The organism is Micromonospora endolithica, from assembly GCF_003626595.1.
GTDB classification, from domain to species: domain Bacteria; phylum Actinomycetota; class Actinomycetes; order Mycobacteriales; family Micromonosporaceae; genus Micromonospora; species Micromonospora endolithica.
The window spans coordinates 1-115,343 of sequence record NZ_RBAK01000003.1 but is presented as its reverse complement, the minus strand read 5'-3'; the positions used below and the strand labels follow the sequence as shown (position 1 = coordinate 115,343).

Below are 115,343 nucleotides of genomic sequence, written 5' to 3'. Positions count from 1 at the left end.
CGCCGGCCACGGCCGGTCCAGGCCGATCGGCGCGCCGCAGGCATCGCACCCTCTCCGGCCCGGGGACCCCGACGGTACGGCGTGCCGCAGCGCCGCGAGCCGCAGCGCCGGCGTGCCGGCGAGCAACCCCCAGCGGTACGACCACCGCGTCCTCCCGGTTCCCGAAGTGCCCCCGGACCGGGGCCCGGGGACGGCCCGGGTGGTTGCCGGATCGCTCATCGTTCCGCCGCCTCGCCGTCGGGTGCCGCCGGGGCGGACACGGAGGGTAGTTCGACTGGCGAAGATCTGTAACGGGCCGGGGCGTCGTCGCCCCGGACTCCGGCGCGACCGGACGCCGGCCCGGACGGATGCGGTCGGACGGTCGCGTCGCCACCCGGCCCCGCCGGGACAGCCGGACGGCCGAGGGACAAACGGGACATCGACCGACGTTCGGGGTGGAGCCGACCCCTCGGCGGGCGACCGCGGGGGATGCCCCGGAAGGGGGCGCGTCGACCCGGCCCGACACCCGCGCACATCGGCCGGACGGCTCGTCGCAACCTGCCCGCAACCATGCCCCACCACCACCCGTCATCACGGAGAGTATCCGGTTGAATTGCCTCTGTTGCATCGGCGGGCGTCAGCCTATGCTCGCCCCTTGGGTGTGATGCAACCCATGACGAGACAACCGGACGAAAAAAGGATCTGGCTCACCAGAAGATCTGTATCGGTAAATGCGGCAGCGCACGGGGCGGGTTCGGATGTGTTCATTCGGCCGCACTTCCGCATGCCCGCCGGCCGCCGCCACGCGGCCCCGGGTTGCCACTGAGGAGGCACGACAGTGCGAGGACGGCAGCTTCGCCGTTGGTCAACCTGCCTGGTCGTGGCCGCTACGGTCGTTTCCAGCACGGCCTGCGGCGGCGGCGACGACACGTCCGCCGGCACCGCGGCGGCCGACGCCGCACCGGCCCGAACCGACCGGAAAACAGCGGAACTCGCGGCGGGAAAGGCGGCACTGGCCGCTTATTCCGGATATCTCACCGCGTCCCGTGAGGCGAGCGGCCGCAGCGATCCCCATCTTCCCGAACTGTCCACCTTCGTGGGTGATCCACTGCTGACCCGACTCCGGTTGAGCATTCGGCAGGCGAAACGGAACGGCGCGGTACGCACCGGCAAGCTGGTCTCCGACCCGGCCGTGGTCTCGGTCAGCCTGGACACCGTCCCGCCGACCGTGGAGATCCAGGACTGCCTGGACGCGACCGGCTACCAGCTCGTCTACGCGCGTGACCAGAAGGTCGTTCCCGGCACCCGCGGCACCCGGCACCTGGTCACCGCCACCGCCACCCGCTATCCCGACGGCCGGTGGCTGATCAGCGCCGGCGCCGCTCACCAGGACCAGCCGTGCTGAGCCGGCGGGCCGGGCGACGGGGGATCGCGCCGCTCGCCCTGGCCGCGCTGCTCGCCGCGACGGTCGGGGTGCCCGCGCACGCCGGTCCGCCCGGAGCGGAGTGCCCGCCCGGTCAGCTCGACTGCAACGTCTGGGACGACGACCCGGGTGACCCCGGCGATCCCGGCGACGGCGGGGACGACGGGGGCGGGGACGGCGGCGGTGGCGGCGGCGGCGGGAAGTGCATGTGGAACGGCCGCGTCATCGCCTGCTACGACGACGTGCTCGGCTGGTTCAACAACAGCGACGGCTGCTACTACAAGGTCGCCGAGCCGCAGCCGAGCGTGCCGCCCGAGGGGCAGCGGTGGTATGTGCAGAGCTGCAACGGCGGCGCCGTGGGCGAGCAGAACGAGGTCCTGCTCGCCAGCCCACCGCCCGGCTTCGGCGCGCCACCGGACCCGGAGGAGTTGGCCCGCCGGGCGCTGGCGTCGATCAGACTGGAGCGCCCGAGGATCGCCATCGCGCCGGACAAGGACAAGGGTCCCGGCCTGGTCGGCCTGCCGGTCTGGATGTGGGCCAGCGGCGGCCGGGAGTACTTCGGTCCGATCCGCAAGCGGGTGACCGACCGCGGCCTGACCGTCCGTATCGAGGCGAAGGTCGACCGGGTCGTCTGGTACATGGGCAACGGCGACAAGCAGGATTGCAAGGGCGCCGGCACGCCCTACGAGGCCGACGGCCCGCACGCCGGCAAGAAGTCCCCGGACTGCGGCTACCACAAGGGCTACGCGAAGGCCGATCGGTACCGGGTCTTCGCGGTGACCCACTGGACGGTGCGCTGGTGGGCCCGCGGCGTGGAGCAGAGTCCCCCCTTCCGGCAGACCAGGACCAGCGACGCGGCGACGATCCGGATCAACGAACTACAGGTGGTGGCAGAGTGAGCCTGGCGACGCGCAACGGGACCGGACCGGTGGACGCCCCGGTCAGCCCACCGAAGGTGGTGCGGCAACGCAGGATGCGGCCCGGGCTGCTCGGGCTGGCGGTGCTGCTGATCGCCCTCGGCGGGCTGGGGGCGGCGTTCGCGGTCACCTCGGTGCGGGCCACCGGCAGCTACCTCGCGGTCGCCCGGCCGGTCGAGGTCGGTCGCACGGTCGCCGCCGACGACCTGATCACCGTCCAGGTGGCCGGCGGCCGGGGACTGGCCCCGGTGTCCGCCGGCCGGCTCGACGAGATCGTCGGCAAGCGGGCCGCCGTGTCGCTGGTACCGGGCACCCTGCTCACCGACGACCAGCTCACCGACGACCCGCTGCTCGGCCCCGGGCAGCAGCAGCTCGCCCTCGGGCTCGACCCGGCCGAGGTCCCCGCCCGCACACTGCACCCCGGCGACAAGGTGCTGCTGGTCAGCACCCCGGACTCCGACGACGACACTCCGGCCGGGGTCGCCACCCGCTTCACCGCCACCGTCATCGACACCGCCCCCACCGGCAACGGCGACAAGTCGGTGGTCTACCTGGCGCTCGCCGTCCGGGACGTACCGGCCGTCGTGGCGCTCTCCGCGCAGGACCGGATCGCGGTCGTCCTCACCGAGGCGGCCTGAGCATGGCGGTCATCGCGCTGGTCGCGGCCAAGGGCTCGCCCGGTGTCACCACGTCCGCGCTGGCCTGCGCGCTGACCTGGCACCGCCGGCTGGTGCTGGTCGAGGCCGACCCGGCCGGCGGCTCGATCCTCGCCGGCTACCTGGGCGGGGCGCTCGACGGACCACGGGGCATCGGCGAACTGGCCGTCGGTGAGCTGCGCGACGGCAACCTGGAGACCGCCTTCTGGTCCCAGCTGGTCGACCTGGACGCCCCGAAACGGGAACGGCTGCTGCTGCCCGGAGTCGTCGACCCCGCCCAGGCCGGCAGCGTCATCCCGCTGTGGCAACGCTTCGCCGACTTCTTCACCGCCCTCGACCGGGGCGACCCCGGGTACGACGTGCTCGTCGACTGCGGGCGGTTGCACGTGCCCGGCACACCGTGGCCGATCCTGCGTGCCGCCTCGGTGGTGCTGCTGGTCAGCGGCGCGCGACTGCCCGACCTCTCCGGCACCAAGGCGATGGCCCGGGCGATCGGCAGCGACTTCGCCGAGCACCGGGTGCCGCCGGGCACGCTGCGGCTGCTGGTGGTCGGCGACGGGCACTCCGACGGCGAGATCAGCCGCGCCCTCGGGCTGGCGGTGATCGGCCGGATGCCGCGTGACCCGCGTACCGCCGAGGTGTTGAGCCTGGGTGGCACGGTGCGGGCCGGACGGCCGCTGATGCGCGCGGCCGGGGCCCTGGAGGTGCCGGTCGGGTCGCTGCTGGACCGGCGGCGGGCCCGGCTCGCGTGGCCGGTGGCGCAGGGGGTGCCGGATGCGGTTTGAGCCGGTCTCCACCGACCCCCGCCGGCAGGCGCCGGCCGTGACCTCGATCGCGCCGCCGCTGACCCCGACCAACGGCCGGCACCAGGCCGCCGTCGCCACCGCCCCGGTGGTCGCGCCCGCACCGGAACCACCGAGCCGCCGGGTCGACTTCCAGGTGGTCCGCGAGCTGCGCCGGGAGCTGAGCGAACGGCTCACCCTGTGGCAGCGCGGCCGGGAGTTCGACGCCGACGCCGAGGACGTCGAGCGGGCCCGGCTGGCGGTGGCGGTGGTGTCCGAGTACGCCGACGCGATCCGCCGGTCCGGCACCCCGATGGCGGCCGGCGAGGAACGGCTCCTGCTCGACCAGGTCACCGCCGAACTGGCCGGCCTCGGCCGGCTACAGACGCTGTTGGTCGACGGGACCATCGAGGAGGTCCACATCCTCGGCTGCGACCAGGTGCGGATCACCCGGCACGGCGGCGGCGTGGACTGGGTGGACCCGATCGCCGACAGCGACGACGAGCTGGTGGAGATCCTCCAGGCGGCGGCCCGCCGCGCCGGGGCCACCGAACGGTCGCTGTCCACCTCGAAGCCCACCCTGGACCTGCAACTGCCCGACGGCAGCCGGCTCGCGGCCGTGTTCCTGGTCAGCCACCGCCCGTACGCGGTGATCCGCAAGCACAACACCCTGGACGTGACCCTGGACGAGATCGCCGGGGCCCGGGGCGACCTGGACGAGATGATCGACCCGCTGCTGCGCGACTTCCTGCGCGCCGCCATGCGGGCCGGCCTGAACATCATGGTCGCCGGTCTCGCCGGGGCCGGGAAGACCACCGTCATCCGGGCCCTGATGAGCGAGATCCCGCCCGACGAGCCGTACGTGCTGCTGGAGGAGAGCCGGGAACTGCTCCCCGCCCGCCGGGGACACCGGCACCGGGCGGTGATGAGCTTCGAGGCCCGGGAGGGGCACGGCGAGCGCGGCCTGGACGGGCGCCCGGCCGGCGAGGTGAGCATCGCCGACCTGATCCCCGTCTCGCTGCGGATGGGCGTCCTGCGGATCATCGTCGGCGAGGTCCGCTCGCGGGAGATCGTCCCGATGCTCCAGGCCATGACCACCAGCCGCGGTTCGATGTGCACGATCCACGCCCGTACGCCGGGCGGGGTCGGCGAACGCATCATCGAGCTGGCGCTGGCGCACGGCCGCGAGATGACGGTGGACCAGGCCCGCCGGATGGCCGGCAACGCCCTCGACCTGATCGTCTACGTCACCGTCGAGGACGAGACCGCGATCGGCGGCCGCAAGCACCGTTTCGTCTCGCACGTCGAGGAGGTCATCGGCGTCGGCGACAGCAACCGGATCACCACCACCACCGTCTTCGGCCCCGGGCCGGACGGTCGGGCGGTGCCCCGGCACCTGCCGGAACGGATCCGCGCCCAACTGCTGCGGGTCGGCTACGACGCCCGGCTGCTGGGCCGGTGGATCGAGGCGGGCACCGGCGCCTGGCGGCGGCCCCGGCACACCCGACTGGGACAGCGGTGACCGCCGTGCCGGACAACGTGGAGCTGATCGCCGTACTGGCCGGTGCCGCCTGCGTCGCCGGGCTGATCCTGGCCGTGGTCGCGATCGTCGGCACCAGCCGCCCACCGGGCGCCGCACCGGGTGTCGGCAAGGGCGTCGACCGGCTGTGGAAGGGCTCCGGCGCGACACCCCGCGAACAGCGGACCCACCAGGCGCTGCTGATCGGCGCGCTGGTCGCCGGGGCGCTGGCGTTCCTGGTCACCGGCCTGCCGGTGGTCGGCCTGCTGGTCGCCGTCGCGGTGCCGGGCACGCCGTGGCTCTTCTCCGTCGGTAAGGAGGAGCAGCGGGCCATCGCCCGGATCGAGGCGGTCGGCGAGTGGACCCGCCGCCTCAAGGACGTCTCCACCACCGGCCAGGGCCTCCAGGCGGCGATCACCGGCACGGTGGCCACCGCGCCGGAGGAGATCCAGGAGGAGGTACGGCTGCTCGCCGCCCGCCTCCAGGCCGGCTGGCTGACCCGGCCCGCCCTGCTCGCCTTCGCCGACGAGATCGGCGACCCGGTCTGCGACCAGGTGGTCGCCGCGCTGATCCTGCACCTCACCGACCGGGGGGAACGCCTGGGCGACGTGCTCGGCTCGATCGCCGGCGCCGCCGCGAGCGAGGTGGCCACCCGACGTGAGGTCGAGGCGAAGCGCACCCAACCCCGGTTCGCGGTCCGCTTCCTCACCGGCATGACCCTGGCCACCATCGCGTACGGCCTGGTCAACGTCGAGTACGTCCAGCCGTACGGCACGCCCTTCGGGCAGCTGGTGATGGCGGTGCTCGGCGCGGCCTTCATCGGCCTGCTCGCCTGGGTGCGGTCGATGAGCCAGCCGCAGCGACCGGCCCGCTTCCTGCCGGCGCCCGACCGCGAGGAGGTGCTCGCGTGATCCTCAACTGGCAGCTCGCCATCGCGGTCAGCGGTGGGGCGGCCGTCGGGTTCGGCGTCTTCCTGGTGGTCCGGGAACTGGTACCGGCGACCCCGGCGCTCGGCCCGGCGCTGCGCCGGCTGCACCAGCCGCCCGGCACCGCCAGCGCCGGCCCGGCCGACCGGCAACTGGACTGGCTGACCGGGCTGTCCCGATGGTTGCGGCCACCGCACCGCCAGCTCGCGCTGATCGACCAGACCCCCGAGCGGTACGCCCTGTCGCTGCTGCTCTCCGCCCTGATCGGGCTGGCCACGCCGACCCTGCTCGGGGTGATGCTGCTGGCCGTCGGCGTACGGCTGCCGGTGGTGGTGCCGGTGCTCGGCAGCATCGGGTTGGCGCTGGTCTGCGCACTGACCGCCCACCGGTCGGTGCTGGTCAAGGCCGACCGGGCCCGGGACGAGTTCCGCGCCGCCGTCTGCACCTACCTGGACCTGGTGGCGTTGCAGCTCTCCGCCGCGCACGGGCCGGTGCAGTCGCTGGAGCGGGCGGCGGCGGTCTGCGACGGCTGGGTCTTCGATCGGATCCGGGAGTCGCTGCGGCTGGCCCAGATGCAGATGCACTCGCCCTGGGACGAGCTGCGCGACCTCGCGGACAAGATCGGCATCCCCGAGCTGGGCGACGTGGGCGCGATCATGCGCTCGGCCGGCAGCGAGGGCGCCCAGGTGCACGAGACGCTGCGCAGCCGCGCCGACTCGCTGCGGGACCAGATCCGTACCGACAACCTGACCCGCGCCGAGCGGGTGACGAGCAAGCTCGACATCCCCGGAAGCCTGCTCGTCTTCGTCCTGCTCGGCTTCGTCATCTACCCGTTCATCGCCCGCCTGTGAACCACCCCCGAGAGAAGGAGCACGCCATGTCCGTCATCCACTACGTGCACGCCGCGCTGGCGGCCCGCCTGGCCGAGCTGCGCCGTGACGGTGAGCGGGGCGACAGCCCGGTACCCACCGCGGTGATCATCTTCGGTCTGGTCGCCGTCGCCATGGCGGTCACCGCCGCCGCCTGGACGTCCGCCAGTGACTGGATGAGCGGCATTCCGAAGCACACCTCCCCGAAGCCCTGACCGGTGCGTCGAGCAGCCCCTCCCCTGGGGCGCCGGACGGTCACCGCCGCCCGGCGCCCCGTCCGGGCGCGTCACCAGGTGTGCCGGAGCACCCGGCGCCCCTTCCGGGTGCTCCGGCACACCTGGTGGCCACGCCTGATCCCGGCCGCCGGCCGACCCGCGCGCCCGGACCGCCCTCTCCCGGACGCCCTGCGGCGGCTGGCCGGAGGGCGGCTGCTTCCCGCCGCCGGGCGGCGGCTGCGCGTCGGCGCGGACCGGGGCGCCAACCCGGTCGAACTGGCGGTGACGATGCCGGCGATCCTGCTGCTGCTCTTCGCCTCGATCCAGGTCGCCGCCGTGTTCGTGGCCCGGTCCACCGCGCTGAACGCGGCGCAGAGCGCGGTCAACGCGCAACGCGTGTACGACGCGCCGGCCGGCGCGGGAACGGCCCGGGCGTCCGAGTTCCTCACCGCGGCCGGTGGCTGGCTGGTCGGCTGGAAGAACGCCGGACCGACCTGCGCGGTCACCGATGAGGACGTGACCTGCACGGTCACCGGCCGCTCCCTGTCGGTCGTCCCGGGCGTCGACTTCGCGGTGCGGCAGACCGCGCACGGGCCGAGGGAACGGTGGACCACGCCATGAGAACCACCGGCGACCGGGGCGCGGTCTCCATCGAGGTGGCGATCCTCGCGCCGGCCTTCATCGCGCTGATCGTGCTGGCCGGTGTCGCCGGTCGCTCGGCCGTCGCCGCCGAGGCACTCGACACCGCCGCGCACGACGCGGCCCGCGCCGCGTCGATCTCCCGCGACGCGGCCACCGCACGGAAAGAGGCCCGCGCCGCGGCCGACAAGCAACTCGACTGGCAGGGCCTCAACTGCGTCGGTACGCCCCGGCTCAGCTACGGCGGTACGGTCGCCGGAAGGCCGACCAGCTTCGACGCCGCGTTCCGCAGCCCGGTCGGTCAGGACGCCTCGGTCACCGTCCGGATCGCCTGCACCGTCTCCTTCCAGGACATGAAGCTCACCGCGCTGCCCGGGATGACGCTGACGAACGAGGTGTCGGCGAGCTTCACGTCGCCGCTGGACCGCTACCGGAGCCGGGGATGACCGGCCGCCGGCGGGCCGGAGCCCGCGACGACGGCCGGGTCAGCGCATTCCTCGCGGTGGCCATGGTCGGTGTCCTGACCATCATCGCGCTCGCCTTCGACGGGGCCGGGCAGTTGCGGACGCTGCAACGCGCCGAGAACCTCGCCGCCGAGGCGGCCCGGGCCGGTGGCCAGTCGATCGACCTGGCCAGCGCGATCGGGGGTGGACCGAAACGGATCCACCAGCCCCGGGCCCGGCAGGCCGTCGCCGCGTACCTGCGCGCCGCCGGCGTCGCCGGGCACACGGTCACCTTCCCGGTGGTCGACGGCGAGACCCTGGTCCAGGTCGACGTCACCGTGACCTATCAGCGATCGATGCTCGGCCTGGTCGGCTTCGACAAGACGGTCACCGTCTCCGGCCGGGCCACCGCGCGCGCCCTCACCCCGGCAACGTAGGAAGGAAGGCAGCCATGACCGCATCGGGTGGTTCCGTCGTACGGCGGGCCGGTCGGGTCCTCACCGGACTTGGCGCCCTCGTCGTGCTGTGTGTGGTGCTGGTCGGCGCGCCGGTGGCTTTGCTCACCCTCGCCGGCAACCCGCTGCCCGACCACCTGCCGACGCTCGCCGAGGTGGGCGAGACGCTGACCAGCCGGGACGACGGCCGGCTGTTCCTGCGGGCACTGGCCGTGGCCGGCTGGTTCGGCTGGGCCACGTTCAGCCTGTCCGTGCTGGTCGAGTTGGTCGCCCAGGCGCTGCGCCGGCCGGCGCCCCGGCTGCCCGGGATGAGCCGCCAGCAGCGGGCCGCCGCAGCCCTGGTCGGTTCGGTCGCGTTGATCGTGGTGGCCAGCCCGGCGGCGGCGAGCGCCACGACCCTCGCCGCCGGACCGTACGCCCTGCCCGCTCCGGTCACGGTCACCCACGCGACCACCGTCGGGCCGCACACCGCGTACGCCGCTCCGCTCGCTCAGGCCGGGCAGAGCGCGCAGGCCGCCCAGGCCGGCGCACCCGGTGCCGCCGCACCCGTCTACCGGGTGGCGAAGGGCGACCACCTGGGCGCGGTCGCCGAGCGTTACCTGGACCGGTTCGGTGACTACCGGGAGCTGGCCGACCTGAACCGGATCGCCGACCCGGACCGGATCCACCCGGGACAGCTGCTCCGGTTGCCCGCCGACGCGGACGACCACGGGGTCCGGCCGCACGCCACCGGCCGGGTGGTGGCCCGCCCCGGGGGACCCGCCGCCGAACGCCCGGCGAAGCCCGCCCCGGCCCGGCCCGCACCCGCCCCGGAGGTGGGCACCCCGCAGCCGGCGACCCCCGCGCCGCCGGCCGCCGAGACGCCGGACAAGGACTCGGGCACGTCCACCGGCCGGTCGTCCGAGGACGGCGGTCCGGTGATGACGGTGGGCGCGGCCCACCCGGGCGATCCCGACCGGGTGAACCGTCCGCTCGCCATCTCGGCGGTCCTCGCCGTGTCGAGCATCGTCGGTGCGCAGATCGGCGCGGTGCTGGGTCTGCGCCGCCGCCCCGGCACGGCACGAGTTGGCTCCGGCGACGGCGGCCACGACGTGTCAGGGGGTCGGCACCGGCGCGGCTGATCACCGTGACGGATGCCCGCGCGGGACGAGGGCCGGCCGGGACCGGACGAGCCGGTCAGGGGAGGCGGGCCTCCAGCACGCCGTCCACGACCCGGGTGGGCAGGATCTGCTGGTCGTTCGCCGCGGGCCCGTGCACCACCTCGCCGCCGTTCAGGCGGAACGCGCTGCCGTGCCACGGACAGACCACGCAGTCGTGACCGTCGATCCGCTGGACCTCGCCCTCGCCGAGCGGGCCGCTCTGGTGCGGGCAGCGTTCGAGCATGACGGTGACGTCGTCGCCGTGCCGGTAGAGGATCACCGACACCTCGTCGATCTCCCGGGTGATCAGTTTGCGTTCCGGCAGCGCGGCCAGGTCCGCCACCGAGTGCCAGCCGTCGCTGATCAGGTGCAGGTCGGAGGTGCTCTGGCTGACCTGCGCGCCCTGCTTGTACGCCAGGTGCCCGCCGAGGTACGCACCGGCGCCGGCCGCGGTCAGCCCGAGCCAGCCGAGCGTGCGGCCGAGGTTGTGCCGTCCGTTCAGGCGTGCCGCCACCGACCCGGCGTAGAACGCCAGACCGACGGAGTTGGAGGCGGCGTGCACCAGGCCGACCCGGCGCTGGTCGCGGGAGAGCGCGGCCCAGTCGTTGAGGCCGGCGACCGCCGCCGGAACGGCGCTGACCGTGCCCAGGGCGCAGAGCGTGGTGGCCGCCCGACGCTGGCCCGGCATCAGGTCCAGCACGGCGGTGCTGACCCACGCGCCCACCGGCACCTGCACCATCGCCGGGTGCAGCGGATGCCCCAGCCAGACACCGTGCAGCAGGTCGCGGACCCGCTGCGGGCGGAGGGTCGCCTGGACGGCCTTCTGCAACCGGTCGCCGAAACGGTCCAGCCCGGAGGCCTGCTCGATCTTCGTCAGGAGTGCTCGCACGGGTACCGACTTCCCGGTATGAGCGGGACCAAACCGACCTCGGGGGACGGACACCACCATCGGGTGATCGTCGTGACCTACCGCCGGCCGCCGGGGACCCGGCGCCGGACCTGGCGTGCCGGCACCGTCGCGGGCATGCTGTCCCGATGGGCGTACGCGTCGAACGCGCTTCGGGCGTGACCACGGTGATCCTGGACCGGCCGGCGGCGCGCAACGCCGTGGACGGTCCGACGGCCCGCGCGCTCGCCGACGCGTTCCGGGCCTTCGAGTCGGATCCGGACGCGGCGGTCGCGGTCCTCTGGGGTGCCGGGGGGACGTTCTGCGCCGGTGCCGACCTGAAGGCGATCGGCACCCCGAGCGGAAACCGCGTCGAGCCGGACGGGGACGGTCCGATGGGTCCGACCCGGATGGTGCTGGCCAAGCCGGTGATCGCGGCGATCTCCGGGTACGCGGTGGCCGGCGGGCTGGAACTGGCCCTCTGGTGCGACCTGCGGGTGGCCGAGTCCGACGCGGTGCTCGGGGTGTTCTGCCGGCGCTGGGGGGTGCCGCTGATCGACGGGGGCACCGTCCGGCTGCCCCGGCTGATCGGCGAGAGCCGGGCCATGGACCTGATCCTCACCGGGCGCGCGGTGCCGGCCGTCGAGGCGTACGACATGGGGTTGGTGAACCGGCTGGTCGCGCCGGGTGAGGCGCGGGCGGCGGCCGAGCGGCTCGCGGCGGAGATCGCCCGGCATCCGCAGACCTGCCTGCGCAACGACCGGGCGGCGGTGCTCGCCGGAGCGGGGTTGCCCGAGGCGGAGGCGCTGGCGACGGAGCTGGCGTACGGGATGGGTTCGCTGGCCGCCGACGCGGCCGGCGGCGCGGCGCGGTTCGCCGCCGGGGCCGGCCGGCACGGCGCCGGGACGGGCTGAGCGCGGGACCGGTGCCGCGCCGGCGGTCAGCTCAGGTCGCGCAGGGCGTCGCCGATGGCCCGGTGGAAGGTCGGGTAGGCGTAGATCATGTGCCGCAGCTGCGCCAGCGGCACCGCCGCGTGCACGGCCACCACCAGGGCGGAGAGCACCTCACCGCCGGCCGGGCCGACCGAGGTGGCACCGATCAGGACGCCCTGGTCGGCGTCCGCGACCACCTTGATGAACCCCTCGGAGCGGTGGATCCAGCCGCGCGTCGACGAGGACAGCTCGGTGAAGCCGACCTGCACGTTGATGCCCCGCTCCCGGGCCTGGCGCTCGGTGAGCCCGACCGCGCCGACCTCCGGGTCGGTGAAGGTGACCCGGGGCAGCGCCCGGTAGTCGGCGCGCGGAACGGTGCCGGCCGAGCCGCTGGAGCCGCTCGTGCCAAGTGCGCTGGCCGCGCCCATCGCCCCGCCCACCACGCTGGCGGTGCCGCTGGCGTCCGGGCTCGCGAAGGCGTGCCGGGCGCGGTCGAGGATGTCGGCGATGACGATCGCCGCCTGGTACATGGCGATGTGGGTGAAGGCACCCTCGCCGGTGACGTCGCCGACCGCCCAGAGCCCGTCGGCCACGTGCAGCCGGTCGTCCACCGGCAGGAACCGCTGTTTCGCGTCGATGCCCACCGTGTCCAGTCCCAGCTCGTCCAGGTGGGCGCGGCGACCGGTCACCACCAGCAGCCGCTCGGCGGTGAACTCCTCGCCACCGGCACCGCGTACGGTGAAGTCCCGCCCGTCGTGGTCGACCCGGGCCGCCTTGACCCCGGTGTGGATCTCCACCCCGTCGGCGCGCAGCGCGGCGGCGGCCACCTCGGACGCCTCCGGCTCCTCGACCGCGAGGACCCGGTCCAGGGCCTCGACCACGGTGACCCGGACCCCGAACCGGGCGAACACCTGGGCCAGCTCCAGGCCGATCGCCCCACCACCGAGCACCAGCAGCGACGCGGGCAGCTCCTCGACCTCGATCGCCTGGTGGTTCGTCCAGTACGGGGTGTCGGCGAGCCCGTCGATCGGCGGCACCGACGGTCGGGTGCCGGTGCCCAGGACGATCCCGTACCGGGCCCGGAAGACCCGCTCGCCGACCCGGACCCGGCCGGGGCCGTCGAGGCGACCGCTGCCCCGGACGAACCGTCCACCCCGTCCGGTGAAGCGGTCCACCGCCGCCCGGTCGTCCCAGGTGTCGGTCGCCTCCTCGCGGATGCGCCTGGCCACCGGCGCCCAGTCCGACCGGACCTGCGCCGACCCGGCCAGGCCGTCGACGCGGCGGGCCTCGGCGAGCGCGTTCGCCGCCCGGATCATCATCTTGCTCGGGATGCAGCCCCAGTACGGGCACTCGCCACCGACCAGGTCCCGCTCGATGCCGACGACGGTGAGCCCGGCCTCGGCGAGCCGCCCGGCCACCTCCTCGCCCCCGACGCCGAGCCCGACCACGATCACGTCCACGATCTCCGGCTCCGCCATGCGGCCCAGTGTAAGGAAGGGCCCCCGCTTAACGCCTCAGGTAGAGCAGGGGCCCCTTCTTAACAAGAACCACCGCCAAGCGCGAGAGTCAGCGCAGCCAGACGGGTTCGGCGCCGGGCGCGGTCAGCGGGGGCGGGTAGTCGAGGGTGCGGCGCAGCTCGTCGGGGAGCCGCCACGGCTGGTGGACCGCCTTGCCGTCGACACCGGCGAGTTCGGGGACCCAGCGCCGGACGTACCCGCCGTGCGGGTCGTACCGCTCGGCCTGCCGGATCGGGTTGAAGCCCCGGTAGGGGCGGCTGTCGTTGCCGGTGCCGGCCACCCACTGCCAGTTGCCGGAATTGTTGGCCACGTCCCCGTCGAGCAGCCAGCGGAAGAAGACCGCCACGCCGGGCCGCCAGTCCAACCCGAGGCTCTTGGTGAGGAACCCGGCGGTGATCAGCCGCGCCCGGTTGTGCATCCAGCCCTCGGCCCGCATCTGCCGCATGCCGGCGTCCACGATCGGCACCCCGGTACGCCCCCGCGTCCAGGCGTCGAGCGCGTCGTCGTCGTACCGCCAGTCCTCGGTGGCCCCACGCCGGTACGCCTTCGTGGAGATCTCCGGGAAGCCGGCGGTGACCTGGTAGTAGAAGTCCCGCCAGCAGACCTGCCGGACGAACGGTGAACCCCGGTCCCCGGCGGCGTTGGCCACCGTGAGTGGTGACAGGCAGCCCCAGCGCAGGTACGGGCTGAGCCGGGAGGTGCCGTCGCCGACCATGTCGTCGTGCAGATCGTCGTAGTCGGGCAGGGTGGGTAGCCACTGCTTCAACCGACGCCGGGCCACGTCCTCCCCACCCACGGCGGCGTCCGGTGACTCCCCGGGTGGCGGATCGGGCAACGGTCCGGCGGTCACGCCGTCGGGCAGCGTGACCCGGCGCGGCGGGGCCAGTTCCTCCCGCCAGGCCCGCCCGGACCACGCCCGGTGGTACGGGCTGAACACCCGGTAGTGGTCGCCGCCGCCGGGCCGCAGGTCACCCGGGTCCACCACGGTCAGGCCGGGGAAGGTCTTCACCGCGAGCCGCTGCCGCTCGCACTCGGCGCGCAGCCGCCGCTCCCGGCGGCTGGCGTACCGGCTGACGTCGGCGGAGAGCGCCACACCCTCGGCACCCACCTCACGGGCCACCCGGAGGGTCTCGGCGACCGGGTCGCCGTGCCGGACGACGAGATCGCCGCCGAGACCGCGCAGTGCCTCCCGCAACGCCGCGAGGCTCTGGTGCAGGAACCGGGTGCGGTTCGGCGAGCGGTCCGCCAGCGTCGGGTCGAGCACGTAGAGCGGGACCACCCGGTCGAAGGCGGCGCAGGTCGTCGCCAGCGCCGGGTGGTCGTGCACCCGCAGGTCGCGGGTGAGCAGCACGATCGCGGTACGGGTACTCACGGCATCGGGGGACCGGGCACCACGACCGGGGTTCCGGTGGGGGTGAGCAGGGCGCGGGCGGCCACCGACAGCCGTCTCCGCTGCGGCACGAGGGCCCGCCTGGTGAACACGTCGAAGTCCTGGGCGGCCACCTCGTCGAGGATCCCGCCGTAGAGGGCGTACGCGGTGCGCATGCAGGCCTGCGAGGCGGGGGCGAGCAGGGTGATGCCGGGAGCGGCGGCCAGGTAGTGGGCCTGGGCACGGGTCACCTCGTACCGGATCAGTTCGCGGATTCCCTCGGTGGTGCGGCCCGCGGCGCGGGCCCCCTCCAGTTCCTCGCGGGTGACGCCGAACCGCTCCATGTCCTCGTCCGGCAGGTACGTCCGGCCGCGGTCGAGGTCCTCGGCGACGTCCCGGATGAAGTTGGTGAGCTGGAAGGCGAACCCGAGCTGGCGGGCCGGTTCCCGGGCGGCGGCCGGCGCGGAGCTGCCCAGGATGGGCAGCATCATGGTGCCGATGACCGCGGCCGAGCCCTCCATGTAGTCGAGCAGGTGGTCGTAGCTGCGGTACGAGGTGACGGTCAGGTCCATCGCCATGCTCTTGAGAAACGACGCAAAGTCGTCCCGGTCGAGATCGAAGATGGCGATCGTGTGCAGGACGGCCGGCAGCAGCGGGTCGTCCACCGGCTCCCCGTGCAGGCCGGCGATGAACCGGCCGCCCCAGTCGTCGAGCCGGGCTGCCCGTTCGGCGGGCGGCAGCTCCTCGGTCCGGTCCACGATCTCGTCGGCGTAGCGGGTGAAGCCGTACAACGCGTGAACATGCCGCCGTTTCCATGCGGGCAGCAGCCGGGTGGCGAGATAGTAGGTGCGGCCATGACGTCTGTGCAGCTCGCGGCAGCGGTCATAGGCAGCGGTGAGATCGGTGTCCACCGGCCCTCCTCAGTTATCGACGCACCAATCGACGCAACTCGTAACCCTAGGGTACGCTCGCCCACATGGCCAACGACGCAGTTGCGGCTAATGCGTTCCGCGTGGCGCCGGCGGAGCCGGCCGACCGGGACGATCCGATCCGCGCGGTCCTGGCCGCGTACACGAGGGACCTGATCGCGGCGGTCGACGACACGCTCGCCGACTTCCTGGCCACCGAGGTCGCCGCCCTCACCCGGATCGACGCGGCGATGGGCGGATTCGCCGCAACGGCCGGCGAGTGCGTGCTGGCCGGCGGCAAGCGGGTCCGCCCGACGTTCGCCTACTGGGGCTGGCGGGGGGTCATCGGCAACGAGGAACCGCTGCCACCGGTGCTGCCCGCCCTCTCCGCGCTGGAACTTCTGCACACCTTCGCGCTGGTGCACGACGACGTGATGGACGCGTCCGCCACCCGCCGCGGCCGGCCGACCGCCCACGTCGCGGTGGCCGCCCAGCACGCCGCCGCCGGCCACCGGGGTGACCCGGAGCGGTTCGGCGAGGCCGTCGCGGTGCTGATCGGCGACCTCTGCATGGTCTGGGCCGACCGGCTGCTCGCCCAGGCCACCGTCGCGCCGGCCCGTCTGCTCGACGTCCGCCGCTGCTACGACCAGATGCGGGTGGAGACGGTGGCCGGGCAGTACCTCGACGTGCTCGGGGAGAGCGACTCGGTCAACTGGTCGGTGGACCGTGCGCTGCGGGTGGCCCGCTACAAGACGGCGAGCTACACCGTGCAACGTCCGCTGCTCTTCGGCGCCTGCCTGGCCGGCGCCGAGCCGGAGGCGCCCCTGAGCACCGCCTACAGCCGCTACGGGCTGGCCGTCGGGGAGGCGTTCCAGCTCCGCGACGACCTGCTCGGCGTCTACGGCGACCCGGAGACCACCGGCAAGCCGGCCGGCGACGACCTGCGCATCGGTAAGCCCACCACGCTGCTCATGCTGGCCCGGCAACTCGCCACGCCGGCGCAGCGAGGGGCCCTGGAGGGCGCCGGCGACGGGACGGACGAGCGGGAGACCGCCCGGCTCGCCGAACTGGTCGCCGACACCGGGGCGGTCGCCCGGGTGGAACGGATGATCGACGACCGGGTCGCCGAGGCGCTGGCCGCCCTGGACAGCGCACCGATCGAGGAGACGGCGCGGACCGCGCTGACCGGCCTCGCCACCGCCGCCACCCACCGGCGTTCATGATGGGCAGTTTCAAGAAGGAGGTGGTCGGTGTGCGTACCGTCAAGGGACGTACCGACCGGGTGGTGGTCGTCGGCGCCGGGCTCGGCGGGCTGGCCTGCGCGTTGCACCTGGCCGGCAGCGGCCGGCAGGTGACCGTGCTGGAGCGCGAGTCGGTACCCGGCGGGCGCGCCGGGCGGCTCAGCGTCGACGGGTACGAGTTCGACACCGGCCCGGTCGTGCTGACCGTGCCGGAGCTGATCGCCGAGGCCCTCGGCGCGGTCGGCGAGGAGTTGGACGACTGGCTCGACCTGACCCCGCTCGACCCGGCCTACCGGGCCTACTACCCGGACGGCTCCACCCTCGACGTCATCACCGACACCACCCGGATGGCCGCCGAGATCTCCCGGGTGTGCGGCCCCCGGGAGGCCGACGGCTACCTGCGCTTCGTCGACTACGCGCGCAGGCTGTGGCAGTTGGAGCGGGCCGACTTCATCGAGCGCAATCTGGACGCGCCGACCGACCTGATCACCGGCAACCTGCTCAAGCTGGTGGCCAGTGGCGCCTTCCGGCGCATGCAGACGAAGATCAACCAGTTCTTCCGGGACCCGCGTACCCAACGGATCTTCTCCTTCCAGGCCATGTACGCCGGCCTCGCACCGCAGGACGCCCTGGCCATCTACACGGTCATCGCGTACCTCGACTCGGTCGCCGGGGTGTCCTTCCCGCGCGGCGGCATCCACGCCCTGTCCCGGGGCCTGGCCGGGGCGGCGGAGAAGCACGGCGTGCAGATCCGTTACGACACGACGGTGACCCGGGTGGAGACCTCGGGCGGCCGGGCCACCGGCGTGGTGACCGCCGACGGTGAGCTGATCCCGGCCGACGTGGTGGTGCTCAACCCGGACCTGCCGGTCGCCTACCGTGACCTGCTGCCGGAGGGCCGCGCACGCAAGCTCACGTACTCACCTTCCTGCGTGGTCCTGCACGTCGGATCGACGCAGGGATATGAGAAGATCGCCCACCACAACATCCACTTCGGACGGCTGTGGAAGGGCACCTTCGATGAGATCATCCGGCGGGGAGAGCTGATGAGCGACCCGTCGCTGATGGTGACGAATCCGAGCCGGACCGACCCGTCGGTCGCGCCCGCCGGACGCCACACCTACTACGTGCTGGCACCGGTGCCCAACCTCGACCGGGCGCCGTTCGACTGGCGGGGCGACCTCACCGCCCGCTACACCGACCAGCTCATCGGCACCCTGGAGGAACGCGGATACGTCGGCTTCGGCGCGGGCGTCGAGGTGCTGCGCGCGGTCACCCCGGCCGAGTGGGAGGAGCAGGGCATGGCCGCCGGCACCCCCTTCGCCTCCGCGCACAGCCTCTTCCAGACCGGCCCGTTCCGCCCCTCCAACCTGCACCGCGCCCTGGACAACGTGGTCTTCGTCGGTTCGGGCACCCAGCCCGGCGTGGGCGTGCCGATGGTGCTCATCTCGGGCAAGCTCGCCGCCGGCCGGATCACCGGAGCGACCCGGTGACCCACCGGGAGACGCACCTCGTCGAACTCGTCGACGACGCCGGCCAGCCGGTCGGGGAGACCACCGTCTCGGCCGCGCACCAACCGCCGGGCCAACTGCACCGGGCCTTCTCGGTGCTGCTGGTCGACCCGGCCGGCCGGGTGCTGCTCCAGCGCCGCGCCGCCGGCAAGACCCGCTTCCCGCTGCGCTGGGGGAACTCCTGCTGCGGGCACCCCGGGCCGGGCGAGTCACTGGTCGAGGCGGCCAACCGGCGGCTGCACGAGGAACTCGGCGCCGGGCCGGTCCCGCTGACCGAGGTCGGGGTCTACCTCTACTACGCCGAGGACCCCACCACCGGACGGGTCGAGTTCGAGTACGACCATGTCCTGCGCGGTGAGGTGCCGGCGGAGCTGCCGGTGCGCCCCGACCCGGACGAGGTGGCCGAGGTGCGGTGGGTCGACCCGGTCGCCCTGGAGGCCGACCTCGACACCGACCCCTGCTCGTACGCGCCGTGGCTGGGTGGGGTCGTGCACCGTCTGCTGCGCCCCACCGCGCCGACCGCCGGGACGTCCGACCCGGCCGAGATCCCGTCCGGGCTCCCGGCCGACGAGGCGGCGGAGCGGTCGGGTGGCCGATGAGGCGCTGAGCGCCGGAGCCGTCGCCCGGCGGCTCGGAGTTGCCGTCACCACGCTGCGCACCTGGCACCAACGCTACGGTCTGGGGCCCAGCGAGCACGTCCCCGGGCACCACCGGCGTTACACGCCGGCCGATCTGGCCCGCCTGGAGATCATGCGCCGGCTCACCGCCGAGGGGGTCACCCCGGCCGAGGCCGCCCGCTGGGCGCGGCAGGCACCGGACGCCGTACCGCTGCACACCGGGCGGGAGCGGGCACGGATCACCGGTAGGCGGGACGGCGGCGGATCGACGATCCCGGTGGGCCGGGCCGGGCCGGCGGCCCGGGGGCTGGCCCGCGCCGCGATGCGCCTGGACTCCGTCGCGATCAGCGCGGCGATCACCCGCGCCCTTGACGCGGACGGCGTCGTCGCCACCTGGGACGGGCTGCTCCGGCCGGTGCTGACCGGCATCGGTGAACGGCACGCCGCCACGGCCGGCCTGATCGAGGTCGAGCACCTGGTGTCCCGGTGCGTGTCCGAGGCGCTCGCGGTGGTGGCCCGGAACGCGGCCGTCAGCGGCCCGGCCCGGATCCTGCTCTCCTGCGCCGACGAGGAGCAGCACAGCCTGCCGCTGGAGGCACTCGGCGCCGCGCTCGCCGAGGCCGGCGTCGCGTACCGGATGCTCGGCGCCCGGGTTCCGGCCGCCGCGCTGGTCGAGGCGGTCAACCGGGTCGGGCCGGCGGCCGTGGTGGTCTGGTCGCACACCCGGGCCACCGCCGACCCCGCCCAGCTCACCGCCCTGCTCGCCGCGCCCCGCCGGCCGCTGCTGGTGCTCGCGGCCGGGCCGGGCTGGCGGGCCGACACGCTTCCCGCCGGGGTGGTGCGCCCCGTCGGTCTCGGCGAGGCGGTCTCGCTGGCCGTCGCCGTACGCGACTCGCTGGACCAGTCGACCACCGCCCTGGGCGGGGGGCGAGGGATGCCGGGACGGGACCCGGTCGGCTAGCGTTCCCGGGGTCCGCCGACCCCGACCCCTCGGGAGCGACATGCGTCTCCGCGCCCGCCTCGCGTACGGCCTGCTCCTGGTCCTGCTCGTCGCCGCCTGCGGCGACGAGCCGAGTCCCGGCAGGGCGGGCGGCGGTCCGGCGCCGGCGGCCTCGGGCACCCTGCCGGCCGAATCGCCCACCGCCGTGACCCCCCGGCCGCCCCGGGCCGTCCCGACGCGACGCCCGCTCCGGCCGCTACCCGCCGCGCTCCCCGCCGGCCTGCACCGCACCTCCGGGGTACGCGCGGTGGCGCTGACGTTCGACGACGGCCCCGACCCGGTCTGGACGCCGAAGATCCTCGACCGGCTGCGGGCCGAACGGGTCACCGCGACGTTCTGCGTGGTGGGTGTCCAGGTACGGCGGCACCCGGAACTGGTCCGCCGGATCGTCCGCGAGGGTCACCAGCTGTGCAATCACAGTTGGCACCACGACACCGATCTCGGCCGCCGGCCGGTGGCCGAGATCCGGGCCGACCTGGTGCGCACCGACCGGGCCATCCGCGCCGCGGTTCCCCGGGCGAAGGTGCCGTTCTACCGGCAGCCGGGCGGCCGGTGGACACCGGAGTTGGTGGCGGTCGCCAAGCAGCTCGGCATGCGGTCGCTGCACTGGAACGTCGACCCGCGGGACTGGGGGAAGCCACCGGCCGCCACGATCGCCGCCCGGGTACGCGGGGCGGTCCGTCCCGGTTCGGTCGTCCTGCTGCACGACGGAGGCGGCGACCGGGCGGCCACCCTGGCCGCCTGCCCGGCCCTGATCACCGACCTGAAGCGCCGGTACGGCGTCACCCGACTCCGGTGAAACCGTTCTGACCTGGTCTTTTGTAGATCATTACGGCTCCAGCCATACCGGTTTGGCCGCGCGGCGGGGCATCACGTATGCTTTCGAAGCCTCCGGCGGGGCCGGATGGGAGCAAGTCCGCTTGAAGTTGCGAGTGTGCAATGATGGCGGGGCCGCCCTCATCGTCTAGCGGCCCAGGACGCCGCCCTTTCAAGGCGGTAGCACGGGTTCGAATCCCGTTGGGGGCACGATCCGGCTTCGGCCGGAGGCAACACCAGCTAGGTCCTGTGGAGCAGTTGGAGTGCTCGCCGCCCTGTCAAGGCGGAGGTCGCGGGTTCAAGTCCCGTCAGGACCGCAGCGCCGACGCCGCGCAACACGCGCGGCGTTCTGCGTATCGGAGCGTACGACCCTCCGGGCGGATGACCCGTCCTGCGGGTAGCATGAGCCGAGCAGCACGGCCAGGTAGCTCAGTTGGTACGAGCGTCCGACTGAAAATCGGAAGGTCGGCGGTTCGACCCCGCCCCTGGCCACATAGCCTTTCGCCGGGCTACAGCAGCGCCGACCAGCGGAAACGCCGGTCGGCGCTTTGCTTGGTACCTCGGCACCCCGGTTCGTCGGCGTTCGACGCACGCTTGACGGCGTCGGAAGACTCGAGGCATGGAGTCCTACGAGTTTCCCGTGATGCTGCGCGGATATGACCGGCGAGAGGTGGATTCGATCTTCACGCCGGCCATCGCCGCGCTCGCCGCCACGGACCCGCGGGTGCGTGCCGAGGCGGCAGCCGCACTGCGTCGCGCCAACCCGACCGTCGCGCTGCGTGGTTACGGCCGTGCCCAGGTCGACAGCGCGATCACGCGCATCGTCGGTCAGCTGGAGGGTCCCCCCGGACCGGTGGCGGATTCCCGCCCGCCGGGTGAGCCGGACCCGGTAGCCGAGTTCGCGGTGGCCCTGCGCGGCTACGACACGGCAGCGGTCGACCGGCTGGTCGACCAGGTCTGCCGGGCGCTGGCTTCCGAGAGTGCCATCGCCCGCGCCGAGGCCGCGACGGCCATCCGGGCGGCGACCTTCACCACCGGCTTGCGCGGATACGACAAACGCCAGGTCGATCGGTTCCTCGATCAGGCCGCGCGCGCCCTCGGGTAGCCGACGCCCGCGACCCTTGCCGAAGGGTCGGACGACCCGCCGGTCAGGGCGGACACCATCATCCGTCGCGTTTGGCCATGCCGCCCTGGATCGCCTCCCAGACGCTGCGTCCGGCCTGCCGCAGCGTCTGGCCGGCCTGCTCGGCGAGGTGGGCGGCACTCGACGCCGCGCCACCGATCGAGAACTCCTCCGCCTCAGGCTCCTGGCTCGGCCGGGGCTCCTGCTGCCGTTGCCTGCTGTCGGTCGTCGCCGGCTCCGCCCTCGCCGTCCCCGATGGACGTTCCCGGTCCTGGCCGGCCGCCGCCCGGCGCTCCGCGTCCTGGCCGGCCGCCGCCCGGCGCTCCGCGTCCCGGAAGGCCTCGCCCCGTTCACCGCCCCCGCCCGAGCCGCTGGCCAGCCCCGTCGCCTCCATCGGCTCGCCGCCCGGCACTCCGGTCCGACCGCCCGCCGGGGCGTCGCCCCGATCTCCCGCCGCCTCGTCGCCGCCCACCGTCGCCCCGGGCGCCGCCCCCGGACGGCGGCCTTCGCCGGCGTCCACGCCGATGGCGCCGACCTGTTGGCCGAGATCGTCGGTCGCGCCACCCACCTCCGGCTCGCTCCGCGCCCGGAATTCTCTGGCGGGGCGACCCCGCCGGCTGGCGGAGGCCGCGATCTCCGCCCCCTGAGTGGCCGCCCGCTGCGCCACCTCGCCGACCGGGGCGGTGCGGGTGGGCGACAGATCAGCGAGGATCTCCGGATTCCGGTCGATGGAGGTCAGGGCGCGTTCCAGGATCGCGACGACCTTCTCCAGCCGTACCTTGAGCAGCGCCTCCGCGTGTACCCCGCTGACGTCCAGCTCGACGCCCTCCAGGTGTACCCGCACGCCGGCGTCGAGCTGGAGCAGATCGGCCAGGCGGGCCCGCAGGGACAGTTCGGCGTCCAGGCCGTCGACCGCCAGCCGGATCGAGTCGACCGACACCTCTGATATGTCGAGCAGGACGTCCGGCTCCGCTCCCGCCTCACCCGACGTGGGCCGCCCACCGGCGCGATCCGGGTCCCGCTGCTGCGCGTTCTCGCCCATGCTCACCGCTCCGCCTCCACCGCCCGCCCGGACCCCACCCGCCGTGCGGGCAGCACCCGTCCGACGGGCTCGTCGCACGCCAGGTACCGTCCGGCGCGCATACCCGCTTTACGCCCGACCATCCCGCGCCCCCGATTGCTCAGCGTGACGCCAGCCGGACGGAACGTCGGCGACAACCGATGCGCGAAGTCGCACAGCCGGGCATCAGCCGGTATGGTCCGGGCCTATGGGACAGGAGACGACCGGGCCGACCGACATCCGGCAGGACTCCGAGCGGTTCTCGCTCCGCAGTTCCCTTCTGGTTCCGGCGACGCCCGAGGACGCGTTCGCGGTCTTCACTCAGGCGATGACCGACTGGTGGGTCACCGAGTACACCTGGTCCGGCCCGGGTGTCCTGGCCGAACTGGGAATGGAGCCCCGCGCCGGCGGCATGCTCTACGAGATCGGCCCGTACGGGTTCCGATCCGACTGGGGCCGGGTGCTGACCTGGGACCCGCACCGGCGGTTGGTGTTCACCTGGCAGATCGGCGCGGATCGGGTGCCGGTCCCGGACCCGTCCCGGGCGAGCGAGGTCGAGGTGCTCTTCCACCCGGACGGGCCGGGGCGGACCCGGGTGGAGGTGGAGCACCGGCACTTCGACCGGCACGGCGACGCGGCGGAGGGCTACCGTGAGGCCCTCACCGCGGGCTGGCACGAACTTCTCTCCCGGTACGCCGCGACCGTCGTGGGCGGCGCGGGCTGAGGTCGGACGGAGTGCCTCGGTAGCCGTTCAGCCACCGAGGCCGGGGCGTGGCTCGCTGCCGACCCGGAAGCCGCCCAGATCGGCGCGCCGGCCCGCTGCCGCCCCGGAGCCGAAGCCGGAACCCGCCAGCCGGCGGGGTCCCGCGGTCCGCAGCCGCGGATACGCCTCGGTGAGGCGGCGCTGCACCCGGTCCGAGCGGTCGGCCAGCACCAGCGCCACCGAGGGCGTGCCCGCGCTGTCCGCCGCGTCCTCCTCGGCCGTCCGTAGCCGGACGCCGACCACCTGCGCGAACCCGGCCAGCCAGGACCGTCGGTAGGCGGCGGGATGCTCGCCGGCCGGCACCGGCGTCCCCGCCATCCCGTGCGCGGCCTGCACCAGCAGGGAGGTGAAGAGCAGGTCGACGCGTTCCAGGTCGCTGGCGAAACCGAAGAGGTGCATCGCGAAGCCGTCGCCGCTGCGCCGGCGCACGCACCGGCAGCGCAGCGGGTCGGCGACGGCCGCGAGCAGGCCGGCCTTGTCCCTGGCGTACGGGGCGACGACCTCGACCACCCGGTCACCGACCGGGTCGGTGGCGGGGTCACGGGCGGCCAGCAGGGCGCGATCCACCCCGTAGCGGGCGATCAGTTCGGTCGCCTTGGCGGTGAAGGCGGCGGCCTCGGCCGGCGTGCAGGCCGGATCCTCGGCCTGGGCGAGCAGCTTGCGGACCTTGCTGAGCATCGCCTCGGACATGCGTCCAGGACTACCACGCACGGCGGGCGGCGCCCGGGGCGGGGCGTCGATCAGGTGGTGCGGCTGCGCAGGGTGGCGATCGTCGAGCCGGCGAGGGTGAGCAGGCAGTCCGGCAGCAACCCGTCGGCCGCCGCCGCACCGAACAGCGCCGCGCCGGTGTCGGCGTCGGCATTCGCGTACGCGCTGACGAAGCGGGCCACCCAGCGGGCGTCGTAGCCGGCCTCGTCGATCCCGGGGAAGTCCAACGCGCAGTGGCCCGGTGGGGCGGCATCCCCCACCATCGTCGCGGCGAGGCACCACGCCACCCCGTACGCCCCGGCCAGGCCGGACCGGTCGACCACCTTGTCGAACGTGCCGGTGACGCCGGGGCCGTCCCCGGCCAGCGCGGAGCGGAGCACGGCGGCCGCGTCGTCGAGCGTCTGCTGTGGCGATTCAGTCACCCACCGCACGGTAGGGCCGCCGGTCAACCCCCCGGAATATCGTCACTCCCCGTGTTTGCGGGGGTGGACCTGCGGATTGACGGACCTCCGTGGCCCCGCCGTCGGTACGGGCACGCTAATCTGCGCAGCGGACCTTCGCCGGAGGAAGGACGACCATGTTCATGACACGCGCCTCGCGGGCAGCCACCCTGGCCGCCTGCGCGACGTTCCTGCTCGCCACCAGCGCATGCGGGACCGAAGAGCCTGAAGAGGCCACCACCACCCAGGTGCGCCTGTACGGCACCGACGGCAACATGCTCAACTCGTACGCCGCGGAACTGAAGGAGCGCGCGAACCTGGTCGACGGCATGAAGGGCACCACCCCGCTCACGCCGCTGCCGGACACCTTCAAGGATCGGCTGCGGGCCGTCGACCCGACGCTCACCGACTACCTCTACTCGGCCGAGGCGTACGACGCGGTGGCGATCAGCGCGATCGCCGCCCAGCTCGCCGGTACCACCGACCCGGCCGCCATCGCGAAGCAGATCGTCGGCGTGACCAACGGCGGTGAGCGCTGCGAGACCGCGGCCGCCTGTCTCGCGCTGGCCCGCGCCGGGCGTGACGTGGAGTACCGCAGTGTCTCGCTGACCCGGGCGGGTTTCACCGACGCGGGCGAACCGTCGACGGCCAGCTACGCCACCCTGCACTTCGACGGCCAGCAGCTCAACGACGGCAAGACCGAGTTCGTCGGCGCCGGCAGCGAGTCGGCCGCGAGCACGAAGAAGCCGCCCAGGGCGAAGAAGCAGGGCAACAAGGCGGACCCCCGCAGCGGCGCGCCGCTGGTCCTGGGCGGGCTGCTGCCGAAGACCGGTGACCTGGCCATCGCCAACCCGCCCCTGGCGGCCGGTACCGCGCTGGCGATCAGGGAGGTCAACGCCGCCGGCGGTGTGCTCGGCGAGCCCGTGGTCTGGATCGACGGTGACGACGGCACCAGCCCGGCGGTCGCGAAGGCCACCGTCGCCAGCCACGTCGAGGCGGGCGTGCACGTGATCATCGGTGCCGGTGGTTCCGGGATCTCCCGGCAGGTGCTGCCCGACGTGGTGGAGGCCGGCCTTGTCCTCTTCTCCCCGTCGAACACCGACGCCAGCCTGACCGAGCTGAAGGACAACGGGCTCTACTTCCGCACGTCACCGCCGGACAGCCTGCAGGGCCGGGCGCTGGCCGACGTGATCCTGCGGGACGGCCCGCAGAAGGTCGCCATCGTGGCCCGTGACGACTCGTACGGCAAGGGTCTCCAGGAGACGGTCCGGGTCGAGTTGGAGCGCGCCGGCCTGGGCGACGACCGGGTGAAGCTGCTGGGCTACGCCCCGCCGGAGGACAGCAAGGCCACGCCGGTCGACTTCCGCAAGGGCGCCGAGGAGATCAAGGCGTTCGGCGCGGACGCGGTTCTGATCATCGGGTTCGGTGAGTCGGCCGCGGTGATCCGGGGTCTGGCGGACGTGGGCGTACAGCTGCGGCAGTGACCGCTGGCAAGCCAGACGGCGACGGCCGCACCGGGATGACCGGCGCGGCCGTCGCCGTCTGCGGGCTCAGCGGGAGCGTCGCCGTTCGAGGAACTCGGTCATCCGGCGGTGCTTCTCCGCGTCCTCGAAGAGCACCGCCTGGCTGACCAGGTCCAGGTGCGGGTGGGCGGCGGCGGGGGCGTCGACCGCCAGCTTGGTCAGCCGCAGCGCCAGCGCGGACGCCTTCGCCATCTCGTCGAGCAACTCGTGTGCCGTCGGCAGCAGCTCCGCCGGCTCGGTCACCACCCGGTTGACCAGGCCGATCCGCAGCGCCTCCGCCGCGTCCACCCGCCGCCCGGTGAACAGCAGTTCCTTGGCCCGCGCCTCGCCGACCAGCGCCGGCAACCGGTGGGTCGCCCCGGCGCCGGCCAGGATGCCCAGCCGCACCTCCGGCTGACCGAACACGGCCCGCTCCGTGCAGACCCGCAGATCGCAGGCGTACGCCAGCTCGGCGCCGCCGCCCAGCGCCGGTCCGTCGACGGCGGCGACGGTCGGCATCGGCAGCGCCCGGATCCGGGCGAAGGCGGCCGAGTTGATCGCGGCGAGGGCGTCCAGCCGGCCTCGTTCGCGCAGCTGCCCGATGTCCGCGCCACCGGCGAAGATGCCGTCGGCGCCACCGGTGAGCAGCAGCAGCCGGGGCCGGGCCTCCAGTTCGGCGCAGACCTCGTGCAGCGCGCCGATCAGGTCCGCGTCGATCGCGTTGCGCTTCTCCGGCCGGTCCAGCGTGACCACCAGCCGGTCCGGGCCCTCCTCGATCCGCAGCCCGCTCACGACGCGAGCCCGGTCAGGTCCGCCGCACCGGCCCGCTTGCCGTCGACCCAGTGATAGAAGCCCTGCCCGGACTTACGGCCCAGCCGCCCGGCGGCGACCATCGCCTCCAGCAGCGGCGGTGGCGCGAACCGGTCGCCGTACGCGGCCCGCAGGGTGCGCGCGATGTCCAGCCGCACGTCCAGCCCGACGAGGTCGGTCAGTTCCAGCGGCCCGACCGGATGCCGGTAGCCGAGCACCATCGCCTTGTCGATGTCGGCCGGATCGGCCACCCCGTCGGCGACCATCCGGATCGCCTCCAGACCCAGGGCCACGCCGAGCCGCGAGGTGGCGAAGCCGGGCAGGTCGCGTACGACGACGGGGTCCTTGCCCAGCCGGCCGGCGAGCGTGACCGCCGCGGCGGTGGTCTCCGGCGCGGTGGCCGGGCCGACCACGATCTCCAGCAGGGGCATCGCCCACACCGGGTTGAAGAAGTGCAGCCCGAGGAAGCGCTCCGGCCGGGCCAGTCCCTCGGCCAGTTCGCCGATCGAGATGCTGGAGGTGTTGCTGCCGAGCAGGGCCGGGCGCAGCGCCTCGGCGTCGCGGAGCACCGCCCGCTTGAGTTCCGGCCGCTCCGGTACGGCCTCCACGACGACGGCGGGTTCCGGGGCGAGGGCGGCGAGGCCGGCGTGCACGGTCAGCCGGGCCCGGGTGGCGGCGGCCTCGTCGGCGGTCAGCCTCCCCCGCCCGACCGCGCGGTCCCACAGCTCACCGAGGCGCGCCACGGCGGCGGCCCCCCGGTCCCGGTCCACCTCGACCAGCTCCACGGTGTGCCCGGCGCCTGCCGCGACGTACGCGATGCCCAGCCCCATCGTGCCGGCACCGACCACGACACAGCGGTCGCTGGTGCCGGCTCCTCGCTCGCTCCACTCGGTCATGGTGGGACCCTATGCAGCGGCGCCCGGGACGGGATGCGTGGGGGCGGGCCGGATCGGGTACAGACGCCGGGCAACCGAGGGAAGGAAACGAGCCGACATGAGCCAGGCACCGGAGACTGCGGAAGGCACGGCCGCGGCGGAGACCGTGGAGACCCGTGGGGACGAGCGCGTGGAGCTGCTGCGCGCCGACACCAACAACGACGGTCGGACCGACGTCTGGGTGGTCGACACGGACGGCGACGGTAAGGCCGACCTCTTCCAGTTCGACACCGACGGTGACGGCAAGGTGGACATCACCATGGTCGACATCGACGAGGACGGCACCCCCGACGAGGTGGTCGACGGCGACGGCGGTCTCCCCCCGCAGCAACTCCCCCCCACCGTCCAGGTCTGAGATGTAAGGAAGGGCCCCTTCTTAACGCCTCGTGCATAGGAAGGGGCCCTTCTTAACGCGCGCGCAGGCGCAGCGTGGCGAGGTAGTAGGGGGCGTCCCGGTCGTCGACGTCGGCCAGCCACCACGGGCTGCCGTGCACCAGATCGCCCAGTTCCTCCGGCGAGCAGACCAGGTAGTCGAACCACTCGGTGCCCAGTTCCCGGTAGCGCAGCCGGAGGCGGAGCTGCCCGCCCAGCCGGCCCCGACGGCGGTTCAGCTCGTGGTACCCGGTGTGCACCGGGTCGCGGGTGCCGTAAGGGTTGCTGCCGTGCGCGATGACCTGCGCACCCGGCCGGGCCAACGCGGCGAGCGCGGCCAGGAACCCGGGCGCCCGCTCCCGCCCCTCGATCAGCCCGAGATTGTTGCCCAGCAGCAGGAACGTGTCGTACCGGCGGCCGTCGGCGACATGCTCGTCGACGGTGCCGGAGACCAGGTCGCGTACGCCTCGACGCCGGCAGACCGCCAGCGCGCCGGGCGAGGTGTCCAGCCCGGTCACCGGAACCCCCCATTCCTGGAGCAGCAGCGCGATCCGCCCCGCGCCGACGCCCACGTCCAGCGTGGCCCCCCGTACGCGGTCCACGGCGCGGTGGTCGTGCGGTTGCCATTCGGCCGGCCCGTCCAGGTAGTGCGCGGCCGGCGCCCCGTTGATCAAACCGTCGTCCCGCTCGATGATCTCGATGACGGGACGGGCAAGCCGCCCGCCGGCCAGCGGCCGGGGGCCGATCCCGGTGGACACGGCGAGCGCGTCCCGCAGCAGTTCACCGAAGACGTCACCGATGCGGGGCTCCCCTGTCACGGCGTTCACGCTATCGCCACGCCGATCTGCCCCGGGCGGCCGTATCCTTGGCCGTGTGACCATGCTGGACCGCCTGTCGGCGGAGAAGTACATCCTGCTGACGACCTTCCGCAAGGACGGTCGCGCGGTGCCGACCCCGGTGTGGGCGGTCCGCGACGGCGAGGCGTTGGCGGTCTGGACGGTGTCCGACTCCGGCAAGGTGAAGCGCATCCGGCGCAGCGGGGATGTCACCGTCGCGCCGTGCGACGTCCGGGGCCGCACGCACGGTCCGGCCGTACCGGCCCACGCCACCCTGTTGGACGTCGAGGGCACCCGGCGGGTCCGGGACCTGCTCAAGCGGAAATACCGCCTGCTGGGGCGGCTCAGTCTGCTCGGCAGCCGGCTGCGCCGGGGGGAGAGCGGCACGGTGGGCATCCGGATCACGGTGCCGGAGTAGCCGTTCGGAGCCTCGGCACGCGACGAAGGACGGCAGCCTCGGCACGACGAAGGACGGCAGCCTCGGCACGACGAAGGACGGCAGCCTCGGCACGACGAAGGACGGCAGCCTCGGCACGACGAAGGACGGCAGCCTCGGCACGACGAAGGACGGCAGCCTCGGCACGACGAAGGGCGGCGGACCATTCGGTCCACCGCCCTTCGTACGACTCGTCTGTTGGCTCCCGGCCTGGTCAGTCCCCCTGGCGCTGCTGCGGGATCTGCCCCTGCAGCAGCGCCCTGACCTCCGACTCCCGGTACCGACGGTGCCCGCCCAGGGTCCGGATGGCGCTGAGTTTGCCAGCCTTCGCCCACCGGGTCACCGTCTTCGGGTCGACACGGAACATCGACGCCACCTCGGCCGGCGTGAGTAGCGGCTCTGGTTCGTGCGTTCGCGATGCCATCGGTCACTCCTCCACATGTATAGACATCGGCCGGGGTCCCGCCGGCCGACGCGTCTCCCATGGTCCGGCTAGTCCCCGATGTCCGACATGGGCCGAACGGCCGAACGTCCCTAGACGGACGGATGAACCATGCCCGAATTATGCGACTTTTACACGGCAGAAACTACCTTATTCGGACTCATGATCACGGTTCGTGATGCGTCAACTACGAGACAGCCTCGCCTTGGGAGCGCTCCACCGGGCGATTTGCGCTAGTTGCACCGCTCTAGGAGCTGCACGGCCCGCCACCGGGCCACCAGCTTGTCGTACGCCGCCGAGGCCTCCTCGGCCTCGCCCCGGGACAGGCTGGCGAGGCCCGTCGCGACCAGCTCGGGCGAGTCGTCCGCGGCCAGCGTCTCGTCCGAGAGCAGGTCCACCAGACCGCCGTAGTCCAGCTCCACCACCGAGCGCGGGTGGAACTCCTCCAGCCACCGCGCGGCCTCCTCGACGGCCTCGGTGATCGGCGCCTCGCCCACCGACTTGCGCAGCACCGACAGCGCCCGGGACGACCGGCGGCGGGCCTTGGAGATCTCTGTGCGGTAGCGCAGCGCCCGCCGGTCGGGAAGGGTGACGTGGTGCCGTTCCTCGGCGTCGAAGAGCACGAACCACCGCAGCGGTACGCCCCACGTGGCGACCTGCTCGTGCACCCGGGGCACCCCGTGCTCCAGCACCCGCGCGCCGCTGCGCCAGTCCTCCACCACGGCCCTGGCCTGGCCGGCGAGCACCGGCGGCACGAAGGCGTCGGCCAGCACCGGTGGGACGCCGTCCCGGGCGTTCAGCGCCGCCTCGGCCACCCGGATGCGCAGGTTCCACGGGCAGACCAGCAGGGAGTCGTCGGTCTCCAGCACGTACGCCTCGTCCGGCAGGTCGGGCAGCCGGGTCCAGCCGGCGCCGAGCGCGGCGATCACCGAGGTCCGCTGCCGACCGGGCCCCTCACCCGGGGCCACCGCCCGCCCCTGTTCCACGTAGCGCCGCCAGTACGACTGGCGGTCCCGGTCGAAGGCGGTCAGCGGCTCGTACACCCGCAGGTACGAAGCGAAGAGCGACGGCACGGCGCGATCCTCCCACGAATCTCCGGCGGCGCGCCCTCGGCGCCGCACACGGGCGTGCCACGACGCCGACGTGAGCGGTCGGCGCTCCCGCCCCCCGGTACGGTCGTGCCCGGCGCGGGACGGCCGGACGACATCGGCCGATACTAGGCTCAGCGGCACCGGCAGCATCCCGCCGGCGTCCACCGGTCCACGTCCCACAAGGACGCACACCAGCAGGAGCGAATCATGGGCGTATTCGCCACCACCGACGACCAGGGGTCGAGCGGTCACGAGCAGGTCGTGTTCTGCCAGGACAAGCAGAGCGGCCTGAAGGCGATCATCGGCATCTACTCCACCGCGCTCGGTCCCGCGCTCGGCGGCACCCGGTTCTACCCGTACCCGAGCGAGGAGGCCGCCCTCGCCGACGTGCTCGACCTGTCCCGCGGCATGGCCTACAAGAACGCCCTCGCCGGCCTGGACCTGGGCGGCGGCAAGGCGGTCATCTGGGGTGACCCCGAGCAGGTCAAGGGTGAGGCGCTGCTGCGCGCGTACGGTCGCTTCGTGGAGTCGCTCGGCGGGCGCTACTACACGGCGTGCGACGTCGGCACCTATGTCGCGGACATGGACGTGGTGGCCCGGGAGACGCGGTACGTCACCGGACGCAGCGTGGAGCACGGCGGCGCCGGCGACTCCTCGATCCTCACCGCGTGGGGCGTCTACCAGGGCATGCGCGCCGCTGCCGAGCACGTCTGGGGTGCGCCGACGCTGGCCGGGAAGCGGGTCGGCGTGGCCGGACTGGGCAAGGTCGGCAAGTACCTGGTCGGGCACCTGATCTCCGACGGCGCCGAGGTCGTCGCCACCGACGTGAACCCGAAGGCCCTTCAGTGGGCCCGCGCGACCCACCCGCAGGTCGAGCTGGTCGACGACGCCGCCGCGCTGGTCGCCGCCGACATCGACGTGTACGCCCCCTGCGCGCTGGGCGGGGCGCTGAACGACGACACGGTGCCGGCGCTGCTCGCGAAGGTGGTCGCCGGTGCGGCGAACAACCAGCTCGCCCACCCGGGCATCGAGAAGCTCCTCGCCGACCGGGGCATCCTGTACGCGCCGGACTACGTCGTCAACGCCGGTGGCGTGATCCAGGTCGCCGACGAGATCGAGGGCTTCAACTTCGAGCGGGCGAAGCTGCGGGCGACCCGCATCTTCGACACCACCCGGGAGATCCTTCGGCTGGCCGACGCCGACGGCGTCCCGCCGGCGGTGGCCGCGGACCGGCTGGCGGAGCGCCGGATGGCCGAGGTCGGCCGGCTCCGCACGATCCACCTGCGGTGAACCGGCCGGGGGCGGCGCCACCGGTTCCGTCCCCCGCCGTACCGCACCGGCGTGCGCCGTTAAGCTGGACTTGGCGGCGTTTTGTCCGGTGTCACGGGCGCTCACGCCGTCGCTCCTTACCGGGTACACTGTGTGACGGCTGGCTCACCACGACGCGCGGAGCCGGCCGACGGTAACCCGAGGTGCCGAACCGTGGCATCCCCATGTACCGTAAGAGCCACGAGAGATGCCTGACGTCATCGGGGCCCGCCTTCGGGCTGCCCCGCATTCTGTGCGAGGGGGTCGAGCCATGGGGCGCGGCCGTGCTAAGGCCAAGCAGACGAAGGTGGCCCGGGAGTTGAAGTACCACTCCCCGAACACCGACCTCACCGCCTTGCAGCGCGAACTGGCGGGTGCTGGTAAGTCTGAGCACAACTTCGACGACGACTACAAAGAGTATGTCGACGACGATGATGAGGATCACGCGGACGACGACCCGGATCCCTGGGTAAGTCCCACCCGCTGACCATCCCGTCGCAGCTGAGCACGCGGTAGCACCCGCGTGCTCACGCATGTGCCCACCGGAAGCGGCGTAACACCCGACGGTCGAGGACCTGCCACCGGCGACGACGTCGCCGACGGCAGGTCCTGACCCGGCTCGCGTGACTCAGCGCGGCCGGTTGTTCCAGTTGTAGAACGTCGGGATGTTCTCGAAGTGGTTCCACGCGCACACCGCGCTCGCGCCGTCGCCGCCCGCCACCTCCGCCCGTAGTCTTCGTGCGGCCTCGGCCTCGTGGAGCAGCGCGGTCAGGCCCGGTGCGGCGTTCCGCACCCGCTCGGCCACCTCGGCGGTCCCGTCCGGTGCGGCACCCGCCCCGCGCTCAGGCTGCCGGTGACTCGTGGTCTCGGGCATGCTCCAACACTCCCTCCAGTAGGCGGATCTTGCTGTTGCGGCAGTGCTCGGTCTCCGTACCGTCGAAACGCCCCAGCTCGAAGTAACGGTTGGCGGCGTGACCGCCACCGCAGAAACCGAAGTAGGGGCACGTCGACCGGCACGCCTCCACACCGGCGAGGAACTCGCCGACCCACGGCGTCCCCGCCGCCCCCCGGAGGATCTCCGCGAGCGGGGCGGCCAGCACGTTGCCGCTGCTGAAGTCGCCGTACCGGGCGTCGGTGAAACCGGCCAGCTCGGGCGAGAGCACGGTCACCGAGCCGTCGTACCCGACCGTCGGGATCGGGTCCAACCGGCGGGGCAGCAGGCCGTCGGCGGTGCCGTCGAGCACCGCCGCGGCGTACCGCAGGGACCACTCGACCTCCCGCAGGTGGATCGAGGGCGCCCGGCGCCACGCCGCCACCAGCTCCGCCCAGAAGGCCGTCACCTCGGCGGCGTCCCACACGTTGTCCCGGGTGTTGACGCCCTCGGTCTCCTCGATGTTGATGCCCAGCACGTCGCAGCCGAGGTCGAGGAAGTACTCGTACAGCTCGGTGGCCAGGCCCGGCTCCGGCCGGGAGACCACCGCGAGCGCCGAGAAGGGCAGCCCGTGCCGGCGCAGCGTGGCCACCCCGCGCACGATCCGGTCGTACGCCGGCCGGCCGGCCCGGCTCACCCGGTCGCCGTTGCGCTCCCGGGGCCCGTCCACGCTGACGCTGACCCGCATCCCGTGCTCGACGAAGAACGCGCACCACGCGTCGTCGATCAACGTGGCGTTGGTCTGCACGTGGTGCTCCACGTCGGGCGCGAAGGGCGCGAGCAGCGCGCCGAGGTGCTCCCGGCCGGCCGCGAGCGGCTCCCCACCGTGCCAGACCACCGAGAAACGGTCCGCCGCCGCCCACGGGTTGACCGACGCCGCCACCGCCTCGGCCACCGCCACCGGCATCCGCCGGTCCGCCGAACGGAACGGCAGATAGCAGTACGCGCAGTCCAGGTTGCAGAGGGTGGTGGGCTGCATCACGACGTACGACGGAACGGCGGCCAGGCCGCGCATCCCGCTGGTCGAGCGTCCCCGGGCAGCCATCGCCCTCCTACCGTGCCTGAAGGTCCACCGGCACGCGGAGGCGGACGGTGGTGTTGAGGGTGCCCTTCAGGCTAGGCGGCGATGGCCACTCGGGTGAACCCCTGATCAGGTGGCCGGACGATCACCGGAGTGTGATCATCCGAGGGTGTGCTGGCCGATCATCTGCACGTTGCCGGTGCCCTCGATGATCTCGCCGGCCTGCCAGGCGTCGACGCCCCGGCCGGTCAACGTGGCCAGCGCGCGGTCGGCGTCCTCCGCCGAGACGATGGCGAACATGCCGACGCCCATGTTGAAGGTCGACTCCATCTCCGGGTCCTCGATCCGCCCCTTGGACTGGATCAGGTCGAAGATCGGCTGCGGCTTCCAGGTGGAGCGGTTGACCACCGCGTCGACGTGCTCCGGCAGCACCCGGACCAGGTTGCCCGGGATCCCGCCGCCGGTCACGTGGGCCAGTGCCCGCACCTCGGCCTCGGCGATCAGCTTCAGGCAGTCCTGCGCGTAGATCTTCGTCGGGGTGAGCAGTTCCTCGCCGAGGGTCCGCTGCCGGCCGAAGTCGTCGATCACCACGTCCAACCGCATCCGACCGGCGCCGAGCAGCACGTGCCGGACCAGCGAGTAGCCGTTGGAGTGCAGGCCGGAGGAACGCATCGCGATGACCACGTCGCCCACCTCGACCCGCTCCGGGCTGAGGATGTCGCTCTCCTCCACCACGCCGACGCCGGTCGCGGAGATGTCGTACTCGTCCGGGCGCAGCACACCGGGGTGCTCGGCGGTCTCGCCGCCCAGCAGCGCGCAGCCCGCGTAGCGGCAGCCGTCGGCGATGCCCGCGCCGATCTCGGCGACCTTGTCCGGCACGACCTCGCCGGTGGCGATGTAGTCCAGCAGGAACAGCGGTTCCGCGCCGCAGGCGACCAGGTCGTCGACGACCATCGCGACCAGGTCGATGCCGACCGTGTCGTGGATGTCCATCTGCTGCGCGATCACCAGCTTGGTGCCCACACCGTCGGTGGAGGAGGCCAGGATCGGGTTCTTGTACTTCTTCGTGTCCAGCCGGAAAAGGCCGGCGAAGCCGCCCAGGTCGCCCATCACCTCGGGCCGCCGGGTCTGCTTCACCTTCGACTTGAGCAGCTCGACCGCGCGGTCCCCCGCCTCGATGGACACGCCGGCATCCGCGTACGAGACCGCGCGTTTGCGGGCCGGACGGCCGGAACCGGCCGTCCAGGGACGGTCGCCGCCGGCGCCGGTCGGGCTGCTTCCTGCGCCGCTGCGCTCGGACACGTGCGTCACGGTTCTCCCCTTTGTGGTTCTGGCGCCGGACGGCGGTGGCCGACGGCGCCCGCGGTGCTACGGGCGGTGGGTGGTGGCCGACGTGGTCAGGTCGGAGCGCGGCGTCAGGCGCGCCGAGCCGAAGCTGTCGTCGCCGCCCGGAGTGGCGACGAGCGGAGGGGCGTGCTGCTCGGCGGGCTCCGACGGAGCGCCGGTGACCCGCCGCCCCACGCCCTCGAGCACGTGCTTGCCGATCAGGTTCCCCGACGGCAGCTCGATCGGGTAGTCGCCGTCGAAGCAGGCCCGGCACAGCCGTGTCTTCGGCTGCTCGGTGGCGGCGATCAGACCGGGCAACGAGACGTAGCCGAGGGTGTCGGCACCGATCGAACGCCGGATGCCCTCGTTGTCCAACCCGTTGGCCAGCAGCTCCGCCCGGGTGGCGAAGTCGATGCCGTAGAAGCACGGCCAGCTCACCGGCGGTGAGGAGATGCGGACGTGCACCTCCAGCGCCCCCGCCTCCCGCAGCAGCCGCACGATCGCCCGCTGCGTGGTGCCGCGCACGATCGAGTCGTCGACGACGACCAGCCGCTTGCCCCGGACGTTCTGCCGCAGCGGGTTGAGCTTGAGCCGGACGCCGAGCTGACGCAGGGTCTGCGACGGCTGGATGAAGGTGCGACCCACGTACGGGTTCTTCATCAGGCCCTGGCCGTAGGTGATGCCGGACTCCTCGGCGTATCCGATCGCCGCCGGGGTGCCGGACTCCGGCACCGGGATCACCAGGTCCGCCTCGACCGGGTGTTCCTTGGCCAGCTGCCGGCCGATCTGCACCCGCGCGGCGTGCACGTTACGGCCGGCGATGGTGGCGTCCGGGCGGGCGATGTAGACGTACTCGAAGAGGCAGCCCTTCGGCTCCGGCGCGGCGAACCGGGAGGAGCGCAGGCCCTCCTCGTCGATCGCGATCAGCTCTCCGGGCTCGACCTCACGGACCACGCTCGCGCCGACGATGTCCAGTGCGGCGGTCTCGCTGGCGACCACCCAGCCGCGCTCCAGCCGACCCAGCACCAGCGGGCGTACGCCGTGCGGGTCGCGGGCCGCGTAGAGCGTCGACTCGTCCATGAAGACGAAACTGAACGCACCGCGCAGCCGCGGCAGCACCTCCAGTGCCGCCGCCTCGACCGACAGGTCCGGCCGGCTCGCCAGCAGCATCGTGACCAGCGACGTGTCGTTGGTGGAGCCGTCGGCCACCAGGCCTCGCTCGGCGACCTCCTTCTGCAGGTCGGCCGTGTTGACCAGGTTGCCGTTGTGGGCCAGCGCGATCGTCGTGCCGGAGGTCGTGGAGCGGATCGTCGGCTGCGCGTTCTCCCAGGTGGAGCCGCCGGTGGTGGAGTAGCGCGCGTGCCCGATCGCGAGGTGGCCACGCAGGCTGGCCAGGGTGGGCTCGTCGAACACCTGGGCGACCAGGCCGAGATCCTTGTAGACCACCACGCCGGAGCCGTCGCTGACCGCGATGCCGGCCGCCTCCTGACCCCGGTGCTGCAACGCGTACAGCCCGAAATAGGTCAGATTGGCGACCTCTTCGCCCGGCGCCCAGACGCCGAAGACGCCACAGGCGTCCTGGGGTCCGGGTCGTTGGGGATCAAGGTCGTGGCTCAGCCGGCCATCGCCTCGGGGCACGTGCCGCTCCCTCATTCGGGTCTGGACCGGCCAGGCGGAGTCACGGGGGCGGATCCGCACGGCAGCCGGGACCACTGTCGTCGCCTGACAGTGTACGCGAACCGCCGTCAACACAGATAGTCACGTACCGGCTGCTATCCGTCGCTGATCGATGGACGTCCACCCAGCTCCAGGGGCAGGAACGGCGAGAGATCCGCCCGATTTCCACTCACCCGTACGCGACCGTCCGTGACCGTCTCCACCCAGTCGAGCCGCCCGGTGGCCAGCCTCAGCCACGTTGCCGGATCCGTCTCGACCACGTTCGGCGGGGTGCCACGGGTGTGTCGGGGACCCGGAACGCACTGAACTGCACCGTAAGGTGGGACACGCACCTCCACCGATCGGCCGGGGGCGCGCTCCGCGAGGGCGGTCAACAAGGCACGGACCGCATCACGGAAGACCGGCCGTTCGGGCGTACGCCCCTCGTCGAGCGCCGACAACGCCGCCGCGACCGCGGCGGACTTAACGTGCGGAGAGGACACGACGGGACGATACGGCCTTCACGCAACGCCTCGCACGCTGGCCCTGGGTCGCGCCGATCCGGTCAGACAAGGCATAGTTGCCGACGGCGTATTCGTACCGTGATGATCCCCGGCCCGGCGCCGCCGGCCGCCAGGGGGACCCAGTCCGGAAGGCGGTGGACGTGTCAACACACCGACGTGCCTGGAAGCAGCGGGCGGGTGTGGTCGTGGCGCTGGTCGTCGGCACCCTGCTCACCGTTCCCGCCACCGCGGCGATGGCCGCGGACGTCTCGGTCAGCCCCGGCTCGGTCACCGTCAACGCCGGCAGCGACGCCGCGGTAACCGTACAGGTCACCCCCGGTGACGGCGACGAGAAGGCCCAGGTCAGCCTCGCCGGCCTGCCCGGTGGCGTGAGTTGCGCGGGCGGCTGCGGGGAGATCACCTTCAACGGGCAGTCCCCGAAGTCCGTCCTGCTCCGGATCCGGGCGAACGACAACGCCGGTGACGCCAACACGACGGTCACGGTCGCGGTCGAGGCCGCCGAACCGGGCACCGCCACCTTCCAGCTGACGGTCAAGGCCAAGGCCGCCGCGCCGCCGCCGCCTCCGCCGGAGCAGAAGCCGACCGTCCGCTCGGTCTCCGGAAAGGTCGTCAACAAGTCCGGCGAGGCGGTTTCCAACGCCTACGTCGCGCTGCAGGACTCCACCGGCAAGAAGTACGACACGATCAGCGACGACAGCGGAAACTTCCGCTTCACCGGCACCAGTTCCGCCCCGATCGCACCGGGCCGGCTGGACCTCGGCGCGAGCGTCGACGGCACCACGGCGGCCACCAGCTTCACCGCCTCCGCCGGCCAGTCCATCAGCGGACGCCGCATCTCGCTGGACCTCAAGACCGAGGCCACCCCGAGCGCCACGCCATCGCCGAGCGCGGAGGTCCTCCCCACCGACGAGGCGACCGACGAGGCGACCGAGGAGGAGACCGAGGCCGCCCCGGCCGCTCCGGCCGCCACCAGCAACGAGGATTCCGGCGGCATGGGATCGCTGCTGATCATCCTGCTCGGTGGCCTGCTCGTGGCGGCCGGCGTGGGCACCATCGTGCTGCTCTGGATGCGCCGCCGGGAGACCGGCGACGACGACGCCCCAGCGGGGACGACCGGCGCGGCAGCGGCCGGCGCGATCCCGGCCGCCCGGGGCGCCTACCGGGGCGCGGACGACCACACCCGGGTGGTCAGTGGCGGCGCGGCCGACCCGACGATGCTGGGTGGCGCCGCGATCAGCGACGCGCCGACCATGATGCACCGACCCGTGGTCGACGACGTGCCACCGGACCCGTACGCCGCGCCTCCCCAGCCGTACGGCGCGGCCGGTAACTGGTCCGGCGGCGGCTACGACGACGAGCCCGCCGGCTACGGCACGCCCGGTGGGTACGGCAACGCTCCCTCCTCGGGTGGCGGATACGGCGCACCTGCCCCGGCCGGTGGCTACGGCGCCGCTCCCGCCTCCGGCGGCGGCTACGGGAACGCGCCCTCCTCCGGCAGCGGCTACGGCGCGGCCCCGGCCTCCGGTGGCGGTTACGGCAGCAACGACTACGGCGCGTCGGCCGGCACCGCGGCCTACCCGCCGGCCCCCGGCGGCGGCGCGGGCTACGGCGAGCGGTACGACGAGCCGACCGGCCGCTACACCGGCGACGCCACGCACTACCCGGCGCCGGCCGACCCGTACGCCACCGGCGTCTACCAGCCCGACCAGGGCTACGGCGATCCCGACCCGGCACCGTACGGTCGAGGCACCGGCGAGGCCACCGGCGGCTACGACGATCAGCGTGGCTACGACGACCGGGGCGGCTACGGCACCACCGGCGGGTACGGCGGCGGCTACGGCCAGGAACCCCCTGCCCCGACCGGCGGCTACGGCCAGGAGCCCTCGGCCCCGACCGGCGGCTACGGTCAGGAACCACCCGCCCAGCGCGGCGGCTACGACGACCGGACCAGCTACGACCAGGGCGGTTACGGCACCACCGGCGGGTACGGCGGCGGCTACGGCCAGGAACCCCCGGCCCCGACCGGCGGCTACGGTCAGGAACCACCCGCCCAGCGCGGCGGCTACGACGACCGGACCAGCTACGACCAGGGCGGCTACGGCACCACCGGCGGGTACGGCGACCCGACGCAGGCCGGCCGGGGTCGGCCGGACGCTCCCCCGCCCGCGGACCGGAGCGGTCGCCGGTTGGACTGGCTCGACGACTGACCCGACCCGGGTGACGAAGTCCGGGGCCGTCCGATTTCGGGCGGCCCCGGACCCTTTTCCGAATCCGCCGCCCGAACGCCGGACCGACCGGTCCAGCCGCTGGGCGCGCCGACCCCGCACGATCCACTTGATATCCCTGGCATCGGGGTGACCTCGGTCGCCGGACACCCCGATGTCGCTGCCATCGTGGTGGATCAACGCGGGCCGGCGGACCGGTCAGGCGGCAGCGAAGACACCGTTGCGCAGGAGCGGCACCACGTTCGACACGCCGGCCCGGACGGCGACCTCGACGTCCTCGGCGAAGCCGCCCTCGATGAGTTCGCGACCGGAGACGCTGCCCCGGACGGCCGCCGGTACGTCCGGGATGCTGGCCAACGCGGCGAGCGCGGTCGCCGCCTCGACAGAGAGGCCACCGGGCACGCCGGACAGGGCGTCCAGCACGCTGGCCGCTCCGAGCTGGTCCTCCACGCTGGGCCGCAGTGAGCCGTCCGGCCAGCGCTCGCCGGCGGCGATGACGCCCACCGGGGCGTCCCGCGAGCCGTACCCCTGGCGGCGCAGCCAACGCCCGACGGCGCCGGCGTTGCGCAGGCAGGCCGCGACCACCGGCAGGCCGGTGGCGCTGGCGGCGGCGCTGATGGCTGAGCCGTTCGGCGACGGCAGTACCAGGTCGGTGACGTGGGGCGCGGTGCTCAGTGCCGCCGGGGAGAGCGACCACGGCCGTTCCGGGCTGGTCTCCCGCCGGCCGACGGCGGCCACCGCGCCGACCCGCCGGGCGTACGCGGCGGCCTGCTCACCCCACGGGAAGGGGTGTACGCGGATGCCCCGCGCGACCGCCACCTCCACGGCGGTGGTGAACGAGAGGACGTCCACCACCACCAGGACGGCACAGACCCGACCGAGTTCGGCCGCCCCGGTCAGCCCCCAGTCGAACCGGGCGCCGGAACCGGGCTGGGTGTGAACGGCCGCGGCCAGGGCCTCAGCGCTCGGCGTCACCGGAGTCCGGGGCGGCTGCCCCGGCGGCGTCGGCCGGGCCGGACGCCGGACCGGCGGACGGCCGCCCGGACTCGGGGCCCGCCGCCGGCGGCCGCGGACCGGTCGGCCCGACCGAGGCGGGGTCGGCCGGGTCCTGCTGGAGAGCGCTCTGCTCCTGCTGGACAGCGCTCTGCTCCTGCCGGGCGGTGCCCGCGCCTCGCCCGGGACCGCTCCGGTCCGGCCGGGCCTCGCTCGGGTCCTGTCCAGGAGCGCCCAGGTCTCGCCCGGAAGTGCTCGGGTCCTGTCCGGAAGTGCTCGGGTCCTGTCCGGGAGCGGCCGGGCCGGACGTTTGGCCGATGCCGGTCACCGCACCGGTCACCGGCGACGGCCCGGCGGACGCGATCGGCTCCGACACCACCTCCGCCGGGTCCACCGGCTGGGCACCGGCGGGCTCGGCGACCGGCACCGACTCGACGGCGCCGGCGACCCCGGCCGCCGGGGCGGCCACGTCGAGGACCTCGGCACTGCCGAAGAGGCGCGACAGCGTGGCACCGTGCGCGGCGCGCAGCTCGTCCAGGCCGATCCGGAACTGGCCGTGCACCTCCAGCGCACCGCCGGTCGGGTCGGTGACGCCGATCAGCTCGACCGGCACGCCGCGCTCGGCGCAGAGACCGCTGAACGCCTTCTCGCGGCCGCGCGGCACCGCCACCAGGACCCGGCCCGCCGACTCGCTGAACAGGTAGACGAACGGCATCGAACCGCCGGCGAAGCGGTCCGGCACCGCGATCCGGGCGCCGACACCGCGGCGCAGGCACGACTCCACCAGGCTCTGCGCCAGACCGCCGTCGGAGAGGTCGTGCGCGGAGCTGAGCAGCCCGGCCCGCGCGGCCTCCGCCATCAGGTCACCCAGCGCCTGCTCCCGACGCAGGTCGACCTGCGGGGGTACGCCGCCGAGGTGCTCGTGGGTCACCCACGCCCACTCGGAGCCGGACAGCTCCACGTGGGTCTCGCCGAGCAGGTAGAGCTGGTCGTACTCGCCGCCGGGCCGTGGGACGAAGCCCATCGGCACCCGGTCGGCGACGTTGTCCAGCACACCGAGCACACCCACCACCGGCGTCGGGTGGATGGCCGCCGCGCCGGTCTGGTTGTAGAAGCTGACGTTGCCGCCGGTCACCGGGATGCCCAGCTCGGCGCAGCCGTCGGCCAGGCCACGGACCGCCTCGGCGAACTGCCACATCACGGCCGGGTCCTCCGGCGAGCCGAAGTTGAGGCAGTCGGTGACCGCGATCGGCTTCGCACCGGTCACCGCCACGTTCCGGTACGCCTCGGCCAGCGCCAGCTTGGCGCCGTGATAGGGGTCGAGGCGGGCGTACCGGCCGTTGCCGTCGAGCGACAACGCCACGCCGAGCCCGGTCCGCTCGTCGATCCGGATCACACCGGAGTCCTCCGGCTGGGCCAGCACGGTGTTGCCCAGGACGTAGCGGTCGTACTGCTCGGTGATCCAGGTCTTGTCCGCCAGGTTCGGCGACGCGATCATCCGCAGCACGGTCTCCCGGAGCGCGTCCGGGTCACTGGGCCGGGGCAGGGTCTCCGCGCGGTCCGCCTGGAGCAGGATCAGGTCGGCGGGCTCGCGCATCGGGCGGGCGTACACCGGGCCGTCGTCGACCAGGGAGCCCGGCGGGACGTCGACGACGAGCTGGTCCCGCCAGGTGATCAGCAGGCGGCCCGGCCGGCCGTCCGCCGACGGCGGGGTGACCTCGCCGATCGCGGTGGCCCAGACACCCCACTTCTCCGCGGTCTTGAGCACCGCGTCGAGCTTGTCCGGCTCGACGACCAGCAGCATCCGCTCCTGGGACTCGCTGGCCAGGATCTCGTGCGGCTCCATCGACGGCTCGCGCAGCGGCACCCGCTCCAGCCACACCCGCATGCCGGTGCCCGCCGCGGCCGCGGTTTCGGTGAGCGCGCAGGTCAGCCCGGCGCCGCCGAGGTCCTGGATGCCGGCGATCAGCTGGGCGTCGTAGAGCTCCAGGCACGCCTCGATCAGCAGCTTCTCCATGAACGGGTCGCCGACCTGCACCGACGGGCGACGCTGCTCGCTGCCCTCGTCGAAGGTGGCGCTGGCCAGCACCGACACTCCGCCGATGCCGTCCCGGCCGGTCCGGGCGCCCATCAGGACCACCACGTTGCCGGGGCCGACGGCGGCCTTGTTCTGCAGCCGGTGCACCGGCAGGACCCCGATGCTGAGCGCGTTGACCAGGGGGTTGCCCTGGTAGCACGGGTCGAAGACGACCTCGCCGCCGACGTTGGGCAGGCCCAGGCAGTTGCCGTAGCCGCCGACGCCGGCGACCACGCCGGGCAGCACCCGGGCGGTGTCCGGATGGTCGGCGGCGCCGAAGCGCAGCGAGTCCATCACCGCGACCGGGCGGGCACCCATCGCGAGGATGTCCCGCACGATGCCGCCGACACCGGTCGCCGCGCCCTGGTAGGGCTCGACGAAGCTCGGATGGTTGTGCGACTCGACCTTGAAGGTCACCGCCAGTTCGTCGGAGATCTGCACGACGCCGGCGTTCTCGCCGATGCCGGCCAGCATCCGGTCGCTGCGCGGGGCCTTCTCACTGAACTGGCGCAGGTGCACCTTGCTCGACTTGTAGGAGCAGTGCTCGCTCCACATGATCGAATACATCGCCAGCTCGGCCTGGGTGGGCCGGCGGCCGAGCACCTGCCGGATCCGGTCGTACTCGTCGTCGCGGAGACCCAGCTCCGCGTACGGCTGCAACTCGCCAGGAGTGCCACCGGCGCGCGGCACCGTGTCCACGCCGTCGGCCCAGTCGGCGGGCTCGGGGCGCCGGGCCGGCGCGGCCGGCGGCACGGCGGCGGCCGGCCGCGGTGCGGCGGGCTGCGCCGGGGCGGCCGGGAAGGCTTCCGCGGTGTCCCGTACCGGGTCCTGGGTGGTCATGACCTCTCCTCGCTGCGCTCACGCCCGCGTCGGGGGCGGGTGAGCCGACCGATGATGCCACCGAGCACGGTCACGCCGGTGCCCCCACCAGGTGCTTCAGCACCGAGGTGAAGAAGCCGAGGCCGTCCAGCGAGGGGCCGGTGAGGGCCTCCACCGCGTGCTCGGGGTGCGGCATGATGCCGACCACGTTGCCGGCGGCGTTGGTGATCGCGGCGATGTCCCGCTGCGATCCGTTCGGATTGCCCCCGAGGTAGCGGGCGACGACCCGGCCCTCGCCCTCGAGCGCGTCCAGGGTGGCGGTGTCGGCGACGTAGCAGCCCTCGCCGTTCTTGACCGGGATCAGGATCTCCTGACCCGGCTGGAAGGCGTTCGTCCACGCGGTGCCGACCGACTCCACCCGCAGGACCTGGTCGCGGTTGCGGAAGTGCAGGTGCTGGTTGCGGGTGAGCGCGCCGGGCAGCAGGTGCGCCTCGCAGAGAATCTGGAAGCCGTTGCAGATGCCGAGCACCGGCAGGCCACCCCGGGCGGCGTCCACGATCGTCTCCATCACCGGGGCGAACCGGGCGATCGCGCCGCAGCGCAGGTAGTCGCCGTAGGAGAAGCCACCGGGGAGGACCACCGCGTCCACGCCGTGCAGCTCCGGGTCACCGTGCCAGAGGCGTACCGGCTCGGCGCCGGCGATCCGGACGGCACGGGCCGCGTCACCGTCGTCGAGCGAGCCGGGGAAGGTGACGACACCGACCCGGGCGGTCACGAGCGGGCGCCCGCGGTCTCGTCGGTCTCGACCAGCCGGACGGTGAAGTCCTCGATGACCGGGTTGGCGAGCAGCTTGTCGGCGATCTCCCGGGCCCGGTCAAGGTCGGGTTCGCCGGTGAAATCGATCTCGATCCGCCTGCCGATCCGGACCGAGGCGACGTCGCTGACGCCGAGCCGGGGCAGTGCGTTTGCGACGGCCTGGCCCTGAGGATCGAGGATCTCGGGCTTGAGCATGACGTCGACGACAACGCGAGGCACTGGGCACTCCTGACTGTGTACGCAGTTGGGTGCCGACCCACAACGGGCGAGCGCAGCCAGCCTACCTGGCAGATACCGCCACGGACGCACCGGCCGGAGGCGGTTCGGACAGTGATCGAATCCGCCCGTGCGGGGCGATGGATACCGATGCCTGTTCGTTGCGATCCCGATGCGGATCCGTTGCCGACCCTCCCCGTTCGTCCGGTTTGCCGGCCAGCCGCCGCGCGCCGATAGGAGTCGACAGGTATGGATGAACTACTTGTGAACGACGTCTCAGGAGCCCTACCGTACATCGTCGGACATCGATGATGTTCCCGGCCGGCGGCCGACCCGCCCACCGGCCGGCGGTCGACCCGGTGAACCCGGTCCCTGCCTCCGAAGGAGCCCCCTGACATGCGCATCCGATCCCTGATCGCGGTCGCGGCCACCGCGCTCGCCGGCGTGCTCGGCGCCAGCTCCGCCGCCGTCGCCGAGCCGGTCACCCCCTACATCATCGGTGGCAGCACCGTCTCGTCCGCCCCCTGGGCCGCCGCGGTGCTCAGCAACGGCTCGTTCACCTGCTCCGGCACGGTGATCGCACCGCAGTGGGTGCTGACCGCCCGGCACTGCCTCGGCGGCTCCATGTCGGTCCGGGTCGGCAGCGTCTACCGTTCCTCCGGCGGCGTCACCCGCACGGTGAGCGCGACCTACAGCCGGTACGACCTGGCCCTCATGCGGCTCTCCAGCTCGGTCAGCACCAGCGCCGTCACGCTGGCCAGCAGCAACCCGCCGGTCGGCTCCACCAACTCGATCTACGGCTGGGGCATGACCTGCTACAGCGGCTGCTCGGCATCGTCCCAGCTCAAGACCGCCAGCGTCCGGGTGACCAGCAACAGCGTCACGGACGCGTACGGCGGGCAGGCGATCCGGAGCACCCGGGTCAACGGCAACGCCTGGCGGGGCGACTCCGGTGGCCCGCAGTTCTACAACGGCCGGCAGGTCGGCGTCGCCTCGACCGCCGACGGCTACAACATCCAGAACTACGGCAGTGTCGCGTACAACCGGGCCTGGATCACCTCGGTGGCCGGTGTCTGACGGTTAGCGCCCCGCGCGGCGCGGATGGCCGGGGAAGTGCCGGCCGTCCGCGCCGCGTCGTTTTTCAGCATCCGATCAGGTGAACAGGGCACGCGATAGGCACCCGTCCGCCCTGACAGCATCGGAAACGTGCTGGTCGTGACGACGGATCTACTGCCCGGCTACGAGATCCGCCAGATCCTCGGCGAGGTCGTCTCCTCGATGGCCCGAACCCGCAACCCGTACCGCGAGGGGGTGAAGAACCTGCGCGGCGGGGCGTACGACCCGTCGGCGCCGGACAACCTCACCCGCTGGCGTACCGACTCGGTGGCCCGGCTCGGCGAGGAGGCCCGCCGGCTCGGCGCGAACGCGGTGATCGGGATGCGCTTCGACAGCCGCGACTGCGGTGAGATGTGGATGGAGATCTGCGCCTACGGTACGGCGGTGATCGTGGTGGCCAAGGTCCCCGACGTCATGCCGCACGACCAGCCCCTGGTGGCCGCGGAGACCGCCAACGACCCCGCGTTCACCGAGGCCCCCGGCGGCATCGCCGAGCCCGCCAGCGCCCCCAACCTGGGCACCGCCGCCGAAACCCCCACCCGCGACTAACCCACCCACCCTGCTCCCTACCCCTATCCCCCGTTGATCATGGGGTTAGCGGGTGTTTTGAAGATCCATCCACCCGCCAACCTCATGATCAACGGGGACGGGGGTGGGTGGGGGGTGGGGGGTTGGGGTGGGTGGGTGGGGGGTTAGAGGATGGGGGGTGGGGAGTAGGCGGCGGCTTCGGGGTGGGCCTCGACGATCCGGGTGACGCGGGTGGTGATCCGGTCGACCTGGGTGGTGGCGGCGCCGACGAAGGCACCGCGGTCGGCGACCAGCGTGTCGATCTCGCCCCGGGTGAGGCCGAGGCGGCCGTCGGCGGCGAGGCGGTCGAAGAGGTCGTTCTCCGCCGCGCCCTTCTCCCGCATGGCCAGCGCCACGGCGACCGCGTGCTCCTTGATCACCTCGTGGGCCACCTCGCGACCGACGCCCCGGCGTACCGCCGCCACCAGGATCTTGGTCGTGGCCAGGAACGGCAGGAAGCGTTCCAGCTCCCGGCTGATCACCGCCGGGTACGGTCCGAACTCGTCGAGCACGGTGAGGAAGGTCTGGAAGAGCCCGTCGGCGGCGAAGAACGCGTCCGGCAGGGCCACCCGGCGGACCACCGAGCAGGAGACGTCCCCCTCGTTCCACTGGTCGCCGGCCAGCTCGCCGACCATCGACAGGTAGCCCCGGATGATCACCGCGAAGCCGTTCACCCGCTCCGACGAGCGGGTGTTCATCTTGTGCGGCATCGCGCTGGACCCGACCTGACCGGGCTTGAAGCCCTCGGTGGCCAACTCCTGACCGACCATCAGCCGGATCGTGGTGGCCAGCGACGACGGCGCGGCGGCGACCTGGGCCAGCGCGGAGAGCACGTCGAAGTCGAGTGAGCGCGGGTAGACCTGCCCGACGCTGTCCAGCACCCGGGCGAAGCCGAGGTGCCCGGCGACCCGCGCCTCCAACTCGGCCACCTTGCCGGCGTCGCCGTCGAAGAGGTCGAGCTGGTCGGCGGCGGTGCCGACCGGACCCTTGATGCCGCGCAGCGGGTAACGCCCGATCAGGTCCTCCAGCCGCTCGTACGCGATCAGCAGTTCCTCGGCGGCCGACGCGAAGCGCTTGCCCAGCGTGGTGGCCTGGGCCGCCACGTTGTGCGAGCGGCCGGTCATGACCAGGCCGGAGTATTCGTGGGCGTGCCAGGCGAGCCGGGCCAGGGTGGCCACCACCCGGTCGCGGATCAGCTCCAGCGACGCCCGGACCTGGAGTTGCTCGACGTTCTCGGTGAGGTCCCGCGAGGTCATCCCCTTGTGGATGTGCTCGTGGCCGGCGAGCGCGCTGAACTCCTCGATCCGGGCCTTCACGTCGTGCCGGGTCACCCGCTCCCGTTCGGCGATCGACGCCAGGTCGACCTGGTCGACCACCCGCTCGTACGCCTCCACGACCCCGTCCGGGACGGCGACCCCGAGGTCGCGCTGGGCCCGGAGCACGGCGAGCCAGAGCCGCCGTTCCATCCGGACCTTCTCCTCCGGCGACCAGAGGGCCACCAGTTCGGGGGAGGCGTAGCGGTTGGCGAGCACGTTGGGGATCGTCGTCACGTACCTCAGTCTTTCATGCCTCCGGCCCGCTCTCATCGGGCGGCGGCGGGGCTGTTTACATCGCCGTATACTTCCCGGTATGACGACGATGATGCGGGTCAGCCCGGAGACCCGCGAGCAGGTGCTCCGGGTCGCCGCGGAGGACTTCGGCGGGGTGAGCGCGGACGAGGCGGTCCGCCGACTGCTGGAGGAGCACTGGCGCGCCAAGGCGGTCGCGGCGATGGACCACTACCGCGCGGTCGACCCGGACGGGTGGAACGCCTACCTGGACGAGGCGGAGGGATGGCACGGCGCCGACGCACCGGTCGGTGACCCGTGGGACCCGAAGGCGTGAGCCGGATCCGCCCCTGGGAGGTGTGGTGGCTCGACTTCGACCCGGTCGCCGGCCGGGAGCAGGCCGGGCAGCGCCCGGCCCTCGTCGTGTCGTCCCGCTTCCACCTCGCCCTGACCGCCGGCGCGCTGGTCAGCGTTCTCCCGCTGACCACCCGGGAACGACCCGGCTGGCTGCACCGGGTGCCGATCGAGATCCCCGGCAGCCGCACCGGGTGGGTGATCACCGAGCAGGTGCGGACGGTCTCGGCCAGCCGGCTGACCGGGCGCGGGCCGGTCCACCGGCTCCGGCCCGAGCAGGTGGCGGAGGTACGCCGGGTGCTCCGCGAGATGATCGACATCTGAGTCCGGGGGTCTGACCGGCTATGCCGTTTGCTCACCGCGAACAGCCAGTTTGTCAGCAAAGCAGAGCAGTTCCGCTTCTCGTCCAACCCCGACGGAACGATCAGCCTCAAGGCTGAGGCCAACGGTCGGTACGTGGCAGCCGACGCCGACTCCTTCGCCACCCTGAGGGCGAGCCGGACCACGATCGGCCCTGCGGAGAAGTTCCACCGGGTCTCCGTCGCCGACGCCGGACGCTCGTTCAAGGCCAAGGTGAACAACCGGTACGTGGTGGCCGAGAGCGGCGGTCGGGCGTCTCTCATCGCCAACCGCACGGTGGTCGGCCTCTGGGAGAGTTTCATCCTCGGCTGAGCCAGAAACGCAGCGACAGGTGCCCGCCACGGACCGACCGTGGCGGGCGTCCGCGCGTACCGGGGTCAGCGCTCCAGGATCGCCGTGACGCCCTGCCCGCCGGCGGCGCAGATGGAGATCAGGCCGCGCCCGCTGCCCTTCTCGGCGAGCAGTTTCGCCAGGGTGGTCACGATCCGGCCGCCGGTCGCCGCGAACGGGTGGCCGGCGGCGAGCGAGGAGCCGTTGACGTTGAGCTTCGCCCGGTCGATCGAGCCCAGTGGGGCGTCCAGACCGAGCCGGTCCTTGCAGAACTCCGGCGACTCCCAGGCGGCGAGGGTGGCCAGCACCTGCGAGGCGAACGCCTCGTGGATCTCGTAGTAGTCGAAGTCCTGCAACGTCAGCCCGGCGCGGGCGAGCATCCGGGGCACCGCGTACGCGGGGGCCATCAGCAGCCCCTCGTCGCCGTGCACGAAGTCCACCGCCGCGGTCTCCGACCAGCTGAACCAGGCCAGCACCGGGAGGTTGTGCTCCCGCGCCCACTGCTCGCTGGCCAACAGCACGGTGGAGGCGCCGTCGGTCAGCGGCGAGGAATTGCCGGCGGTCATGGTGGCCCGCTCCGCGTCCGGGCCCTTCGCGCCGAACACCGGCTTCAGCGAGCCGAGCTTCTCCAGGCTGGTGTCCGCGCGGAGGTTCTGGTCGCGGGTCAGCCCGAGGTACGGGGTCATCAGGTCGTCGAAGAAGCCCCGGTCGTACGCCGCGGCGAGCCGCTGGTGCGACCGCAGCGCCAGCTCGTCCTGAGACTGCCGGTCGACGTCCCAGCGCAGTGCGGTGCGGGCGGCGTGCTCACCCATCGACAGTCCGGTGCGCGGCTCCGCGTTGCGCGGGACCTCCGGCGTGAACGGCTGGTGCGGGCGGAGCTTCGCGGCGATCTTCAGCCGCTCACCGAGGGTCCGGGCGCTGTTGAGCCGCAGCAGGGTGCGGCGCAGGTCCTCGTTGACCGCGAGCGGCGCGTCGGAGGTGGTGTCGACACCTCCGGCGATGCCCACGTCGAGCTGCCCGAGGGCGATCTTGTTGGCGACCAGGATGGCGGCCTCCAGGCCGGTGCCGCAGGCCTGCTGGATGTCGTACGCGGGGGTGTGCGGGTCCAGCTTCGAGCCGAGCACCACCTCACGGGTGAGGTTGAAGTCCTTCGCGTGCTTGAGCACCGCGCCGGCGACCACCTCGCCGACCCGCTGGCCGGCCAGGCCGAACCGGGCGACCAGCCCGTCCAGTGCCGCGCCGAGCAGGTCGGCGTTGGAGGCGTCGGCATAGCGCGAGTTGGACCGGGCGAAGGGGATCCGGTTGCCCCCGATGACCGCGACCCGTCGGATGTTCTGCACGATCCGCCTCCAAGACTGTTTGCCTCCACCTTACTCGCCAGTAGGCTACGCCCATGACCGACAGGTACGCGAGCTTCGTCCAATCGGGGGCCGGCCGCGCGCTGGTCAAGCGCCTCGGGCTGCCCGACCCGCCCCGCCTGCGCCGGCACGCTCCCGGCGACCCCCTGCTGCCCGGTCCCGCGCTGCTCGGCGCCGCCACCGGCGGGCGCCTCGCCGAGCAGGTCGGTGAGATCCTGACCGCCGCCGGGGTCGAGCTGCGCGATCCCGCCGGCGTCACCGGCGAGGAACGGTTCGGTGCCCTGGTGTACGACGCCACCGGCGTCACCGACTCCACCCAGCTCCGCCAGCTGTACGACTTCTTCCACCCGTACGCCCGCTCGGTGCTGCCCAGCGGCCGGGTGGTGGTGCTCGGCACCGCGCCGGACGACTGCGGCTCCCCCCGGGAGGCGACCGCCCAGCGGGGCCTGGAGGGGCTGACCCGCAGCATCGGCAAGGAGTTCGGCCGGGGGGTCACCGCGCAACTGGTGTACGTCACCCCGGCCGGCGACGCGGGCACCCGCACCAGCCTGGAGTCCACCCTGCGGTTCCTGCTCTCCGGCCGCTCCGCGTACGTCTCGGGGCAGGTCGTCCGGGTCGGCACCGGGCGGGCGGAGCCGCCGGCCGACTGGGACCGCCCGCTGGACGGGCAGGTCGTGCTGGTCACCGGCGCGGCGCGCGGGATCGGCGCGGCGCTGGCCCGGGTGCTCGCCCGGGACGGTGCCCAGGTGGTGGCGCTGGACGTGCCGAGCGCCGGGGACGAGCTGGCCGCGGTGGTCAACGAGATCGGCGCCGCGGCGGTGCAGCTCGACCTGACCGCACCGGACGCGCCGACCCGGCTCGCCGAGCACCTGGCGAGCCGGCACGGGCGGGTCGACGTGGTGGTGCACAACGCCGGCATCACCCGGGACAAGACCCTCGGCCGGATGGACGTCGACCGGTGGGACGCGGTGCTCGACATCAACCTCTCCAGCCAGGAACGGATCAACGACGTGCTGCTGGAACGGGACCTGATCCCGGCCGGCGGGCGGATCGTGTCGGTGTCCTCGATCGCCGGGATCGCCGGCAACCGGGGGCAGACCAACTACGCCACCAGCAAGGCCGGCGTGATCGGGCTGGTCGAGTCGCTCGCCCCGGCGCTGCGCGACCGGCAGGTCAGCGTCAACGCGGTCGCGCCCGGCTTCATCGAGACCCGGCTGACCGCCCGCATCCCGTTGGGGCTGCGCGAGGCCGGCCGGCGGATGAACAGCCTGTCCCAGGGCGGCCTGCCGGTGGACGTGGCGGAGACGATCGGCTGGCTCGCCTGGCCGGCGTCCGGCGCGGTCAGCGGCAACGTCGTACGGGTCTGCGGCCAGAGCCTGCTGGGGGCGTGATGACCGACCAGTCCGCCCCCGTCCGGACCCGCGTCGACCTGCCCCGGATGCCCGCGTCCGGGCCGCTCTACCGGAAGGCGCTGCTCGGCGCGCTGCCCGGCCTCGGCGGTCGGCGAGCCGCCGAGGCTCCCGCGCTGGAACTGGCCACCACCGGCGTCACCGTCGACCGGGCGCACCTGGCCGACTACGACCGGGTGTGCGGGTTCCCGCTGACCGACCGGCTGCCGGCGACGTACCCGCACATCATGGGCTTCCCGCTGTCGCTGCGGCTGATGACCACGGCCGGGTTTCCGATCCCGTTGACCGGCGTGGTGCACGTCGGCAACCGGATCACCGTGTGCCGCCCGATCCGGGCCGACGAGACGATCGACTTCCACACGTACGCGGAGAACCTGCGCCCGCACGACCGGGGCCGGCAGATCGACGTGGTGCTCGTCGGCACGGTCGCCGGGGAGGAGGTGTGGCGCGGCGTCTCGACGTACCTCGGCAAGGAGCGCACGCCCGGCGGCGGCGAGCGGCGCGACCGGGGTGAGCGACCCGCGCCGCCGGCCGCCTCGGCCCGGTGGCGGGTCGAGCCCCGCGTCGGCACCGACTACGCGCGGGTCTCCGGCGACCACAACCCGATCCACACCTCCCGGTTGGGCGCCCGGCTGCTCGGCTTCCCCCGGCCCATCGCGCACGGCATGTGGAGCAAGGCCCGCTGCCTGGCGGCGCTGGACAACCGGCTGCCCGAGGCTTACACGGTCGACGTCGCGTTCAAGCTGCCGGTGCCGCTGCCCAGCACGGTGGCGTTCAGCACGACCCCGACCATGGACTTCGCCCTGCACGACACCAAGGGCCGCCCGCACCTCGCCGGCTCAGTGCAAGGAAGGGCCCCTTATTAACGCCTATTGTCGAGGAAGGGCCCCTTCTTAACAGGCGGGGCCCGGAGCATGAGGGGCATGGAGTCCGTGCTCGACCTGCTCCGGCAGATGGTCGCCTCACCGTGGGTGTACCTGTTGATCTTCGGGCTCACCGCGCTCGACGCGTTCTTCCCGGTCGTACCGGGCGAGGCGGCCGTGATCACCGCCGCCGTGCTGGCCACCGGCGGCAACCCCGATCTGGTGTGGGTGATCGCGGCCGCCGCCGTGGGCGCGCTCGCCGGGGACCACATCTCGTACGCGATCGGACGCGGCGGGGGCGCGCACCGGCTGGCCAAGCTGCCCGCCGACAGTCGCCGCCGGGCCGGCTCGGACTGGGCCCGCCGGGCGGTGGACCGGCGTGGCGGGCTGATCCTGACCACCTCCCGGTACGTCCCCGGCGGCCGGACGGCGGTCACGCTGACCATGGGTGCGGTCCGGTATCCGCTGCGGAATTTCCTGCTGTTCGACGGGATCGCGGCGCTGAGCTGGGCGCTCTACTGCGGGCTGCTCGGCCACTTCGGCGGGCTGGCCTTCGAACGCGACCCGATCCGGGGAATCCTGGCCGGGGTCGGCCTGTCGGTGGCGATCACCCTGCTGCTGGAGGCGGTCCGCTGGCTCCGCCACCGCGCGAAGCGCCGCGCCGCCGCACGAAAAGCCGCCGTCGACTCCTGAGCGCCGCCGATCCGGTGCGGCGGCGCGTTAAAAAGGGGCCCTTCCTCTACCGGAGGCGTTAATAAGGGGCCCTTCCTTACACCGCGGGTGGGCGCCAGGTTTCGCCGTGCAGGAGCTGGGCGGCGCCTTGCCAGGCGACGTTCATCATCCGGGTGGCGGTCTTCTCCGGGTCGGCCTCCGGGTGATCGGCGAGCCAGTCGGCGAGCGACTCCGTCGCGCCGACCAGGGCGTACGCGACGACCTCCAGGTCGGTCTCGCCCACCTGGCGCCCCTCGGTGCGCAGCGCGTGGTCGAGCATCCCGGCGACCACCTCGACCAGCCGGGCCCGCATGGCGGCGAGTTCCCCGGCGAACGGCTGCTCGCCGCGGGCCTGCCGGTAGAGGACCGCCCAGCCGTCCCGGTGTGCCCCGACGAAGCCGAAGAAGGCCCGCAGCCCGCGCCAGAGTCGGACGTCCGCGGGCAGGTCGGGGGCGGCGGCCCCGGCGATGGCGTGCATCATCCGGGTGCCCTCACGGTGCAGGCAGGCGACGAAGAGTTCCTCCTTGGTGCCCAGGTACGCGTAGACCATGGGCTTGGAGATGCCGGCGTCCTCGGCGATCTCGTCCATGCTGGCCGCGTGGAAGCCGCGCCGGGAGAAGACCTTGACCGCCGCGTCGAGCATCTGCTGCTCGCGTACGGCCCGGGGGAGGCGGCGGAAGGTGGGCGCGCTGGACACCCTTGCGAGCATACCTACTCGTGCGTAGGGTTACGCGCGAGTAGCCAAGAATCCCCCGGAAGGTGCGCCACCATGACTGACTTCGACCCGGCCAACTTCGCCAACGTCGGCCCCAAGGAGTTCGCGCAGCTGGTCAAGTCCACCCCCGACGACAAGATCGCCGAGGTGATGGCCGGCGAGCAGCGCGGCAAGATCCTCAGCGAGGTCTTCGGCCGGATGCCGCAGCTCTTCCGCGCCGACCGGGCCGGCTCGACCAACGCCGTCATCCACTGGAACATCACCGGTCGTCCCGACGGCGGCACCGACACCTACGAGGTCGTCATCGAGAACGGCACCTGCACGGTCAACGAGGGCGCCACCCGGGACCCCAAGCTCAGCCTCACCATGGGCCCGGTCGAGTTCCTGAAGATCGTCTCCGGTGGCGCCAACCCGGTGATGATGTTCATGACCGGCAAGCTCAAGGCAAAGGGCGACCTGGGCCTGGCCGCCAACATCGCCAACCTGTTCGACATCCCCAAGGCCTGACATGGCCGAGTTCTCGCTCGACCTGAACGAGGAACAGCGGGATCTACGCGACTGGGTGCACGGCTTCGCCGCCGAGGTCGTGCGCCCGGCCGCGGCCGAGTGGGACGCGCGGGAAGAGACTCCCTGGCCGGTGATCCAGGAGGCCGCCAAGGTCGGCCTCTACGGCTTCGAGTTCCTCGCCACCTGCTGGGCCGACCCGACCGGCCTCTCCCTGCCGATCGCCAGCGAGGAACTCTTCTGGGGTGACGCCGGCATCGGCCTGTCCATCTTCGGCACCTCCCTCGCGGTCGCCGCGATCTACGGCGCGGGCACCCCCGACCAGATGGTCGAGTGGGTTCCGCAGTGCTTCGGCGACGCCGCCGACCCCGCCGTCGCCGCGTTCTGCACCAGCGAACCCGAGGCCGGCTCCGACGTCGGCGCGATGCGGACCCGCGCGGTCTACCACGAGGCCACCGACGAGTGGGTGCTGAGCGGTCAGAAGGCGTACGCCACCAACGGCGGCATCGCCGGCGTGCACGTGGTCACCGCCTCGGTCGAGCCGTCGCTGGGCTCCCGTGGGCAGGCCGCGTTCGTCGTACCGCCGGGGACCGCCGGACTGACCGCGACCCGCAAGCTGCGCAAGCTGGGTCTGCGCGCGTCGCACACCGCCGACGTCTTCCTCGACGACGTACGGGTACCCGGACGCTGCCTGCTCGGCGGCAAGGAGGCCCTGGACGAGCGGCTGGCCCGGGCCCGGTCCGGGCAGCGCGCCTCCGGCCAGGCGGCGATGCGGACCTTCGAGCTGTCCCGGCCCACCGTCGGCGCGCAGGCGCTCGGCGTGGCCCGGGCCGCCTACGAGTACGCGCTGGACTACGCGAAGGAGCGGGTCCAGTTCGGCCGGCCGATCATCACCAACCAGGCGATCGCCTTCACGCTGGCCGACATGCGGATGGAGATCGACGCGGCCCGGCTGCTGGTGTGGCGGGCCTCGTGGATGGGCCGCAACAACCGGCCGTTCACCGCCGGTGAGGGCTCGATGTCCAAGCTCAAGGCCGGCGAGGTGGCGGTCTCGGTCACCGGGAAGGCGGTGCAGATGCTCGGCGGGGCCGGCTTCCTGCGCGACCACCCGGTCGAGCGGTGGTACCGGGACGCGAAGATCTACACCATCTTCGAGGGCACCTCCGAGATCCAGCGCCTGGTCATCTCGCGCGCCATCTCCGGCGTCCAGATCCGCTGAGTCGCGCCCGCCGATCCGTTCGGCGGGCGCGCACCCGCGATTACCGGGCAGAGGAGGCCCGCCGCATGGACCTGCCGTTCGTCGCCGCCACCCTGACCCGGCGTGGGTTGCTCACCCCGGGCAATCCGGTCCGGATCGCGGCCCAACTCGGCGCCCTGCGCCGCTGGGGGTGGGGTCTCGCCGGCGAACTGCGCCAGGCCGCCGCCCGCGAGCCGGACCGCCCGGCGATCATCGACGAGGACGGTCACGAGCTGGCGTACGCCGAACTGCTGGACCGGGCCGAGCGGCTGGCGCGGTCGCTGCGCACGGCCGTCGGAGTCCGCGCCGGCGACCGGATCGGCGTGCTCTGCCGCAACCACCACGGGCTGATCGAGACGATCGTCGCCGCCACCCTGCTCGGCGCGGACGCGGTGCTGATGAACTCCGGACTCTCCGGGGCCCAACTGGCGACCGTGGCCGGGGAGCAGCGGCTACGGGTGCTGGTGCACGACACCGAGTTCGCCGACCGGGTGACCGGGCTCCCCGCCGACCTGCACCGCCTCGACGAGCAGGCCCGCGAGGACCTGGTCACCGGCGCCTCGCGGGGCGAGCTGCGACCGCCGGAGCGCGCCGCCCGGATCATCGTGCTCACCTCCGGCACCACCGGCGCCCCCAAGGGTGCCCGCCGCCCGACCCCGGCGGGATTCGGCCCGCTGGTGTCCATCATCGACCGCATTCCCCTGCACGCCCGCGACCGGGTGCTGATCGCGGCACCGCTCTTCCACACCTGGGGATTCGCCGCCCTCCAGGTGTGCCTCGCGCTGCGCGCCACGATCGTGCTGCACCGGCGCTTCGACCCGACCGCCACGCTCACCGCGCTCGGCGCGCACCGCTGCGACGCGCTGTTCGCCGTACCTGTGATGCTGCAACGCCTGCTCGAACACCCGGCGCCCGACCCGCGGCCGCCGCTGAAGGTCGTCGCGGTCAGCGGCTCCGCGCTGCCCGGCAGCCTGGCGTCGGCCTTCATGGACACCTACGGCGACGTGCTCTACAACCTGTACGGCTCGACGGAGGTCTCCTGGGCGTCCATCGCCGCCCCGGCCGACCTGCGGACCGCACCCACCACGGCCGGACGTCCCCCGCACGGCACCCGGGTGGCGATCCTCGACGACGCCGGCCTGCCGGTGCCGAGCGGACGGGTCGGCCGGATCTTCGTCGGCAACGAGATGCTCTTCGAGGGCTACACCTCCGGCGCCGGCCGGGAACGCCGCGACGGCCTGCTGGACACCGGCGACCTGGGCCGGATGAACGCCGACGGGCTGCTCTTCGTCGACGGCCGCGCCGACGACATGATCGTCTCCGGTGGCGAGAACGTGTTCCCCGCCGAGGTGGAGAACCTGCTCGCCGAGCTGCCCCAGGTCCGCGAGGTGGCGGTGATCGGCGTACCCGACCCGGAGTACGGGCAGCGGCTGGCCGCCTTCCTCGCCCTGCACCGGGGTGAGACCCTCGACGAGGAGGCGGTCCGCGAGTACGTCCGGCACCACCTGGCCCGCTTCTCGGTGCCGCGCGACGTGGTCTTCGTGAAGTACCTGCCGCGCAACGCCACCGGCAAGGTCCTCACCCGCGAGCTGCGCCGGCACCACGGCTGACCGGCCCGGGGCACCGGGGTTGGCGCCGCGCGCCTAGGATCGAGCGGCGACGATCACCCGGCCGGGGAGGACCGACGGTGGCCACACGCGTGAGTCAGCGCAAGAGCAGCGGAAAGCTCGTCCGCGCGGCCCTGCGCTACCTGCGCAAGCAGGACGGCCGGGCCGCCAAGCGGGCCCGCGCCGAGCGGATGACCCCGGAGCGGCTGCGACACACCTTCCAGGGCGAGACCCACACCCGCAAGGGCTACCACTACCGCCCCGGCGGCCAGGACTTCGAGAACCGCCGGATCGGGCAGGTGCTGCGCCGCGACAACACCACCGGGGTGTACGAGGCCAAGGTCGAGTTCTACAAGGACCCACCCGGGCAGTGGATGCCCAAGGTCGGTCAGGGACGCAGCACGTTCTTCCCCGACGACTGGACCCCGGGCCAGGTCGACGCGGCCGTGACCAGCGCGTTCAAGGATCCCGCCACCCAGCGGCTGCCGGATGGATCCTGGCTGGGTGAGGCCAACGGCGTGCCGATCATGGGGTACTACGATCTGAACACCGGTGCCCTCAAGCACGGGTTCCCGTACCTCTGAGCAGGGAGAGCACGTGCACCCGCTGAGCTTCTACACCGACCCGAAGGGCTTCCCCCGGTACGAGTCCACGGACGACCGGTGGGTGCCCGTCGGGGTGTGGTTCATGATGGAGCTGCGCAACTCCCCCTACCAGTGCCTCGACCTGCTGGCGATCGTCGATGACGTGGTCAGCGGACGTGAGGCGCGCACCCAGTGGGAGGGCGAGGCCTTCGACGTCGTGATCACCGCCGCCCGCGTCTCGGTGGTCAACACGATTCTGGACAACCAGCGCGGCGAGTACGCACTCGACGAGGTACGGGCGGCGGCGGAGGACTACTGGCGGTACCTGTCCGGGTCGCCTCGGGTGGCCGCCGACCTCAAGGACTGGGAGAAGACCTGGTCGCGGACCCACCCGTACCGGGGGCGGCTGTTCTGATCCACCCCCCGGCGCCCCCCGGCGGGCCTACGCTGGGGGTGCCATGACCGCCGCCGGCCGCCGCCGTACACCGCTCGTGTTGTTGGAAACGGCGACGTTGCTCTCCGGTACCGGCAACGGGGTGGCCGTCGTGGCCCTTCCCTGGCTGGTGCTGGAACGGACCGGCAGCGCCACCGCCGCCGGGGTGGTCGCCGCCGCCACCGCGCTGCCCCTGCTGCTCTCCAGCCTCGTCTCCGGCACCGTCGTGGACCTGATCGGCCGGCGGCGTACCGCGCTGGTGTCCGACGCCCTGTCCGCCCTCTCCGTGGCGGCGATCCCGGCGGTGGACGCCCTGCTCGGGTTGAACCTCGGCTGGATCGTGGCGCTCGCCGTGCTGGGCGCCGTGTTCGACCCGGCCGGGCTGACCGCCCGCGAGACGCTGCTCCCCGCCGCCGCGCACGCCGCCGGCTGGCGCATCGAACGCGCCAACGGCGTGCACGAGGCGATCTTCGGGCTCGCCTTCCTCGTCGGACCGGGCGTCGGCGGCCTGCTCATCGCCGCCATCGGCCCCGTCTCCACGCTCTGGGTCACCGCCGCCGGCTTCACCCTGGCGGTGCTGCTGATCGCGGCCGTCCGGCTACCCGGCTCCGGTCGACCCGAACGACCGCCGAGCGGCCTGTGGCGAGGCACCGCCGAGGGGCTCCGCTTCGTCTGGCGGGACCCGCTGCTGCGTACCCTCGCGCTGGTCACCATGGTGCTCGTCGCGCTGTACCTGCCGGTGGAGGGGGTGCTGCTGCCGGTGTGGTTCGTCGAGCAGGGCCAACCGGCCCGGCTCGGCACGATCCTGATGGCGATGAGCGCCGGCGTGGTGGTCGGCGCGCTCGCCTCCGGCGTCGCCGGTCGGCTGGTCCGCCGCCGTACCCTGCTGGCGGTCGCCCTGGTGGTCACCGGCGGCGCGCTGCTCGGCCTGGCGTTCCTGCCCGCCTACCCGGTCATGCTGGTCTTCTCGGTGCTGGTCGGACTCGCGTACGGGCCGGTGAACCCGCTGACCAACTACGCCATGCAGACCCGCACCCCGGAGCGCCTGCGCGGACGGGTGGTCGGCGTGATGACTTCGTTCTCGTACGCCGCCGGTCCGGCCGGTTACCTGCTGGCCGGGCCGCTGGTGGAGTGGCTGGGAGTGCGGACCGCTTTCCTGGTGCTGGCCGGGGCGCTGCTGGCGGCCACGGTGGTCGCCGCGCCGCTGCCGGTGCTGCGGGCCCTGGACCAACCACCCCGCTATCCGCCCGCCCCGTCCGGCGGACCCTCGGGCCGGACCGAGGGGCCGGTGCCCCTCGGCGAGCAGTGGATCCCCTCGGCACACCGCGATCCCCCGGTTCAGGGATAGAGCGTCAAGCCGGCGGTACGACCGATGGTGACCATCTGCGCCGTGGTCAGCAGCAACTCCTCGGCGGTCCGGGTGGTGACGTGCTCGTTCCCGTCCCGGGTCACCCGCCCGTTACTGGCCATGAGCTGCACCACCGTGCCGTCCGGCCGGAACACGGACACCGTCGCCTGCACCACGCCCTCGCCGAGCGGGGTACTGCTCACCACCGCGACCGAGCCGTCGGGCTGGTCAAGTACCTCGCAGGTCCGCTCGTCCGGCGCGTACGCGCAGCTCGCCTCGTCCGAGGCCGGGCTCGCGTCGACAGTCACCATGAACCAGCCGGAGGACGTCCCTCGCTGCAAGTCGCCTACCGCCTCGTAGTGTCGGTATCTCGGGTGGTACTGGAACTGGGGCCGACTGCAGCTCGGCTGCACGGACTCCACCACGATGTCGTCCGGCAGTTCGGCCTCCAGCACCGCACCGAGCACGGCGCTCAACCGAGCGGCGGCCGTCGTGGGCGGCTCGGTCGGGCGGTCCCGCACCGTGTCGTGTGACTGCAGCGGCGGCTCAGGACCGGTGGGCTTCGGCGTGACACCCGTGCAGAGGCCCGGCGCGGCAGTCGCCGTCGAGACCGACCTTGGCGGACCGACGGCCGACGGGCCCGGTCCGTTCCCCTCACCGGCCAGGATCGCGGGCGTCACCAGCACCGCCGCGACCGCAGCCGCCACCCCGGTGCCGGCGAACGTCCAGGCCCGGTGGCGTCGCCGCCGAGCGTCACCGGAGATCAGTTCCTCCACGTCGATACGGGTCGGCGGTGGTGTGGCGACGGCGGCTCGCATCCGCCGGGACAGATCATCCATGGGTACGCGCCTCCTCAACGATGCTCGGCCGGCCGACCAGATGACCCCGCAGCGTCTCGATCGCCCGCGCCGACTGGCTCTTCACGGTAGTCAAGCGTCGTAAGAAGCCGCAGTGGAGCCTCTCCACGATCCAGGGGGCACCATCCTCGCCGGCACAGGGACCGGGCGCAGATTGGCGATCGAGGACAACGGGTACGCCTACCACTGGGATGGCGCTCGGCACAGCCGGTCTCGCCGCACGGGGTTACCGCGACTCGGAAATTTGGTAAACGACCGGATGACTCGCCAGAGGCCTTGAACGCCGAACTAAGTCCGGCGATGGAGGGCGCGGAGCGCTCCCGTCCACATAAGCCTCTGACCTGCGCGTCCATCGACCGGCTTGCTCGGCCGCGAAAATGATCACATGGCGGAGTCGGGGGTGCACCACGGAGTAACTCGCAGTTCTGGAATGATTCCAGATGAGTCGGGGGCTTTACCTCTCGTTCATCTCCGAGGCGCGGGAACGCTCCCAGGTCGTCGGGGCACCCACCAGCAGGGCAGACGGCCCCGGAACCTCCGGTTCGCGCGCCGAGGCTGGCACCAACGCGGACGGGTGTCCCCGTCGCACTCCTGCATTACTGTCCGGGCCATGATGGAGGACACCTGGGAGAGCCGAGAGCTCCCGGTCCTGCGCGCGATCGTGGAGATCTCTGACGAGGGCGTGAGGGACATGGACTCGCGGGATGTCGCCAAGCGTGTAGGCCTCGACCTAGAAACCACCCTGGTCGCCCTGTTTGCTCTCGCTGGTGAGCGCCCACCGCTCTTCAAGTACGAAGACGCGAGCGATTTTGACGGACGCGACATGTGCCTGATCCGCGAACCAAGCGGGCATGCTCGCAGGACAGTTGGCACCTGGCCTACCCCGGAGACCTTGGCCGACCGCTTGGTCCAAGCCATGCAGCAGGCGGCTGACCAGGAGCCGGACGAGGAGAAGCGCGGATGGCTGCGCAAGACCGCAGACTGGCTCGGTTCCGCTGGCCGGGACATCGCCGTGGACGTGGCGGGAACTGCCCTTGCCAAGACCGTCGGAGCGGGCTAGGCCAAGGATGAAGAGAAGTGAGCGCTACAAGCAGATGGCGCAGGATGTCGCCAACTTCCGCGACGCCTACCAGTCTGTGTTGTCCCACATGGAGCCCGTGCGGGAGTACATGAGCAACTCGATCATGGCGTTTCGGCCGAAGGAGACGGAGAAGGCAAAGGCCGCAACAGCCTCTCAGAGGACGTCGCAACTGGCCGGCAGAGCCAAGCGCGCGCAGTTGCAGTCCGGGATTTCGCGAACCTTCGTGGTGCCGAACGTCGGCATGCCGATCGACCCCATTACAGCCTGGGACCATTCGCTCCGTGATGTAGAGGCCATGCCGCCTCAACAGGTCGTCAACACCTGCGACCTGATAATCGGTGCGCTGGAGGAGAAGGCCGAGAGGGCGGATGCCACGGACCGAACCCTAGTGGGCAAGTTGGCAGCAATGGCGGCACTTCCCGCTCGGGTGCGATCGATTGTCGTGGAGGACCATCCCGGCCTCGGCAAGGTCGGCTTTGCGACCGGAGTCGTCGCTCAGATCGTGGTGACGGTCGTGGGTGGCCTCATCCTTGCGGGTGCGACGGCTGGCGTGGCGGCGCTGTGGAAGAACGCGGTGCAATCCTCGCCAGCGCCGACCTCGTCGCCAACCGTCGCACCATCTACCGCAACGCCTGGCAGCCCGCCAGTCAGCACGACCCCTGCCCCCACGTCAAAATGACGAGCGGGGCGCTGGCTCACCAGCCGCCGCTTGACCCGTATACCGCCGGTTCGGGTTCGCACGCCAGGCGTACCGCTTCGCGTTCGGCCCGTGCCTGGCGCTCGTAGGTCGTGGGGAAGCGCGAGTCGTGTTCGCCGGCGTACAGCGGCTCCGCTCGCCGCCCTGCGGCTGCGGCAGGTGTTCTGTGTCCATGGACGTTGGTGACGCGTCAGGGATGTTGAAAGGGTGAGGACCTCCCGGGTAGGTGTTCTGGGAGCCTGGGTACCAGTGGGTTGCCTGCGTTACCCGCTGCGACAGGCAGCACACCCTCGTAGCGCGACCTTTCTCCGCGCAGGCCCTCGCTGTGCAGCGGACATGTGACCGGATTGTCCGCCCTCGAGCGGCCTTCGGATCCGTGCCCTCGACGCAGAACTAGCCGCCAACCACACCGCGCTGCACGAAGCTGTCACCGCGAAAGCGCCACAACTGCTCGCCCTGCCAGGTGTCGGCGCCGTCGTCGCCGCCACCGTTCTGCTGGCCTGGTCCCACCCTGGCCGCGTCCGCTCCGAAGCCGCGTTCGCTGCCTTGGCCGGCGCGTCACCGCTACCGGCCTCTCAGGCAACACCACCCGCTACCGGCTCAACCGCGGCGGCGACCAACGCCTCAACCGAGCGCTCTACACCGTCGCGCTGGTCCGCATGGGCCACGACCCTCGCACCCGCGACTACGTAACCCGCCGCCCCCGCGAAGGACGCACCAAACGCGAGATCATGCGCAGCCTCGAGCGCTACATCAGCCGGCAACTCTTCCGGACCCTGAACGGCGCCTACTCAGCGACCAGCACCACTTGACAGCTATAGAAGCAGCTCATTGAACATCATTCCACGAGCCGACGACTGCCCCAAGGGCAACCAGCCCACCCTGTTCGCCCAGCTCAAAGCCCTGCCCTGGGCGCAGACCCCGGCAGGGGACCGCGCCCGCGACACCCGATACGGCCGTCGTGAAACCCGCACCGTCAAAGCCATCACCGTGCACGCCCCCAGCGGTATCGTTCCCCACGCCCAACAGGCCATCCGAATCACCCGCACCACCAGCGCAAAAGACCAGCCGCCAGACCGCGTACCCGATCGTGTCCCCGCCCGCCAACGAAGCCCAACCCGCCGACCTACAGGACTGGGCCCACCGCGAATGGCGAATCGAGAACAAGATCCACTACATCCGAGATGTCACGTTCCGTGAAAATCTCCACCAAGCCTGCACCCGCGCCGGCACCGAACCCACCGTCAAAACCACCCTGCGCAACAGCGCGATCAGCTGCAGCCGCATCGACGGCGAGGCCAACATCGCCCGCGCAACCCGCCGCGCCAACCGCCGCCCACACGACCTCATCACCGCCGTAACCAGCAGCAACCCAACAACGCAATGACCCTGATGCGGTGGTGTACGCGACCGTGGGTGGACGACGCCGCTCCGCCAACCTTCAAGCGCGGAGTAGGAACAGTTCGGCAAGTCCAGGGTCCGCGACACATCCGCCGTCCAATCGAGTGGCCGTCGGAAGCCACGACCGCTCAACTCCCAGCCAATCGCCTAGGTCAGACCGGACTTACCATCGATACATGCAGATTAAGGAGCGTTCTTACCTGAAGCTGACGTGCATAATGGGCCAGAAGATGAAGCAGGAGGTCCGTCGATGGCAAGCTTCTCGGTCGCTCGCAACGCGGTTCGCCAGACGGCCGCACCTCCGACAACGGCGGGCCGCCGCATAACGCGCAGGAGGAGGGCCCTGCATTCACGTCTCGAAACGTGCCGTCGGCGGCACCGGTATGCACCAGGCGTCAGTAGGTCCCCTGTCCAGTGACCGAGATGCAAATTCCCATCGCGTGGCTTGATGACGAGTGCGTCGAGCGCAACCCTGAGGCATTCGCGCGATGCGATGCGGAGAAGGCGACAATTCGCTTCACCGTCTTGCGGCACGTCTTGGACAAGGCAGGCGTCAGCGCTCACGAGATCGAGGCCGACCTGATGGACGGGATGACGCTCACACATAGAGAGCAAGGCAGTGCTTTCATCGCGACCGGCTCCCAGTTTCGGCTCATTGTTGTCCCGTCAACTGGCCGTGATGGGTCCACGGAAATAGCAAAAGTAGTCGACGTCCAGTTCTCAATCGTCGCCCGGCGCAGCTTGTTGGTCCGGCCGGATTCAGTAACGCTCGAGAGACCACAGCGCGACGACGCACCGTGTGACCTCCCTGACCTTGTGGAAAAATTCGCAAGAGCGAGGTCAATCCTCCGCAGGCGGGAGAGCATTCGTGGTACGAGCCGTCGGCGGTTAGCTAAGGAAAAACGCACGCCGCCAGGCAGAAGTTTCAGGAGGGACGCTAAACGCGAGCTTGCCACCATCTCGGCCTTGCTCCAGGTATTACGGGTGCGCGCTGCGACGACTGGAGAGATATCTGAGGAAGGCGTGGTCGCGGGCAGCCACGTAGGAAACGCGGTCGTCCAGGTTCAAGCCAATTCGCGCCTGTTCGATCACTCAAGAGTCACGCTCACGCTAGGGGATCAAGTCACTCTACGGTGCCGGGTTGACGAAGCCGGCTCCAACAAGGACCGTGGAGTCCTGCTACTTCGACTACCCCGCAGTGTCGTTCTCGAACGAGGGCTCAACGTAACCGCCGAGGCTGTGCCTCGTTTCTCGATGCTTGCCAATGCGGCCGCAGTTCGCCGTTTCACCGCGGAGAACATAGATGGATCATGGGACGACCTGGCACTTCTCCTACTACGGCCCGAAGGACTGTCAAACATACAGCGAACAGAGATTGGTCAATTCCACCTGGAATGCGGAGCCGGTCCGGACGATTTTCGTTTCAACGATGAACAGAGAGAAGCAGTTGCTGGTGCGGTCAACGCCCCACACGCCTTTCTTATCAAGGGCCCTCCCGGCACCGGCAAGACCTGCGTTATTACCGAGAGCGTGTTACAGCTCGTCGAACGAGGCGAGCGTGTCTTACTGGTCGCTCCTATGCACGTGGCCCTGGATGAGGTCCTCCAGAGACTTAGCAATGAGCCGAGCATCTTTCCTATCCGTATCGCGTGGGATGAGTCGAGGGTTCGCCAGGACCTGCAGCGATTCATGCCGGAGCATCTGTCAGCGACCTACCTGCGGCGCGCAAGGACAATTGATCAGTCCAGAGCGAAAGAGTGGCGCGATGAAATCGAGGAGCTAGTTTCTCTGCGCGAAGCGATCACTGAGTTCCGGCTGTACCGAAGTCAGCGGTCCCTTTTCGAGCAAACCCTGGCAGACGGCACCGGCGCCCTGGAGCGTCTGGAGAGGGAGTACGAGAGTCAGGTCTCAGAAATAAACAAATCTGAGTCATCTGACGTTAAGACGGTTCGTGAGTCCGAAGAATCGCTAGAACGCCTTCACTCAAAGCTAGCCGACGTAAAGCGAAGGGGCACTCGTCCTGCTGGTCCTGGCGTGATGGCTCAACTTAGCGAGATTGGCGAACTGAGAACCAAGTCAAAGAGACTTGAGCGAATCATCCAAGCAACAGAGTCCAGGATCGAAGCGATATCTCTGCGGCAGGCCGAGCGCTCCGAGCAGTTGATGGAAGGCGCGGCCCGCTATGCAGGCGAACGCGAGCGTCTCGCCGAGCAATACATGAGGGCGCAGGACCAGCTGGCCGAGGCGCGAGTACGAGAGGTCCTAGCCGCCGACCGTCTCGTCCATCTTGTCGGGCACGAAATCAATAGCATTGCAGATCACGCTTGGGAGGCGCGCGAGCAGGAACTCGCCGACCGGGCGGCCGTGCTCAAGAAGTTCATAGAGTTGGAAGCCCGCTGGTTTGAGGCTAGCGGGCAGACTCAGGGTAAGAGTCGAGCTGAATCACGTGACGAGTTTCAGCTCCAGATTCGGCAGTCGGCGAACGTTTTGTTCGCGACACCGGGCGGAGCGGCCTCACTTGACGATGTCGACTTCGACACGCTTATTGTTGATGAGGCGAGCCGAGTCATCGACCTTGAGTTTCTTATCGGCGCCAACCAGTCAAAACGATGGATTATCGTGGGCGACGAGCATCAACTCCCACCATATCTAGACCCGAAGGACGAGCTCCACTTTCTGGCGTTGGCGGCGATCCGTCTCGTCAAGGCAGGATGCGCCATCGACCTTGAGGAGGCAGTGAGCAGGCTTGCGACGCAGTGGTATGAGGACGACGAGACCAGAGAATTCCGGCGGGACTCTGTCCTCGCGGCGACGGAAGAACTGCGCAAATCACCGAATTGGTCGGTCCATGAGAAAACTTTCGATGATCTTCTGCGCTTGATCGGCCGGAAGAAAAAGAGTCCGGAACGGCAGGTGATAAGGCTTGTTCGCAAGCATCTGACGAAGAGCTTGTTCGAGCGGTGTATCACCACAGTGCCGGACGGGCTTGTCGCCAAGCTGAACACACAGCGGCGAATGATCGAGCCTATTGCGAGCTTGGTCAACGAGCCGATTTACGGTGGCGGACTCCTCTCGCCCCCTCCGGGGGCGGCCGGTCCACAGCCGTTCGTGCTGCCGGCGTTCGGTGCTCCGGTTGTCTTCATGGATACCGCGGCACATCAGCGTGCTTACGACGAGTTCGACGACGGCGGCTTCACCAACGCCCTAGAGGTGGACTGGGTTTGGCGCGTTTGCTCGAATATCGAGCGGGAGTTGCAAGCGACTAACGAAACGCTCTCTGTGAGCGTCCTGACCTTTTACAAAAAGCAAGCCCGCCTCATCCGCGACCGAATCGAGTACCCCCACTCGCCGGCCTTCGCCAGGGTTGGCTTCGATGTGGTCGGCGTCATCGACAGCATTCAGGGCCAGCAGAGCGACTTGGTGATCGTCAGTTTTTGCAGAGCTAAACAGGGGAGGCCCGGTCCGAACTACGGGCGCTGGCTACAGGACACGCGCCGGCTCAACGTAGCACTCACGCGCGCTCGCCGCGGCCTCATCATGGTCGGGCACCGGCCCACCCTCGAAGGTCTACGGTCTGTGCCGGAAGCCACGAAGTTCTACAGGCATCTCTTTAGCACGCTGGAAAGTCGCAAGGACGTGATGACTATCGTGAAGGACACCTGATGACGCCACGTCGCTCAGTGGAAGTCCGGCGTTCGGCGCGAGGCAGCCACGGGCCGGGTGACAACGCGCTCCACATTTACGGAGCCGCGTTGCGGATCGCATTCTGGCCCGATGTAGAGGTCAGGAAGCTCAACAGTTCGAGGCTGACCAAGCTCGAATTGTTCGTTCTGGAATGCGCAACAGAACTTGAGACGTTCAGTACCGCGCAGTTCGAGGCCATCACCGGTTTGCCATCCGAGTTGCTGCACGCGCTTTGCCGTAGGCTGATTAGGGGCGGGGCCGTCGTAAGACGCGATACTGAATACTTTGCAACGAGTACGGCACGCCAAACTCTTGAAAGGGGACAGACTTACGATGCGGTCGAGGGCTCTCAATCATATATCTATTTGCCCGACTCAGACGAGGTCGTAGCCCTGTCGAAACAAGATGCGAAGGCGTTCTCGAAGCTCGACGATCGAGGCCGATACGTCGTCGCGACAGTTCCCGTCCCGCGAGAATTGGCGGGCGTGAAGAGGTCAGACCTTCTGGAAGAGCACATCCGGCTCGGCCGCATCCGCGGCGCCGACTCTGGCGTCGTCGGACTTACAGAGCGGGTAACCACTCCTGATCCACCTCTGTTCGCCGACGGCACTTGTCTCGCGTATCAGTGCGACGCGGTCCTTCGAACCACCCATGAAAGCACCGAACTGTCCCTTATGTTCCGCTCGAAACCTCCTCGGCGTTCGAACGGTCAGGCACGATCCGAGCCGGTCCACATCTCAATCCAGGGCCAGACCAACCTCGGTGATTCATGGAAGCAGTTGGCGGATGTGCTGGGAACGACAACGTATCGGCGAGCACTGTGGCACGCCTTGACCTCGTCAACATCGACGCCTCCACGTGGCTTGCCCACACGGTGCTCAATAGATACCTGGCAGCTCGACATCGATGGTTTATCGGCGTCGGAAGTGGCGGCCCGTCAGAACCTCGCTTCGGAAGCCGCCTTGGAGGTGGCCGCCGATGACTGCACCGTTTCTCTGTCAATGTCGTTCCGCCCAACAGACCCACGCGCTGAGCGTCTCTTCACGCGCGACAAGGCAATAGCCAAAGCGCAGGCCGAGGACTCGGTCAATCCGATTCTCCGTTTCCTTGACGAGAGCAGGCCACGGCAACGACACGTTCCGCAGTTGACGACAATCGACGACATGCTAAGCCGAGTGTGGTCGCTGGGACACTTCACGCTCGCATATGCACTCACCGAGCCAACGGACATCCCGCGTGACTAGGCCGATAAAGGTCGGCGAGGTCGATCCAAGCACAGGCACCTTTCAGAAAGGGCAGTTGTCGAGCGTGCCAATACGGGCGGAATCATGCGATGACGCCGGACAGCAAGTTGTCTTCTCCTATCGGGGATCAGAACCCAATATACGCGACACCGTTGTCGAACTGATCGACTCCGCTCGCGAGAAGGTCTTCATCGCAAGTTTCCGTTTGGGCGAGGACGACCTCCTGCGGTCCCTTCTGGACGCTGTCGACCGGCTGAGGGGCCGCGTTTATGTCATCACGGCATGGAACGATCGTTCCCTCGCCCGAGGTCTAGCTGAGCTTGATCTCGTTTCCCTCGAAGACACCGAGGCGGACGACAGCGGCTCAATAGAGGCTCAGAAGAAGCGGTTCCATAGGCTCACCAAGGCGGGAATCTATGTTCGCGGCCATGTTGATTGTCACGCCAAGTTCGTAGTTGTCGACGACAGGCGCGCGCTGATCGGGAGCGCCAACCTGGAGACAAGTGCCCTCACCGGCACGGTCAACCGGCCGGTGACAGGCGAGTTGGGCGTGCTTATCCACGACCAGGCGCGCATACTCGAGGCTAGCCGCTTCTTCGCCCGGCTGTGGCATGAAAGCAGCGAGGAAGCCCGGCCAGGCTTCGCGTATGCCTTGAGGCAACGTAAGCCCGTTCTACCGCTCCCTCAACTGCCGGCCGTTCAGATCAATGCGACCGGCTCGATCATCTGGACCCACAGCAACCGCAGCTTGATCGCCGAGACGATTCGGCACATTATCAGTTCTGCGGAATCGAAATTGGACCTCGCCACCTTCAGCATCGCTGGGATCGCCGACGAACCATACTGGGTGCTAGATCCTCTAAAGTCTGCGCTCGACCGTGGTGTGCGAGTTCGGCTACTCGTTCGTGGTCGTACCTTCCCTGCACACATGCAAGAACTAGACAACCTTGCCTCCGTCGGCGTCGAGATCTACGGCGATTCACTGACACACGCCAAAGCCGTCATCGCGGACGGGCGACAAGGCGCTATTTTCTCAGCGAACCTCGACATGCGGCTCGGACTTCTTGGTAGCGTAGAGGCAGGAGTGCTTCTCCCGGTCGGTAGCAGTGCGGTCACTGACGCTCAACGATTCTTGGACCACTCGATTGACCATTCTGACATGACGTACACTGCTGCACCGGGTTGAGGGTGAAAGGCGGTCGGAGGTCTGGAACCGGCACCTTGAGAGTTGCCGCTTTCTCGCCTATTCCTCCTTAGCCATTGAGTCGCCGCTCTCTGGCGGAATAACAAAGGCCAGGTGTTTTCTCAGGTCATCGAGGTCTTCCGCCGGCCGATGTAGCTCCCAAATCGTCTTGAGGTAGAAGAAGGCGCGTCTCCCGAGATTCTCGGACGATTCAACGTCGATCGGCTTGAAGCCGTGGGCCAAGACTGATTTGTTCCGCGCCGCTGTCAGGTCGGCCAAGTTGCGGATCGCCCTTTGGTTTGTCAATCCCGCCCGTTTTGCGAAATCGTCGTCCGTGCACGCGAGCAGTCTCGCTGCCGCGACGAGGCTTACCTTGGACGGCAAGCCGGAGTCGTCGTCGGGAGATCCGATAGACAAAGCAGCGTAGCCACTCTCGATGTCATCGCCGAGCAATGTGTAGTCCGGCGAGTCACAGAGAAATCCTCGGTGGGTCTCCTCAAGGCGCCAAGCTAGGCAGCCTTCGATCGTCCGGTAGTAGAGTAATGCCGCGAAGTCATTCCGCCCGAGGCGTGAATAGTGGCCACCGAGGATATGAAGTCCCAGGATCAAGTTGAGGCGGCTCTCTGGCGAGTCGTCCAGCCGCCGCAAGAAGGCGACTTGTTGCCGGATCCTGGATGTGATTGCCGGCGACAGCGGCTCCCTGTAGCTGTTGAGCAAGTCCTCCACGCGGTCGGCGAGCGCGGGGAGGTCGGCCAACGCCAGGTCACACCACGCCTTATACAGATCGCTCACTGCCTTCCAGAATCTGGCTACGCTTGGGCTGGCCAGCCGGTCGCTCAGATCCTGGTATCTCTTGCTCGCGATGTCGAATGCGCCAGCTCGTAGAAGTTCCGCAGCGCGGACCATCTCCTGGTCGCCGAAGATGCTGATGGGGTTGTCCAACAGAAGAAGTCGTTGAGTCTCGGGCCGGATGTGTCCCGTTGCAGGGTCCGGCTCGACATCGACGTAGCACAGTTCCAGATCGAGCTGCCACGCGGCGAGCGCTGCGGCGGCGCTCATGACTTTGTTGCCGCCGGTGATATTGAGGATCACGCGATCACGGGAAATGTCAGAACGTGAGAGGAAGTCTTTGATGATTTGGTACACAACCCGTGGATCTGTGGCGTCTACGTGGTTATGGAAGAACTCGGAATGCCTCAGGCGACCCGGACCGACCACGTAGTCGCCGATTACATTGACAGCCTCCTCGCCCCTGCCAGAGTGGATCACCAAAAGTCGACGTGGCCGTAATACGTCGTGGGCGACCACTGTGGACATCGGTGAGCGACCTGTAATGCTGATGAGCACCAGGTCCGTTCCATCGAGCTTGACATCGGAGTTGCGGCGGACGGCTTCCGCTATCAAGCCACGCAGGTGATCGAGGGCATATGCGTCAGCGGCGTCCACGGGACTCGGGTGATCGCCGTACTCTTCCTCACGCGCGAGTATCCGACCGCGGCGTGAAAGTCCTGACTCGAGTGTCTCCACCCGAACACAGTAACTTGCGCCGGTAGGAGCCAGCGGTCGTATATCGGCGGCCGTTGTGGCAGGGGGTGGCGCGATCTCGAGCGACCGATCAAGGTGGCCGCCTGCAGGCTCGTGGGGACCTGGACTGGTCCAGGGCGGTGATTGACTCGATCCAGTTACAAGCTGAGAAGGGGGCGATCTGACCGGGCCGAGCCCGGTCGACCGTGGCAAGCCCGGCAGCAAGATCCATGCGATGGTCGAGCGTGGCGGCCTGCCGCTGAACACCGCCATCTCCGCAGCGAACATGCCGGACGCGGCGGTGCTGCTGCCACTGCTGGACGGTCTGCCAGCGGTCGCGGGCCGTTCGGCCGCCCGCGCCGCCGACCCGACAGGCTGCACGCCGACAAGGCTTACGACCACAGAGCACTGCGGGCTGAGGTCCGCTGGCGCGGCATCACCGTGCGGATCGCCCGCAAGAAGATCGAGTCTTTACAACGCCTCGGCCGCCACCGCTGGGTCATCGAGCGCACCATGCCATGGCTGATGCGCTACCGGCGCCTGATACACCGCTACGACCGCCACGCCGACCACTTCGCCCCGTTCACCACCATCGCCTGCGCCCTCATCTTCTACCGCAAACTCGTCAAGCACGCCAAATGAGACACGGTCTAAGCGCGTGCCGAGTGAACACCGGCAGTGTCGTGCGGCAGTGAACGTGCGCCGCGCGGCCTACGGGCGCGACGGTAGTGGCCGCCAAAAGGGGCTGAGGTCGATCCCGGCGGCAGGCAGACGGCGCGCGAGATGGGCGTAAGTCGCGTTGGACAATAGCCACTGCGGCGTTGCACGAATCTGCGCCACACCCCGACCATAGGCAGCCGGCATCGTCAGGCTTACCAGTTGGGCCGCTGGTTCAGCGGCGATGCCCGCCCTCAGCCTCACCGGCATGACCCTCGGGCTGATCACCGGATGGGCACTCGCCGCGACGATGGCACGGCGGGTTCGTCCCGCACATCCCACACACCGGGCCAACGTGACCGCACTGACCGCCGTCACCGCACTCGCCCTGGCGTTCCCTGTCATCGCCCTGTACGGCAACCTCGTACGCGTGCTCCGCCCGCCCGACGACAACAGCGGTCCGGTGGCCACCGTGCACAGCGCCCTCCAACCGGGTGCGTACTGGGACGCCGCTCCCACCTGGCTGCTGCTTCCCGCTCTCACCGTCGCCGGTGGCCTGCTCGCCGCTGTCACACTGGTTCTCACCGGCCGGTCGCGTCCCCTGCGCGCTACCCAGCCCGACGGGGTCACCGCATCCGACGGTGATCATTGGGAAAGGGCTGTAGGCGCGGTCGAGGCATCGATCGAAGCAGCCCGGACCGACCGCGACGCGGCCCAGCGACTGCTGTTCCTGTCCGCCTATCCGGACTGGACCCTCGCCTCGCTGGACCGGATGCGCGACCAGCTGATCAACGTCGGTGTACCCGCCGACTTTCTGTCAACCACGGAGCCGTCTGGGCCGCACCGGCCCTGACCTGCAATTTGCGTTCGGGCGGGTCAGGATAGCTGGGTCAGGCATCGATGTAGTGGAGAATCTCATCGGCTAGCGCACGGCTGCCTGTGGCAACGAACTTCTGCCTTCGATCCATAGCGTCGGCGATGTCAATTAGCGATGCCAGCCCGTAGTCGAGTGGGATAGGTTGACCTTCGAGGTCCAGCACCGTTCCGCCGGCGGCGTGGAGGATGTAGTGACCCGGTGCGAGGTCCCAGATGGCGAAGCCTTTAGCGAACTCAAGGACGCCTTCGGTGAATCCTGCCGCGACGTGGCAGAGGCTGACTGAGCCGAAGTCGACGCCGATCCTTCCCCTGCTTTTGCCGTCTGCGTCAGGTTGGTCGAGTGCAGTCATGAGTCGGTGCTGTCGGCTGAGGGGGAGGAGCCGCTCGGCCGGTCGCATGAGGAAATTGGTGAGGAGGGACTCTGATAGACGTTTCGGCTCTCTCTGGAGGAGTGCCCGTCCCTGGCCGTCGGCCGTGAAGGCGTAGGCGCGGTCGTTTCCATCGTCGTCTTGAGCGGCTACGTAGAGCCGGACGTGGTGGTAGATGTCGCCCACTACCGACACGATGGGTCGTGCGAGCGCGCGGGAGTAGATCATGACATGGGTGTAACCCAAAAGTCCCCGCACTGCTAGCTCGCTGGTGTCGAGCGGGTCAACGAGAACGCACAGGTCGGGATCGGCTTCATCACCGACGACTTGCGGCTCGGCCTCCTCGGAGGCATAGACGAAAGACTTCAGATGCCTGCTCATCAGCTCGCGGTACCGCTCGTGCGACCACATGTCATGTACCGACAGGAAGTTGTCCGCGTGTCGCAGGTTCTCGCTTTCCCCTGCCTTGCCGGTGAAGGCCGCTTCAAGCAGCTTGGGTCGGATCTCCAGCATGATCGTATCCACGACCTCTGCGGTTTGCCGAGCAAGATCGGGCAATTCAGCCTTGTAGTCCATCGCGTCTCCTGACGTCATTATCGCAGTTCAAGTGGCGGTTCGATGCCGGGCGGGCTCATCGTCGCGGCGATGAACACGGCCGAAAAGTCGGCTGCTCGCATGATCTGAGCACCAGTCAGCTCGTCGAAGCTGGCCACTTCAAGATCTGAGCCTTTGGTCATCGCTCCGAACACGGCGAAGTAGAGCGATGCGTTGGGATATCGGCGACGGATCTCGCTCGCCAAGAAGCCCACGACGTCGGCGTGCTTGACCTCGAAATCGCAGATAAGTATCGTCGGTGCCTCGTCTGCTTCGGGATAGAAGGAGGTGGAGGCAAGGGCGATACTGTCTCGCACCTTGTTGCAGCGCAGATAGCCGATGGCGCAGCGCGAGAACTGGGCTGAGGCGAGGAAGGTGGCCATGACCAGGCCCGCCTCGTTCACCCCGAAGCAAATGTCGACATCGAGTCGCCTACCGACGTTCTTGATTTGCCTAATCAGGCGCTCGACTCCGAAGCCGAAGGTCTCCCAGGTCAGGTCGAGGAGGTTGCCGGGGCGAGGATTCGGTAACGAGAAGGCGCAAATCTCGGGATTTCCGAAGTCGACGGTGGGCACGGTCAGGTTGAAGTCGGGCCCGACGATGTTCGAGCCTGCCGGCAGCCTGGTTGCTAGGTCAACCGTGGTAGCGCCGCCTGGGCCTTGACTCGGATGGCTGCTCCTCGCCGAAAGCGTCTTCAGCGAGATTTGATCTTCCGGCGCTAGTCGCTCATACGCTTCCGCAACGAGGTCGCTCGGCGATATGTCTTCGTCGGTAACTCCAAGTGGTCCCCGGCTGTAGGCGGTGGCAAGGATGAGCAGGCTGGAGAAGGGTGGCGGGGAGCCTGAACCGCGCGTGCGTGCCCACGTCTCCCAGGCGTTGATCGTCGTCCCTCCAAGGCTGGTCTGGTGTTCGGCGACCTCGTTATAGCGCACGGCGGCTTGGTCCTGCGAGAGTCCGGCTGCGTACCGGTACGCCTGGATGCTTGGGACGTCGGGGTTTCGACTCATCAGCTCTGCGGCCACGGCCTTGACGGATCCCAACTCCTGCCATAGCTGCTTGCCGAGTCGGGCGAGCTCTCGCCCACGCGCCTGTGGGCTGGGGTGCCGACGGGCGGATGCGGTCGATCCCATGCTGCCTCTCAACGGTGTACAGGCGCCGCGCGCTGACATCGACGCCGATGCTGCGGATCACCTTACCCATCCTGATGGGCATTCGTCGTGCCCGAATGCATAGTGGCTGCTCAGCGTTACCCATGGATCCGTTGATGTACGGCCCGTCATCGAGGTGTAACCAGTCCGCATGCCTGCGATGGTCTTGGTATCGCCATGCCGCCAACGATCGCCTGGCGTGAGCCCGGGCTGCTTTTGGGCGCGCCCGACTTCACGGCCATCTGGCGCAGGGCGTGTGTTAGTGTGTTAGCAAGATCGTACAACGAGCGGAGAATCCATGTCAGTCAGCAGTCTCGCCCGATTCAGGGCCGGCGGCAGCGACCGGCCTGATGATTCCGGCCTTTACCAACTCAAGGGCCTGCTGGTGTGCGATGGATGCGATCTGCATCTGACGCCCCTGGACCTTGTTGATGGTGGCCGCGGCTACCGCAGCGCCTGCGGATGTCGCCTGTGGCCTGTGGACGCTGCGGTAGTCGAGGCACTCGCCAGGAATGCGGTAGAGCGGCGGGACCGGCGGCAGGTCGCTGACGTTCCGGTCAACGGGCTGCGCCCGGTGTTCAAGCGGCTGCTCTGCCAGGTGCGGGTCAGCGCTCTGGAGCAGGAGTTGACGTTCGTATGGCGCACCTAGATTCCCCGCTCGTCGTCGCTGCCAGTGAGGGCGCGGCGGCGAGCGGGGCCGACCGGACGGGTTCGCACGGGACGGCGAAAGCCGTTGGCAGGCATGCGGTGAGAGGCGGGTCAGCGGTGACGTGGCCGATGTTGGCCGATGACTTCTTCCGGCTGTGTCACCACGACTCCAGCGGTCGCCCGTTGCTGCACCCGCGAGTGGCCGGGATCGGGCTCGCGGCGGCTCTGCTCGGGGAGCTGGCCTTCACCGCGAGGATCGCTGTCGAGCACGGGTGCGTGCGAGTAACCGACCGTACGTCGCCGAGTGACGCGGTGGCGCACAAAGTCCTCGATCATCTCCTCGGCGAGGCGGGGGTGCTGCCGATCCGCACCTGGCTGGCGTTCCTGGGCTGCTCCGCCTACGAGGACGTGGCGCAGCGGATGACCCGGGCGCGGCATCTCCGACCGGAGGAGAGCCGCCGCCTGCTGCGCCGCACCGTCACCTACGTGCCGACCGACATCAACGTCGCCGCATGGCCGGCAGCCCGCCTGTCGACCAGGCTGCGCCACCACGAGCCCCTCACGGATGAGGACGTCTTCCTCGCCGGGCTGACCCGCGCCACGGACCTGCACCTGCGCCTGTTGGACGGCGCACCCCGCGCGGCATTCGAGTTTCTAACCCTTCAGGTCGAGGCGGCATGGCGCGGCACCCAGGAGCTGCTGCATCACACCCAGGCCGCTGTCGGTGACGGCGTCCTCAGCGCCCACTGAACTCCTTCCCCAACCCCTCTCCGCAAGGACAACCGTTATGACGAATTCCCCTCCTCGATCACCGCTGAGCAACGTGACGCTGGCGTTGCAGCGAGGCCGGCTCGGCATGTGGCCGGTCGTCGCGATCGTGATGGCCGCCGCCGCGCCTCTGACCGTCGTCGCCGGCGGTGCCACCACCGGTTGGGCAGTAACCGGCGTCGTCGGCATCCCGGTGGCCTACCTGGCGGTGGCCGCCATCCTTGGCGTCTTCTCCGTGGGCTACGTCGCCATGTCCCGCAAGATCGTAAACGCGGGGGCGTTTTACTCCTACATCGCACGCGGCCTTGGTCGGGTGCCCGGCGTCGCCGCCTCGTTCGTCGCCCTCCTCGCCTACAACGCCATGCAAGTCGGCTTGTACGGGGGGTTCGGAGCCGTACTGGCCGGGTTCCTCGCCGACCGAGCCGGGGTCGACGTGGCGTGGTGGATGTGCGCCTTCGCCGCTTGGGCGGTGATCGCCGTGATGGGGGTACTGCGCGTGGACCTCAACGGCAGCGTCCTGGCCGTGCTGCTGGTCACCGAGATCGGTATCGCGGCCGTGTTCGCCGTGGTGGAACTGGCGCACCCGGCGAACAACGAGGTCACCTTCACCACGCTCGCACCGAGCCACCTGTTCGCCGCCGGGATCGGCGCGGCGCTGGTCACCGCGATCACCGGGTTCGTCGGCTTCGAGGCCACCGCGGTCTACTCGGAGGAGACCAAGGACCCGCAGCGCACCGTACCCCGCGCCACCTACACCGCCCTGATCATCATCGGCCTGCTCTACGCCCTGTGCTCGTGGGCCATGTCGGTAGCCGCCGGCCCCGACAACGTCGTGGAGGCGGCAAGGACCAACGGCACCGAGCTGATGTTCACCCTCGTGCAACCGCACCTCGGTCAGACCTGGGTCGACGCCGGGCACCTGCTGTTCGTGACCAGCCTCTTCGCCGCGCTGCTGGCCTTCCACAACACCGCCGCCCGCTACGCCTTCGCCCTCGGCCGCGAGCGAGTCCTGCCGCAGTGGCTCGGCATCACCAGCCGCCGCAACCGCTCCCCGAAGTGGGGCTCGCTGACGCAGACGCTGCTCGCGGCCGTGGTGATCGCCGGGTACGCCATCGCGGGTCTCGACCCGATCGTCTATCTGTTCTTCTGGATCACCGTCCTGGGCGGCCTCGGTGTCCTGATCCTGATGGCCGCCACCTCCCTCGCCGTCGTGGCGTTCTTCGTCCACGACGCCGCGAACCGCGCAGGAGTCAGCGTGTGGCGACGCGCGGTCGCCCCAACCCTCGCGGCGCTGGGGCTCCTGGCGATCCTGGCCGCCACCCTGAACCAGTTCGCCACCCTGCTCGGCGTCGATGCCACCTCGCCGTGGCGGTGGGTCCTGCCCAGCTCGTTCGCCGTCGCGGCCGTCCTGGGCGCCGGGTGGGCACTGATCCTCAAAGTCTCCAACCCTGAGGTGTACGACCGGATCGGTCGAGGAGCGAACAGCGTCACCCCCGACGTGCCTCAGGCAGCCCCGCAGGCTGCTGGGGCCGGTGGTGGTGTGCGATGACCCACCCGCTGCTGCATTCGCATGTGCATCGCGCCGAGGCGGCCGACGTCGATGCGGTCACCGAGATCCTCGCCGACGGATTCCTGCACGGCGACCTCGGTTCCTGGCTGGTACCCGACCCTGACCGCCGCAGGCGGATCTAGGGCGCGTACTTCGACATCTTCGCCGAGTACTTCCTCACCCACGGAGTCGTGGACGTTGACGACGACTTTCGCGCCGCAGCGCTGTGGATACGGGTGCAGGACCGCTTCACACCGGACATCACCGACTACGACGTCCGTCTCGCCCGCGCCACCCGCGACGCCGTGGGCCGATTCGTCGCCCTCGACCTCGCCATGCACGCCGCCCACCCCACCGGGCTACCACACGAGTACCTGGCGTTCCTCGCCGTCGACCCCCGTCACCAAGGGCAAGGACTCGGGTCGAGGCTGCTGCGCCACCATCACGCCGTCCTCGACGCCGACGGCACTCCGGCCTACCTCGAAGCCACCGGCGACCGCAACGCCCGCCTGTACGCCCGGCACGGCTACCAACCCGGCCAGCCGCCCTACCGCGCCGGAGACAGCCCCGCACTGCGCCCCATGTGGCGTCCGCCCCGACCAGTCGGCAGCCGGCCCGACCCAGCCCTCCGACCCGCCGACAGATCCCCCTGGATACGCCTGAACAGCCGGGACTAGGCGAGCAACGGCCTGACGGCCCCACGACCGGTGCCGCCGCCTCGCTCCCCCCGTGGCGGGCGGCGGCACCTTTCCGGCTTCAAACGACGTCACGCACAAAGGACACGGGGAGTGCGACGTGCCAGCCCACGACCCCTCGACCCAACCGGCGCACCGCAGATGTAAGTCCGCATCCCCTACGTGAGGAGCGACCGAGATGACCGTCACCGCGCTAGCGACCTCGGCGACCCTGCCGACCGAGGTAGCTGCCCTTCGCCCGATCGACAGCGGCCTGATGGAACGGCTACGCCACGAGGCGCTCACAGTGCCGAGCGACTGGGTTGTCGAGTACGGCGACTACCAGAACGGCGGGTGGCACACCCTGTCGCTGCTCAACGACACCGGCGACGCGCAAGACGTCACCATCCGCGACTGCCCCAACCCGATCGCCACGAGCCTGCTCACCGACATGCCCGGCGTGCGGGATCTGCTCGCCGAGCTTGGCCTGCGCTGCATGTGGGCGCGACTCGCCCGGCTGGGGGCCGGCGCGTTCCTCTGGGAACACCGCGACTACGGCGAACTGGCGGACGCGGAACGCCACCGGGTCCACGTGCCGCTCGTGACGAACTCCTCGGCCTACCTGATCCTCGGTGGCACAAAGGTGCACATGAGCGACGGCCGCGTGTGGCGGCTGACGCCGACCAGCCCACACGGCGTGTGCAACCGCTTCGGCCCGGACCGGATCCACCTGATCATCGACTGCTACGCCGACGCGGCGTTCGACGCACTGAACGCCAGCGTGGACACCGTCGCGGACGCGGTGACGATGTTGCCCGCGCCTGACGTGCAGGAGCTGGAGGAGCACGTCGCCACCGCTACCGGTCTGGCCGAGCTGGGCTACGACGGGGCCGCCGAGACCACACTGCTGGAGCTGTTCTACCGCTACGCGCTGGCGGAAGGGCAGGTCTACGACCTGATTACGGCCATGTACACCGCGCTGCACCGGGCCGAGGACGCCGAACGGTGGCGAGTGAAGAAAGCCACCATGCTCGGCCACTCCTGACCGGCCACGTCGCCAACTCCCCTCTAGGAAGGATCAGCCGCTGTGAGTACCCTCCTGGACACCGTCGCCGCCGCGAACCTGCCCCGTCAGTTCGGGCTGTTGGAGAAGTCGGTCGAGGCCTTGTCACACAGCTCGGCCGTACAGTCCCTGCACGTTCGCGGATCGCTGGCGGCGGGCACCGCTGACCGGCTGTCGGACCTCGACTTCGTCGTCGCCGTGCACGATCCGAGCTTCGCGTCGTTCGTGCGGGTCGCTGACGCCCTCATGACCGCTGAACTCGGTGCGATCCTGCCGGGCTGGCGGGACACCATCGTGGCGCGGATGGGCGGCCTCGGCTACGTCTACCTCGTCGCCTACAGCGGCAAGCTGTACCAGGTCGACCTGTACATCGTGCCCGTCAGCCGCCTCGAAACCGTCCTGGCTCGAACGACGGCGATGCCGGTCTACCTCGCCGAAGGGCAGGCCAGCCGGCCGCACAGCCACGTCGACTGGATCATCAACAGCACCCTGGAACGTCCCTACAGCCCTGACGAGCTGCTGGTGGAGATCCTCGTTCTGGGTCACATGATCCGCAAGCGCATCACGCGAGGGCAGCGGTTCATCGCCTACGCGGAGATGTTCGCCCTCCACGCAGCCGTGAAGAACATGATCAAAGCGTCGCTCGCGCCCGGATCGTCGTTCTACGGCTGGTACCAGCTACCCGAGGAGATCGGCACTACGCCGATCGGCCGGCAGTGCCTGGCCGACCTCGACCGGCTCCTCACCGGCAACGCGGTCCCCACCGGCGAGGACCTCACCGCGGCACTGACCACCGCACTCACCGTTGCCGAACGCGCGGCCCCGACCGTGGTCCAGGCGCTGCGTCCCGCGATCGACGCCTACTGGCACTACCTGGAGTACGCATGAGCACCGCGACCCCCGACGGGCGGACCAGCCTCGGTCACGCGGTGTTCTTCGGCGGCTGCGTGCCGGCCTCTCCTGGCGAGGAACACCTCGCCTACGACATCGGCGCGACCCTGGCGGGGCAGGGCCTCACGCTGCTGCACGGCGGCTACAACGGCCTCATGGAACGCGCCGCCCGAGGCGCCGTCGAAGGCGGCGGAACCGTCGTCGCGGTCACCCTGGCCGGCATGGCGTGGGGCGACTTCAACCCCTACGTCACCGCAGTCACCCACCAGCCCAACATGGGCGCCCGGATGCACACCTACCTCGACAACGCCGAGGTGATCGTGTCCATGTCCGGCGGCGTCGGCACCTTGCACGAGCTGACCGCCGCCCTGTGGTACGCCGGAAACATCCGTCCCGTCCCGGTCGTCGTCGCCGGACCGACCGCCCGCCGCCTGCTGACGTTCCTTCGCGATGAGCGATGGGTCTACAGCTCACCGACGCGTCCACTGGACTTCCTGCACGAGACCGACTCCGCGGCCGACCTCATCCCGCTCATCGACGCCGGCCACGTCAGGAGCGCGGCATGAGGAGCGACGCCGGCCGTATCGCTGATCGAGTTCTCGCCGTCGGTGTCGTCAGCGAGCCGTACGCGCTTCCGGACGGCACAGTGATCAGCTCGTACTTCGATGAGTACCGGGTCGCCGCCGACCCTGACCTGCTCCGCGACGTCGGTCGGGCGCTGGCCAAGCTGCTACCCCCTGACGTCGAGGTGGTGGCCGGACTGGAACTGGGGGGTGTGCCGTTCGCCCTCGCGGTGTCCGCTGCCGCGCAACTACCCCTCGTCCTCATCCGCAAGGCCATCAAGCCCTACGGCACCCGCCGTCAGGTCGAAGGCGACCCGGTCACAGGCAGGCGCGTCGTCATGATCGATGACGTGGTGCGGTCAGGTCGGCAGATCCTGACCGCCGCGAACGCGCTGGTCGCGGCCGGTGGCCTGCCGACAGCGGCGGTCACGATACTGACCCGCCCCGGCCAGGCCGCCGCCGTGCTGGCCGAACATGGGATCTCACTGGACAGCATGCTCCCCCCGGTGCCGCAGCACCCCGCGATGCCAACGGTCATGCGCCGATGAGCGGGGCCATGCTCTACGACCTCGACGGTGTGATCGTGGACAGCCGGGCCCTGGTGGCCGCCGCCCTCTCCGACGTGGCGACAAATGTGCTTGGGCGGCGGCCGGAACCTGACGCCGTGACCGAGGTCATCCACCTACCGCCAGTGCAAGCGCTCGGCGTGCTCGGAGTGACCGACCCTATCGAGGCGTTCGATGACGGCTTCGACGACGCCTACGCCACGCACGCGGGCGAGGCCGCCCTCGTGCCCGGCATCGTCCAGGTGATGCGGCGGCTCCACCTACAAGGTGTGCGTCAAGCCGTGGTGACCCTGCAACGACGCCACCGGCTCGCCCTACTCAACCTGGGCGACGTGGCCACACTGATGGACACGTTCGTGACGTTCGAGGACGCGAAGCCCAAACCCGCGCCGGACCCAGTGCTAACAGCACTCGCCCGACTCGACGTCGCCCCGCGAGCGGCGTGGTTCGTAGGGGACACCGTGACCGACATCATCGCCGGGCATGCGGCCGGAGTGCGTGTCGCTGCTGCCGCCTGGGGATACTCCACCGCCGAGGTGCTCCAGCAGGCAGGCGCCGATGTCGTCCTCACCGACCCGACGCAGATCACGACGGTCGCACTGACCGAGGTGGCCGTCGCGGTAAGCTACGATGGCACCGCCAGCGGCTCGTGACCAGCACAGATCGGCGAGCAGCGGCGTGACAGCCAACAGGGACGGGGCAACGCGTGATGGGCATGGTGGGGCGGCGAGCTAGCCGCGCCGAGCTGGGGAACGAGGACCGCGTCCTCGCCTGACCCCCTCGGCCCAGCTCGGCGTGACCTGACTGCCCGACCGTTGTCCCACGCGAACCCCGCCTGGACGGACACCGGCGAGGACCCTGCCCGAGCTGCTTCGCGGTAGGGCACCAGGTGCGTTCGTGTCACCGCCAGTGAGGCCCTGTCATGCGATCAACCGACATCCGCACGACCTTCTTCGACTTCTTCACCAGCCGCGGCCATACTCGGGTGCCGTCGAGTCCGCTCATCCCGGACGATCCGACCCTGTTGCTTGCCAACGCAGGCATGAACCAGTTCAAGCCCTACTTCCTCGGTGAGGTCTCGCCGCCGTACCCGAGAGCGACATCGGTGCAGAAGTGCGCGCGAACCTCCGACATCGACAACGTCGGGCGTACCACGCGCCATGCCACGTTCTTCGAGATGCTCGGCAACTTCTCATTCGGCGACTACTTCAAGGCCGACGCCATCGCCTACGCCTGGGAACTGCTCACCGAGCACTACCGCCTCGATCCCGGACGGCTGTGGATCACCGTCTACCGCGATGACGACGAGGCGATGGACCTGTGGCGTCGGCTCGGTGTGCCCGCCGACCGTATCCAACGCCTCGGAATGGACGACAACTTCTGGTCGATGGGTGTGCCCGGACCATGCGGACCTTCCTCAGAGATCTGCTACGACCGAGGCCCCGCCTTCGGCCCCGCCGGGGGGCCCGAGGCTAACGGCGAGCGGTACCTCGAAATCTGGAACCTCGTGTTCATGCAGAACCTGCGCGGGGAAGGCGACGGCAAGGGCGACTTCCCGATCGTCGGAGAACTGCCGAACAGAAGTATCGACACCGGCCTGGGCCTCGACCGCATCGCAGCGATCCTTCAGGGCGTGGACACCGTCTGTGAAACCGACCTTCTCGCGCCCACCCTCGCCGCCGTCGAATCGCTCGCCGGCCGGCGCTTCCCCGGCCGAGACGGCAGCGACGCGTCCGTCTCATTCCAAGTGGTCACCGAACATGCCCGCTCAACCGCCTTCCTCATCGCTGACGGCGTGCTGCCCTCCAACGAGGGACGCGGATACGTGCTGCGCCGGTTGATGCGTCGAGCGATCCGCCACGCACGCGCCCTCGGCATCGAGGTGCCCGTCCTGACCACCGTCACCGGCAGCGTCATCGACAACCTCGCCGCCGACTGGCCCGAGCTAGAAGCACAACGCTCTCTCATCGAAGCTGTCACCAGCAGGGAAGAGGAAGCCTTCGGCACCACCCTGCGCCAGGGCACCCGCCTGCTCGACGCCGCCATCAGCCGCGCCCACACCAGTGGCACTGGCCGCCTCCCCGGAGAGACAGCCTTCGAGCTGCACGACACCTACGGCTTCCCGATCGACCTGACCATCGAAGCCGCCCAGGCAGCTGGTCTTGCCGTGGACTCCGACCGATACGCCGCTCTACTGGACGAACAACGCCGCCGCGCCAAGAACACCGGCAAGGGCAAGACCGCCGCCGCCATGCGCCGCCAGGACACCTACCGCGAGATCCTGGCCCAACACGGCCGGACCGATTTCGTCGGCTACACCGACACCACCGCCGACACTCAACTCCTCGCGATCCTGCACGACGGTCAACCCGTGCAAGAAGCATCCGAAGGCCAACAGATCGAACTGGTCCTTGATCGCAGCCCCTTCTACGCGGAATCCGGCGGGCAGGTCGGCGACACCGGCACCATCCACACCGCCGATGGCACCCGCATCGACATCACCGACACGCAATACGGCCTCGACGGCTTCCAAGTGCTCACTGGGCACATCATCAAGGGCGAAGCACGGCCGGGTCAGAGCGCACAAGCCACCGTTGACGCCCGACGCCGGGCGGCCGTCGCCCGGTCCCACTCCGCCACTCACATCGTCCACGCCATGCTGCGCCGCACTCTCGGTGACCACGCCCGCCAACAGGGCTCGCTCGTAGCACCGGGAAGACTCCGCTTCGACTTCACCCACTTCGCGCCCGTAGACGACAACCAGCTCGCCACCATCAGCGCACTGGTCAACGACTACCTCCTCGATGACCCCGAAGTACGCATCTGGCACGCCAGCCGCGCGGAGGCCGAAGCCTCCGGCGCCACCGCCTTCTTCGGCGACAAGTACGGCGAGCGTGTCCGCGTCGTCGACATCGGCGACGCATCACGGGAGCTCTGCGGAGGCACCCACGTGGGTCACGGCACCCAAGCCGGACCCGTCCGGATCCTCGGCGAAAGCTCCATCGGCACCGGCCTACGTCGCGTCGAGGCACTCACCGGCCGCGACGCCCTCGACCACGCCGACCACGAGCGACGCCTTCTCGCCGAAGTCGGTCGGCTGGTGAACGCTCGCCCGGACGAAGTCATCGCCGCACTGACCAAGCGGCTCGCCACGCTCGCCAACGCAGAACAGTCGCTTCAGCAGCACCGGCAGCGCGAACTCGACATCATCGCCGAACGCCTTGCCGGTCAACGCCGCCAAACAGGTAGAGGCTGGCTCATCAGCGACCTCCTGGATGACCTCACCGCAGCAGAACTCCGACCTCTGACCAGCAACGTTCTCAACCGGTGCCCCGGTGACCAATTTGGGGTAATCATCTTCGTCGCCATCACCGATGGCAAGGTCCAGCTCACTTCGGCCATCACCGCCGCGCTGGCAGACAAGGGCGTCCAAGCACGCACCGTGCTGACGGAAGCCGCGAAAGCCATCGGCGGAGGCGCAGGCGGCAGCGGCAACCTTGCAAGTGCCGGCGGACGCCAGGTGGAGAACGTTGACAACGCCATCAGACGCGCCACGCTCGCCGCCGAAGTTCTGCTGTCGAACTAGGCGAAGACACAGCGAGGACACCGGCATGGCGCGCAGTAAAGCAGTGCCCCGTGTCGGTGTTCACGCCGCCACTCGGCCCCGACGGACCAGCGGGCCGCCCCGCCGGGATGTACGTGTGGAACCGTACTCACCTGTAGAGCTCGGATCGTCGGGGTTTGTTTCCTTGACTGCCTCGCTAGTCGCCGCTGGTCGTAAGTCGCTGAGCCCAAATTCATCACGCTGACTTCAGGCTGGCTGAGCCGGAGCCGGAGGTGGGGCCTGGGCGGTGTTGCTGTCGCTATCGAGCAGGCCGAGTAGGCCGGCGGTGAACAGTTGCCGGCGGACCGCGGGCGGGATGTTGACCAGCCGCAGGGTGCCGCCGCGTACGTGTACGGCCCGGTGGCAGGCCACCAGCGTGCTGGTGGCGGCGGCATCGAAGCGGTCGAGGCCGGTGAGGTCGAGGTCGACGGCCCGGACGGTGTCGGCGCGCAGGGCGGCGAGCACGGCGTCGTACACGAGTCCGCTGGTGGCTGCGCCGAGCCGGCCGGTCAAGCTCAGGCGCACGAGCGGACCTTCGCTGCTGGTGGTGGTCGTCAGGTCCATGATCCCTCGCTCCGTACTTTGCCGCCGGCAGGAGAGGGGTTGCGACACGCGGCGAGGTGCTGGGTGGCACCTAAAGGTTACTCTGCGAGTCGGCGTGACGTCTGACCGCGAGGGACGCAGGCGTCAGTCGGTGGGGGGTGGCAGGTCGACGTCTTTGGTGTCGGGCAGCGGCACCCACCCCGGCCCGTCCGTGGCGGGCATCAGGTGAGCGGCGGCGGGCCGGGAGCGGGCCCAGGCCAGGACCGTCTCGCGGGTGCCCTCGATCCGGTCGATGCCAGCGGTGCGGCCGTTGATCTCGCAACCCAGGCGGCGACCCAGACGATACGGCGGTGCAGGTCCCGGCCCTTGTGCACGTAGACGGTCCCGTAACCGGAGCAGGGCTCGGCGAAGAGCTACTCGGGCGCGATCTCCGGGTCACGCAGCTCAGGCGGCAGGTAGGAGGCGTGCTCGCATCGGCGTGGGGTGTCCACGACCCGCATCGTAGTGTCGCCGCACGGCGCAGGTCGCCCAAGCGATGCGATGCTCACTCGGACGACGTTCGGGGTGAAGGAGGCTGCGCCCGCCTGTTAAGGCGGGCGCAGGTCACGCGGCGCGTGGCGGTGCGGGTTGGTGCAGGCGCAGCAGGCGGGCGAGGGTGGCGGCTTGGTCGACGGTGGGGAGGCCGGCTTCGGCGGCCAGTGCTTGGATCTCGGTTTCGGTGGCGGGGTCGGTCAGGTAGCGGGCCATCGACAGCGTCCCAGGCAGGACCGGAGGTGCGGTGTCGGGGTGTGCGGTCGGGGCCTCGCCGTCGGTTGCCCGCGTGGGCGGGGTCGGCAGCGACGGGTGTGGTGTGTTCGCGCGTGATGTCTGGTCACGGCGTGTGGCCATGTCCCTCCCAGGACGGCTCGTGGCGTGAGGACGTGGTGTGGGGCCATGGGCGTCTCCTTCGCGTTGGTAGGAACTCTCTGGAATCGATCGCCGGACCGCGCCGTGCAGAGCGGCGGCGCGGTCGGTGTCGGTGAAGGGCCGCGGACTGTAGCTCCGTTGGCCGTGGAAGTAAAGACGTGCGCCACTCACAGCGACTCACAGCGGTAAGCGGCTGGTGTGAGTGGGCAGGGCGGTCGCGGTGTCTGTCACCGAACAGCGTCCGGTGACAGACGGTGACAGCTTTCGGGCGCTGCCGCCCGGCGCGTAGCCCGGCCTAGTCGCCTCGGTGCGGGCCGTAGGGCGGGCGGTGACGGCTGCCCCGGGGTTGGGGCGGGCGGGGGCGGGTTCGGCGGCGTGTGGGCGAGTGGGCCGCCCGGACGCGCCGTCCGTTTCGCTCCGGCCGCATCAGGCGGCCCGGTCTTCCTGGTCGGGGGCGGTGTGGGTGAGGAATTCTTTGTCGTGGCGGGTGTCGGTGTAGGGCAGGTCGATGAGGCGGTGACGGCCGCTGCGGTCGACCAGTTGCCAGACCTGGTGTGCTGGGCTGGCGCCGAGTGCGCCGCGCAGGTCGGCGGTGGTGGTGGCGACGACGGTTTCCAGGCCGATGCCGGCGATCCGGTGGTGCAGGTTCGCCTCCCGGCGTGCGGAGGGGAGGTGGAACAGCACCGGCCATGCCCAGGTGCTCATCGTGTACAGCCGCTCGTACTTGATGACCTTGTCGATGAGGACGTGCAGGTGTTCTAGCCCGGTGTCGTACTCGAGGAAGAACGGCACGGACCGTCCGTCCTCGGTCCATACCCCGGCGCCGTCCGGGCGGGGAAACCCGATCGCTCCCGCGACGATGATCTGCGGGTCGCCGCCTTCGCGGTAGAGGGTGCCGGGTTCGTGGTAGGCCGACGCGGGCTGCCAGCGGACCAGCTCGGTGTCGGGGTGGGTGCGGGCGTGGGCGGCGAGGTCGATGAAGACCTGGTTGCCGCCGAGCAGGTGCGGCAGGTCCGGACGGGAGGTGAGGGACTGTTTGCGGCGGCGGGCCTGGTCCCGGCGGGGCCGGCCGAGTCCGCGTTGGGCGTGGACGTGGTCGTAGCCGAGCTGGTCCAGGACATAGTGGTAGGGGTGCGAGCCGCCGTCGGCTTTGTTGGGTCGGAACCGGTCGACCGCCCGCAGGGCGGTGAGGCGGCGCAGGCGGCGTTGGGTGAAGTCCAGGGACGGGAACAGAGCGGCGGCGATCTGGTCGGTGGTGAGCACGCCGTGGTCGTAGAGCCAGTCGAGGAGCCGGTCGTCGCGGGCGGTGATGCTGGCCTGCAGCCGCAGCAGCGGATCCGCGGTCGGTAAGTGTTTACCCATGCGCACAAGCCCCTGGGGGGAGACCCGAGACTGGAGGGTCTGTCTGGAGCGGTCCCAGACCGGTGACAGCGGGGCTGACCTGGGCTGTGAGCGGGTGTGAGGGGTCAGGTTGGGGGTCAGGATCAAGACGGACGGTAGAACGGAGATCGGCACTGACTGCTGAACCGCCGGGCAAAACGGGTTCGGCGTGACGGTGCGGTGAGAGCCGGTGTGAGTCCGGTCGGCGACGCCGGTGGAGGTCGTCGGGTTGGGTCGTCATCGTTGTTGCTCCAAGGTCAGAGTTGTGGATGGGTGTGCGGTGCGTGCGCCGACCGTTGCGGTGGGCGGGAACGCGCTGACAGGTCTGGTCAGGTTGTGTCAGCTGCCGGATCTCCTGACAGACGCGGGTCTGACAGCGGCGGCTTCCTCTGACAGAAGCCGTGAGTCGAAGCTCTGTCACGCGGCCTCCCGCGGTGACAGATCCGATGTGGGCGTGGTGGTCTCGGCGCGTAGGACGCGCACGAGCGCGGAGGCGGTGGCGTTGGACAGCTGGTGTCCGTCCGCGCGGAGCTGGTGGGCGAGGGCTTTGCGGGACAGCGGTGTCCCCTCGGCGGTGAGGGTGCGGGCGGCGGTCCGGGCGGCCGGGACCAGCGCGGTGACCTCCGGACCGCTGGTGTCGGTCGACGTCTCGTGGTCCGGGTGGTCCGGGACCGCCGATGGTTGGTTCGCGGCGGTGGGGACCGCTGTCGCGGAGTCCGGGACCGCGGTGGCGATGTCGGGGACCGGCGGGTGGGGGTCCGGGGCCGATGCGTCGACGGTCAGCGGCGGTCCGGGCTCGGCCCGCACTGGCTGGTCGGTCGAGCGGGGCGTGGTGGGGTCGGCGCGGCCGAGGGCGATCTTCACCATCGCCAGAAACCCGAGGGCCGGTAGGGCGGCGGCGATCCAGCCGATCACCGACACCTCTGCCTCCACCACCTGCGCCGCCAGTGACAGCGACACCGCTACCACGAGCACCGCGGCGGGGAAGGCGACGCTCGTGCCTTGGCGCCGTTTGCGGCGCAGCTCCAGACCGGCGGCGATCGACATCAACTCCAGCACGATCGCGTCGGCCCAGGCCAGCCAGCCCGGCTGCCCGTGCGCGGCGGCGACGTCGTGCACGTGCGTGAACGACGCCGCGCCGGCCGCGCCGCCGATCAACAGCATGATCGCCACCTGGGCGCGGTCCTCCCACCGCTCCCGCCGCGCGCTCAGGGGTGAGCTGGTGCGTCGCTGCTCAGGTGTTGCCAACGGCCCACCACCTGGGTGCGGGCGGCGCGTGTACGGCCGCGTTCGGCGTTGTCGTGTGGAGGCGGGCCGTGACGGCAGCCGGGGCCTTCATAAAGCTGTTGTGTGAGGTCACGTTCTGCTCCAAGCAGGTGGTTGAAGGGTGTGCTTCAGGTGGCTGGGATTCCGTCCCAGGCCGCGCCTGCCCGGCTTCCGGTCGGTTCCCGGGCAGGCGCGACCCTGCCGGGCGACGCCCGGCCGGGCGGACCCCTCGTACATGGGGGGACGACAAACACTCACTATGGTCGAGTCAACGAACACGCCTGACCCCGCGCAGGGGCAGGCAGCAAGGCAGCAGGCGTCGCCACAACCCGCACAGCAGGCTGCGGTCAACACGGACGGACAGAGGGCAGACGGCCCCGCCGAGCCACAGCGGATCAAGACTCACCACCGGCGGCGCCACGGGAGCGCTCAGGTGGTGCGGCGGCTCAACTCGCCGACGAACGGTCCTTCATGTGGGGCCTCCTAACTCCGCACGCCCCTCGCGGCGTCGGCACGAACAACGGCAGGCACCCCGTCGAGGAGTGCCTGCCCGCTGCATGTGTGGCCGACCGCGCCGGTCGGCGCTGCGGGAACGTACCTCCATTACGCCCCGGGAATCCGATGGAGTCAACCCCCGATTTGCAACGGATCGATCACCGAGTCTTGCCAACAGTCCGGCGCAGTGCTATACGATCCGCTCTGTTCTCCCGTAGTCCGGTCGAGTCCGGCGGTCGGAGCGCAAAAATCTTCGATTCTGCTTGCATCTTGAAATGCTCGTCTCATGATGCGGACGCGGATGGGGGCGCGGTCGTGGCGCTTCGACTGTCGACGGGTCGCTTCTGAGCGCTCATGGCGGTCAGTTTGACGCTGCCACGTCTTAGATGCGCAGATGCACGTCTCCTACGACTGGGGCCTCAGCCAGCCGGCGAACGCGGCCGCACCCAGAAACGGGAACGCCGACGGATTAAAGCCTGGAACAACTGCCTGAGGTGCGCGAGTTGAGGGCGCAGGGGCTGGGAGTAGGCGCCGGACGCGCCCATGCTGGTCTTCTGCCGGCGCCTTCATCAGCATCCTGCCGCACGCCCAGCGCTGGTGTCAGCTGCGCCGTTACCCGCGTCCATAGCCAATCGGGCAGGGGAGTGGCGGACCTACCTTTCCGCAGGTCAGACGTCTGAACCGGCTCGAGCCCCTAACCTCCTAAGAGCTCTTAACTTAATGATGTTCGGCCGTGTCTTCGGGACGTGAGGATCGTTCTGTCTGGACGTGAGGAGGGGTGAGCAGCTGCTCGGTGAGCGCCTGATCGACTCCTCTCACACCTCGCCCGGCCATAGGCCGCTGGCGGAGCTCTTGATCATTCTTCTGCGTTACACTGACCGGGCGAGAGGAGTTTGCATGCCCGTTCCTCAGAAGGCCACTGACACCGGCAAGGCAGAGAAGGAGCGCGCAGTCGTCAGCTCCGATCGCCGGACGTTGGCTACGGACGTTGTTAAGCGCTACACCTCAGGTGAAAGCATCCGCGCCCTAGCCGCCTCGACAGGCCGATCCTACGGCTTCATCCACCGCGTGTTAACAGAAAGCGGTGTTCAGCTTAGGCAGCGCGGCGGCAGTCGTACGAGAAAGTCCGAACGCACAAGCAATCGGCAAGGCGGCGACCAGCCGACGCAAACATCAGATTATAGCACTACGATTCCAGCAGAGTTGTTTGACCACATGGTCACCGACTCCGATGAAGGAGTCGCGCCCAATGCAAGTTTGAAGCGTGCTGCGGCCCGCGCCGAGGCCATCGTGGATCGACGATGAGCGCCACGTTTGTCAGCGAGGCCATTAGCGCCCACCATAATGCTGAGCAGTTTATGAGCGGCAAGCCGAGCTTGGATTCTTGGCTAAGATCTCATGCACTGACCACTGAGGCAAAAGGAGTCAGCAGGACTTTTGTCTGGCATGAAGATCTACAGGTTGTTGCGTACTATTCGACAGCCGCTCACCTACTTCAGAGACAAGCGCTGCCAGATCGAATCGCCAAAGGGAACCCGAATCAGATCCCCGCGATAATGCTCGGCCGCCTAGCACTGGACAAGACCCTACAGGGCCAAGGCCTAGGATCGGTCCTCCTCGTGGACGCGCTCCATCGCATCCTTGATGCGACGAAGGCCGTCGGGGCGCGGTTTGTGGTAGTAGATGCCATCGACCCCAATGCCGCCGGCTTCTACGCGAGATACGGATTCACGAAGATTCCCGAAACGATGCGTCTCGTTCAGAAAATCAGCGCCATTCAAGCTGCCATCACCGGTTCGCCCTCGTCGCAGTCGAGTTGAGTTCTGAGTTGATCGATTGGATCCGGAATTCAATGGAGAGGGTGCCACATCCTTCCTTCTTGTTCCGCAGCGTCCACCTTGGCCGTTAAGGCATCAATCAGGCCGAAACCCCCCTCAAAAAGCAATGCTACGTCGCGTCCATCAAAGAGAACGATGTTGTTGCGGCTACCACGCGCCATGTCCATCACATGACTGAGAACGGCCGGGTCGAATCCAGCCATGGAGATGAAGACTCCGCGAGTGCTGTCAATTTTGCTATCCACCTTGCCCTTGAACGTCAGAAGGTCGCCAACATCCGGAGTGACGGTTCGCCACTTGATTTCGGTCAGGTAGGTGAAACCACGAAAGTGGAAGGAGCCATCGATTTGTTCACGCTCCGTGCGGTATGGCGGCCGATAATCAATCTCGTGAATTCTGAATAGATCGGCTAGCAGCCGTTCAAGGTCGTACCCACGACGCTGTCGATCGGCATCAGTTCTGGGCTGGGCTTTATTGAGTTCCAGGAAGGAATGCCTGAGCGAGCCAATCTTTGCTCGACGCTCCTCAACGGCCGCAGCTTGTCGTCTACCGGCCGCGCGTCGTGCTTCGGCTGCGGCCCTTTCAGGGCTCACCAGAATATTCGCCTCCACGGCCTGCCGCTTGAGCTCCTCGATCGCCAAATACCCGGCGCGCTTGTCCGGGGCGTCACGGTGCGGCTTATTCAGACGGCACAACTCTTCGACGACTCGCACGATTATGGCGTTTCCCCGCTCGCCGCTGGCTCGAAGATCATCGAGGAGGCTGCGGGCGATCCGCGCCTTGCTCTTGTGCGGCTCATCGTGCTTGTCATAAAGATTCGGGGACACCCCGGCATCGAGAAATATGGCCTTGATGTCGTCACGCCAATGGAACGCATCGCGAAAAACCGCGATGGCAGCGAGTATCAATGCGGCGGACGGGACGCCGTAGTTCATCGTGACTTACCTCGAAGGGTGCGATGAGTCAGCCCGTGGGCCATAAGGCAAGGATAGACCTCCGGGAGGTCTTCAGCATCCCGCGACACCAAGGCGATTGAAGGACGCCTGTCAGCCCGGCGTCTACCTCCAGACGACCGAGAGGCACGACGTGCTCTCCCGTAGCGCTTCAGCAGAAACACGCCGCCCTCGGTCAGACGCCGGGCGGCACAACCTGGTGTGCTTGATACCTGCTTCCACAGCTCATTCACCAGTCCTAACCTCAGCAGCGTCGCACAGTTGCGCGACCTGCCGGCCACCACCACCGCCGCCACCCCGACCGTGGACGTCGAACTGGCCGCCGTGACCTTCATCGACTCCACCGTCATCAGCGTGCTCGTCTCGGCCCACCACGCCGCCACCCTCGCCGGCGGCGCCCTGACCCTGCTATACGCCACCGGCCAGGTCAAGCACGTCCTCAGCGTCACCGGCATCCTGCCGCTACTCGGCCCGGACAGCCCGCCGACACTCCGTGCGTGACCGGCTCCTCGGCCGGGCCGTCACGGATGCGGGAGGCACCGCTCTCCGCCACTGACGCAGCCATGGTGCACCGTCCGTTCGTCACGACGCTGGCCGAGGAGCGCATCATGAGCGATACCAGCCCCGCGCCGAACGCCTGGCAAACTGCCCAGCCGTTTCCCGATCGTCGGGCGCGCCAACTCCTGAAGGCTGTCGAGACCACCTTCAACGTCCAGTTGGGATGCAGAGCCGGAGGTGGGAGAATGCCCGCCATGCCGTACAAGCGGGAAGGCCTTCTTGCGCAGATCCAGGCGGGCGTGCTGGACGACAGCATGGCCGTGGCGTCGCTACTGCAGAAGTGCATCGTGCTCGGCGGGCAGGCCGGATCCGAAAAAATGCGCGCCTGGGCCCGACAAGAACTCAACGGTTACGGCGGGGAGACAGTTCCGGACTACCGGCACATCACCACGGGCCTGGTCGCGATAATCACCAATCGAGCTGGCTATAACCCGATGATCCAACGGATCAACGCATCCATGCTTCCCCGCAAGATCAGTGACGCTCTCCGCGAGAAGGATATCAATCTAGAAGTGGCGATCCTGGGCGGAGGCATTGGTGAGCTGGAGGCCCTGGCCAACCGGGGCGAGGCCGAGCATCGAATCATGCCGCCCTGGGCGCAAGTCATGACGGACACGATGAACAGGTATAACGCGGCACCGAACAGCCGCGTGGAGGTTGTCTACTGGCCGGTTTCCGACGCGTCACTTCGCGGGCTCCTGGTTCGGGTCCGTACAGCCTTGGCGGAGATGGTCGCAGAGCTGATCGCGTTGACACCAGCGGCTCAGGAAGTGCCCGACAAGGCCGTCGCGGACCAAGCTGTGCAGCTCGTGATCACAGGGCACCGTCCCACAATCCATGTCACCTCCCAGCAGGCCAATGACGGAGGCACAAACGTCGCCCTCGGCCGTACCGAGGCTGGCCCTGTGACCGTGTCCGGTGCAGGCACCGCCATCGGGAACCAGACCGCCAGTGGCTCTGGTGCCAGCGTGGTGGGAAGCCAATCCGCAACCGGCAGCCACAACACCCTCGCAGGCCGAGACGGCACCGCCGCAACCCCCTCAACAGAGCAGGGTTGGTGGTCCCGGCTTCGGAAGCGCGGCGCGGTCGTTGCCTTCACAACCATCTTCGGCGGCATCGCCAGTATCGCCGCCGCCGCGCTTGCCGCCTTCACCTGGCTGGGCTGGACGCCGTGGTGGCGCTGATTCACAGCACGCCGGGCACCGGATGATGCCGCTGGTGAGAATCACGGTCAGGTGTACGGCCGCGGGTCGTCGTTAGTCGCGTGCCGTGGCCGGGCGATCGGTGGTCTGCTTGGGCTGAGGCCAGGCGGCGAGGGCCAGCGTGACGGCGGTGAGCAGGCCGCCTGTGATGGTAAGGGCGGGCAGCAGCCACGTCGGTGTGGTTGGCCAGTAGGGGCCGCGTAGGAGAGCGTCGTGCACGGTGGGCGTCGGGCCGCTGCTGTCGGGGTGCGGGCGGAGCAGACGCGTGAGACTGCTGTGGAGGGCGACGGTAGGGGTGGCGAGGACGAGCAGTGCGGTGGTGGTCAGCGCGGTCACGGTGGCCCGGTGCGCGGGATGGGTAGGGCGTATCCGGCGCGCCAGTGTGGCGGTGAGCATCCATCCGCTGATCATTCCGAGGGCCGCTCCGGTGAGCCCAAGGGCGCGTGATGCGTGCGTGCTGGCGGACCACACGTCCAGGTACACCGACACGTCGTCGGCGAGGGCGGTGCCACTGACCACGACGACCAGTTCGCGGGATTGCGCGGTGAACCGCGAGTATCGGCTGGGAACGTAGGTGCTGGTCCGGTCACCTGGGTACAGCACGACCGCGAAGTCGTTGACGGTAGTGAGTTCCGACACCGACCAGCCGGCAGCGGCGTAGCGCTGCCGCGCCTGAGCAGCGTCCCAGTCCGAGTCCAGCGTCGTGCTGACGTAAATCCTGGACGCGGTCCAGGGCGATGTCTCCCGCGACACCTCGGGCTCGGCGTCGACGCCGCAGGCCCGTCGGGACAGGTCGGCCAGCACGGCGTCGCCGGGCAGAGCACCCGCGGTGCGCGCAGCCGCCCAGGAACCGGCGGCGGCGCCGAACGCGGCTAGAACCACTGCAACGAGGACCACCGCGGCCACCGTGATCGGGCGGGGATCGGGAAGCGCGAACAGTCGCCGTGCGCGGGCGGCGAGCCGGCGCAACGGGTGCACGTGGACCGAGCACGTGACGCTCATCCGGCCGCTCCTCGCCGCTCAGCGCTCCGCCGGGCAGGCAGCTCGGCAGACCTCCACAGTATCGATGCCGTTAACTGGTTTGCAGGATAAGTCCTTGAATCTCTGCGTCTCACCCGAGTGAGGCTGGTTTTCAAAGCTCGCCACGTTTGAGTCCACTACCCGGATCCCTCGAAAGCGTCCCTCATCATCGGGATGCACCCCTCAATAAGCGCGAATCCCTGCGATGACATGGACCGCGGACTTGGCCCCCTGCACGCGCCGCTTGGAGGCAAGCCACAGAGGCGTGTCCGGAACCGGCCGCGCTACCAGCGCAGGTTCACCTGCTCGACCGATGGCGATCGCCGACGGGCCGCTGATCTATCACGCCACCTCGCGCCGTGGAGCCGGCAGGTGCGGCAGCGGACCCGGACCGCTAACCCGTCGCATCGTCTCGGCTGGGGATCCCACCGTGAACCAGCCGGCGAAACCACGCCGGGACAAGCCGTCCCCGGCAGCGCGGCCCCGAGCGGGGACCGACTGCGGCACGGTCATCTGCGGAGCCCGCGACACGGTCATCGCGCGGCGGGCGGCGCGAGCGGCGGCACACATGCCGCGCTGCCCGTGACACTGCAGGTTGCGGCAGTCGCCGCGCTCGTCGGGTTGGTGCGCGGAGGCGACGTCGAAGGCCAGCCGCCACAACAGCGGATCGGTGACATCGTCGGGCAGCACGGCCAGGGTGCTGAGTCGTTCGCGTGGCACAGCCTGAACACCTTCCGTCGATGGTGTCCGCAGGTCAAGTCGCTCTCCGCAGCTCCTGACTCAGCATCCGCCTAGGTCAACACGTCACCCTCACCCGCGAGGATCTGCTCGATCAGCAACTCGAACTGCTCGCGCTCCTTGGTGGCGCGGCAGCTCGCCGAGCGGTAGTTGTCCGTGAAGAGGTGACCAGTGCGGCACAGGAGCCGAACCGTGCGGTGAACCAGCCGGCCAATCCACGCTCGGGGGAGTCACCTACGGCAACACAGCCACAGGCGGTGCGGTCCTGTGTGGAGCACGAGCCAAGGTCATCGCGCAGCGGGCAGCGCGAGCGGCAGCGCACACGCCCCGCTGTTCGGCGTTTTGCCGGTCACGGTAGTTGCGTGCTCGTTCGGCTGATGGGGGGGGTGGCGGCGACACGGTCGGGGTGCTGGGTCGTTCGCGGATCGCAAGCGAAGCCCTTGGTCTACGGATCACGCCGCCCGCTCTGTAGCGGACGGGCTGCAGACACGATCGAGCCTCGCCTCTCTCGATAGGTCAAGGGGTCTCTGTGACTTCCGGTCTCCGCAGTGCTGCATCAGTGGATGAGACTTGCGGCACGACCGGTTGCTGTCGACCACCGCGGCCTCAGGCGCAATCACACCCAGGCATAGCGGCCACCAACCGTCGCGGGTAACGTACGCCACATGGACCCCCGCGTCCGTTCACTGCGACAGTCGGACCTGGCCGCAATGCTGGGCATCGGCGCGACGCTTCACGGGCTGCTCCTGGCGGGTGATCTGCCGACGGACATTTCTGACCGGATCATCAGGCGGTTGATGAACCGCGGGGCGCTAGAGCGTGCAGCCTCTACGGGTGATCTCAGCATCTTGCTGCACGATCTAACCCAGCGGTTGCATTGGGCCATGGGGCATGGCGAGGAGTATCCGCCCGACACGCCACGCCAGACGAGCTACTTCGTTGACCTGCCGACCGCTGAGTCGGCGACGTCATGCCTAGCCGCGTTGTCCGGCCTAGGGGCGTTGAGCACCGATCTCCGTGTCACTGCCGGCCAGGAGGACACGCCGACTGAGGGCGTCGGTCCCACACCGGGCCTACACTTTCGAGCGATAGCAACATTTCCCGAAGCCGCACCCGAACCCGGCTTCGACTTGCGAGTTCGGCAGCTGACCCAGCTAGCTGAGCGCTACAATGGACAATTCGCGGGCTCACTGCTCGGATGAACTCGACTGTCGTCGAGAAGGTACACGCAGCCGGGTCCCTCCAGTGTTCTGCCAAACTTCGCGATTAGCCTCAGGATCTTCAGCGCGATGCAGGCAGGGCCGACAGTCGGAACTCGGAGGGGTCCGCTTCCTTCGTCCGAGGCTGTCGTCACTGTGAATCTTGAATAGCCGCAGCAGGTTCGAGCTGCGATCTTTCACGTTGCGGAAGTTCCATCTGAGGTATGGACAGCAGGCTATGTCCGTGCAAGAGTGAACCAACAGCGATGACGTCATCACGTAGGGTCCGACGGGGAAAGGATCTCAGCGTCATTGCGACACCGGGCTACCCGCGAGCCGCATAGGTTTCTGGGGCCGGCATCGCATTCACTTCCTCCATCAGTACCGTTTCCAGCCGCCCTCGACTTTGCCGAGGAGTGGTCGCGCCCTTGCGTAACGAGACAGACTTATGGAATTCGCCGTGCCTGGTCAGCTACCGAAACCGTCACGGTCCTCGCCGATGAGCCTGCCCTCGCGGAGTGGGTGCGGATTCGATTTATCAGAGCGGAATTGGAGACCACCATGATTCGTCGTTTTGTCGCGACTGCCTTCGTGGCCGTGTGCCTCACCACCGCAGCCGTACCTTCTCCGGCTCTAGCCTACGAGCCCGGCTCGTCGTCGGCCATCCGACCGGCGTACGACTCCATCACCGGCAAGATCTCCTACAAGTGCCAGTTCACCGGCTGGCGATCCGGGGTCACCGTGAACTGGCAGTGCAACCTCCGGACAAGTCGGCGGCACATACATCGACGGCCACAGCAGTTCCTTCAATGGCGGCACCTATGCGACGCCCTACTACTACAAGGCGGCCTTCCTCGGAAAGACATACTGCACTGAGGCCTACGCATACAGCGCCGATGGAGGCGACAGCGACCTCAAGTGCCAGTAGCACAACAAACTCAAGCGCCATCGCTTGATCAACGCCCGTAGCGTGACGACGCTCAACGCTGTGTGATCCGCCCGCGTTTCTCGGCCACACCCACCTGAGAAACGCGGGCGGGCATCGGACGAATCCGCGCCGATGGTCCTTGCGCCTTCCGACCGACCCGTCAGCGCGCGATAGGCACATCCGTTCATTAGCTGCAGACGCCTAGTAGGGAGCGGTCACCGACATGCTGCACCACAGCAAGCTGCGCCTGGTGGCGCTGAGTACCGCGACGTTTGTAGCGGCGGCTCCGGCAGTAGCACATGCAGAATCTCCCTCCTCTGCTGGCGCTCAGCCTCACCTACGCCTGACGGCCGCCGCCGAATCGATTACACTCCGTCACTATGCGGGTGAGCCGACACGGCTTGAGTTCGGCACCCACATCGTCGCCGACAACGCACCCTTCGAGGTGCGAATCAATCGCGATTCCTATGCCGATCCCCTGGAGGCAACACAAGTCATCCATACCCGGCGGGGAAAACGACTGGCTGTATTGCCGCCTGGTGTCGTAACAGACTTCTCAGCATTGAAGAACTTCACGCACGTTACTCTTCGGAACGCTGCCGGAGAGGTGGTCTTCGACCGCAACGAGGATTTCTGCCCGAACAGCGGGGGGACGCGAACGACATCAGACGCGCCAGACAAGTCGCCTTACCCCCTGAACTGCCCCACGCACCCCTTCACCCTCGGCGCTGTCTGGGGCATCCAATCCGGCTGGAGCACACCGGCGGGGGCGCCATGGTGGCAACGCGCCCAGATCGAGCTGCCAGACGGCCAATACCACGCCGATATATCAGTGAACCAGATGTACCGTGACGTCTTCGACATCCCACCCGGCTCTGCCACCGCGACCGTTGCGGTCAACATCAGCACAATACAAGATAGCCAGCGAAGCCTACGAACCGTACCTCCACGTGCCGAACCTGCCCTCAGCGCTCAGCCTCCATCTGGCACAAGCATGATCCCAAAACGTTACAAGCCTGACCTCCGCCCCCCTGCCGGCTTGGGCCATCAGCACAACAAGTCGACAAGAATCACAAGAAGTCAGAACGGACTACCTGTCCTTCAGCGCCACCATATGGGCTGCCGGAACATCCCCGCTCGTGGTCGACGGCTACCGTCGCAGCGGCGAGGACCTGATGGACGCCTACCAATACTTTTACGACGATCGCGGCCGCCAGGTAGGATACGCGCCGGTCGGGACCATGGAATGGGACAATCGCGACGGCCATGAACACTGGCACTTCACCGACTTCGCCCAGTACAGGCTCCTCGACGCTGCCGGAAAGATTGCCATACGCAGCGGAAAGGAGGCGTTCTGCCTTGCCAACACCGACGCGATCGACTACACCGTCCCGCGCGCGAATTGGCAGCCCACCAACAGCGACCTTCACACGTCCTGCGGAGAACAGACGTCCTTGGGGATACGGCAGGTTCTCGACATCGGTTCTGGCGACACCTACGCGCAGTATCTTCCCGGCCAATCCTTCGACATCAGCGACTTGCCGAATGGCGCCTACATGATCGAGATAACGGCCAACCCTGACCGTTCCCTGCACGAGACAGATACGGCCAACAACAAATCACTCCGACCGGTCCTGCTCGGAGGAGAACCCGGCGCGCGCACCGTGGAGGTGCCGCCAGTCGGTCGGATCGACAGATAAACAGCTCCACCCTCGGCGGATGAGTCGTGCCCGGCTATCTACTACTCGGTCAGTAAGCGACCAAATCCGCCGAGCTCGACATGCCCTTCGCCATACGCGCTGCCGCCCGCCCTTTGTTGGACGGGCGGCAGAACCGATCGACCGCGCCGGACACCTAAACCGCCTGCTCATCCTGCGGGCCGAACTTCCAGGTCCAGTCGAGGCGGTGGCGGCCGAAGGTGCGCCGTTCGCCCTTGAACCCGGCGCGCAGGAGTTTGATGTCAGCGACGAGGCGGATGATCTCCCGCTTGACCGGGATGTCGTCGCCGAGTTCCTGCCACGCCTGCACCGCCTGGTCACCGATGCGTCCGCGCAGCACGGCGGGGATCCCCGCGTCGGCGGCGCGTCGCTCGTGCTCGGCGATCTGCGCCAGCAGGCCTTTCTCGGCGCGGGCGTAGGCGATCGCGGTGACCTCGCCCTCCTCACCCAGCTTGCGCCACTCCTCCAACTCCCCGCGCAGCCTCTGCGCTTCGGCGCGGGCGTGGGCGACCTCCTCGTCGCTGGCGCTGGCGGCGGTGAGGATGTCGTAGACGTCGGGACGGGACAGCCACGCCACCACGGTGCGCTGCACGTACTCGTCCAAGAACTCGGCCTTCACCGCGGCGCACCGCTTGTGCAGGCACGAGTACACCTGCCCGTCCCAGCCGTGCCGGTTGAGCCGCTGCGACGACAACGGCCCGTCGCACACCCCGCAGCGCACAATGTACGACAGCAGATGCACCGCACGAGCGGGACGTGTCGTCGTCCGCGACGGATCGCCCAGCATCCGCACCACCGACCAGTACGTCTCCTCCTCGACCAGGGCGGGCCAGATGCCGTCGCCGACGATCTCCCCGCGCAGCACCCGCTTGCCGATGTACGCCGGGTTCATCACCTGCTTGCGCAGAATCCCGCGCCGCCAGATCCCGCCCTGCGAGGCAGGAATGTTGAGCCGGTTGAGTTCGGCCTCGCGAACGGTGAGGGGCATGCCTTCGGAGATCTTGCGGAAGTTGTCCCGCACCACCTGAGCGTGCGAGTACTCCGTCACGGTTCCGTCGGCCGCCACGGCCGTGCGGATCTCGGTGTCGGGCTCCTGACGCAGGAGTGCTCTGGTGCGCTGGTCGTAGATCCGCCGGTACCCGTAGGTGATTTTCCCGTGCGGACGCCCGGCTTCGGCAGCGCCGACGATGCCGCGCAGCACGTTGTCGCGGATCGAGTCGGCCATCCACTCTGCCTGTACGGCCTGAAAGCCGAGCATCATCCGGTCGTTCTTGTCTCGCAGGTCGTACAGCACCCCACCGACCAGCCAGAAGTTGAGACCGACCTCGTGGCACATGTCCCGGATCTTCACGAACACCGCGAGGTCACGTTCCTTGCGGGAGATCTCCCAGACCACCAGCACGTCACCCTTGCCGGCGAGGATCTGCTCGATCAACAACTCGAACTGCTCGCGCTCCTTTGTCGCACGCCGGCTCGCCGAGCGATGGTTGTCCGTGAACGACCCCGCATCCGCCCAGGACCGCTTCGTGATCTCCGCCAGGTTGAGCACTCCCTGGTCGTGGACGCTCTTGCCCTGTTCCTTCTTGTCCTGACTCGCGCGCTGATACCGCAACGCCCGCACCTCTACGCCACCGGCCAGCAGGGCGTCCTTGCTGTTGAACCGGCCCTGGTTCCCCGACCGGGCCTTACGCCGTACCATCAGACCGTCCCCCTAGATCGACGTTCGTGTCGGCAACATCGACCATAGCTTCTAACGATTCTTGACAGTGCCGGTGGTGCAGCCCAGCTCACGCGCGGTCTCCTCGACGGACAGATCGCAGAAGTACCGCAGCACCAACACCGCGCGGCGGCGCGGCGGCAGCTCGGCCAGCAGTGCGAGGAGGGTCAACCGGTCCGCCGTACCCTCGCTGCTGGAGCGGACGACGGCGTCGGGGACGTCCGCCCACGAAGCCTCGCGTCGCCACGGGCGCCGACATTCGTCGAGCCAGACCCGCAGGAGGGTACGTCGCACCCAGGCATCCGGGTGGTCCATCATGGACACCCGCCGCCAGTGCCGCAGTAGCTTGAGCAACGCCGTCGACACGAGGTCGTCCGCCGTGTGCCAGTCACCGCAGAGCAGATACGCCGTACGGCGCAGCGGTTCCAACCGGGCCGCCACGTATTCGCGGTAGCCCTCGATGTCGGCAGGCAATCCCGCCACCTCCTCGCCTCGCTTCTCAAACGGAGGCAAGGAGGCCCGGGGTTGCTCGAGGCGTACCCCTCAGGTGCGGTCGGTGGCGCGGTCGATGGCGACGGCGACCCCGCCGACCCGGTCGGCGAGCAGGCCGAGCGCGCCGACCGCTCGGTCGACCGGATCGTCCGACGCGCCGCCGAGCGCTCTCTCGCGCAGGTAGCCGTCCTTTACCTCGGCCCACCGGCGGGCCTGCTCCGGGGTGAGCCGGCCGCGCAGCTCGGCGAGCTTCAGCAGGTTCGCCTCGGCCCCGGCGGCCAGCGTCTGCGCCTCGCCGACGTAGTGGTCGTCGATGACGGCTTCCAGCTCGTCGTCGGTGAGCACCGGGACGACCCGCTCGGCCAGCTTGTTCATGTTCCGGTACGACCCCTGAAGCTGGAACGGCGGTTCGGTACGGGAGGCGTCCGACTGCGCCGCCGAGGCGATGTACGCCTGGTTGTTGGCCAGCACCACCTGCTGCACCCGCAGCAGCTTGCGCAGCACCGAGACGACCTGCTCCAACTCCACCGGCGAGTACGGGTGGCCGAGCTGGTCGGCGCGGACCGAGTCGTCCCCGCGCGCCATCCGGACGAGCAGTTCCAGGTCGCCCCGGTCCCGGCCGGCCAGCGGCGCCAGCACCGGATTTGCGGTGAGCGCGTTCTCCAGGTAGCTGAGCGCGAACACCTCCTCCCGGCCGGAGAGCACGTCACCGAGGTTCCACACGTCGGCCCGGTTGGCGAGCATGTCCGGGATCCGGAAGCGCTGCCCCGACTCGGTGTACGGGTTGCCCGCCATGCACACCGCGAAGCGTTTGCCCCGCAGGTCGTAGGTGCGGGTCCGGCCCTCCCACACGCCTTCCATCCGGCGCTGCCCGTCGCAGAGGGAGATGAACTTTTGCAGCAGCTCCGGGGAGGTGTGCTGGATGTCGTCGAGGTAGAGCAGGACGTTGTTGCCCAGCTCCAACGCGAAGGAGATCTTCTCCACCTCCTGCCGGGCGGCCGCGTCGGGCGCGTCGGCGGGGTCGAGCGAGGTGACCGCCGAGCCCAGGGCCGGCCCGTTGACCTTCACGAAGACCAGTCCGAGCCGGCTGGCCACGTACTCCATCAGGGTGGTCTTGCCGTAGCCGGGCGGGGAGATCAGCAGCAGCAGGCCGGACTGGTCGACCCGCTTGGCGTCGCCGGTCGCGCCGAGTTGGCGGGCCAGGTTGTCACCGATCAGCGGCAGGTAGACCTCGTCGAGCAGCCGGTTGCGGACGAAGGCGCCGAACACCTGCGGCCGGTACTCCGCCAACCGCAACCGGTCCCGCTCGGTCGTCACCAGGGCGTTGCGCCGACGCTGGTAGTCCCGGTACGCCGGCACCTGTTCGGTACGGAAACGTCGGGTGCGGGCCAGCGTCTCGTCCAGACGCAGCGTGATGGCCGAACCGTCGATCCGCGGGTGCGCGCCGAGCAGCCCGCCGACCGTCTCCACCATCGTGGCGGTCGCCTCGTGCCGGGGCAGGCCGGTGCCACACAGCTCCACCGCCACCGCCTCCGGCAGGTCGTAGCCGGACAGGGTGCCGTCGTCGGTGGCGAGGAACGCGGTCAGCCACGCCTGCACCAGCTGGTACCGGCTGGTCAGGTCGGCGTCGAGCGCCCGCAGGTCGGCGTCGAACTCCCGCGCCGAGCGGGACTGCGGGCCACCCAGCGCACGGCGGAACTTGTCGAGCATGGCCCGTGCCCCGGCCCCGGTGACGAACCCGGCCGGCGGCACGGCCAGCTCCTCGAACAGGTACTCCCCGGCCAGCTCGGCCTCGTCGGCCAGCCCGGTCAGGCCCGCGTCCCCGAGGAACCGGCTGATCGAGGCGGCCAACTCGGCGGACAACCGGTCGATCGCGTCGCCGTCGACAGCCGGCCCGCCGTGCTCCGGGTGAGGCGTCGCGTCGCGGTCCGGGCGACCGAACCGGTCCCGGGCGCGGGCCAGCGAGGCCGCGCGGGCCGTCCAGCCGGTGCGGGCCGGCTCGTCGGTGCCGAACCGCCAGAAGAGCTGGGCCGCGGCGCGGGCCGCCGGCGGGTAGCGGAGCAGACCGGCGCCGGCGTGCAGGCGCAGCAGCGTACGCAGGATCTCGGTGGCGTCGTGGTCGTGCACGCCGCGTTCGTAGCCCTCGTCGTAGCGGGTCTCGGCGAACCGGCGGACCAGGTCACGTAGCTGGTCCGCCTCCACCGCGGCGGCGTGCAGCGCATCCATCCCCAGCCCGTCCCGGCCCACCTCGGCGGTGGCCAGGATCGCCGTGGCCAGGTATTCGGCGCGGTACACCTGCGGCGACTCGGAGACCAGCAGCTGGTCCCAGAACCGGCGGGTGCGCTGGAACTCCTCGTCGAAAACGGGGGCCCGGTAGTCGGTGCCGGTCACCGCGACCGCCATCCGCCCGTCGTGCGGAACGACCGTCACGTCGACCGGCTGGGTGTTCACCGCGAACCGGTGCCGGCCCAGCCGGATGGTCTCGCCGCCGTCGGCGTACAGGTCGAGGCGGTCGCGCAGGCCGCGGCCGGCCTCCTGGCGGGCGGCCCGGATCCGGCCGTCCAGCTCCTCCGCACGAACCTGGTCGCCGAGGGTACGCAGCTCGTCCACGACCGAGCGCAGCTTGCCCACCATCGGGTCGGCCGCGAAGTAGGTGTTGATGTCGTCCAGCGAGCCCAGGGAGGTCAACCGGCGGTGCACGCTTGTCATGATCCGCTCGGCCGACGAGACCAGCCGGTCCGCCCGCCGGGCCCGATCGTCGAGCAGCGCCTGCTTACGGGACGAGAACGCCTCGTAGATCTCGGTCCGTCGGGTCGCCAGCTCGCCGAGGAAGTCGTCGAACTCCCCGAACCGGGACTCCAGGTCCTCCACCCGCAGCAGCAGCCGGCCGAGTTGCTCGTCGCAACTCTCGGCGGTGTCCGCCGCCGCCAACGCCCCGGTCACCGCCTGCCCGAGCAGCGCGAACTCGGCCGCGAAACCGGCCCGCCCCTCCACCTCCAGCAGTTCCCGACGGCGGTTGTCCAGCAGGGCCCGAGCCCGGTTGACCCCGCCGAGCACCTCACCGACCCGGGTGAGGATCCCGGTGCGTACGGTAGCGTCGGCGATGTCCAGCCCGCCGACCACGTCGGTGATGGTCTGCAACCCCTCGGCGCGGCCCGCCAACTCGTCGCGGACCGTCCCCGCCTCGGCCACCGTGCCGATGCCGGCGGCCTGCCCGGCGAGCCGCTCCACCTCGCCCTGGTAGCCGGTGAACGCGTCGTCCCGGCTGAGGAAGTTCACCGCCCGCCGGCCGGCGGCGGTCAGCTCCTCGTCGAGCCGCGCGGCCAGCTCGTCGAGCCGGCCGTGGTCGACGTACCGCAGCTCCCGGAGCGTCTCCAGGTGGCCGCGCGCCTGCCGGAGTCCGGCGAGCTGCCGGACCCAGTCGTCGGCGGTCAGCGGCGCCTCGCCCCGGGCCCGGCGGGACAGCGAGGCGATCCGCTCGGCGCTCTCCCGCACCTCGGTCGCCGCCTGGGCGGTGAGGGCGCGGACCTTCTCGTACTCGTCGAGCACGGCGACGGCGGTGCGGCGAAGCTCGGTCAGGGGCGTGCGCAGGTCACCGAGGTCGGCCTCGCCGAGCCAGTGGTAGTGGTCGGTGATCCGGGCGCAGGCGGCGATGAGCGCCTCGTAGACCCCGGTGGTCGGGCTGGTGCCGTCGACCGTGCGCGCCACCGACAGGCAGTCGGAGATGCCCCGGACCAGGTCGGCGTTGCCAACCCGCTCCAGCGGGCCGGTGCCGGCCGGCTGGGCTGCCGCGTACGCGTCGGAGACGTACGGCGTCTGCCAGATCTGCATCGGGTGGACCCGGGTCGGTTCCTCCGAGGTGGCCCGGAACACCACCAGCGTGCCGTCGTCGAAGATGGAGAAGCCGTGGCAGGGCAACGGCGCGGCCACCTCCTTGCGGATGGCGTTGTACGGCAGCAGCAGCGACCGCCCGTCGGCCCGGGCGTGGAAGACGTAGAGGACGTCCTCCCCGTTCGGTGAGCGCACCACCCGTTCGAACTCCAGCTCGGCCACGTCCGTGTCGAAGGTGCGGGTGACGCCGGTGGCCAGGTGGTAGCCGCCCGGGAAGATGATCCCGTGGTCGTCGGGCAGCCGCTGGCAGGCCGGCCCGATGCCGTCGAGCCGGATCACCTCCCGGGTCAGCGTGTTGAAGACCAGGTGCCGCCACTCGGTCTCCTTGTAGGGCCGCAACCGCAGCAGGATCAGCGGCCCCACCCGCGCCCAGCTCACGTCGGCGTCGGCGAGGCTCTGCAACGGCTCGTCCACCGGCTCGCTGTAGACGCCCGCACCGGTCTCGGTGTTGTTCTCCACCTTGACCGTCAGGGTTCCGCCGACCGTCTCCACGAAGACCTCGTCGGCGATGGAGATGTGCGGGTGCCGGCCGAGAACATGGTCCTCGCGGGTGGTCTCGATCCACTCGAAGTCGTGGGTGGGCGGGAAGACGTGGTCCCGTTCACCCCGGCTGTCCAGGTACGCGACGGTGCCGTCGGTGCCGATCCGCCACCGCAGCACCCGGATGTCGTCGGTCCGCGGACCGGTCTGGAACACCGCCAGCAACAGCCCGTCGAGCCGGCGCAGTTGCAGCAGCCGGGTCTGCCGGTAGTAGCGGTACAACTCGCCGAAGTCGCGCTGGAACCGCGGATCACGGAGCAGGGTGGGCAGCTCGTCCGGCCCGGCGGCGTCGAACCGGAAACCGTCACCGTCGACGCTGCCGGTTGCGCCGCCGTCGGTACTGCCGGCGGCGCGGGATCGGGCGAAGTGGTGCAGCGAGAAGACGTCGTCGACCGCGGTCTCCGGTTTGAGGCCGATGAAGACGTTGTAGCCGAACAGCATCAACCCGCCGACCGGCACGATGTCCCGCGGCACGCAGTTGTGCTCGGTCCGAATCCGCTCGGTGCTGAGCAGGCGCAGCTCGGTGCTGCCGAAGACCTCCAGCCGCCGGGCGTTGAGGCCCTCCGCTCGCCGGGCCAACTCGGCGGCCTGCCCGACGAGTCGGTTGCGCAGCACCTCGTAGCTGCCCGCGTCCAGCCCGGCGGTCTCCTCCCCCGGCCGAGCGGGCGCCGACTCTTCCACCGGCGCGGTGCCGGGCACCGGCTCACTCACCGGCGCGCTGCCGGACACCGGCCAGGGCGCCCACCGGGGTCTCCGCGACGCCGAGACGCTTCGCGGCCGTCAACAACTCCTGGAGCTTGCCCTTGTCCGCGCCACCGGCCTTCATCTGTTGCACGAGGAAGGCCGACAGGGTCAGGTTCTGCACCGCACCGCTGTCGATCGCGCCGAGCATCCGGGACAGGTCCTCGGTGAAACTCGCGGAGCCGTCCAGCCAGGGCTGGGTGAGGCCACGGGCCACGTCGGAGTGGGCGACGAAACCGTCCACGCTCTTGCCGTACGAGATCGAGCTGAGCAGCCGGTCGAAGAAGACGCTGTCCCCGCCGACGATGTCGATGTTCGCCTTCTCCAAGCCGGTGGAGACCAGCTTGGCCTGCGCCTCGGCCACCTGCCGCTGGGTGTCCAGCCCGGCCAGCCGTACCTCCTTCTCCAGCTCCAGCCGCAGCCGGTACTCCTCGTGCTCGCGGGTGGCGTCGTCCAGCGCGGCCATCGCCGCGGCCTTCTCGGTGAGCCCCTCCGCCTCACCCTTGAGCTTCTCGCGTACCGCCTCGGCGGCCAGCAGGGCCTTGTCGCGCTCGACGGCGACCTCCGCACGGCCGACCTTCTCGATCGCCTCGGCGCCGCGCTCGCGGACCTGCACCTCGGCCAGCCCGGCGGCGGCCGCCTCGGCCTGGCTGCCCTCGGCCAGGCGGATCTTCGCCCGGGTGTCCAACTCGGCGGCCTGCTGCCGGGCCTCGGCGAGCACCAGGTGCTCGCGGGCCTTGAACTTGGCCGCCGTCTCGGCGGCCTCGGCGGCCTTGATGTCCTTGACCAGGTTCTCCTGCGCCTCGGCCTCGGCCTGGATCACCACCGCCTGGCGGGTCCGCTCGGCCTCCTCGACCACCCGCAGGCGCTTGATGTTCTCCTCCTGCTCGGCGACGGTCTTCTCCACCGCGATCCGCTCCCGGACGACCTCGGCGATGGCCCGCTTCTCGGCCTCCACCTCCTTGTCCTTGGAGATCGTGCTCAGCTCGGTCTCCCGCTGGCGGCCGATGACCTCCAGCATGCGGTCCTTCTCGATCCGCTCGGTCTCGATCGCGATGACCCGCTCGCGGTTCTTCTCCGCGACGGCGATCTCCCGGGCCCGGTTCTCGTGCTGCACGCCCAACTGCTCGTCGGTGCGGATGTTGGCCGTCTCGGCCCGCAGCCGTTCCTCCGCGCGGACCCGGGTGATCTCGGCCTCCTCGCGGGCCCGCACCGTTTCGATCTCGCGCCGCTGCTTGGCCTCGGCATCCGCCTGCCGACGCTCCAGTTCGAGGATCGCCTCCCGGGCGTCCACGTTCTGGCGGGTGATCTCCTTCTCCTCGCTGCGCCGGAACTCGTTGGTCCGTACGTGTTCGATCGCGGTCAGCTCGGTGATCTTCCGGATGCCCTGGGCGTCGAGGATGTTCTTGGTGTCCAGTTGCGACATCGGGGTCTGCTCGAGGAAGTCGATCGCCGCGTCCTCCAGGCTGTAGCCGTTGAGGTCGGTGCCGATCACCCGGATGATCTGGTCGCGGAACTCGTCCCGCTTGGTGTAGAGGTCGACGAAGTCGAGCTGCTTGCCGACCGTCTTCAACGCCTCGGAGAACTTCGCGTTGAACAGTTCCTGCAACGTCTCCCGGTCGCTGGCCCGTGCGGTGCCGATGGCCTGGGCGACCTTGATGACGTCCTCGGTCGTCTTGTTCACCCGGACGAAGAAGGTGATCCGGATGTCGGCCCGGATGTTGTCCCGACAGATCAGACCCTCGTTGCCGGTCCGCTCGATGTCGATGGTCTTCACCGAGATGTCCATGATCTCGGACTTGTGCAGCACCGGCAGCACGACCGCGCCGGTGAACGTGACGTCGACCCGGCGGACCTTCGACACGATCAGGGCCTTGCCCTGTTCGACCTTGCGGAACAGGCGGCTGACCAGGAAGACCACGCCGAGGGCGATGAGCAGGAGCACGGCGAGAAGTACGCCGATTCCGGTGGTGATGACATCCATGGCTGAGCGCGCGGCGGCGATCGGGCGGGGTCCGCGGACCGGGGGGTGCCGCGCATCCTCCTTTCGGGGAACGGGGGCAGCGTGGGCTGGACCGCCGGCGGGGATGACCGGTGCGGTCCTGGGCAGTGAGGGGTGACCCGCCGTCGCGGGCGGAGGTCACCGGCGACGGTTACAGGTGTTTATGGCGGGTCGGATCGGGGTCGAGGGCGATGTCGGTGGGCATGACCCAGAAGAACTCGCCGTCGACGTCGTAGTCGTAGATGAGCGCGGAACTGCCGGCGCCCAGCGGCTCGTCGCCGGGTTGACGTACCTGGACGATCGCCGAGGAGCCATCGGTGGCGGTCACCTCCGCCTGCCCGAAGTCGGCGGTCACCCGGCCGGTGCGGATGGTGCAGAGGGTGCCGACGAAGGCGTGTCGGCTGGCCTCCGAGCCGGTCGGGAAGAGGCGGGCCAACGGTACGGCGACCAACCGGGTCACCAGCCAGGCACAGACGGCCGCCGTCAACAGCACCCCGACCGACACCGCGATCCGGGTGCCCGCGCCGAGGCCGAGCTCGTCGAGCAGCGCGGAGCCCGCCAGACTGACGAACCACGCCACCGCCACGAGCAGGGAGAACACGATCGCGCTGGGCAGGCCGCCGAGCCCGAGCCCGGCGAGGATGCCACCCGGCACGCCGTCGACGTCGAGGTCGTCGCCGAGATCCAGCACCCCGGTCAACGTCAGCAGCCAGTAGCCGACGACCACGACCAGCAGGAAGCTGAAGAGGACGGTGGGGAAGCCGAGTGCCGCACCGAGGAACCCGGTCACCGCTCCCACCCCCGTTCCCGTTCCTGGTGGGGCCGGTGCCCACCGCCGGGATGATCGTGACACGGCCGGTCAACGGCCGGTGCCCCCGAACGGCTCGTTCCCCCAGCCGGAACCGCCCGCTCCGCGAAGGGCGGCGGCTCGCGCCCGGCTCACCAGCGCGACGCAGGTGGGGAGCCGGCCCCCCCGTAGGGTCAACGGATGCGCAGTTCCCCGCGTACCGCCTCGCGCAGGGACCGCACCGCGGCGTCGAACCGGACGGCGTCGAAGGCGCCCGGCTCGGGCCCGAGGATGTCCACGACGAGGGCCGACGCCTCCTCCATCGCCCGGTTGACCCGGGCGCTGCCGAACACCTGCACCGCGGCCTCCGCCTCCAGCAGCGGTCGCAGGACGTGGTCCAGCAGCCGGTCCCGGCGGCGTTCCAGGGACTCGACCGTGTCCCGGACGACGTCGCGCAGCTCGGCCGGGTCACCGGTCTGGCGCAGCCGACCACGGAGGGCGTCGATCTGGACGGCGAACATCTGGTCGATCACCACGTGCTGCCGGATGAGCTGCAACGTGCTGGTCGCCTTGGCGTACGCGGTCTGCCTCGCCTCCAGCAGCCGCTTGCGACGCTCGTTCCAGAGGGTGACCGAGGCGGCGAGCACCGCGGCGGCCAGCGTGGCGGTGGCGGTGACCAGTGGTATCTGGAGAGTGCTCACAGGTCGAGCGCCCCGCCCCGGGGCAGGAGGTCCGGACGACCGAGCTCGCCCCGCACCACGAGCTGCCCCTGGCCGTCGTAGTAGCCCTCCTGCGGCCGGTTGATGAAGCTGGCGATGTCCTTTCCGCTCGCGAGGGCAGCCCCACCGGCCGCGAAGATGGCCGTCGTCTTGGCGGTGCTCGCTGCACTGCCCGGACTTTCGGTGCCGATACGGATGGTGGAATGGGGAACGTATCCCTTGCGGGCGTTCTCCCGTGCCACGAACTTGGCGAGGGCGTACATCGCGGCCACGCCGAGCGTCTTGGCCAACTTCACCGACAGCTTCTTCCGGCCCGGACTGTAGGTCAGCGGAACCGGAGCGCCTCGGCCCGGGAGATCGATGCGTAGACGCTTGACCACCGAATCCTTGTACTCGACGGAGTCGACGGTGAACAGGTCACCGCCCTGCTTCGAGACCGCGTAACCGGCGGGGTCCTGGGTGAGCCTGATCCGGTACGGGCCGAACTCCTTCTCGCTCATCGCGTCTCCTCAGAACAGCAGGTCGAGAACGCTGTCACCGTCGAACGGCCACCAGTCGGCGGAGACCCGGTAGCCGGCGCTCACCCCCTTCGCCCACGTCTCGTGGGACGGCTGTCCGGGAAGCTGGGCGAGCACGTGCTCGTAGAACTCGTGGGCGACCTCGCCGAACACCAGACCGGTGCCGGCCGCGTTGGCCACCGTGCCCGGCTTCACGTCCCGCCACCAGGGAATGGAGTACCAACCGCGGGGAATGAGCCGACCGCCGACCGCGCCGCCCGGAAAGAAGTGCCGGGCGTCCTCGGCGAAGGTCGGCGACGCCACATAGGTGGCGCCGTTCTCCCCGGTGCCCTCCACCCGCTCCTGGACGGCACCGGCCGAATGGCGGTAATCCAGGTCCACCCTCTTGTGGTCGAGCTTCCCGCCGACCGCCTCCAGCACCGCCGCCAACTGGTTGATCGCCACCACGAGCTTCTCGGTGGCCAGGTCGGCGGCGGCCTCACCACCGTCCCGGGTCACGGCGTCGGCGAGCTGCCGCGCCTCCTGGATGCCCTTCTCCACCTCGGCGAGCGGCTCCCGCGTACGGCCGTCGGCAGTGCGCGCCTCGGCCCCGGCCTTGTCGAGAATCCTCGCCAATTCGTCGGCCTTCTTCTGCAGGGCCTCCTGCAGAGCGCGGTGCCTGTCCTCAATGGTCATCGGGCCACCTTCGGATCGACGCTGCGCCCCAGATTACGACAGGTGCTCGGGGAGCCGAATGCGCCAAACCTGGCCCTAGTACGCCAATCCGAGGCACCATTCAGCGGCGTGAGTCGGAATTCCGATAACGCCGTCGACCGGTCAGCCGGGGATGGAGATCCGGCCCTCGATGGCGGCGGCGGCGATGTCGGTGCGGTGGTGCGAGCCGGCCAGTCCGATGCCGCGTACCACCTGGTAGGCGGCGTCCCGCGCGGCGGCCAGGTCGCGGCCGGTGGCCGTACCGCAGAGGACCCGGCCGCCCGCGGACAGCAACGCGCCGTCGGCGGCCCGGCGGGTGGTGCCGGCGTGGATGACGCCGGGGGCGTCCGCCCCGGTGATGACGTCGCCGGTACGCGGAGCCGCCGGGTAGCCCTCGGCGGCGACCACGACGGTGACCGCAGAGCCGTCCCGCCAACGCAGCGGCGGGTGCTCGGCCAGCGTGCCGGTGGCCGCCGCGTGCAGCAGCCCGGCCAACGGCGTCTCCAGCAGCGCCAGCACCACCTGCGTCTCCGGGTCACCGAAGCGGGCGTTGAACTCGATCACCCGGGGACCGGCGGCGGTGATCGCCAGGCCGACGTAGAGCAGGCCGGCGAACGGGGTGCCCCGGCGCCGCATCTCCGCCAGGGTGGGGTGCACGACGTCGCGCATGACGTCGTCGACCAGGCCGGGCGGCGCCCACGGCAGCGGTGCGTACGCCCCCATGCCGCCGGTGTTCGGACCGGTGTCGCCGTCGCCGACCCGCTTGAAGTCCTGCGCCGGCAGCAGCGGCACCGCCGCGTCGCCGTCGGTCACCACGAACAGCGAGACCTCGGGGCCGTCCAGGTATTCCTCGACGACGACCCGGCCACACTCGCCCGCGTGCTCCAGCGCCTTCGCCCGGTCGTCGGTGACCACGACGCCCTTGCCGGCGGCGAGGCCGTCGTTCTTCACCACGTACGGTGCGCCGAACTCGTCCAACGCCCGCCCGGTGCTCACCGCGTCGGCGCAGGTGTACGCGCGCGCGGTCGGCACACCGGCGGCGGTCATCACGTCCTTGGCGAACGTCTTCGAACCCTCCAGGCGGGCGGCCTCGGCGGACGGCCCGAACACCGCGATGCCCTTGGCGCGCACCGCGTCTGCGGCACCCGCGACCAGCGGCGCCTCCGGCCCGATCACCACCAGGTCGGCGTGCGCCTCCACGGCCAGCGCCGCGACCGCCGCCGGATCGGAGACGTCCAGAGGCCGCACCTCGGCCAGCGCCGCGATGCCGGGATTCCCCGGCGCGGCGACAAGCGCCGCCACGGCCGGATCCCGGCTCAACCCGAGCGCGAGCGCATGCTCCCGCCCTCCACCACCCACCAGAAGTACCCGCACGCCCGGCATCCTACCGACCCCCGCCGAGACCGCGTTGATCATGGCGTTGACGGATGAATCGGTGATCGACTCACCCGTCAACGCCATGATCGGCGGCTTGCGGCAGCGGCGGACAGGGCCTGGCGGACGGTCCAGGGGACGTAGTCCGGGCGGAGGGTGTCCTGCCAGGTGAAGCGGAGGACGGTCCAACCGGCGTTGACGATGCGGTTCTGTCGGCGGCGATCGGCGTACGCCGCCTCGGGGGTGCCGTGCGGGCCACGACCGTCCGCCTCGGCGATCACCCTCTGGGCCCGCCAGCCCAGGTCGCCGAGGCCGAGCAGGTAGCCGTCGTCGTCGCGCACCTCCAGTTGGAGGGCGTCCGGCGGAACCCTGCCGTCGACGCAGCGCAGCCTCGTGCGGGTCTCCAGCGGGGACTGCGCGCGCCGGTCCGCCTCGGTCAGGTAGCCCCGGGCCGCCACCGCTCCCCGCCGACCTGCGATCAGCGGCGGGATCGCCAGCAGCTCCTCCTCGGTGACGAGGCGTCGGTTGAGCGCCGAGTCGAGCAACGACACCGCCGGATACCGCGGAACCTGCCGGATCGTCTCGGCGAGGGTCACCAGCGGCGTCGTCACCGCCATGCCGTCGACGCGCACGACAGATCCGGGTGGATGCGCGAACTGATGCACCACGAGACCGGGGCAGCCGGGGAGCTGCCGCCGGGTCCTGGCGGCCTGTCCGGGCAGCGCCAGGTGGATCTCACCGGTCGCCGGCAGGCCGGCCATGCCGTGGATCTCCGCCGCCGTGCCCAGGACGGCGTGGGCGCACGGGCCCAGCGACATCAACGCGGCCCGGACCCGGCACCGCCGGGACAGCTCGTGCACCGGAGTGCCGTCGATCCGATACACGGCCCGTTCCACCGCTCGCCAACGGCCCGCGTCGACCAGCCAGTCGATCTCGTGCCGGCGGTAACCAGCCCGCAGCGCCTGGCCCCGCGTCACCAACCCGTCCTGCGCCGCCGAGACCCGGTCCAGCACTCCCCGTCGATCCACGACCACAACGGTGGCCGACTCCTCGCCCGAGTTCGACCCCCTGTGGATAACCCACCCCACCCTGTGGACAACCACGCCCCCACGCCCCCTCGGCCCCTCGGCCCCTCGGCCCCTCGGCCTAGTTGATCATGGGATTGACCGGTGAATTGGCGATCAACTCACCCGCTAACCCCATGATCAACGCACAGATCCCGGAGGGAGGGGGGGTGGGGGGGGGGGAGATCG

Annotated in this window: 106 protein-coding genes, 3 tRNA genes and 7 pseudogenes (1 of these 116 running past the window's edge); 69 read left to right on the top strand and 47 right to left on the bottom strand. The window is 70.2% G+C overall.

Features of this window, described 5'->3' with window-relative positions; all coding sequences use genetic code 11:
- Positions 1-219, bottom strand: the beginning of a protein-coding gene (locus tag D7223_RS09720; protein ID WP_120727340.1) for a prepilin peptidase. It extends 582 nt beyond the left edge of the window; the window shows 219 of its 801 coding nt (coding positions 1-219); it begins with the start codon at positions 217-219; its stop codon lies off the left edge, out of view.
- Positions 220-817: 598 nt separating this feature from the next.
- Here D7223_RS09720 and D7223_RS09715 point away from each other — a divergent pair.
- The 12 genes from D7223_RS09715 (at position 818) to D7223_RS09660 (ending at position 9,944) form a co-directional block, all read left to right on the top strand.
- Positions 818-1,384 (top strand): hypothetical protein, encoded by a 567-nt coding sequence (locus D7223_RS09715; RefSeq protein ID WP_120727338.1) that lies wholly within the window; start codon positions 818-820, stop codon positions 1,382-1,384.
- Positions 1,378-2,301, top strand: coding sequence for a hypothetical protein (locus D7223_RS09710; RefSeq protein WP_120727336.1), 924 nt, complete (start codon positions 1,378-1,380; stop codon positions 2,299-2,301). Before D7223_RS09715 ends, D7223_RS09710 begins: the two co-directional genes overlap by 7 nt.
- On the top strand, positions 2,298-2,957 hold the full coding sequence (locus D7223_RS09705; RefSeq protein ID WP_120727334.1) for an SAF domain-containing protein: 660 nt from the start codon (positions 2,298-2,300) through the stop codon (positions 2,955-2,957). The genes D7223_RS09710 and D7223_RS09705 overlap by 4 nt, the downstream gene beginning before the upstream one ends.
- Positions 2,958-2,959: 2 nt before the next feature.
- A complete protein-coding gene (locus tag D7223_RS09700) occupies positions 2,960-3,760 on the top strand; it encodes a CpaE/TadZ family protein (protein ID WP_120727332.1) in 801 nt (266 codons plus the stop codon).
- A complete protein-coding gene (locus D7223_RS09695) occupies positions 3,750-5,279 on the top strand; it encodes a TadA family conjugal transfer-associated ATPase (RefSeq protein ID WP_120727330.1) in 1,530 nt (509 codons plus the stop codon). Before D7223_RS09700 ends, D7223_RS09695 begins: the two co-directional genes overlap by 11 nt.
- Positions 5,240-6,187 carry a type II secretion system F family protein gene (locus tag D7223_RS09690; protein ID WP_186832429.1) on the top strand — a complete coding sequence of 316 codons (948 nt, stop codon included), beginning with the start codon at positions 5,240-5,242 and terminating at the stop codon, positions 6,185-6,187. The genes D7223_RS09695 and D7223_RS09690 overlap by 40 nt, the downstream gene beginning before the upstream one ends.
- Positions 6,187-7,053 (top strand): type II secretion system F family protein, encoded by an 867-nt coding sequence (locus tag D7223_RS09685; protein WP_120728138.1) that lies wholly within the window; start codon positions 6,187-6,189, stop codon positions 7,051-7,053. The genes D7223_RS09690 and D7223_RS09685 overlap by 1 nt, the downstream gene beginning before the upstream one ends.
- 26 nt (positions 7,054-7,079) lie before the next feature.
- Positions 7,080-7,286 carry a hypothetical protein gene (locus D7223_RS09680; protein WP_120727326.1) on the top strand — a complete coding sequence of 69 codons (207 nt, stop codon included), beginning with the start codon at positions 7,080-7,082 and terminating at the stop codon, positions 7,284-7,286.
- A gap of 189 nt (positions 7,287-7,475) precedes the next feature.
- Complete coding sequence (locus tag D7223_RS09675) at positions 7,476-7,907, top strand: TadE/TadG family type IV pilus assembly protein (RefSeq protein ID WP_420330308.1); 432 nt, start codon at positions 7,476-7,478, stop codon at positions 7,905-7,907.
- A complete protein-coding gene (locus D7223_RS09670) occupies positions 7,904-8,371 on the top strand; it encodes a TadE/TadG family type IV pilus assembly protein (protein WP_120728135.1) in 468 nt (155 codons plus the stop codon). Before D7223_RS09675 ends, D7223_RS09670 begins: the two co-directional genes overlap by 4 nt.
- Positions 8,368-8,805, top strand: a complete 438-nt coding sequence (locus tag D7223_RS09665) for a pilus assembly protein TadG-related protein (protein ID WP_120727323.1) — start codon at positions 8,368-8,370, stop codon at positions 8,803-8,805. The genes D7223_RS09670 and D7223_RS09665 overlap by 4 nt, the downstream gene beginning before the upstream one ends.
- Positions 8,806-8,819: 14 nt before the next feature.
- A complete protein-coding gene (locus D7223_RS09660) occupies positions 8,820-9,944 on the top strand; it encodes a LysM peptidoglycan-binding domain-containing protein (protein ID WP_120727321.1) in 1,125 nt (374 codons plus the stop codon).
- Positions 9,945-9,999: 55 nt separating this feature from the next.
- Here the strand turns inward: D7223_RS09660 and D7223_RS09655 are convergent, their stop codons facing one another.
- The gene (locus tag D7223_RS09655; protein WP_120727319.1) at positions 10,000-10,851 is read right to left on the bottom strand and encodes a Rieske (2Fe-2S) protein; all 852 of its coding nucleotides are present in this window, start codon (positions 10,849-10,851) and stop codon (positions 10,000-10,002) included.
- A gap of 146 nt (positions 10,852-10,997) precedes the next feature.
- Here D7223_RS09655 and D7223_RS09650 point away from each other — a divergent pair, with 146 nt between their 5' ends.
- Positions 10,998-11,762: a crotonase/enoyl-CoA hydratase family protein gene (locus tag D7223_RS09650; protein WP_120727317.1), complete on the top strand. Its 765-nt coding sequence runs from the start codon at positions 10,998-11,000 to the stop codon at positions 11,760-11,762.
- A 26-nt stretch (positions 11,763-11,788) separates the two neighbouring features.
- Here D7223_RS09650 and D7223_RS34245 read toward each other — a convergent pair.
- The 4 genes and pseudogenes from D7223_RS34245 to D7223_RS09635 form a co-directional block, all read right to left on the bottom strand.
- A pseudogene (locus tag D7223_RS34245) lies at positions 11,789-12,160 on the bottom strand (NAD(P)/FAD-dependent oxidoreductase); the annotation flags it as partial.
- A 98-nt stretch (positions 12,161-12,258) separates the two neighbouring features.
- Positions 12,259-13,258 (bottom strand): annotated as a pseudogene (locus tag D7223_RS09645) (dihydrolipoyl dehydrogenase family protein); the annotation flags it as partial.
- Positions 13,259-13,346: 88 nt separating this feature from the next.
- Positions 13,347-14,669 (bottom strand): cryptochrome/photolyase family protein, encoded by a 1,323-nt coding sequence (locus tag D7223_RS09640; protein ID WP_120727313.1) that lies wholly within the window; start codon positions 14,667-14,669, stop codon positions 13,347-13,349.
- Positions 14,666-15,577 (bottom strand): phytoene/squalene synthase family protein, encoded by a 912-nt coding sequence (locus D7223_RS09635; RefSeq protein ID WP_120727311.1) that lies wholly within the window; start codon positions 15,575-15,577, stop codon positions 14,666-14,668. Before D7223_RS09635 ends, D7223_RS09640 begins: the two co-directional genes overlap by 4 nt.
- A gap of 65 nt (positions 15,578-15,642) precedes the next feature.
- Between D7223_RS09635 and D7223_RS09630 the strand changes: the two genes are divergently transcribed.
- From D7223_RS09630 to D7223_RS09590, 9 genes are all read left to right on the top strand, one after another.
- Positions 15,643-16,797, top strand: coding sequence for a polyprenyl synthetase family protein (locus tag D7223_RS09630; RefSeq protein WP_120727308.1), 1,155 nt, complete (start codon positions 15,643-15,645; stop codon positions 16,795-16,797).
- Positions 16,798-16,826: 29 nt separating this feature from the next.
- Positions 16,827-18,308: a phytoene desaturase family protein gene (gene crtI, locus D7223_RS09625; RefSeq protein ID WP_420330304.1), complete on the top strand. Its 1,482-nt coding sequence runs from the start codon at positions 16,827-16,829 to the stop codon at positions 18,306-18,308.
- The gene (gene idi / locus D7223_RS09620; protein WP_120727303.1) at positions 18,305-18,925 is read left to right on the top strand and encodes an isopentenyl-diphosphate Delta-isomerase; all 621 of its coding nucleotides are present in this window, start codon (positions 18,305-18,307) and stop codon (positions 18,923-18,925) included. Before crtI ends, idi begins: the two co-directional genes overlap by 4 nt.
- Positions 18,915-19,904 (top strand): MerR family transcriptional regulator, encoded by a 990-nt coding sequence (locus D7223_RS09615; RefSeq protein ID WP_120727301.1) that lies wholly within the window; start codon positions 18,915-18,917, stop codon positions 19,902-19,904. Before idi ends, D7223_RS09615 begins: the two co-directional genes overlap by 11 nt.
- Positions 19,905-19,944: 40 nt before the next feature.
- Positions 19,945-20,742, top strand: coding sequence for a polysaccharide deacetylase family protein (locus D7223_RS09610; RefSeq protein ID WP_120727299.1), 798 nt, complete (start codon positions 19,945-19,947; stop codon positions 20,740-20,742).
- Positions 20,743-20,896: 154 nt separating this feature from the next.
- Positions 20,897-20,969 (top strand) — tRNA-Glu (locus D7223_RS09605).
- Between the two features lie 33 nt (positions 20,970-21,002).
- Positions 21,003-21,076, top strand: a tRNA-Asp gene (locus D7223_RS09600).
- A gap of 101 nt (positions 21,077-21,177) precedes the next feature.
- Positions 21,178-21,251: transfer RNA gene (locus D7223_RS09595), tRNA-Phe, on the top strand.
- A 127-nt stretch (positions 21,252-21,378) separates the two neighbouring features.
- Entirely contained in the window at positions 21,379-21,864 is a 486-nt protein-coding gene (locus D7223_RS09590) for a DivIVA domain-containing protein (RefSeq protein WP_120727297.1), read from the top strand.
- A 58-nt stretch (positions 21,865-21,922) separates the two neighbouring features.
- Here the strand turns inward: D7223_RS09590 and D7223_RS33445 are convergent, their stop codons facing one another.
- Positions 21,923-22,924, bottom strand: a complete 1,002-nt coding sequence (locus D7223_RS33445) for a hypothetical protein (protein WP_238161777.1) — start codon at positions 22,922-22,924, stop codon at positions 21,923-21,925.
- Between the two features lie 226 nt (positions 22,925-23,150).
- Here D7223_RS33445 and D7223_RS09580 point away from each other — a divergent pair, with 226 nt between their 5' ends.
- On the top strand, positions 23,151-23,666 hold the full coding sequence (locus tag D7223_RS09580; RefSeq protein ID WP_120727295.1) for an SRPBCC family protein: 516 nt from the start codon (positions 23,151-23,153) through the stop codon (positions 23,664-23,666).
- A 27-nt stretch (positions 23,667-23,693) separates the two neighbouring features.
- Here the strand turns inward: D7223_RS09580 and D7223_RS09575 are convergent, their stop codons facing one another.
- Positions 23,694-24,395 (bottom strand): DUF2786 domain-containing protein, encoded by a 702-nt coding sequence (locus D7223_RS09575; protein ID WP_120727293.1) that lies wholly within the window; start codon positions 24,393-24,395, stop codon positions 23,694-23,696.
- 50 nt (positions 24,396-24,445) lie between these two features.
- Entirely contained in the window at positions 24,446-24,835 is a 390-nt protein-coding gene (locus D7223_RS09570) for a hypothetical protein (protein WP_120728133.1), read from the bottom strand.
- Positions 24,836-24,990: 155 nt separating this feature from the next.
- On the opposite strand from D7223_RS09570, the gene D7223_RS09565 reads away from it, so the two are divergent.
- Positions 24,991-26,337 carry an ABC transporter substrate-binding protein gene (locus tag D7223_RS09565; RefSeq protein WP_120727291.1) on the top strand — a complete coding sequence of 449 codons (1,347 nt, stop codon included), beginning with the start codon at positions 24,991-24,993 and terminating at the stop codon, positions 26,335-26,337.
- Positions 26,338-26,403: 66 nt separating this feature from the next.
- Here the strand turns inward: D7223_RS09565 and D7223_RS09560 are convergent, their stop codons facing one another.
- On the bottom strand, positions 26,404-27,147 hold the full coding sequence (locus D7223_RS09560) for an enoyl-CoA hydratase/isomerase family protein (protein ID WP_120727289.1): 744 nt from the start codon (positions 27,145-27,147) through the stop codon (positions 26,404-26,406).
- A complete protein-coding gene (locus D7223_RS09555; RefSeq protein ID WP_120727287.1) occupies positions 27,144-28,061 on the bottom strand; it encodes a 3-hydroxyacyl-CoA dehydrogenase family protein in 918 nt (305 codons plus the stop codon). Before D7223_RS09555 ends, D7223_RS09560 begins: the two co-directional genes overlap by 4 nt.
- Before the next feature lie 97 nt (positions 28,062-28,158).
- Between D7223_RS09555 and D7223_RS09550 the strand changes: the two genes are divergently transcribed.
- Positions 28,159-28,455, top strand: coding sequence for a hypothetical protein (locus D7223_RS09550; protein WP_120727285.1), 297 nt, complete (start codon positions 28,159-28,161; stop codon positions 28,453-28,455).
- A 52-nt stretch (positions 28,456-28,507) separates the two neighbouring features.
- Here D7223_RS09550 and D7223_RS09545 read toward each other — a convergent pair whose 3' ends face one another.
- Positions 28,508-29,290, bottom strand: a complete 783-nt coding sequence (locus D7223_RS09545) for a class I SAM-dependent methyltransferase (protein ID WP_120728131.1) — start codon at positions 29,288-29,290, stop codon at positions 28,508-28,510.
- Between the two features lie 55 nt (positions 29,291-29,345).
- Here D7223_RS09545 and D7223_RS09540 point away from each other — a divergent pair, with 55 nt between their 5' ends.
- Entirely contained in the window at positions 29,346-29,726 is a 381-nt protein-coding gene (locus D7223_RS09540) for a PPOX class F420-dependent oxidoreductase (protein ID WP_120727282.1), read from the top strand.
- Between the two features lie 232 nt (positions 29,727-29,958).
- Here D7223_RS09540 and D7223_RS09530 read toward each other — a convergent pair whose 3' ends face one another.
- Positions 29,959-30,168, bottom strand: coding sequence for a BldC family transcriptional regulator (locus D7223_RS09530; RefSeq protein ID WP_007073996.1), 210 nt, complete (start codon positions 30,166-30,168; stop codon positions 29,959-29,961).
- 251 nt (positions 30,169-30,419) lie between these two features.
- Positions 30,420-31,259, bottom strand: coding sequence for a DUF8083 family protein (locus D7223_RS09525; protein WP_120727279.1), 840 nt, complete (start codon positions 31,257-31,259; stop codon positions 30,420-30,422).
- A 225-nt stretch (positions 31,260-31,484) separates the two neighbouring features.
- Between D7223_RS09525 and D7223_RS09520 the strand changes: the two genes are divergently transcribed.
- Together D7223_RS09520 and D7223_RS09515 are read left to right on the top strand one after the other, a co-directional pair.
- Positions 31,485-32,567: a Leu/Phe/Val dehydrogenase gene (locus D7223_RS09520; RefSeq protein ID WP_120727277.1), complete on the top strand. Its 1,083-nt coding sequence runs from the start codon at positions 31,485-31,487 to the stop codon at positions 32,565-32,567.
- Positions 32,568-32,856: 289 nt separating this feature from the next.
- Positions 32,857-33,072, top strand: coding sequence for a DUF3073 domain-containing protein (locus D7223_RS09515; protein ID WP_120727275.1), 216 nt, complete (start codon positions 32,857-32,859; stop codon positions 33,070-33,072).
- Between the two features lie 141 nt (positions 33,073-33,213).
- On the opposite strand, the gene amcA is transcribed toward D7223_RS09515, so the two are convergent.
- The 5 genes from amcA to D7223_RS09490 all read right to left on the bottom strand — a co-directional run bounded on the left by amcA (position 33,214) and on the right by D7223_RS09490 (position 38,022).
- Positions 33,214-33,459 carry a multiple cyclophane-containing RiPP AmcA gene (gene amcA / locus D7223_RS09510; RefSeq protein WP_120727273.1) on the bottom strand — a complete coding sequence of 82 codons (246 nt, stop codon included), beginning with the start codon at positions 33,457-33,459 and terminating at the stop codon, positions 33,214-33,216.
- Positions 33,428-34,531: a cyclophane-forming radical SAM peptide maturase AmcB gene (gene amcB, locus D7223_RS09505; protein WP_337589444.1), complete on the bottom strand. Its 1,104-nt coding sequence runs from the start codon at positions 34,529-34,531 to the stop codon at positions 33,428-33,430. Before amcB ends, amcA begins: the two co-directional genes overlap by 32 nt.
- A gap of 165 nt (positions 34,532-34,696) precedes the next feature.
- Positions 34,697-35,848, bottom strand: a complete 1,152-nt coding sequence (gene purM / locus D7223_RS09500) for a phosphoribosylformylglycinamidine cyclo-ligase (protein ID WP_120727269.1) — start codon at positions 35,846-35,848, stop codon at positions 34,697-34,699.
- 57 nt (positions 35,849-35,905) lie between these two features.
- Positions 35,906-37,501: an amidophosphoribosyltransferase gene (gene purF, locus D7223_RS09495; RefSeq protein WP_120727267.1), complete on the bottom strand. Its 1,596-nt coding sequence runs from the start codon at positions 37,499-37,501 to the stop codon at positions 35,906-35,908.
- 134 nt (positions 37,502-37,635) lie between these two features.
- Positions 37,636-38,022 (bottom strand): sterol carrier family protein, encoded by a 387-nt coding sequence (locus tag D7223_RS09490; protein ID WP_120727265.1) that lies wholly within the window; start codon positions 38,020-38,022, stop codon positions 37,636-37,638.
- 102 nt (positions 38,023-38,124) lie between these two features.
- Here D7223_RS09490 and D7223_RS09485 point away from each other — a divergent pair.
- Positions 38,125-40,250, top strand: a pseudogene (locus D7223_RS09485) (carboxypeptidase regulatory-like domain-containing protein).
- A 216-nt stretch (positions 40,251-40,466) separates the two neighbouring features.
- Here the strand turns inward: D7223_RS09485 and D7223_RS09480 are convergent.
- The 4 genes and pseudogenes from D7223_RS09480 to purS form a co-directional block, all read right to left on the bottom strand.
- Positions 40,467-41,222, bottom strand: coding sequence for a 2-phosphosulfolactate phosphatase (locus tag D7223_RS09480; protein ID WP_120728129.1), 756 nt, complete (start codon positions 41,220-41,222; stop codon positions 40,467-40,469).
- A gap of 382 nt (positions 41,223-41,604) precedes the next feature.
- A pseudogene (gene purL / locus D7223_RS09475) lies at positions 41,605-44,178 on the bottom strand (phosphoribosylformylglycinamidine synthase subunit PurL); the annotation flags it as partial.
- 70 nt (positions 44,179-44,248) lie between these two features.
- Positions 44,249-44,932: a phosphoribosylformylglycinamidine synthase subunit PurQ gene (gene purQ / locus D7223_RS09470; protein WP_120727263.1), complete on the bottom strand. Its 684-nt coding sequence runs from the start codon at positions 44,930-44,932 to the stop codon at positions 44,249-44,251.
- The gene (gene purS / locus D7223_RS09465) at positions 44,929-45,192 is read right to left on the bottom strand and encodes a phosphoribosylformylglycinamidine synthase subunit PurS (protein ID WP_120727261.1); all 264 of its coding nucleotides are present in this window, start codon (positions 45,190-45,192) and stop codon (positions 44,929-44,931) included. The genes purQ and purS overlap by 4 nt, the downstream gene beginning before the upstream one ends.
- A 393-nt stretch (positions 45,193-45,585) precedes the next feature.
- Here purS and D7223_RS09460 point away from each other — a divergent pair, with 393 nt between their 5' ends.
- Together D7223_RS09460 and D7223_RS09455 are read left to right on the top strand one after the other, a co-directional pair.
- Positions 45,586-46,266: a S1 family peptidase gene (locus tag D7223_RS09460; RefSeq protein ID WP_120727260.1), complete on the top strand. Its 681-nt coding sequence runs from the start codon at positions 45,586-45,588 to the stop codon at positions 46,264-46,266.
- Positions 46,267-46,290: 24 nt separating this feature from the next.
- Positions 46,291-46,854 (top strand): annotated as a pseudogene (locus D7223_RS09455) (YbjQ family protein).
- A 143-nt stretch (positions 46,855-46,997) separates the two neighbouring features.
- Here the strand turns inward: D7223_RS09455 and purB are convergent.
- A complete protein-coding gene (gene purB / locus D7223_RS09450) occupies positions 46,998-48,422 on the bottom strand; it encodes an adenylosuccinate lyase (RefSeq protein WP_120727259.1) in 1,425 nt (474 codons plus the stop codon).
- A gap of 79 nt (positions 48,423-48,501) precedes the next feature.
- On the opposite strand from purB, the gene D7223_RS09445 reads away from it, so the two are divergent.
- The 3 genes from D7223_RS09445 to D7223_RS09435 all read left to right on the top strand — a co-directional run bounded on the left by D7223_RS09445 (position 48,502) and on the right by D7223_RS09435 (position 49,445).
- The gene (locus D7223_RS09445; protein ID WP_147252625.1) at positions 48,502-48,756 is read left to right on the top strand and encodes a hypothetical protein; all 255 of its coding nucleotides are present in this window, start codon (positions 48,502-48,504) and stop codon (positions 48,754-48,756) included.
- Positions 48,753-49,097, top strand: coding sequence for a type II toxin-antitoxin system PemK/MazF family toxin (locus D7223_RS09440; protein ID WP_158610851.1), 345 nt, complete (start codon positions 48,753-48,755; stop codon positions 49,095-49,097). The genes D7223_RS09445 and D7223_RS09440 overlap by 4 nt, the downstream gene beginning before the upstream one ends.
- A gap of 132 nt (positions 49,098-49,229) precedes the next feature.
- The gene (locus D7223_RS09435; protein ID WP_147252626.1) at positions 49,230-49,445 is read left to right on the top strand and encodes a fascin domain-containing protein; all 216 of its coding nucleotides are present in this window, start codon (positions 49,230-49,232) and stop codon (positions 49,443-49,445) included.
- 65 nt (positions 49,446-49,510) lie between these two features.
- Here the strand turns inward: D7223_RS09435 and D7223_RS09430 are convergent, their stop codons facing one another.
- Entirely contained in the window at positions 49,511-50,803 is a 1,293-nt protein-coding gene (locus tag D7223_RS09430; protein ID WP_120727254.1) for an acetyl-CoA C-acetyltransferase, read from the bottom strand.
- A 53-nt stretch (positions 50,804-50,856) separates the two neighbouring features.
- Between D7223_RS09430 and D7223_RS09425 the strand changes: the two genes are divergently transcribed.
- The 3 genes from D7223_RS09425 to D7223_RS09415 are packed head-to-tail and all read left to right on the top strand — an operon-like array spanning position 50,857 to position 53,786.
- Positions 50,857-52,212, top strand: a complete 1,356-nt coding sequence (locus tag D7223_RS09425) for a 3-oxoacyl-ACP reductase (RefSeq protein WP_120727252.1) — start codon at positions 50,857-50,859, stop codon at positions 52,210-52,212.
- Positions 52,212-53,096 carry a MaoC/PaaZ C-terminal domain-containing protein gene (locus D7223_RS09420; RefSeq protein WP_120728125.1) on the top strand — a complete coding sequence of 295 codons (885 nt, stop codon included), beginning with the start codon at positions 52,212-52,214 and terminating at the stop codon, positions 53,094-53,096. Before D7223_RS09425 ends, D7223_RS09420 begins: the two co-directional genes overlap by 1 nt.
- Positions 53,097-53,153: 57 nt before the next feature.
- On the top strand, positions 53,154-53,786 hold the full coding sequence (locus D7223_RS09415) for a DedA family protein (protein WP_120727250.1): 633 nt from the start codon (positions 53,154-53,156) through the stop codon (positions 53,784-53,786).
- A 76-nt stretch (positions 53,787-53,862) separates the two neighbouring features.
- On the opposite strand, the gene D7223_RS09410 is transcribed toward D7223_RS09415, so the two are convergent.
- A complete protein-coding gene (locus tag D7223_RS09410) occupies positions 53,863-54,501 on the bottom strand; it encodes a TetR/AcrR family transcriptional regulator (protein ID WP_186832299.1) in 639 nt (212 codons plus the stop codon).
- 72 nt (positions 54,502-54,573) lie between these two features.
- On the opposite strand from D7223_RS09410, the gene D7223_RS09405 reads away from it, so the two are divergent.
- From D7223_RS09405 to D7223_RS09380, 6 genes are all read left to right on the top strand, one after another.
- Positions 54,574-55,026 (top strand): SCP2 sterol-binding domain-containing protein, encoded by a 453-nt coding sequence (locus D7223_RS09405; protein WP_120727245.1) that lies wholly within the window; start codon positions 54,574-54,576, stop codon positions 55,024-55,026.
- Position 55,027: 1 nt separating this feature from the next.
- Positions 55,028-56,242: an acyl-CoA dehydrogenase family protein gene (locus D7223_RS09400; RefSeq protein WP_120727244.1), complete on the top strand. Its 1,215-nt coding sequence runs from the start codon at positions 55,028-55,030 to the stop codon at positions 56,240-56,242.
- Between the two features lie 65 nt (positions 56,243-56,307).
- Positions 56,308-57,870 (top strand): AMP-binding protein, encoded by a 1,563-nt coding sequence (locus D7223_RS09395; RefSeq protein WP_120727242.1) that lies wholly within the window; start codon positions 56,308-56,310, stop codon positions 57,868-57,870.
- Between the two features lie 77 nt (positions 57,871-57,947).
- Positions 57,948-58,451 (top strand): EndoU domain-containing protein, encoded by a 504-nt coding sequence (locus D7223_RS09390; RefSeq protein WP_238161774.1) that lies wholly within the window; start codon positions 57,948-57,950, stop codon positions 58,449-58,451.
- Between the two features lie 13 nt (positions 58,452-58,464).
- Entirely contained in the window at positions 58,465-58,866 is a 402-nt protein-coding gene (locus D7223_RS09385) for a hypothetical protein (RefSeq protein WP_120727240.1), read from the top strand.
- A gap of 43 nt (positions 58,867-58,909) precedes the next feature.
- Positions 58,910-60,232, top strand: coding sequence for an MFS transporter (locus tag D7223_RS09380; RefSeq protein WP_120727238.1), 1,323 nt, complete (start codon positions 58,910-58,912; stop codon positions 60,230-60,232).
- On the opposite strand, the gene D7223_RS09375 is transcribed toward D7223_RS09380, so the two are convergent.
- Positions 60,223-61,071: a hypothetical protein gene (locus tag D7223_RS09375; protein ID WP_147252627.1), complete on the bottom strand. Its 849-nt coding sequence runs from the start codon at positions 61,069-61,071 to the stop codon at positions 60,223-60,225. The two genes, D7223_RS09380 and D7223_RS09375, sit on opposite strands and share 10 nt — an antisense overlap.
- 628 nt (positions 61,072-61,699) lie before the next feature.
- On the opposite strand from D7223_RS09375, the gene D7223_RS09365 reads away from it, so the two are divergent.
- From D7223_RS09365 to D7223_RS09340, 7 genes and pseudogenes are all read left to right on the top strand, one after another.
- Complete coding sequence (locus D7223_RS09365) at positions 61,700-62,149, top strand: hypothetical protein (protein WP_120727234.1); 450 nt, start codon at positions 61,700-61,702, stop codon at positions 62,147-62,149.
- A 34-nt stretch (positions 62,150-62,183) separates the two neighbouring features.
- Positions 62,184-62,849 carry a hypothetical protein gene (locus D7223_RS09360; protein ID WP_120727232.1) on the top strand — a complete coding sequence of 222 codons (666 nt, stop codon included), beginning with the start codon at positions 62,184-62,186 and terminating at the stop codon, positions 62,847-62,849.
- A gap of 390 nt (positions 62,850-63,239) precedes the next feature.
- Positions 63,240-63,679: pseudogene (locus tag D7223_RS09355) on the top strand (transposase).
- A gap of 278 nt (positions 63,680-63,957) precedes the next feature.
- Entirely contained in the window at positions 63,958-64,254 is a 297-nt protein-coding gene (locus D7223_RS09350; protein WP_238161772.1) for a transposase, read from the top strand.
- Between the two features lie 437 nt (positions 64,255-64,691).
- Positions 64,692-67,931: a DEAD/DEAH box helicase gene (locus D7223_RS09345; protein WP_238161831.1), complete on the top strand. Its 3,240-nt coding sequence runs from the start codon at positions 64,692-64,694 to the stop codon at positions 67,929-67,931.
- An 89-nt stretch (positions 67,932-68,020) separates the two neighbouring features.
- Positions 68,021-69,196, top strand: coding sequence for a hypothetical protein (locus tag D7223_RS32455; RefSeq protein ID WP_147252629.1), 1,176 nt, complete (start codon positions 68,021-68,023; stop codon positions 69,194-69,196).
- On the top strand, positions 69,189-70,382 hold the full coding sequence (locus D7223_RS09340) for a phospholipase D-like domain-containing protein (protein WP_158610850.1): 1,194 nt from the start codon (positions 69,189-69,191) through the stop codon (positions 70,380-70,382). Before D7223_RS32455 ends, D7223_RS09340 begins: the two co-directional genes overlap by 8 nt.
- Positions 70,383-70,439: 57 nt before the next feature.
- On the opposite strand, the gene D7223_RS09335 is transcribed toward D7223_RS09340, so the two are convergent.
- Positions 70,440-71,906, bottom strand: coding sequence for a TIGR02710 family CRISPR-associated CARF protein (locus tag D7223_RS09335; protein WP_147252630.1), 1,467 nt, complete (start codon positions 71,904-71,906; stop codon positions 70,440-70,442).
- A 141-nt stretch (positions 71,907-72,047) separates the two neighbouring features.
- Between D7223_RS09335 and D7223_RS09330 the strand changes: the two genes are divergently transcribed.
- Both D7223_RS09330 and D7223_RS09325 read left to right on the top strand, forming a co-directional pair.
- On the top strand, positions 72,048-72,545 hold the full coding sequence (locus tag D7223_RS09330; RefSeq protein WP_120727224.1) for a transposase: 498 nt from the start codon (positions 72,048-72,050) through the stop codon (positions 72,543-72,545).
- Between the two features lie 283 nt (positions 72,546-72,828).
- Positions 72,829-73,413, top strand: a complete 585-nt coding sequence (locus tag D7223_RS09325; protein ID WP_147442467.1) for a hypothetical protein — start codon at positions 72,829-72,831, stop codon at positions 73,411-73,413.
- 37 nt (positions 73,414-73,450) lie between these two features.
- On the opposite strand, the gene D7223_RS09320 is transcribed toward D7223_RS09325, so the two are convergent.
- Positions 73,451-74,380: an inositol monophosphatase family protein gene (locus D7223_RS09320; RefSeq protein ID WP_120727220.1), complete on the bottom strand. Its 930-nt coding sequence runs from the start codon at positions 74,378-74,380 to the stop codon at positions 73,451-73,453.
- Between the two features lie 17 nt (positions 74,381-74,397).
- Positions 74,398-75,420, bottom strand: a complete 1,023-nt coding sequence (locus tag D7223_RS09315) for a hypothetical protein (protein WP_120727218.1) — start codon at positions 75,418-75,420, stop codon at positions 74,398-74,400.
- 604 nt (positions 75,421-76,024) lie between these two features.
- On the opposite strand from D7223_RS09315, the gene D7223_RS32730 reads away from it, so the two are divergent.
- The 11 genes from D7223_RS32730 to alaS all read left to right on the top strand — a co-directional run bounded on the left by D7223_RS32730 (position 76,025) and on the right by alaS (position 85,854).
- Positions 76,025-76,195 carry a hypothetical protein gene (locus D7223_RS32730; RefSeq protein WP_158610849.1) on the top strand — a complete coding sequence of 57 codons (171 nt, stop codon included), beginning with the start codon at positions 76,025-76,027 and terminating at the stop codon, positions 76,193-76,195.
- Positions 76,196-76,323: 128 nt separating this feature from the next.
- Positions 76,324-76,944 carry a GOLPH3/VPS74 family protein gene (locus D7223_RS09310; RefSeq protein ID WP_120728119.1) on the top strand — a complete coding sequence of 207 codons (621 nt, stop codon included), beginning with the start codon at positions 76,324-76,326 and terminating at the stop codon, positions 76,942-76,944.
- Positions 76,945-76,981: 37 nt separating this feature from the next.
- Positions 76,982-78,511, top strand: a complete 1,530-nt coding sequence (locus D7223_RS09305) for an APC family permease (protein WP_120727216.1) — start codon at positions 76,982-76,984, stop codon at positions 78,509-78,511.
- Positions 78,508-78,654: a hypothetical protein gene (locus D7223_RS33440; protein WP_238161771.1), complete on the top strand. Its 147-nt coding sequence runs from the start codon at positions 78,508-78,510 to the stop codon at positions 78,652-78,654. The genes D7223_RS09305 and D7223_RS33440 overlap by 4 nt, the downstream gene beginning before the upstream one ends.
- Before the next feature lie 48 nt (positions 78,655-78,702).
- Positions 78,703-79,188 (top strand): GNAT family N-acetyltransferase, encoded by a 486-nt coding sequence (locus D7223_RS09300; protein WP_238161769.1) that lies wholly within the window; start codon positions 78,703-78,705, stop codon positions 79,186-79,188.
- 196 nt (positions 79,189-79,384) lie between these two features.
- Positions 79,385-80,230 carry an aspartyl/asparaginyl beta-hydroxylase domain-containing protein gene (locus D7223_RS09295; RefSeq protein ID WP_120727214.1) on the top strand — a complete coding sequence of 282 codons (846 nt, stop codon included), beginning with the start codon at positions 79,385-79,387 and terminating at the stop codon, positions 80,228-80,230.
- A 42-nt stretch (positions 80,231-80,272) separates the two neighbouring features.
- The gene (locus tag D7223_RS09290; protein WP_120727212.1) at positions 80,273-81,136 is read left to right on the top strand and encodes a nucleotidyltransferase domain-containing protein; all 864 of its coding nucleotides are present in this window, start codon (positions 80,273-80,275) and stop codon (positions 81,134-81,136) included.
- Positions 81,133-81,705, top strand: coding sequence for an SLOG cluster 4 domain-containing protein (locus D7223_RS09285; protein ID WP_120727210.1), 573 nt, complete (start codon positions 81,133-81,135; stop codon positions 81,703-81,705). Before D7223_RS09290 ends, D7223_RS09285 begins: the two co-directional genes overlap by 4 nt.
- Complete coding sequence (locus D7223_RS09280) at positions 81,702-82,250, top strand: orotate phosphoribosyltransferase (protein ID WP_158610848.1); 549 nt, start codon at positions 81,702-81,704, stop codon at positions 82,248-82,250. The genes D7223_RS09285 and D7223_RS09280 overlap by 4 nt, the downstream gene beginning before the upstream one ends.
- Before the next feature lie 8 nt (positions 82,251-82,258).
- A complete protein-coding gene (locus D7223_RS09275; RefSeq protein ID WP_158610847.1) occupies positions 82,259-82,921 on the top strand; it encodes an HAD family hydrolase in 663 nt (220 codons plus the stop codon).
- Positions 82,922-83,190: 269 nt separating this feature from the next.
- Entirely contained in the window at positions 83,191-85,854 is a 2,664-nt protein-coding gene (gene alaS / locus D7223_RS09270; protein WP_120727204.1) for an alanine--tRNA ligase, read from the top strand.
- A 225-nt stretch (positions 85,855-86,079) separates the two neighbouring features.
- On the opposite strand, the gene D7223_RS09265 is transcribed toward alaS, so the two are convergent.
- The 4 genes from D7223_RS09265 to D7223_RS09250 all read right to left on the bottom strand — a co-directional run bounded on the left by D7223_RS09265 (position 86,080) and on the right by D7223_RS09250 (position 89,949).
- On the bottom strand, positions 86,080-86,397 hold the full coding sequence (locus tag D7223_RS09265) for an STAS domain-containing protein (protein WP_158610846.1): 318 nt from the start codon (positions 86,395-86,397) through the stop codon (positions 86,080-86,082).
- A gap of 621 nt (positions 86,398-87,018) precedes the next feature.
- A complete protein-coding gene (locus D7223_RS09260; protein ID WP_120727200.1) occupies positions 87,019-87,303 on the bottom strand; it encodes a hypothetical protein in 285 nt (94 codons plus the stop codon).
- 444 nt (positions 87,304-87,747) lie between these two features.
- Positions 87,748-88,683 (bottom strand): replication-relaxation family protein, encoded by a 936-nt coding sequence (locus D7223_RS09255; protein ID WP_120727198.1) that lies wholly within the window; start codon positions 88,681-88,683, stop codon positions 87,748-87,750.
- Positions 88,684-89,118: 435 nt separating this feature from the next.
- Positions 89,119-89,949: a DUF2637 domain-containing protein gene (locus D7223_RS09250; RefSeq protein WP_120727196.1), complete on the bottom strand. Its 831-nt coding sequence runs from the start codon at positions 89,947-89,949 to the stop codon at positions 89,119-89,121.
- Positions 89,950-91,359: 1,410 nt separating this feature from the next.
- Here D7223_RS09250 and D7223_RS09245 point away from each other — a divergent pair.
- Positions 91,360-91,587 (top strand): annotated as a pseudogene (locus D7223_RS09245) (helix-turn-helix domain-containing protein); the annotation flags it as partial.
- A gap of 176 nt (positions 91,588-91,763) precedes the next feature.
- Entirely contained in the window at positions 91,764-92,282 is a 519-nt protein-coding gene (locus D7223_RS09240; protein ID WP_120727194.1) for a GNAT family N-acetyltransferase, read from the top strand.
- Positions 92,283-92,311: 29 nt separating this feature from the next.
- On the opposite strand, the gene D7223_RS32450 is transcribed toward D7223_RS09240, so the two are convergent.
- A complete protein-coding gene (locus tag D7223_RS32450; protein WP_147252632.1) occupies positions 92,312-93,235 on the bottom strand; it encodes a hypothetical protein in 924 nt (307 codons plus the stop codon).
- 219 nt (positions 93,236-93,454) lie between these two features.
- Between D7223_RS32450 and D7223_RS09235 the strand changes: the two genes are divergently transcribed.
- Positions 93,455-93,754, top strand: coding sequence for an STAS domain-containing protein (locus tag D7223_RS09235; protein ID WP_120727192.1), 300 nt, complete (start codon positions 93,455-93,457; stop codon positions 93,752-93,754).
- Positions 93,751-94,995 (top strand): AbiTii domain-containing protein, encoded by a 1,245-nt coding sequence (locus D7223_RS09230; protein WP_147252633.1) that lies wholly within the window; start codon positions 93,751-93,753, stop codon positions 94,993-94,995. The genes D7223_RS09235 and D7223_RS09230 overlap by 4 nt, the downstream gene beginning before the upstream one ends.
- A 72-nt stretch (positions 94,996-95,067) precedes the next feature.
- Here D7223_RS09230 and D7223_RS09225 read toward each other — a convergent pair whose 3' ends face one another.
- The gene (locus D7223_RS09225) at positions 95,068-96,015 is read right to left on the bottom strand and encodes a hypothetical protein (protein ID WP_120727188.1); all 948 of its coding nucleotides are present in this window, start codon (positions 96,013-96,015) and stop codon (positions 95,068-95,070) included.
- A 360-nt stretch (positions 96,016-96,375) separates the two neighbouring features.
- Entirely contained in the window at positions 96,376-96,753 is a 378-nt protein-coding gene (locus D7223_RS09220; RefSeq protein ID WP_238161765.1) for a hypothetical protein, read from the bottom strand.
- Positions 96,754-97,436: 683 nt separating this feature from the next.
- Here D7223_RS09220 and D7223_RS09215 point away from each other — a divergent pair.
- Together D7223_RS09215 and D7223_RS33190 are read left to right on the top strand one after the other, a co-directional pair.
- Complete coding sequence (locus tag D7223_RS09215) at positions 97,437-97,973, top strand: hypothetical protein (RefSeq protein ID WP_120727186.1); 537 nt, start codon at positions 97,437-97,439, stop codon at positions 97,971-97,973.
- A gap of 2,064 nt (positions 97,974-100,037) precedes the next feature.
- Complete coding sequence (locus D7223_RS33190) at positions 100,038-100,598, top strand: lysyl oxidase family protein (RefSeq protein ID WP_202864610.1); 561 nt, start codon at positions 100,038-100,040, stop codon at positions 100,596-100,598.
- Positions 100,599-100,752: 154 nt separating this feature from the next.
- Here D7223_RS33190 and D7223_RS09205 read toward each other — a convergent pair whose 3' ends face one another.
- From D7223_RS09205 to D7223_RS09160, 10 genes are all read right to left on the bottom strand, one after another.
- Positions 100,753-102,315 (bottom strand): recombinase family protein, encoded by a 1,563-nt coding sequence (locus D7223_RS09205; protein WP_120727185.1) that lies wholly within the window; start codon positions 102,313-102,315, stop codon positions 100,753-100,755.
- A 51-nt stretch (positions 102,316-102,366) separates the two neighbouring features.
- Entirely contained in the window at positions 102,367-102,807 is a 441-nt protein-coding gene (locus D7223_RS09200) for a SigE family RNA polymerase sigma factor (RefSeq protein ID WP_120727183.1), read from the bottom strand.
- Positions 102,808-102,876: 69 nt separating this feature from the next.
- Positions 102,877-107,967: a DNA repair ATPase gene (locus D7223_RS09195; protein ID WP_272948682.1), complete on the bottom strand. Its 5,091-nt coding sequence runs from the start codon at positions 107,965-107,967 to the stop codon at positions 102,877-102,879.
- Positions 107,960-109,981, bottom strand: a complete 2,022-nt coding sequence (locus tag D7223_RS09190; RefSeq protein WP_120727180.1) for a flotillin family protein — start codon at positions 109,979-109,981, stop codon at positions 107,960-107,962. The genes D7223_RS09195 and D7223_RS09190 overlap by 8 nt, the downstream gene beginning before the upstream one ends.
- Positions 109,982-110,150: 169 nt before the next feature.
- Complete coding sequence (locus tag D7223_RS09185; protein ID WP_120727178.1) at positions 110,151-110,789, bottom strand: hypothetical protein; 639 nt, start codon at positions 110,787-110,789, stop codon at positions 110,151-110,153.
- A 191-nt stretch (positions 110,790-110,980) separates the two neighbouring features.
- Complete coding sequence (locus D7223_RS09180; RefSeq protein ID WP_120727175.1) at positions 110,981-111,487, bottom strand: hypothetical protein; 507 nt, start codon at positions 111,485-111,487, stop codon at positions 110,981-110,983.
- The gene (locus D7223_RS09175) at positions 111,484-112,005 is read right to left on the bottom strand and encodes a hypothetical protein (RefSeq protein ID WP_120727172.1); all 522 of its coding nucleotides are present in this window, start codon (positions 112,003-112,005) and stop codon (positions 111,484-111,486) included. Before D7223_RS09175 ends, D7223_RS09180 begins: the two co-directional genes overlap by 4 nt.
- A 9-nt stretch (positions 112,006-112,014) precedes the next feature.
- Positions 112,015-112,698 (bottom strand): hypothetical protein, encoded by a 684-nt coding sequence (locus D7223_RS09170; protein WP_120727168.1) that lies wholly within the window; start codon positions 112,696-112,698, stop codon positions 112,015-112,017.
- Positions 112,699-112,839: 141 nt separating this feature from the next.
- Complete coding sequence (gene purD, locus D7223_RS09165; protein ID WP_120728115.1) at positions 112,840-114,090, bottom strand: phosphoribosylamine--glycine ligase; 1,251 nt, start codon at positions 114,088-114,090, stop codon at positions 112,840-112,842.
- A 77-nt stretch (positions 114,091-114,167) separates the two neighbouring features.
- On the bottom strand, positions 114,168-115,118 hold the full coding sequence (locus tag D7223_RS09160) for a PDDEXK family nuclease (RefSeq protein ID WP_120728113.1): 951 nt from the start codon (positions 115,116-115,118) through the stop codon (positions 114,168-114,170).
- Positions 115,119-115,343: the final 225 nt, after the last annotated feature.

Bases quoted from the DNA above. Each gene is read 5' to 3' on its own strand.
- D7223_RS09285 (WP_120727210.1), top strand. From the start codon at position 81,133: ATGAGCACCGCGACCCCCGACGGGCGGACCAGCCTCGGTCACGCGGTG.
- D7223_RS09360 (WP_120727232.1), top strand. From the start codon at position 62,184: ATGGCGCAGGATGTCGCCAACTTCCGCGACGCCTACCAGTCTGTGTTG.
- D7223_RS09400 (WP_120727244.1), top strand. From the start codon at position 55,028: ATGGCCGAGTTCTCGCTCGACCTGAACGAGGAACAGCGGGATCTACGC.
- D7223_RS09320 (WP_120727220.1), bottom strand. From the start codon at position 74,380: ATGGACTACAAGGCTGAATTGCCCGATCTTGCTCGGCAAACCGCAGAG.
- D7223_RS09445 (WP_147252625.1), top strand. From the start codon at position 48,502: ATGACGACGATGATGCGGGTCAGCCCGGAGACCCGCGAGCAGGTGCTC.
- amcB (WP_337589444.1), bottom strand. From the start codon at position 34,531: ATGCGCGGCCTGGCCGCCGTTCCGTCGTACGTCGTGATGCAGCCCACC.
- D7223_RS09610 (WP_120727299.1), top strand. From the start codon at position 19,945: ATGCGTCTCCGCGCCCGCCTCGCGTACGGCCTGCTCCTGGTCCTGCTC.
- D7223_RS09215 (WP_120727186.1), top strand. From the start codon at position 97,437: ATGGACCCCCGCGTCCGTTCACTGCGACAGTCGGACCTGGCCGCAATG.
- D7223_RS33445 (WP_238161777.1), bottom strand. From the start codon at position 22,924: ATGGGCGAGAACGCGCAGCAGCGGGACCCGGATCGCGCCGGTGGGCGG.
- D7223_RS32450 (WP_147252632.1), bottom strand. From the start codon at position 93,235: ATGAACTACGGCGTCCCGTCCGCCGCATTGATACTCGCTGCCATCGCG.
- D7223_RS09565 (WP_120727291.1), top strand. From the start codon at position 24,991: ATGTTCATGACACGCGCCTCGCGGGCAGCCACCCTGGCCGCCTGCGCG.
- D7223_RS09670 (WP_120728135.1), top strand. From the start codon at position 7,904: ATGAGAACCACCGGCGACCGGGGCGCGGTCTCCATCGAGGTGGCGATC.
- D7223_RS09665 (WP_120727323.1), top strand. From the start codon at position 8,368: ATGACCGGCCGCCGGCGGGCCGGAGCCCGCGACGACGGCCGGGTCAGC.
- D7223_RS09175 (WP_120727172.1), bottom strand. From the start codon at position 112,005: ATGAGCGAGAAGGAGTTCGGCCCGTACCGGATCAGGCTCACCCAGGAC.
- D7223_RS09555 (WP_120727287.1), bottom strand. From the start codon at position 28,061: ATGACCGAGTGGAGCGAGCGAGGAGCCGGCACCAGCGACCGCTGTGTC.
- D7223_RS09225 (WP_120727188.1), bottom strand. From the start codon at position 96,015: ATGAGCGTCACGTGCTCGGTCCACGTGCACCCGTTGCGCCGGCTCGCC.
- D7223_RS09700 (WP_120727332.1), top strand. From the start codon at position 2,960: ATGGCGGTCATCGCGCTGGTCGCGGCCAAGGGCTCGCCCGGTGTCACC.
- D7223_RS09590 (WP_120727297.1), top strand. From the start codon at position 21,379: ATGGAGTCCTACGAGTTTCCCGTGATGCTGCGCGGATATGACCGGCGA.
- D7223_RS09630 (WP_120727308.1), top strand. From the start codon at position 15,643: ATGGCCAACGACGCAGTTGCGGCTAATGCGTTCCGCGTGGCGCCGGCG.
- D7223_RS09170 (WP_120727168.1), bottom strand. From the start codon at position 112,698: ATGACCATTGAGGACAGGCACCGCGCTCTGCAGGAGGCCCTGCAGAAG.
- D7223_RS09305 (WP_120727216.1), top strand. From the start codon at position 76,982: ATGACGAATTCCCCTCCTCGATCACCGCTGAGCAACGTGACGCTGGCG.
- D7223_RS09695 (WP_120727330.1), top strand. From the start codon at position 3,750: ATGCGGTTTGAGCCGGTCTCCACCGACCCCCGCCGGCAGGCGCCGGCC.
- D7223_RS09650 (WP_120727317.1), top strand. From the start codon at position 10,998: ATGGGCGTACGCGTCGAACGCGCTTCGGGCGTGACCACGGTGATCCTG.
- D7223_RS09240 (WP_120727194.1), top strand. From the start codon at position 91,764: ATGAGCGCCACGTTTGTCAGCGAGGCCATTAGCGCCCACCATAATGCT.
- D7223_RS09425 (WP_120727252.1), top strand. From the start codon at position 50,857: ATGACCGACAGGTACGCGAGCTTCGTCCAATCGGGGGCCGGCCGCGCG.
- D7223_RS09260 (WP_120727200.1), bottom strand. From the start codon at position 87,303: ATGGCCACACGCCGTGACCAGACATCACGCGCGAACACACCACACCCG.
- D7223_RS09190 (WP_120727180.1), bottom strand. From the start codon at position 109,981: ATGGATGTCATCACCACCGGAATCGGCGTACTTCTCGCCGTGCTCCTG.
- D7223_RS09275 (WP_158610847.1), top strand. From the start codon at position 82,259: ATGCTCTACGACCTCGACGGTGTGATCGTGGACAGCCGGGCCCTGGTG.
- amcA (WP_120727273.1), bottom strand. From the start codon at position 33,459: ATGCCCGAGACCACGAGTCACCGGCAGCCTGAGCGCGGGGCGGGTGCC.
- D7223_RS09580 (WP_120727295.1), top strand. From the start codon at position 23,151: ATGGGACAGGAGACGACCGGGCCGACCGACATCCGGCAGGACTCCGAG.
- D7223_RS09345 (WP_238161831.1), top strand. From the start codon at position 64,692: ATGCAAATTCCCATCGCGTGGCTTGATGACGAGTGCGTCGAGCGCAAC.
- D7223_RS09280 (WP_158610848.1), top strand. From the start codon at position 81,702: ATGAGGAGCGACGCCGGCCGTATCGCTGATCGAGTTCTCGCCGTCGGT.
- D7223_RS09515 (WP_120727275.1), top strand. From the start codon at position 32,857: ATGGGGCGCGGCCGTGCTAAGGCCAAGCAGACGAAGGTGGCCCGGGAG.
- alaS (WP_120727204.1), top strand. From the start codon at position 83,191: ATGCGATCAACCGACATCCGCACGACCTTCTTCGACTTCTTCACCAGC.
- D7223_RS09375 (WP_147252627.1), bottom strand. From the start codon at position 61,071: ATGGATGATCTGTCCCGGCGGATGCGAGCCGCCGTCGCCACACCACCG.
- D7223_RS09405 (WP_120727245.1), top strand. From the start codon at position 54,574: ATGACTGACTTCGACCCGGCCAACTTCGCCAACGTCGGCCCCAAGGAG.
- D7223_RS09660 (WP_120727321.1), top strand. From the start codon at position 8,820: ATGACCGCATCGGGTGGTTCCGTCGTACGGCGGGCCGGTCGGGTCCTC.
- D7223_RS09460 (WP_120727260.1), top strand. From the start codon at position 45,586: ATGCGCATCCGATCCCTGATCGCGGTCGCGGCCACCGCGCTCGCCGGC.
- D7223_RS09205 (WP_120727185.1), bottom strand. From the start codon at position 102,315: ATGGTACGGCGTAAGGCCCGGTCGGGGAACCAGGGCCGGTTCAACAGC.
- D7223_RS09255 (WP_120727198.1), bottom strand. From the start codon at position 88,683: ATGGGTAAACACTTACCGACCGCGGATCCGCTGCTGCGGCTGCAGGCC.
- D7223_RS09325 (WP_147442467.1), top strand. From the start codon at position 72,829: ATGACCCTCGGGCTGATCACCGGATGGGCACTCGCCGCGACGATGGCA.
- D7223_RS09575 (WP_120727293.1), bottom strand. From the start codon at position 24,395: ATGTCCGAGGCGATGCTCAGCAAGGTCCGCAAGCTGCTCGCCCAGGCC.
- D7223_RS09310 (WP_120728119.1), top strand. From the start codon at position 76,324: ATGTTGGCCGATGACTTCTTCCGGCTGTGTCACCACGACTCCAGCGGT.
- D7223_RS09395 (WP_120727242.1), top strand. From the start codon at position 56,308: ATGGACCTGCCGTTCGTCGCCGCCACCCTGACCCGGCGTGGGTTGCTC.
- D7223_RS09295 (WP_120727214.1), top strand. From the start codon at position 79,385: ATGACCGTCACCGCGCTAGCGACCTCGGCGACCCTGCCGACCGAGGTA.
- D7223_RS09365 (WP_120727234.1), top strand. From the start codon at position 61,700: ATGATGGAGGACACCTGGGAGAGCCGAGAGCTCCCGGTCCTGCGCGCG.
- D7223_RS09380 (WP_120727238.1), top strand. From the start codon at position 58,910: ATGACCGCCGCCGGCCGCCGCCGTACACCGCTCGTGTTGTTGGAAACG.
- D7223_RS09530 (WP_007073996.1), bottom strand. From the start codon at position 30,168: ATGGCATCGCGAACGCACGAACCAGAGCCGCTACTCACGCCGGCCGAG.
- D7223_RS33440 (WP_238161771.1), top strand. From the start codon at position 78,508: ATGACCCACCCGCTGCTGCATTCGCATGTGCATCGCGCCGAGGCGGCC.
- D7223_RS09680 (WP_120727326.1), top strand. From the start codon at position 7,080: ATGTCCGTCATCCACTACGTGCACGCCGCGCTGGCGGCCCGCCTGGCC.
- D7223_RS09415 (WP_120727250.1), top strand. From the start codon at position 53,154: ATGGAGTCCGTGCTCGACCTGCTCCGGCAGATGGTCGCCTCACCGTGG.
- D7223_RS09420 (WP_120728125.1), top strand. From the start codon at position 52,212: ATGACCGACCAGTCCGCCCCCGTCCGGACCCGCGTCGACCTGCCCCGG.
- D7223_RS09520 (WP_120727277.1), top strand. From the start codon at position 31,485: ATGGGCGTATTCGCCACCACCGACGACCAGGGGTCGAGCGGTCACGAG.
- D7223_RS09550 (WP_120727285.1), top strand. From the start codon at position 28,159: ATGAGCCAGGCACCGGAGACTGCGGAAGGCACGGCCGCGGCGGAGACC.